Here is a 115,343-nt window from a genome sequence, read left to right as displayed (position 1 = left end):
CCTTGAGGCAACGTTTGTACAACTGGATGCGCTCAAGTTGTCTGAACTCAACCAGACATTCGACAATGTTCTCGACAGTGGTCTGTTCCATGTCTTTTCAGATGAAGACCGTCAAGAGTACGTCAATGAACTCTCCAGAGTCATGCATCCCGGAGCAAAATTGTATCTGCAATGTTTCAGCGACAATGAGCCAGCAGGACCAGGACCACGACGAATCAGCCCGGAAGATCTTCACAAGACTTTCGACAAAGGCTGGGAAATCGAATCAATCACTCCTTGCCACTATTTAGTTCGTGATGACAACAATCGTCAGTACACATCCGGTGGACCCCATGCCTACTTCTGCGAAATCCGTAAGCGTTCAACTTAAGCAGTGACATTACTTTGGCTTTAGTGTCCGTGAGTATATTTCTATTGCGTTTCGAACAATTTCTGATTCCCCCATTCATTCCCAGTTCGACTCTTCTGGATTGCTCATGTGGTTCTAGCTTCATGTGGGAGAGCCCGTTACTGGATTGCGGGTCGCTTCAATCTCAGAAAAATATTCTCTTGTCAAAGTAGTGAAATCTCACAGAATCGAGTATTGTCTTTCAATGCATTCTGGTTGAATAATAAATTCATCACATGGAACGCGTAGAAGGAATTTGAGTTGCAAACGCTGAGGCAGACCTACTCACTGAGTCGTTTTCTTCTCGGCAGTCTCTCTGGACTGTTCGTGGTCGCAGTCCTTGCCTCAACAAATTGCTTGTATGCCGAGACTCTTCCTGAGGCTGAGGAACTATTTCGCACTGGTCAGTATGCGGAGTGCGCAGAGATAGCTGACGCTGAAATTGAAAGTGGATTTCACTCTCAGGAATGGCCGCTTTTGAAGATCCGCTGCGAAATGATCCTGGGTCGCTACGTCGAGGCTGCAGAAACGGTTAAGAAAGCCAGGGTGTCGCATTCAAACAGCATACGATTGTTATGGCTAGAACGAGACGTCCGTCGATTTAACGGGGACTCGGACGGAGCAAAAGAAATCCTGGCGGAGATCTCAGCTAAGATCGAGCGATTGCGTTGGATGTATCGCGACCCGGATAGCGTACTCATCATTGGAAACTTCTTTCTGGAAATTGGCGTAGATGCCAAACAGGTTCGTCTGGAAGTCTTCAAGGTCATTCAGCAAGCCTCTCCGAAATTTGTAGAGTCTTATCTGGCAGGAGCCGAGTTAGCCCTGGCGAAAAATGACTACGCTCTGGCCGCAGAGGATTTTCAGAAGGCGCTGAAAATTGATAAAGATAATCCCCGCATTTTGTACGGCTTGGCTCGAACTTTTGAGTCAAGTGATTCAGAACAGGCTCAGCAGTATTTGAGTCGAGCGATGGAAATCAATCCGCAACATCTTCCCAGTCTGCTATTCGTCGCAGAGAGGCACATTCAAGCCGAACGGTATGAGGAAGCAGAGCAGGTCCTGGAGAGCATACTGGAAATTAACCCGTCTCATCCCACTGCCTGGGCGCTGCGTGCGGTTTTAGCGCATCTGGAAAGTGATGTCATTAAAGAGACATTCTATCGTGAACAGGCTCTTAAACACTGGAGAGATAATCCAGAAATCGATTCTCTTATTGGACAGCATCTTTCCCAGAAGTATCGCTTTGCAGAAGGAGCAGCTGCTCAACGGCGGGCACTGAAATTCGATGCGGAATACCTTCCGGCAAAAATACAGTTGTCAAATGACCTGCTCAGACTGGGGAATGAGGAAGCGGGCTGGAAACTCGCTCAAGAAGTCTTTGAGAAGGATAATTACAACGTCGTCGCCTACAACCTCTCCACGTTGCAGGACCACATGGAAAATTTCCGGACCCTGCAGAGTGATGGTTTCATCATCAGGATGGATGCTCAGGAAGCAGAGATTTATGGGCCACGCGTTTTGGAATTGTTACAGCAAGCCAAACAGCTTCTGTGCAGTAAGTACAATGTTGAGTTGAAAGAGACCATCGCAGTCGAAATCTTTCCGCGACAGCAGGACTTCGCGATCCGTACTTTTGGACTACCCGGCGGAGCAGGTTTTCTAGGAGTCTGCTTTGGCAATGTGATTACGATGAATTCGCCCGCATCCCAGGGAAACAGCCCTTCCAACTGGGAGGCGGTTTTGTGGCATGAATTCTGTCATGTGGTCACGTTGACGAAAACGAAAAACAGAATGCCTCGCTGGCTTAGCGAGGGGATTTCTGTCTATGAAGAGCGACAGAGAAATCCTGTCTGGGGGCAATCGATCACACCTGCTTATCGCGAAATGATTCTCGGAGAAGACCTCACTCCCGTGAGCGATCTCAGCGGTGCATTTCTTCGACCTCCCAGTGGTGAGCATCTGATGTTTGCCTATTACGAATCTTCGGTCGTGGTCGAGTATATTGTTGAAACGTTTGGAATGGATGTGCTGGTGGCGATCCTCGATGATCTGGCAAAAGGTCTTCCGATTAACTATGCGATCACTCGGCACATGGGACCAGTCGAACAGGTTGATGAACGGTTTGCAGAATATATTCGAAGTCGAGCCGAGGAATTTGGAGCGACTGCTGACTTCAGCCGCGACGAATTACCGAAGCGTGCCGACGCGTCAGCCTGGAAGATCTGGTTGGAGGAACATCCGGACAACTTTTGGGGACTGCAACAATTCACACTCGCTCTGATCCGTGAAAAAAAATGGAAAGAAGCAAGAACGCAAGTGAACAGACTACTCGAACTGGTTCCCGGTTACGCGGGAGAGGGAAGTCCACTGTTACTGGATGCCCGGGTATCCCGTGAACTTGGCGAAATCGATCGCGAAGTTGCGGTGTTAGTTCAGTTGGCGGAATCAAATTCGGATGCGGTCGATGTCTATCAACGTTTGTCAGAACATTACACAGAGCAGGCAGATTGGCCAGCAGTGATTGCAAACGTGAATCGAATTCTGTCCGTTAATCCGCTCCAGCCGGAACCTTATCGCATTCTTGCTGAGGCAGGTGAGCGTTCCGGCGATAATGCAGCCGCGATCCGCGGATTGAAAATTCTGACATTGATGGATCCCTTTGATCCCGCGGATGTGCATTTTCGAACTGCTCGTCTCTATGAAAAACAGGGCCAGCTCGAAGAGGCCCGCAAGCATGTCCTGTATGCACTGGAAGAAGCTCCCCGTTATCGGGAGGCTCACGAATTACTCCTCTCGGTCATCGAACAGCTCAGCCCGAAGACGTTGAAGACACCGGAGGCGACGGAATGAAAATCCTACAAAATCCTACACGCGGTTTGCTTTTCCTGTTCACCGTATTGTTTCTTGCCTCAGGTTTGTTTGCGCAACCCGACTTCTTTAATCAGAGGGGAGGATCTCGTAGTCCTTACGGAGGAAGAAGGAATTATTCACGTGGTCAGGTGACTGCAACTGGGGTCAATAACGATTGGGAAATCGATAAGCGATTCGAGCACGATGCCTTCCGTTTTGCACGGGTTCGATACACCTCCTGGGGCTATCGAGATAAATGGCTGACTGATTATCCCGAAAGCGATTTGAATTTCCCACATCGTCTACGAGAGTTGACCTCGATTGAAGTTCATCCTGAAACGGTCATCGTCGATTTGACAGATGAAAACCTGGGAGACTATCCCTTTTTGTATCTCGTCGAACCCGGGCAAATGACATTGTCTGATGAAGAAGTGACAGGTCTGCGTCGTTATCTGCTCAACGGTGGATTCCTGATGGTCGACGATTTCTGGGGCGAAGACGAGTGGTATGGCTTTTATGAAAATATCAAACGTGTCTTTCCGGATCGTGAACCCGAAGAATTGCCGCTTGAACACGACATTTTTCACCTCGTTTACGACCTGGCTGAGAAGCCACAAATCGTGAGTATCGGAGCTTGGCGGTCGGGGCGACTTACAGAACGTCCCGATGCCAGCGAACCGCATTATCGAGGACTCTTCGATGATCAGGGAAGAATGATGGCGATCATCTGTCACAATACAGACCTGGGCGATGGCTGGGAAGAAGAGGGAGTAGATCCCACCTACTTCAAAGATTACTCGGAACGTTTTGCCTATCCGCTGGGAATCAACATCGTCACTTATGCGCTTACACATTAATCCTAGAGCATAATCAAATGGTATTTGCAGTCGCATGGACCCAAATGTCCTCATTACCCTGTGTTTGCTCCTACTGAACGCTGCAGGTAACTTTTGAATCTGATATAGTAGTCTGTTCCAATTAAATATAAGGGTGGCACTGGCTTTCTCATCGTTTCAACCTGCATTATTTTCTATACTGGCCAATGGAAACTTATCACTGGTCATTCCAGTTCCGACCAGTCCACCAGTTGAATGTCAGGTCTGACAATTTCTTTGAAACCAGTTCGCTGACTCGTCTTTACTCCCTTACCGGCTCGTGAAGTCACGCCGTATTTGGCTTGACCAAAGGCGAGTTTATTGCCGTTGTCGTTAATCACGTGCAGCGTATCTCCCGGACGAGCCAGCAGGATCGCTCCGATCACTTCGTCGTCTTTTTCCAGCTTGATGCCCCGCACACCTCGGCCAGGTCCTGCCAACAATGGAACCTCCGTCAATTCAAAGTGAATGACACGAGCCCCAGAGGTCGCCAGGAACATCGTCTGCTGATCGGTAATCAAGTCGACGAAAATGACGCGATCCTCTTTCGCCAGTCGACAAAATTTTCGGCCAAGTTTCGTCGATGCCAATCGGAACGATGAAAATGATATCGACATCACCTGACCACGAGCAGTTGCGATCAACAGATACGGTTCCGGCGAATCTCCTTCGGGCGGATTGTCGGCTGGAGTGAAACGGGAATCGGTTGTCATGCCAGCGATGATCTTCGCACCATCACTCATTTTCACATACTTACCGAGCGGCTCGCCGTATCCGGTTGAAGCTGGGATTTGATCGACCGGAAGTGTATAAGCGGCTCCGTCATCCGAGAAGAAGACAATCGCATCGAGCGTACTGGCCGGCAGCACATTCAGGACTTCATCCCCCTCGCGAATTCGCATCTTCTCGATGCTTTGAATTCGTCCCACACGTTTGATCCAGCCATCTTTTGTGATGACGACATTCGTGTTCTCTTTGACAATGTATGCTTGAGGATCGAACTCAGAAATTTCTTCCGAGGAACCGATCGCAGTCCGACGTTTGTTGCCGTATTTATCGCCCAGTTCGCGAAGCTCATCGCTCACAATGCCCCACAGTTTTTTCTCTGAGGCGAGCAGAGCCTGAATTCGTTTTGCCTCTGCTCGTTTTTCTTTGAGTTCCTCCATGATCCGATCGATTTCCAGTTCGGAAATTCGATACAGAGCCATATCGAGAATGGCATCGACTTGAATTGCATCAATCGGAAAGACATCCATCAATCGCTTCGCCGCATCGGCTTTGCCCTGACTGCTGCGGATGATTTTCAAAGCTTTATCGAGCCCATTGAAAATGATCTCGAAGCCTTCAAGGATATGAATTCTCTTGAGCAGTTGAGCCAGTAAGTATTCGAGACGGCGGGTAATTGTCTTCAATCGGAACTTCAGAAAGTGGCTGAGTAATTCCTGCAGATTGACTTGAGCTGGCTTGAGGTTTTCGTGTTCATCGGGAACAAGGCAGGTCGCATTGAAGTTAAAGTTTTGCTCCAGCGAGGTGTGCTTATACAGATAAGCCATCACGGTTTCGGCATCATCGGCACTCTTGAGTTCGAGCACGATTCGCATGCCGAGTTCTTCGCTGCTCTCATCGATCGCAGAGAGCAATTGCGGCAACTTCTTCGTCTCGGCAACCGTCCCGAGGTCGACCATCAAGGGACCAGTTTCGACGCCGTAGGGAATTGAAGTGATGACAATATTGTTTTTGACTCGTCCCGTCTGCAGTTTGTCCGGCTCCCACTCGGCTCGAACTTTAATCGAGCCCCGTCCGGTTTCATAAACGGTACGCAGTTCCCGACGATCGGTCACAATGCGACCACCAAGCGGAAAGTCGGGCCCTTTGACGTACTTCATCAATTGAGCGACGGTCGCCTCGGGATTGTCGATCAAATGCAGACAGGCTTTGACGACCTCGCCCAGATTATGAGGCGGAATATTCGTCGCCATTCCGACCGCAATTCCCTGCGTTCCGTTCACCAGTAGATTCGGAAAGCGAGAAGGGAGCACGACGGGCTCTTTGCGAGTCCCTTCGTAGTTGTCTCGCATATCGACGGTGTCGAATTTCAGTTCCGACATCAACTCGGCTGCAATTGCGGTCAACCTCGCTTCGGTATATCTCGCTGAAGCTGCGGGTAAGCCGATAATAGAGCCAAAATTCCCTTGCCCATCGACCAGCGGCTCCCTCAAGGTGAAATCCTGAGCCAGCCGAACCAAGGCATCGTAAACCGCCATGTCGCCATGCGGGTGATAGTTACCGATGGTATCACCGGTGATCTTTGCACATTTACGGGCTTTTACGTTGCTGGTCAGCCCTAAGTCATTGTACATGACGTACATAATACGGCGCTGCACCGGCTTAAGACCATCGCGAACATCCGGCAAGGCGCGAGACTGGATGACCGAAAACGCATAATTCAAATAGCGTCTACGGGTTTCGTCCGTAAGCGAGACGTACTGGATGCGATCCGTCTCATCCGGAATGAGAGCCGCTTCTCCGTTCGATTTTTTCGATTTCTTACGAGCCAATGATTTCTACTCCGTGCTGTAATCAGCCGTTTCTGTGAATGCTATTCTGATTGGTTTCGATCGCGTAGGATAGGCAGGGATCAAAACTCCGTCAAATGGGGTGAAGTTGAGATCGGTTAATTGGCCATATCCACTCCAGTTTTAGTCATTAAGTGATGTTGAATGGGGATCACCATTATTTTCAATCACGCCTCGCATTCAAGGAAGTCGTTAAGTGGAGACGCCAGAATTCATCGTCCGCTGGACCGCTCGACTGGTCGTTTTTGCGTACGTTTTACGACTTCTGTACGATTTGCAAATCTGGCCCTGGCCAAAAATTCGCTCTGATCGAACGAACCGTATCATGCGAAATGTGTGGATCGCAGGAGCGGTCATTTATCTGATTCACATCGCAGCCGCGTTCCAGTTTATCCATCACTGGAGTCATGCAGCTGCCTATGAACACACCGCTCAACAAACCTCCCGCATCACCGGCTGGCATTGGGGCGGCGGGGTTTGGATCAATTATCTCATCGCGCTGTGGTGGCCGCTGGATTTGGTTTGGACCTGTCGCAAAGGCATCGACAAACTCCCCCGCTGGTATGTCTGGATGATGCATGCCAGTATGGGATTTATCATTTTTAACGCCACTGTTGTTTTCGGCCCGCCATGGTGGATTGCTTTTGGAATTTTACTGGCGATCTATATTCTGATCTTAAAGTTCAGGATTTTGTAGATTCCACTTTGCGGGCAAATGAATACAAGCACGAAGCGCAAGCGAGTGTGTCTTCTTTACATTAACTCACTCGCTTGCGCTTCGTGCTTGTATAACTACTGGAACACTATTTCTCTTTCACGACCCGATTCAAAACCGTTCCCTCATCATCAATCGATTCGATAATCAACTTCGGTGGACTTATCTTCGTTTCCGGTTCGATCTGCACAAACAGAAAACCGCCCGTTGGTTTTTTGTAGTGATATGGTTGTTTGATTAACCCGTCTGGATCAGTGCTGTTTTTCTGGCCGGGAAAACTTCCCATAATTGAATTTTCATCGTTGAGGGCTCCACAGGAAAACTCTTCAAGGCCCTGAGGATGAATGCTGTGATACTGCCAGTGGCGGTCACCGCAGAAGTTGATCAGATTGATTTGATGCTCATTGAGCCAGTTGAAAAACTCCTCTGCCTCGGCTCGGAAACCGCCTAAATTTGTGTGGTTATCAGTTTTGCGGGCACTGTCGGGGCCGACAATGGGAGTGGGGGAAATCAGGATTTTCCAGGTGGCATCGCTTTCGAGAAGCGTCTTCTGAAGCCATGCTTTCTGCTCGGCTCCCCAAATTGTTTTCTCCGGCCCATCCTCCGCTTTATTGGGAGAACGATAATCACGCCCCTCCACAAACCAGAGTTGCAAATGCTTATTGACGCGATGAGTACGATAGGTTGGTTTATCTTTTTCGCCAGCCGGATGGATCGGCATCTGTTCGCGAAACAGGTCGATCCCGACTTCTACAGAAGGCTCTCGATTCGACTTCAGGTCCGCATCGTTGTACCGAAAGTCATGATCGTCTTTCGACCAGTAAGCTGGAGTCTGGGAGAAGAATTTAATCAGCCGGGGAAACCGAAACTGCTCATGCCATTTCTGACGCAACTCCGGCAAAGTCTTCGCGGGATTGTTTCCGGGATGGTCGTAATAAACGATGTCGCCGGTGCCGATAAAAAACTCAGGTTCCAGTTTTAACATCGTCTCGAAAACGGGATAGCCAAGTTTCCGATCCTCTTCGGTCGCCGTGACTGGACCTCCGCCATTCGATTTCCCACTCATGAACGAGTGATAGTTCATGCAGCTTCCCATACAGAATTTCAGAGGTACAGCTGCCTCTGGTTCATTCAATGTACGAAAGCTGCATGTGGCACCTGTTTCAGGATGTGCCTGATCGGCTCCATACAGTAGTCGATAATAATATTGAGTTCCTGGTTTGAGAGCCGTCAATTCCGTGCGGACAATAAAATCGGATTCCGCTTCTGCTTTCAACCATTCGGTCTGCTGACTCTCCGTGAAGTCTTTGTCCATGCTCCACTCAAATTTTGCGAACCCAGCTTCTCCAGGAATATCTCCCTGCAGATCCAGATCAGGCCCCGGAAGTTCGGTCAATCGAGACTGGAGAAGGACGGAAGTTGCAGTGACTTCTCCTGCCATCTCTCCCTGAGCATGAAATATGTCTGCCGCATGGGAAACTTGCGAAAAACTGAAAGCGACAACCGCACAGCTTAAAACGATCCCGGGAAGGAATTGGAGGCGCATCTCAATTTCTCCTGATGAGAGATTATATCCCGTTAAACTGATTACAAAGTACCTGAGGGTGGCGGGGGCGCTCCGCTTGCGGAAGCCCCCGAACATTCAATCATCGGGGGCTTCTCTTCGAGAGCGCCCCCGCCACCCGGGTTGAATTAGAGAACTTAATAAACTCAATTGCAATTACTCTTCTTCTGAAACATCCTCTGCGACTTTGACCTTTGGTGCTGTTTTTTTTCCCGATTTCGGCTTGATGACCGAAATAATTTCCTGCAGAGGTGTCGTAATGCGGCGGCGGTCCTCGTAGACGATGACAACCTGCTTACTGAGAATTTCCTGACCGATCACTTTCCCCTGCCCTTCACGGGTGACGACTTCTGCTCCGATTTTTGGTAGTTCCCGTTGAAACTCTTCGTAGGTATCGTATTCGTAACGCAGGCAGCACTTCAGGCGGCCGCAACGACCGGAAATCTTGTTGGGATCGAGCGTCGCTTTCTGAACCTTAGCCATCTTCATGGAGACAGGTGGCATTTCGCTCAGATGTGTATTGCAGCAGACCGGCTTTCCGCAATCGCCGTAATCGGCCAACAGAGCCGCTTCATCGCGGACGCCTATCTGACGCATTTCGATGCGCAGAGAGTATTCCTTGGCAAGAGCTTTGACGAGTTCCCGGAAATCGATTCGCTTTTCTGCCAGAAAATAGAAGACCGCTCGTTCGCCGCCGAAGAGATGTTCGACATCGACCAGTTGCATTTGGAGTTTGCGTTCCAGAATCATTTTCGTACAGCCATCGAATTCGACCTGCTCGCGAATGCGACACCGATCAAGCGTGTCGTAATCGTCTGCATTTGGAAATCGCTGAATCTTGCCCTCGGGCTCCGGGCTCTGCAGAAAGCTTTTCGCACGCTCGGTCGCTGGTCCGAGAACTTCTCCCCATTCATTCCCCCGTTTGGTGCGAATGATGACATCGTTCCCCCGTTGTGGCTCTCCTTTGCCTTTCCAGGTGAAAACTCCGAGAAAACGTGTGGTGCCGTAGCGGACGATAAATTGATCGATCGGTTGATCGTCTGTCATTTTGAACTCAGTATTGAAATTTAAGCCCGGAAAGGGCATTGCAGCTGGATATTGCCTATTGGCTATTATGAAATGCTGAAGAGGGTTTATTATTATTTTGAATTAATTAATAAACGACTCCGGATCAGCATGTCTTTCGATTATGACTACTGTCCGGCAGAGTTCCAAGTCGGACGCAGCAGCATTTCCAGATCGTGGCAAAACTGATCCAGACAGGCAGGCACACTGATTTTGCGGTCAATTTGCCGGGAGGCTTCAAAACAGCGGTCCATCGCATCGAGATAACAGTCAGAATGAACCTGATCCAGCTGCGAAATCCCCGTTTCCATCGTCAACGACTGATGAAAATACTGCAGGCAGGTTTCAATAATCAGCAGAGCCGCTTCCCGTTGAGAGTTCGTATCGGATCCTGCCTGACTTGTAACTTCATCGAAGACCATCGCCAGGTCAGCCGACATAATCTTTCGTCTACCAAGCAGTTGCGTCACTTTATGCAGTTCGTGCGATTCCCCCGCCTGCAGGCGTTCCATTGCAATTCGTGCCTTCGAGACTGAACCATCAGCCCGGCGAATCGCTTCCTCAAGCAGTTTAGAATCCAATTCGCCTTCGTGTTCGACCATATTAATACGTGTCAGGATTTGATGGAGATCTTGATCAGAGAGTCGAGTGAAATTCACCTGCTGGCAGCGGGAGCGAATGGTGGTGATGACCTGATCGGAATCGATGGCAATCAGAATCAGAATGGCTCCCGGCCCCGGTTCTTCCAGAGTTTTCAGCAAAGCGTTCGCACTGGAGGCATTCATTTTGTCGGCATCATCAATGACTGCAATCCGATATCCCCCCTGCATCGGCGATAGGGATAAATCGTGACACAGCCCTTCACGTCCCCGTTTTTCTGGAGAACCAACGAATACCTCAATCGGTAATTCCGATTTTCCTTCCGGCAAGCCGACGCGAAATAAATCGGGATGAGAGTGGGAAATGACCTGACGACAACTCGGGCATTCGCCGCAAGCGGTCAATTCATCCCCCGGTCGATTCTGACAGAGAAGTGCCTGCGCCAGATGGACTGCAAAAGTTCGCTTGCCAATCCCGACGGCTCCCGTAAACAGATAGGCATGCCCCAGTCGCTGACGGCTCGTCGCGCGACGAAACATCTCAAACTGAAGCTCATGGCCAATCACGTTTTGCAGGTCGGTTGTCATACTGAATTAATACAATTGAGTTTGTGCCACGGCTCTGTGAGTCGTGGCACCATCAAGATGGAGCGAATTTTCTGAGATGACCACGCCCATCACTTCATTCTGGGCGTGCCACCTGTTACAAGCACGAAGCGCAAGCGAGTGAGTCAAATCGTATCTGAGTAACACACTCGCTTGCGCTTCGTGCTTGTATTTGAAGTCTAACTCATTTCATTCTCACTTGCGAACTTCGGCGATGGCGTTGGCGAGTCGTTCGATGCCTTCCTTGAGTTTCTGCTGGGTCTGAACGCCATAGCTGAGTCGCATGGTTAGATTGGCATCGGGATGACTTGGATCACTGTAAAACAATTCTCCAGGCACGAACATGACATGATGTTTCTCTGCAGCATCGCGGAACAGTCGCTGGGAAAATCGTGTGTCGCAGACTTTATCATCCAGTTTGAGCCAGACATACAATCCTCCACCCGGTTGCTCAGCGTGAGCGAGATCAGAAGTCAGGATCGAGTCTGACACTGCATTCCACATGACCTGCGATTTCTCCCGATACGATTCTCTCAACTTCTTCACATGCTGTTCGTATTGTCCGGAGGATAATAATTCAGAGACAACAAACTGTGAGAAATGAGGGGAGCCGAAGTCGTGGATTGATTTGAGATCGGTCACCGGTTTCACCAGAGCTTTGGGAAGCAGGCCGAAACCCGTTCTTAAACCGGGTGAAAGTGATTTCGAAAATGTTTGTGTATAGATCACACGTTCTTTGGATTGATCGAGACTGTAAATCGATTGAGGCGGCGGTTCTTCAAACCAGAGTTCGCGATAGGCGGCATCTTCCAACAGATACAAATACTGTTTGGCAGACCAGCGTTCGAGAATCTCCAGAACCTCCTGCCTACGATTCAATGGCATTGTGATGCCGCGGGGGTTGTCAAAATAGCTGACGAGATACAGCATCTTCACGAGAGGCAACTTTCCGGCTTGCTCCAATCGCTCCAAGGTTTCCTGCAGCGAAGCGGGGATGATGCCCTGATCATCACAATCGACGGAGACAAGTTCGACGCCGATCCCTTCGAGTGTACTCAAGTAAACGAAATAACTCGGAGCAGTCACGAGGCAGATGTCACCAGGGTTGAGAACCGCCTGGCTGACCAGATCCAGAAACTGCTGTGAACCAGTCGTGATCAGCAGCTGATCAATCGAACCGGCTTCACTTTCCTGTGACACACCATCCAGTTTGGCCAGATGCTTCAACAACTGCCGACGCAATTCGAGTGAGCCGGGTGTGGTGCCGTATTGCAGCGAGGCGCGAGCTTGAGCAGGATCGGTCAGAATTTTCTGAGTTGCCTGCAAAACCAGATCGGCTGGAAAGGTATCGTAATCGACCAGCCCGGCTGCCAGCGAAAGACAATTGGGATAATCGACCCCCTGCTGCATTAGATATCCAATTTGCTGCCGACCAGCCCACTGTCCACGATTGCTGCTGGGAAATGCCATGTGACTCACCTTGATAAATATTCGTTCGTTTCAATTGTATGTTACTCGGAAATGTTCTTAACCCGAAGCGTCAGCGAGGGGCACGTGTGAACTCTTGCTTCGGGTTAAGATTGAGCAGACAACAAGATCGAAATCAGGTTCACTTTCGAACATGACTCACTCGCTTGCGCTTCGTGCTTGCATAAATAAATAACGCGTCCTGCAGGAGCAAACTAAGGTAACTTACGTTCCCTGTGCGTCAAAGTGACTGCCCCCGGTCGAGCGGAACGCTCGCTAGTTGCGGCGGATGGCGTCCATGGGGCTCATGCGGGCGGCCCAGATGGCGGGGTAAAGGCCGCTGATGATGCCGAGGAGGCAGCTGAACAGGAGTGAGGAAATGAGGAGTTGGGGGCTGGCGTAGAGTTCGAATTTGGCGGGGAAGGAGGCATTGACGAGGAGCGTGAGTCCCCAGCCGATACCGCAACCGAGTAGACCGCCGGTGAGACCCAGCATGAAACTTTCCCAGGCAATCAGTTTGACGAGATCGAGTCTGCTCCAGCCATTGGCTCGCAGAATTCCAAATTCGCTCATCCGTTCGGAAACGGACATAAGCATCGTATTGACGACGCTGACGACGGCGATGATGATGCCCAGACTGGTGAGCAATCCGAGAGCGATATCGAGATCTTCAGCAAATTTTTCGAAGCGGCCGGCCCAATCCGTTGCCAGACGCACTTCCATCGGATCGTCAGCAACTTTGGTTTCAGAGTGCGAGCGATTTGAAGAATCAATTGGGGTTTTCTTTGGTTGAGTCGCAGGAGGAGAAGTCGGCTTTGATCCTTGTTTTAAGAATCGATCAATCGATTTGACCAGTTCGCTCAGAGGATTCTGGCCGGGACTGCTCATCAGCATCGAACCTTGCCAGGCAGAGGGACCACGTCCTCGGAAATGATCCTGAATGCGGTCGATTAACTCATCATCGGAAATGTCGTCTGTTTTTTCGATATAGAAACTGGAAACGGTTTCCTCGTTGAAGCGAGTCATTTTGCGGAAGGTGTTATCGTCGATAATGATAGCGACATCGAGCAGGATGGAGCCGGTATGGTAGATGCCGACGATTTTCAACTCGTTGCCGTTCACTTCGACAGGATCTCCCACCTTTTTGTTGTATTGCTCGGCTATCGGCAAACTCACAACGCAGTTGAATGAGTTAAGGTCATCCTGATTCAAATAGCGACCCTGTACAATATCGTCGCGATAAATGCCCGTTTCGATTTGATCGCGACGGACAATATCCGAACCGCACAACAGTCGCGGCGGCGAGACAACAACCTGACCATCAATCACATTCGCCCGAGCCCAGCATTCCGGGCTGACGGCTCGTACTCCAGGAATCGACTCGAGTTCTTCCACCCAGGATTTCGGCAAAGCAGAAAAGAGCGGGATCGGGGCGCCCCGTTGCATCGCCACAAAACCGGGAGCACGATCGAGCGTATTGCCGACGGCCTGATCAAGTCCTTCGGCGATCGAAAACAGGCCAACCATGCCCATAATGGCAACTGTCATGCCGATCACCGCTAAACTGGTGCGAACCGGTTTACTGAGAACATTCTGGAGGGCGAACTGAAACATAGGAGTAAGTTTTCTCACGGATCAACCGTGATTTGTTTTGAACCGCCAAGACGCCAAGGAGTTTGAATGATAACACATAGCAGGCGAGCCGAGTCAGTCATGACTCGGGTTTTGTCACGATTACTGTGCGCAAAATGCAAAAATGGTCGTTACCGAACCACACCCACCCGAGCCATAACTGGCTCGGGTCGCCCCATTGTTATGAATAGCACGATGAAAGTAGGCACCCATTTTTGTAGTAGAGAAGATTATAGCACTTACTTCTTAATTGCCCACAAGTGGCCGAAGGAGCGGAGGTACATGACGCCGTTGGAGACGACTGGTGAGGATGACATGTCTTCACCCAGATTGTTTTCGGCAACAATTTCAAACTCCCTGCCGGTTTTGAATACTGTGATGCGGCCATCTCGAGCGGTCAGGTAGATGTGTCCATCGACCAGAATTGGCGAAGCGCGGTGTCGCTGGCGATGCGTTTTCTGGAGAGGATAGACTTCTTCCCCCGAACGAGATTCCACACAGAAGACGTTTCCATCCTGACGGCAAATGTAAGTGAGACCGTCATGCACTAATGGAGATGGGACATCGGTCGTTTTGTCGGCTCTCCATAATTCGAACTTCTTGTTGTGGGTGACATTGCCCTTGGAGTTCGCATCGACACAGACGACGGGGCCGTTCTTGGCTGTCGGGCAAACAACCACGCCATCTCCATATGAAGGAGAAGCAACAAATCGCAGGTAGCGGTTGTAGTTCTCTTCGGGGTTCATATCCCCTACTCGCCAGATTTCCGACCCATCTTCAAGATGGTGAGCGGTTGTGTAATCGCCGCCATGGACGATCAGATATTTCTGATGATCATCCTGATACAAAATTGGTGAGGCGTAGGAATGCGTATTTTCGTAAGTTGCTTCGCTGGGACGGTCGACGGCATAATTAGCTTTGCCGGTTCGTTTATTGATCCGAATGATTTTCGCATATCCGGTTTCTCCAGAACTCATGGAGCCGTGGAGAATGGCCATGTAAAGATAGTCACCCTCGACAACGGGAGTGGAGGTCATGCCGAACTGGATATCGAACTTGCCGTAACGATCCTGAACATTGAAGCTCCAGATTTCGTTACCCTCAAAATCGAAGCAAGCCAGATCGCCAGTCCCCATGAAGGACCAGACATGTTCGCCATCGGTCACGGGAGAAGGAGACGCGGCGTTGCCTTCATCTCCACGAGCGGTTTGATCGCTTTCTGCAATCTGACGGCTCCAAAGTTCTTTGCCACTCGTATCAAAACACATCAGCATTAACGGCTGAGGTTGTTCCTTGGGAGCTTTAACTCCATCTTCATTCACAAAATATTCGACGACAGGTGAAGTGAGAAAAATGCGATCTCCCCAAACGACCGGTGTCGCACCGGCTGGTCCCGGCAGAGCAACTTTCCAGGCGACGTTTTTGTTTTCTTCCCCTGCGAATTCGGTCGGAATCCCTTTTTCCGTGGAGATTCCATTCTGAGTCGGACCTCTCCAACTTGGCCAGTTTTCGGCCTGAAGTGGGGAACTCAATGTCAGGACAACACAACAAGTGATTGTGCAGATTAAAGATGCATTTTTTCCGCAATGCATGCTGTCATACTCCTCGGCAGGGATTTCAGGCTGGGACGAATGGCGACTCACACGTTTCGTCATATCAAGAAATCACTATGACAGCTGGGCAAAAGATTATCAATTCCCGAGTGGAAATTCTGTGGAATTCAAAGCCTGAAGTGAAAGGTCTGACGGAGATAGCGCCAAATCCAGCCGCCAACGGAGCGTTTATCGACGATAAACATCGCTCGTCCGCTCAAGCCGGTTCGCATCAGGTCGGTTTGCTCGTTCAGTTTGACGGTTGCCTGATAGGCCAGTTCCGTCAATTGTTCCCGGCCTTCATTGTCGGTGACGGTTGCCAGGTCTCCGCCGCTTTTATTGGAGAGTTGGCGGGGAGCAAAATCGCTTTGGCGATCTGCGATACTTGTAATCGAGCCATCAAAAATCAGATCGGGCAGGTGATAGCAACGCAGTTTAACCGGGGTGCCCAAGTCGAGTTCGTTGCGGTCATCCTGAGAAACCAGCAGAACCGCCTGCATCTCTTGACTGGGAGCGATGCTCAGCACATGTGTGGCTGGTTCGAGATAGGCCTGAAGATTTCGCTCCTCGAAAATTGTACCATACCAGGTTCGAAGCTCAGGCTTCGCAGTTGGGCTCAACCTCGGTTCCGGTTTCGACTCGGCGGCTATGACTTTGCCGGAAATAGGAGCGCGGATTGTCAGGTGTTTAATCTGATCGTTGATTTGATTGAGTTGATCGGTCAAAGAGGAGATTCGTTCCTCCGACATGCGGAGTTCATCGGGATCGTTCAAAGCGACGGCTGTTTTTCGCATGGCTTGCGAAGTTTCGAGTTCCGTCTGAATTTTGCGTTGTTGATCGTCCAGTTCTTCATTCTTCAGCAAAACGAGAATATCTCCAGCTTCGACTTCTTCGCCAGGCTGGACTTTTACTTCCTGAAGTTCGCCGGGAGAAATCGAATAGACGTGCTGAACCTGATACGGCTCCAGCGTGAAGCTCGAATGGATCCACCAGGGGACCGGGATCATCATCAGGCAGGTGATCAGGCCTGCGAAGACCAATGTGGAAAACGCAATCTTGAGTTTGCTCATCGGTTCGTTCCTCTGCATCGACAGGATCTGGTAAAGCGATTTTCCCAAACCATAAATCATTGTTCCAAGTGACATCGCCGTCAGGCTTACTGCCAGATTCTGCAAACCGTATGGTTTCATCCATGTGTAAAGAAACAGGGCAATACTCAAGACGAGCACCCATTTGTAAATCCAGGAGGCGACTGCATACAGGATGAACCAGTGACGATTTCGATCGGGTGCAAATGGATCGTCCGGCATGTGAATGCCCAGGCAGTACCAGGCAAACGCCTTCATTAACGCTTTGTCGGCTTTCTGCTTGAGATTGGGAATCTCCAGATAATCGCTCAGCATGTAGTAACCGTCGAAACGGATGAGTGGGTTCAGGTTGAAGATAACCGTCGAAACTGTCGTCACAAAGAACAGGTTCAGGCAGAGATAATTGAACATCCCCGGCTGCGAGAACCACCAGCCGAAGACGGCCAGCGAGGAGAGAAAGACTTCAATATAAGCCCCGGCTCCACCAATCCAGATGCGATGCCATTTGTTTTTCATCATCCAACTGTCGGAGACATCGCAATATAAAGTCGGACTGAAGACGAGTAGCATCATGCCGATTTTATGACACTCACCACCAAAATGCTTACAGGTCAAGCCGTGGCCAAATTCGTGGATGACTTTGGCTCCAGCAATCACCAAATACATATAGAGCAAGTTCGGCCAGCCGAAGAACTGCTGGAACTCGGGAAGCTTACTCTGGAATTCTTCAAACTGAACGCCCACCAGCAGCAAAGCGGCTGAGGCCAGTGCGACGACCATGATGACCGCCCAGGTGGAGTACATCCACTTGAAGAAGGGGTAAATCAGATTGAGCGTTCGCTCGGGATCCCAGCCCGGCAGTTTCAGAAACAAGAAATTCTGCAGCGTTTGCAGAATTTCTTTGCGGGTGTTTTTCTTGTGAAGATCAAGTAGCGGTCGCCCCTGCCCAAGTCGAGTCGTATACAGCAGATTCTTCTCATGAAGATCGGCCAGCAGGTTTTGGACATCGGAGAGTTTGACGGGAATCGAAGGATTTTCCCGCTGCAGATCCTCATGAATCTGTTCGAGCGTATTCGACTCACGCATCGAATCGAGAACCTGATGCTGTTCGCGAGTCAGGCGGTAATAACGAAGTGCGACGGGGTCTTTTACTATCCAGTAGCCAGTCCCCTGATAGCCGATCCGCTCGATGCGAAGATCGGGCCGCGTTTTTAGCGGCAATTCCCTGTCACCAACGGCTCGGAAATCGGCTTGTGTGATTGACATGGGAAAGACTTCAGGGAGTTATGCGAAAGGTTGACGAAGCAGATCGACTTACATTACCCACTCTTATATATCAATTAAAGTCTGAACTAAGCGTGTTTATCTCGTCACACCTTGCTGAGGCAGTGAGCGTCGCGCAATATCTTTCCAGCGGCGAAGATCAATTTCGACCGGTCCCTGAGCCGTTTGCAGACCGCCGAAGTCCCGGAGGTACATTTCGAGCCGTTTCATTTTTGTTTCGGCATTCGGCTCAGTCGGGTCGGGAACTTCCGGAGCAACGCCCCAGATCACTTCACTCCCTTTTTTCGTGATCAGCCGATAGGCAACCTGATGCAATTCTTCGACGGTCTGTGCCTGAGCAGCAGCTCTTCCATCGACACGAATTTTTACAAACTGATAACGATCCCACAGTGAACCATTCTCACTTTCAGCCAGAAACATCTCGGCTAATCGCGTTGCTCCCCAGACCGATAAGTCTCCCCAGTGGTTTCCAGCAGTTCCGCGAGGAACAGATTCAATTCCTTCGATAACCGGATAGCCGTCTAGCTGCTTGACAGAAAAGTCCATCGACGGCAACAGAATGCCATCGCGATCGACGGGATAAAAACCTTGCTGTAACTGCACAAGAGCGACAGGCTGGCGATATTCCAGTTCGAGATCGATTCGGTTCGGGTATTGCAGCCGAACCTGAATCACCTTGCGAACCCAGGGAGATTCTTCAAATGCGTGGCCAATGCGTTCTGCCAAATCAGGTTCGAGTATGGAAAATGTTTGCCCCAGCCCTGCTCGCTGCCAGGTTCTTTCGAGCAGATCTACTGGCAGATATTCGGGAACTTCCTTCAGCTGAATTGTACGGCGGTCGACCTGATATTCGGGCAGAGTGGTGAAATCTGTCCCGGATTTGCTCAACAGATTTCCCAGAAACGGCGCAGCACACAAGATGATCAACCCGACAATCACGCGAGGATCGTACAACCAGCTTCTCCAGCGACGGAAGAACCCGCGCGGTGCGTCTGTGTCTGTTGTTTTTTTTGCTGACATGGAAATTGCTTAATTACTTGTTTAATTTGTTACAGAATTTTACAAGACACGAAGCGCAAGCGAGTGTGTCCGGAACCTAAACTCAACACACTCGCTTGCGCTTCGTGCTTGTATGACTCCTACTCTTTCATCGACTTGCTGATCGTTTCGCATGGAGTGGAAACTCTTATGCAATGACGACTGCACCCAAAAGCCGAGAGCGATAGCGGATATGACTGTTTTGCGACTGACGTTTTGGGAAATTTCGCTTCCATCGGTTGTGAGGCTGATAACGTATGTAGGAATATCACAAACCCACCAGTTGACAGGGGTTGGTTCGAACACTCTCTGTGCTGACGCACAATGATCGTGAATAAACTGTGCCATGACTGGCTCGATTTGTCTTCTTTGACCCATTTTCAGGAACGTTTCCCCTCTGGAATTGCGGGGATCGTTTACAAGCGATGATGGGATGCGTAAACTCAATAAACCTGCATATCTACATCAACTGATCTCGTATTGCCGATTAAAGTCGCTGGTAAGCAAGTCCAGTTGATGTCAGCCTCATGAATGACACCTCGATTCCAAACCATACGCAAAGGAATAGGTTATGAAGTTAACACACCTGACAGGACTTACCCTGTGTCTGGTGTTCGCGACAACGCTGAACGCTGGCGATTGGGCCCATTGGCGTGGCCCGGAAATGAACGGGATTTCCCGCGAAACCAATTTACCAAGCAGTTTCGATCTTGAAACGGGCGAAAATGTGCTCTGGGAATCGGAAATTGGGGGACGCTCGACACCGATCGTGATCAACGGTCGCGTCTATTTAAACTGCCGAACCAATGACGATGTGACCGACCCCGTTGAAAAAGTTCACGCTCGTGAACAGGTTGTCTGCTGGGATGCTGAGACGGGCGAAGTTCTCTGGAAAGATGTGTTCAACGTTTTCCAGACAGACATTCCTGCCCCTCGCGTCGGCTGGGCTTCAATGGTCGGCGATCCTGAAACCGGAAATGTTTATGTGCATTCGGTCAGCGGAATTTTCAAGTGCTACAATCCCGATGGAAAAGTCCTCTGGCAGTATTCACTGTTTGAAGAATTCGGAAAGATCTCCGGCTACGGCGGACGGACTCATACACCCATTATCGATGAAGATCGTGTCATCGTCAGTTTTCTTTGTCTGAACTGGGGAAAAACAGCTGCTCCCCCACCGAAACAAAGTTTTTATGCATTCGATAAAAAGACCGGTGCTCTGCAATGGGTTTCTGCTCCTGGTGGGGCTCCACTCGATACAAACTACTCCTGTCCAATTGTGACCGTAATTGATGGCCAGCGGATGCTGATCGCCGGAAACGCTGATGGCGGGATCTACGGAATCAATGCTCGAACTGGTGAACCGATCTGGGGAGCCAAACTCTCTAAGCGTGGTTTGAATTCTTCACCGGTTGCAGACGGCAATCTCGTCTATATCTCCAATGGGGAAGACAACATCGACACGATTGAATTTGGTCGTGTGCAATGTTTCGATGCTTCAAAGACTGGCGACATTACAGAGTCAGGTTCCGTCTGGCGTGTTAATGACATCAAAGCTGGATACGCCAGTCTGCTCGTGAAAGATGGCATTCTTTACGTCGTAACAGATACCGGAAAGCTGACTGCCTTCGATTCCAAGAACGGTAACATCCTCTGGGAATACTCAATTGGAACTGTTGGAAAAGGGTCTCCCGTCTGGGCGGATGGCAAGCTGTATGTCATGGAAGTGAATGGAAACATTCATATCCTCAAGCCGAGTCGCGAAAAGTGCGAGAAGCTATTTCATACACAGTTACTCGCCACCAAAGGCAATGGATACGACGAAATTTATGGATCACCGGCGATCGCCAATGGGAAAATTTATTTCTGCACTCGCGATCGATTGATCTGTGTGGGCAAGAAAGATCATGAAGTCACTTCCGATCCCGTTCCTGAGTTAGCCGCCGAAGATAGCGGCAGTGAAGAAGTCGCAACTCTGCGATTGATTCCTTACGAAGCACGCGTAACAGGCAGCGGTTCGATCGATTACGAACTGCGAGCCTATAACAAAAACGGTGTCTTCCTGAAGACGCTCGATTTTGAATTGACTCCAGACGAGAAACTGACCGCCGCCAAGGCTCAGGGAAGTAAATTGGTTCTGGAAGGAGCTGACAAGGAGCAGTCTGGACTTGTCACTGCTAAAGCCGGCGATTTAACCACGACCGCTCGCGTCCGCTATTTCCCCGAAGGCAACTGGAAATGGGATTTTGAAGGTTACAAAGAAAAACAAGTTCCCGCGACTTGGGTGAATTCTTTCCTCAAGTTGAAGCCGTTTGAAGTGGATGGTCAGACTGCGATGATCAATTCTACTGATAAAGGTCGTCCTTCTGTTTATATGTGGCTGGGTCCACCAGAAATGACCGGGTATACGATGCAGGCGGATGTCCTGATGAAGGAATCCCGTCGTCAGTTGCCAGGTATTGGGCTAACTGTCCAGCGTTACAACTTCATCCTTAAAGGGAATTATGGCAAAGTCGCCATACAAAGCTGGGCACCTCACCTGCGGATGGCCAAGGAAGAAAAATTCCGGTCCGATCCCGACGTCTGGTACACGATGAAATGCAAAGTCGAAATCAAAGACGGCGAGGCTCACGTGCTGGGTAAGGTCTGGGAACGCGATAAAGAGGAACCAACCGAGTGGACTATTGAAGCGATCGATCCTCATCCGAATGAAAATGGCAGCCCGGGGATTTACATCTATTCGATGGCCGATTCGATGATCGACAATGTTTCTGTGACTCAAGAATAATCACCCAAGAATACTCAACTCATAAAATATGACCGGCTCTCCCCTTTCATCAAATGCAAGGGGGCCGAATCTTACTCAAAAGGAAGATACTCATGATTCAATGGTCTTGGAAAACCATTTCCTACCGACTTGCACTGGGGCTTATGTTTGCCTCACTGACAGTCTGGAGCAGCGGCTGCCAGGAAAAGCCGAAACCTGTTGCGAGCGATCCCGATAAAGGCATGGAAGACCATGATCATGATCACGATCATGATCATGAAGAAGGAGACCATGACCATGATGGTGATCACGACCACGACCACGGCGACCACGAACACGAAGAGGAAATGAAGCCCGCAACAGCGTCTCCTGCTCCTGAAACAACAACAGAAACTCCAGCACCTCCTGAGAAAAGTACTGCCAAGCCGGAAATGAAAACTCCTCCGGTCGCTGCACCTGAAACTCCGGAAGCAAATGCCAAACCTGCAGGCACTACAACTGAAGCGACTCCGCCTAAGCCAGCGACTGATCCAAAAATGGAACTGGCCAAAGCTGACAGCAAACCTGCAGATGCAAAACCAGCTGCCGCAAAAGGAACTGTCGCTGGGGACTGGCCGATGTGGGGTGGTGATCCAAGCCGTAATATGGTGAATAAAACGACGGGTGTTTCACTCGACTTTGAGCCAGCTCTTGAAGCTGAAGAAGGTAAGAATCTGATCTTCACCGCTCGACTCGGTTCTCAGACTTACGGTAACCCCGTCGTTGCCAATGGCAAAGTTCTCGTGGGAACTAACAATGGTGGAGAATATCGTCCGCAGCATGAAGGCGATCGAGGAGTCGTCTTGTGCTTTGATGATCAAACGGGAGAATTTCTCTGGCAGCTGACTCGCGAAAAACTTCCTCAGGGACGCGTGAACGACTGGCCAGAGCAAGGCATCTGCTCGACTCCCCTCGTAGAAGATAACAAGGTCTATCTGGCAACGAACCGCTGTGAAGTGATGTGTCTCGATCTTGATGGTTTTCTCGATGACGAAAACGATGGTGTCTACACCGAAGAAGTCGATCATGAGAAACAGGATGCCGACATTATCTGGTCTCTCGACATGATTGAGGAACTCGGAGTCTTTCCTCACAACCTGGCAACCAGTTCTCCAGTGATTCATGGCGACTATCTGTTCCTCGTCACCTCCAATGGTGTCGATGAAGCTCATCTGGAAATTCCTTCTCCACGAGCTCCAAGCTTCCTGTGTATCAATAAGAACACTGGCGAAGTTGTCTGGGAATCGAATGAGCCGTTCGATCAGATTCTGCACGGTCAATGGTCTTCACCAGCGATTGGCGAAGTCAATGGCGTGACTCAGGTTTATATGCCGGGCGGAGATGGCTGGTTGTATGCCTTCGATATCACTTCAGGTGAAATCATCTGGAAGTTCGATTTGAATCCGAAAGATTCCAAATGGGAACTGGGCGGACGCGGAACCCGCAACGCTTTGATCTCAACTCCCGTTTTCCTTGATAACAGTGTTGTTCTCTCTGTCGGACAGGACCCGGAACACGGCGAAGGGGTCGGACACATTTACCGGATTGATGCGACGAAAAAAGGAGATGTCTCTCCGGTCACACCAGAAAATGCACCTAATCCCAATTCCGGACAAATCTGGCATTTTGGTGGTGTCGATGAAGATGGTTCGATCACAGGCCGAAAGGGAGATTTGATCTATCGCAGAACAATTTCAACGGTCGCCATTCACGATGGTCTCGTCTACGCACCAGACTTGAGTGGCTTCCTGCACTGCCTCGATTTCAAAACAGGCGAACAATACTGGGAATATGATGCCTTCGCAGCGATCTGGGGCTCACCCATGGTTGTCGATGGCAAGGTCTTTCTGGGCGATGAAGATGGCGATCTCGTCGTTCTCAAAGAAGGCAAGGAAGAAGAAGTTCTCGCTGAGATCCTTTTCGACTCTTCGATCTACAGTACCCCGACAATTGCGAACGGCAAAATTTATGTAGCCGATCGTTCTCGACTGTACTGTTTTAAAATTAACTAAAGATGACTGAATTTTAGACAGCTGCCCGGTTCTACCTGGCAGCTGTTTTTTTGCCCACACTAACAACAAGGAAACCAGATATGTCGATGCGAATTCGAGCCCTTTCCCTTTTGGCAATTTGCTTGAGCCTGGGAGTGATCACAGGAACCTCTCACGCAGAAGAGAAGAAGTTATCCGTCCTGCTGGTCGATGGCCAGAACAATCATAAATGGGAAGTGACTTCACCTATTCTGATTGACATTCTGGAGTCGACGAATCGGTTTACTGTCGATCGGGCCACATCTCCCGCTAAGGGTGAGGATCTATCGGGCTTCCGTCCGAACTTTTCTGAATACGATGTCGTCGTCTCCAACTACAATGGGGAATTGTGGCCGGAACAAACCCGCAAAGAGTTCGTCGAATACGTGATGAATGGCGGCGGTTTTGTTTCTGTTCACGCGGCTAACAACGCGTTTTCACAATGGCCGGAATACAATCTGTTGATTGGCGTCGGCGGCTGGGGGGGACGGAATGAGAAATCTGGACCTTACATTCGCTTTCGCGACGACAAAATGATTCTCGATAAGACGCCTGGCAACGGCGGCAGCCACGGATCCCGACACGAATTTGTCGTGACGACGTTCGATGAAGATCATCCGATCATGAAAGGACTGCCTTCTGCATGGATGCACAGTGAAGACGAACTTTATGATCGCCTCCGCGGGCCTGCTCGAAATTTGCACGTGCTGGCGACTGCCTATTCCGATCCCGAAACGCGTGGTTCCGGAGAAATCGAACCGATGCTAATGGTTCTCGAACATAAAAAAGGACGCGTCTTTCATACCGTCCTTGGACACGATCCTACAGCCATGAGCTGCGTTGGCTTCCAGACAACTCTGCAACGTGGCACCGAATGGGCGGCAACTGGCAAAGTCACTTTGACGGATGTTCCCAAAAACTTCCCAACTGCAACCGAATGTAAAACCCGTACCTTCGAATAATGGCGAATCAACAGGCAAACCAGGAACGATCGCAGCCTCCGTTTTCGCATGTGATGATCATGGCGATCCTCACGACGGTGAATCTGATGTTCGCGTTTCGTTTCTGGAGTCTGCTGCTGTTTCGAAGAGCCGATGCTGGCTGGCCCTTCATTCCCTTTCTCGGCCTGCTGATCGGGCTTTCAATTGTCCTGTATCTGCTCTTTCTGACACTGAAAAATCGCCCAGCTTCCCCAATAAGCGCTGTGATCATCCTGCTCTGCATGATGAACGCCTTTATGGCAATCATCTCATTCTGTGTTCTTATGACAGTCGGGATTAGCGGAGCAAATTTACCGGTCCCCGATTATTCTTTGCCCCAGGAACCTCGCTGAATCCTGGCATTGTGGCGTCTCAGCTTAATCATAAAACTCCCACCATTTTATGCCGCTGGGCAACTCTTTCAGGCCGCTGAATTCCAGGTGTAGAATCCGACGATGTTGGTCCGTCTCGGGATGTGAGCGACCGCTGGAATGAACGACCAGAGGCCGAATCGCAAGTACGTCGCCCGATTTGCAGGTCAATTGTTCTTCTCGGAAACCGGCCACGCGAAAATCTTTGCCTGTATGATGTGAGCCCGGCAAAACTTCCAGAGGACCGTTTTCGGCGGTCATGTCATCGAGGTGAATCCGCAGTGTCAACATTGACTGCAGCACCTCCAGCGGTGGTTCCGAATGGGGCACTCCAATTCGCAGTCGAGGTCTGGAATAGCGATCCGACTTTACACTTTCCTGCTGGACAGCAATGAGTAAATCTTTGTGCCACGGCAAGGCCCAGGTTTGCATGGGCGGTTTGTCGAAGAATAAACCACGGACGAGGCCGTATTCTTTTCCGAGTGTCCGTTCGAGCAAATTTAATAAGGGCTGTTTCTTCCAGAGACTTCTTGCAGCGGGATATATCGAAAGCACATTGCGAACCGCATACACGTCTCCATTTCGGTGCCGAACGGAATCGGATGTTGACGCGAATGCTGAAGCAATCTGCTTGCGAATCTGTGCGAGTTCTTCTTCACAGAAGACATTGCCGAGGATCGCATAGCCATCCCGTTCAATCTGTTGAACGTGCTCAATGATACTGGCAATTGGAGTCATCGTCTTACCGGCCTCGTTGATCCCACCAGCCGCCGTTCGGCTTGAAGTCCGGCTTGAGATAATTCGCATGCTCCTGCTCTCGTCGAGGCAGACCTTTTTCTTCGAGATTCTCTAAGGATCGTGCATGTGCCTGCTCATTGTATTTCTGATTTCGGCTGGGGAAGTCTGCCCCCACTTCCTTCTGCCAGTTGTTAAGAGAGGCTGAAAGTTCCTCGACACGATCAGGATATCGCTCGGAAATATCGGTCTGTTCTCCGATATCATCGGAAATATTGTAGAGTTCATTTCGGCCATCTTCGAAGTAATGAATCAGCTTCCAGTCACCATCGACAACCATCGCTGAGGGCTCGCCTCCCTGATTGCCGTAGTGCGGATAATGCCAGAACAGTTCGCGATCTTCGACAGACTTGCCCTTTAAAACTGGCACGAGACTGATACCATCCACATGCTGATCTGGCTTGAGTGGAATGCCTGCGATATCGAGAATGGTCGGATAAAAATCCATGCCGATTGCAGGGACTTCCGTTTTTTGACCAGTCGTGACGCCGGGCCAATAAATGTAAAACGGTTGTCGGGTTCCCCCTTCCCATTGTCGACCTTTACCGCCGCGATAGGGGAGACAACTGGTGGCATACCCATCTCCCGAAGAGACGCCTCCGTTATCGGAAGTAAAGATGACGACGGTCTCCTCTTCCAGTCCATTTTTCTTTAACGATTCCAGTACAAGCCCGACCGCATCATCGAGCGCAGCCATCATGCCGGCATAAACGGGATGATCCTGGACCTGTCGAACTTCCTGCGTTCGATCGAGAAGAAATCGAGGCTCGGTCCGATTCGTCAGTCCCATTTTCTCGGCTTTGGCCTGAAACTTTTCCCAACGATTCTGACTGCATTGAATCGGTCCATGCACGGAATAGAACGACAGCATGGCAAAGAAGGGCTCGTCGGATTTGGCGTTGTCCTCAATGAACTTCGCAGTTTCCTTTCCGAGACGAATCGGCAATTCTGATCCCGGTTCATCGTTGCTCAGCTTGGGATTATTATAGGGCGAATGATATCCCCCCGGCGGCGTGCCAAAGTGATATCCTCCTTTGTTGACATCATATCCCTGTTCAGAAGGGGTATGTCCATCACCACCGAGATGCCATTTGCCGGCAAAAAATGTGTGATACCCCTGCTCTTTTAGAGCCTCAGCGATTGTTGTTTCCGAGAGTGGCAATTCGGGTTTGTATTCAGCCGGCAATAACTTGGTATTCCGTCCCCATTTTTCCGGTTGATTGTTGCGTCTGACTGCAATGTAATCGGTGATGTGCAGACGGGCGGGCGTCTTTCCGGTTTGAATGGCGGCCCGGGAAGGACTGCAAACCTGACAGGCCGAGTAGCCTCGATCAAATCGCATACTTTTTTGAGCCAGCGAATCGATATTCGGTGTTTCGTAGAACTCCGAGCCTTCAATTCCCAGATCCTGCTTGCCCAGATCATCCACCAGAATGAAGACAAAATTCGGCGACTTGGCCTCGGCTAGTGAGGAAATACTTAAAAGGGCACTGAAGAGACTGCAAAGCAAAATGGATTTCATATTTCACGCTCGTATTGAGATCTTAGTTGATGCTAATAAATCAGCAGGTTCCGATCTAAACAACGTAACGAATCGGGAATCAATCGTCGAGTCGACAGGCGTTATCTTAAACTCTGCACGCAATGATAAAGCCGTAGTTCAGGCAGTGCCTGACCTACACCGTTTGCAATTACAAATTAACTGTCAGCATATAAAGCAGTAACAGTACACCGAGCAGGAAGACTGTAATCTGCACAAACAGGCGGACCGCTTTGCGGAGAATTGCGGACGTATCTTCGAAACGACTGGCACTGTAAACCAATGATATGACGGCTGTCATCGGGAAGATATAGAATAAAACGGGAATACTCATGCCGGTGTTGCTTTCGACGAATCGCGATTGTTTTGCATCATCTCAAAAGAGGTCCACTTAAGTTGAGGCTGGTTTCGGCTCATCTTCCTGAACTACGCGTGGGCGGAATCCGTAAGCGGGGCCTTCGAAGGCATCCCAGATGCACAGGATATTTAGTAAGCCTGCGATCCAGGTAAAGACCATCGCCAGCTCCCAGCGTTTGCCGAGACGGGCATTTAAATCGCGGAGTTCTTCATCCTGCAGGGGAACCTGATACCAGTCCAGGAACGGCCGCTCTGCATAACCGAGCAGACGGGACCCCGGTGCGATATTACCGGCAGTGACGTTCTCGACCCGCATAAAAACTTTTCGTTGCGGATTGGCTGAGATCTTAGGTCCCAGTGTGAGTCGATCCTGTCCCGGCTCAAATTCAGTGAGATCGACAGCGAAGACATCCCCGGTTGCCTCGTTTGTTCCTGACAAGGTTCCTCGAATTTCGGGGCCCAGCATGCCGGGCTCTTTTTGGAGTTGAATCGTGCCAGAGACGGTTGCACTCTGACCTGGTTCTCCGGTGATTGTTCCGACAAAAGCCGAATTCAATGGTCCTTCGAGGCTGGTATCACTCTGAGAAGCTTCGAACCGCTTGGATTGAATCAGAGCGGGCATTGTCGAAATCCCGAGCAGAACCTGGGAAAGATATCCGTAATTCCGTTTGCGGAAAATCTGATCTTCCCGCTGCTCGTAATACGCGGAATAGACGGGACGCCCTTCACCCAGAGCGACGCCATAAAAGAAGGAGCCGAGAATGCAAAAGCTGAAAATAAAGGCTTTCACATATCGCCGCTGATACAACTGACCAGCCCCGGGAATCAGCCACGAAAGTAACGCAGCCAGCCAGGGTGTCTTCAGATCAATGGTTTCAGGATTTGAGGCAGGTTTATGGGCAGACATACAGACTCAGTATCAGTCAAATAATTAGGGTATTTTCACTCTCGTTAACAACGAAATTGAAGTGAATTGTAGGAAGAATCTGGCAGGATTGATACAGTGAAACCCATACTAATGATTTCTGACCTCGCATGGGAACGCTCGATAATAGTCGTAATTTTGCTAATGAGAGTCGTTGTTGAGTATTGTAAATTTATTCATGGAAAATCATAAACCATTACGACAACGATTGAAAATCCGTTGGACTATTGAGTGATTTGTTTTAGAGCGGTAGAAATGATCCCCATACCAGACTCAAAACTGTGGATCGGAAATGCAAGTGATGCTCGAAATCTGCAGGAAATTCGGAAGCTGGATATTCGAGCAGTTTTTCTGTTGGCATACGAAGAACCGATCTTCAATTACCCTCGCGACTTGACTGTGATCCGTCTTCCGTTACTCGATGGCGGTGAAAATGATTTTTTCAATCTGGATATCGCCGTAAGATCTCTGATCAGCTTGATCCGAAATGATATCCAGACTCTGGTGACATGCAGCATGGGAATGAGTCGCTCACCAGTCATTATTTCTGCCGCGTTGGCGAAACATCATTCGCAGCCATTTGATGAAGTGTTGTCTTCTGTTTGCAGAAGCATGCCGAGTGATGTTTCACCAGGGTTTTATCAATATGTTCGATCAGTATTTGATCAGTTGATCTGAACGTCTGAAGTGAGACATTGTCTTTATATGAGATCGAATCCGTCCCCTCGCTGACGCTTCGGGTTAGGATTGTCGATGAAAATCTGTGCTCATCGGTGTCCATCCGTGGTTCATATAATCGTCACTTCAACGGATCACTTTGGGTTGCTCAGCGACATCAATATGCCGCAGGCCATACGCTTTTTTCAGCATTTTGACGGCTGCCGGAGCGGCGACGTTGGAGCCGTAGTGGCTGGTTCCCTGAGTTGGTTGATCGACTGCAACCAGGACAATCAATTCGGGATTTTGTGTCGGAATGCCGCAGACAAATGAGCAGACGGTTTTGGTTGGCGAGTACGTTCCGAGTTCGGGATCGTACACCTGAGAGGTTCCCGTTTTGCCGAAGATGTCGAGGCCATCAACATCGACACGCTGGCCGGTTCCTTCGGTTAGAACGCGGCGCATCGGATCGCGGATGACCCAGTCGGCGAGGACCGGATCGATCAAGGGCATCGAGAGTTGAGCCGATTTTTCGGTGGCAGTCGAATGGCCGGCTTTCATCACGAGTCGGGGTTGCTGGAATTCTCCCCGGTTCGCCAGAGCGGCGTGAGCCATCAGCATTTGCAGTGGAGTGACGGTGAGTTCCTGCCCCATCGGAATTGAGCCGGTTGAATAGTGATTCCACTGGTTTAACGGACGGACAAACCCGGTCAGTTCTCCCGGCAAGCCGAGGCCGGTGCGGTAACCGAAGCCGAATTGTTGTAATGCTTGATGTAATCCCGAATTTGTAAGACGTTCGCCAATTTGAGCCATGCCGATATTGCTCGATTTGATCAGCACTTCGGCTAGCGACATCTCGCCGTAAGCATGAGAATCGTGCAGAACTCGCGGCCCCATGCGATACTCGCCCCAATGCCCGTGAAAGCGGGAATTGACGGAAACGAGATCCTGCTGCAAAGCCCAGGCAACGATGAGTGGTTTCATTGTCGAGCCCGGCTCGTAACTCCAGTTGACTGCCCGATTGAGCCAGGCTTCATCGGAGAAGGTTGTGGGATCAGCCGGGTTGTAGGTTGGTCGCGACGCGATGGCCAGGATGTCTCCTGACTTCGGCTCGCAAATGACGGCTGTGCAGCCGATGGGCTGCCATTCGGTCATGATCTCGTCCAATTGTTTTTCGACGAGCCTTTGAATCTGGATATCGAGAGTGAGGTGTATCGTTTGTCCGTGCTCGACACGTTCGTTTTCATGTTCGTAGAGATGAATCGCCCGGTTCCGGGCATCGCGAACGAGAGTTCGTTTGCCATCTTTACCACGGAGCAGTTCATCATATTTCTGCTCCATCCCGCCGCGACCTTCGCCATCGATATCGCGCATGCCAAGAATGTGACTGGCTAGTGCCTGATTGGGATAATAGCGTCGAAATTCGCGGTCGAATCCGTACGTTTCTTTGGGAAGATCCAAGGCTCGAATATCATCGGCAACTTTGGGATCGATTCTCCGTTCCAGCCAGAAGAAGCCTTTTTCTTTCTGCGATTCAAGTTGCAGTCGGAGTTCATCAGCATCGCGATTGATGAGGGGAGCGATCGTCTCCGCAAACGTCTTGAAATTATCAATCCGGCGCGGGACAGCATACAGACTTTCGGTATCGATGCTGGTCGCCAATAGTTGGCCGTTACGATCAAGAATATCGCCGGGACGAGCTCGAATGGTTTCGACGAGAGTCTGCTGCTGATCGACTCGCGATTTCATACGCTGAGACTGGGTCCAGTGCAGGCCAATCAGATGAACGACAATCAGCCCCCAGAGAAGCACCACACCAGCCGAAAGGATTTTCAGACGGCTGGTTCGCAGCGAAATCGAAGGATCCGGTTCATCGGTCATTGGATTCTAAACTCTATTCCAAATGGAAACCGGATTATTTGCTTCATTGCTAATAATCTGGAACTCGGATCAACAGGGGTGGCTGGGGCGCTCCGCGTTGGCGGAAGTCCCCGGAAGTTCAACGATTCGGGGGCTTCTCTTTGAGAGCGCCCCCGCCACCCGCTGGTTCATCGGTCATTGTTCATCAGGCTGAGTGATTTGCTGGAGTTCGAGTCGAAGTTGAGATTGCTGTTCGAGCAGAATCTGTTTCTGAAACACCTGGCGCGTACGAATCGTCTGCAATTCCCGATATTCCCGCTCGAATTCCACCGCGCACAACATCACCGCAATGATGAGAGCTGTCAGGAATAGGAATCTGGAGATCATTTTGGGTCTAGGGCTATTGGTCTAGAGTCGAGGGACAAGGGTAGAAGAGTTAGGGAATGAATTATCTAGACCCTGGACTCACGACCCTGGACCTTTCCATTATCGTGAATATCCGGGCTGAGCGGAGACTGTAACCTGGCTGGCATCGCGTGGAAGACGGATAATCGAGCCGACTTTGAGGCGATCAGCGGCTTTAAGCTGTTCACGATTTAAATTATAGATTTCCACCCAACGTGTCGAACGCCCCAGATGCTTCTGGGCAATATCGCTGAGGGTATCGTCATCGCCAATCCGGTACATGGGAGCCCCCGCATTGGTGAAGAACAGTCCCGACTTGATTTCGCAGTAAGGATCATCCTTCTTTGTGGCTCCCGGAATCAGTTTTGCGTACATGCGTTCAAGGTCCTCAGCTTCGGGAACCAGAATGATCATGCCGGTTCGCAGATGCTTCGGGTTGGGAACGCGATGACGATTATATTCAGCCAGGGCATTGAAATATCGGATGGAACCGTACAGTTTTTCAGAGATCGACCAGTAGGTTTCGTCCATCTGCACCTTGTAAACTGGAGTCGGCTTATCGCTGGGTGGGTGATGGTGATGGTGGTTGTGATTGTCTGAGGGATCGTACTTCGGAGGAAACGGATTTTTCGGTTTTTCTGGAACTTGCGGTTGAGTCGGCCTGTCTGGTTTTGTGGGCAGCGGATTATCATCGAACGGATTGAAGCTGCCACCCGACTTAGGCTGCTCGGCTGGCCCGGGAGCGTGAAACTTGGGAGCAGGGACAACCGTAGAATTTCCATCCGGAATTTGCGCGACTTTATTTTCATCAAACGGATTGGAATTGTGTCCGGTTGGTTTGAAATGAGGATCGTGCTGAGCCTGTGGAAATCCGGTGTTGGCAGTTGGAAATCCCCCTTTGGGTTGCTGTGTGTTGACGTTATGAGCAGAAAACGGATCCTTGGGATTTGGATTTGCAGGAGGATGATTCACCTGATGAGTCGGCACAGCATTGCTCTCTTCAAACGGATTGAACTGAGCGGGTGGTTTGGGTTGATTGGGTGTCGACGCATTGGCTTCATCAAATGGACTTTTGGTATTTGGCTGTTGTACGACATGACTCGGAGGAGCCTTCGGCATCGGAAAACTGTTGTCGAACGGATTGTTTCCAGAAGGAGCAGTTGGTTTAGGCTCGGTTTGGCCAGTTGCTCCCGGAAACAAATTTTTAGGAGTATCGGCTTCATCAAATGGATTCTTCCCATTGGAACTCGGTTGCTCAACAATTTTTGTCTGAGAAGCAGGGAATGTCTGGACTGTGGTGCCGCCACCTTGTGGAAACGGATTTCGTCTAGGCGTCAAATCTTCCTCAGGGAACGGGTTCTTTTTAGGGGGCCCCTGTTTGGGAGATTCGAACAAATCGGACGGTGGCTTGCGTGCCACTACTTGAGTGGACTCATTCGGAAATGGATTTTCCCGTTGAGTTGGCTGGAACTGATGAGGATTCGGCTTGCTGGAATGATTGTGTTCATCAAAGGGACTGGGCTCGAACTGAGAGTTGCCCGGCAATTTTCGAGGCTCATTATGATTCTGGTGCGGCGGATTCTGAGCCGTTTGAATCGGCTTGGCATCGAAGGGATTTCCCCCTGAACCGGGTACAGGAGCATGCTCATGGTCGTGGCCATGATGATCATGTCCTTCGTGATTGCCGGAAAACTGGTCCTGAAATTGGCCAGCTTTCTTCTTCATGGCTGCAAGAATGTCTGTCTGATGAGAAACTTTCTGCCAGACAACAAAACCAAATGCCACTCCTAAAAACAGGAGTAGATACAAGGTGAATTTCGTTTCCTTGGGCATAGGAACACTCCACGCTGAGTCAGCGTTATACGATTAAGGATCGCTTTGAGAATTGAACTGTGATGAATCAGACAGGCAAAAACACTTGTCTGATTGTGAGAAAGGAATACTCAGGGGAAATCGACAGAGGAAAACTTGAGTCGAATTTCGAATTTTCGCGGAATATGACAGAAATTCTATTCGGCGCGAATACCGATTCTCAGTTTAGCCGAGCGGGCGCGAGGGTTCATCTTGCATTCGAGCGGACTGGCAGCGGTCGGTTTGCGTGAACTTTCCTGCCAGATCTCTCGATCGAGCAACGCATTTTTCACCATTCGGTCTTCGAGCGAATGAAAACTGATGACCGCCAGACGCCCGCCTGGTTTCAGGCATGCGGGGGCGACTGTTGTCAGAAAACGTTGCAAGTGTTCGAGTTCCGCATTGGCTTGAATGCGTAATGCCTGAAATGTGCGGGTGGCTGGATGCGAACTTCCGACCTTCCGTCCATTTTCTCGGTAAACCTCTTCAACAAGTTCTCCAAGTTGTGGAGCGGATTGTATGAGGGTCGATTTGCGGACAAAAGCGATTTTTTCTGCCAGTTTCTGAGCGAGTGGCTCTTCCCCGAATTCAGTCAACGTCATTGTAATTTCTGCAATTGTCGCTTGATGCAACCACTCGGAAATCGGTTTCCCCTGCGATTCATCGAACCGCATGTCCAGATCGCCTTTGGTTTTGAACCCGAATCCCCGCTCAGCCGATTCGAGTTGATCGGAAGAAAGACCCAGATCCACAAGAATCGCATCGACCTTTTCAATTCCCTCAGCTTTCAATGCGTCCTCTAACTCTGCGTAAGAGGAGTGAATGAGAATCGCATCACTGGCGACCTCAATTCGTTCGGCTGGTTCATGACTTTCCCCGGATAGTGTTTTGGCGGCTCGAACGAGCATCTGACGATCTCGATCCAGGCCGAGTAATTTTCCGCCGGGTTGGATTTTCTCCAGAATTTTCCGACTGTGTCCGGCTGCTCCGACCGTTCCATCGACAATGACCTGACCGGGTGCCAGTTGCATTTCCGAGATCGTCTCCCGTAAGAGAACTGGACGATGTCTTGTTCGGTCTTGCATAATCAATCGTTTCTCTGATTCCCAGGCTTCTGAGCTTACTATTTAATGTGGCACAATCGCTTTAACGTACCGAGCCATGATATCTAATTCTTATGTGTTGAAAACAAGACCACCTTTGAATTGTGAAAATCAAGTATCGGTTTCTGCTTCCGACTGGTAAGAATCTCGCCAATCACGCACAATTACATGCTGATGTGACTGGCGACTCCTTACTCTCTAGATTTCAGGATTCAGATTGATGCAGCAATTATTTATTCTTGCTTTGATGTCCCTTTTCATAAGCCCGGCTCTGGCTGGTGATTCCAATTCGCTTTCCGATCAGGAAGAGAAAAAGGGGTTTGTACTGCTCTTTAATGGAGAAGATTTGACAGGCTGGCATCATTCCGGGAACTGGAAAGTGGAGGAGGGAGCAATTGCCCGTGAAGGAAAAGGGGGGAGCCTGGTCTATGAAAAACAGCCGGTTCCGGATGACTTCGAGATAAAATTTGAGTGGAAGGTGGGCGTCGGAAGTAACTCGGGAGTTTATTATCGTCCGACACAGTATGAATATCAGATTCTCGATAACAGTGTTCATGCTGACGGAAAGAATCCTCGCACGAGTGCCGCGTCTGTCTACTTCTGCATGGCTCCCTCCAAAGACAATACGAAACCTGTTGGAGAATGGAACGAGGCTCGAATTGTCTGCAAAGGAACTGTCATTCAACATTGGTTGAATGGAGAAAAGGTGATCGACTTTGATTACACCGACCCCAAATGGAAGTTCAATGTCGATTTGCTCAAACGTCGCGGCGGCGACCTGACCGCTCGCGGAGCCAAACTCTCTTTGCAGGATCATGGCGATCCGGTCTGGTATCGAAATATCAAGCTTCGCGAAATCCCTGAAGAGGAAACCATCAAAGCTGGCGATTTTAAGCCTGCAGAAATTCCTGAAGATGTTCTGGAAAATGAACGTAAGAAAATTGAGGGAATCGAATCGAGACGTAAGAAGCCCTAAGATCTCGATTGGATTCAAATCTTTTATGCTTAAGAATGCAGATGACAAATAAATAAAGGGGCTGCAATGTTGATTGCAGCCCCTTTCCTGTTGATCGCTTTATTTCATTGCCATGATAGCAATGAAACTAAACTAGATCCGTTTTGGACCTTCTGCAACGGGAACGTCGCAAGAGATATCGCACTGATCATTGTCGCAATCATCAGTTTCGTCTTTCCAGGTTGAGCCACGAGTGTAGGCTTTGGCCTGACCTGGATTGTTCTGCTTCATGGCAGAAAACCCAGTGTAGAAGTAAGACTGATTGACAGCTCCGATTGCATCCGAAACGTCATTAAGCTCAGCAACAACAGCGTGCTGTATTGAACTCAAGCCGACGATCAGGCCGATTACGAGCAGGGTAGCAATCAGAACCAATTCGCTGGAAACAATGAAACCAGCTTCATCTTTCAGGAGTGACATCAACATTATTTGAACTTTCTAGAATTTTTTGAAATGAAGTCGTGTGAATAGGAATGAAACATTCCAGTCCAGAAATGGCTCGATGACCGACATGCCTGTGTACAGCAGGGCATACGCCAGATTACGAATTGAGAAACGCAAAGAACGGCTACGGAAATCGAAAATGGTGAGATGTCTGTTTGGCCCGCAGAAATCTCGGTTTCGCTGCAGCTACTCAAGAAATGTATCCAGAATCGGATATTGATCTCATTACTTGAGCACCCTCAGATTGCATACATGTCATACAACCCTCAGGATGGATATGAAACTAAACATGGGATTGACCAATCACAATAGCTAAAATCAATATTTTATTCATTTTCCCTATTGTTATTATTCTACCTACATTTTCGGTCTTTATTTCTGAGAAATTCATGCACTTAAAACCATCCGAGCAGTGATTCGTGAAGCCATTGAATTCACCTCCAATCTTTTGGAGATACAATTTGATAGATTCTCCACTTGTAACGAATTGAATTAGTTACCATATCCTGCACATGGTTTTCATTTTCCAGTATTATTAATTCACCGAATGCTCATTTCATGAATGATGTAAAAACCAATTCTTCAGCCGAACACCCCGTCCTTTTTTTTGATGGCGTCTGTGGCATGTGCAATGCGTTTGTCGATTTCATTATGAAGCGGGATCCGCATGGGCATTTTCGTTTTGCAGCATTGCAGGGAGAGACGGCTCGGCAATTAGTGACTGGAGATGATCGCGAGCAGCTCAAGAGTGTCGTACTCCTGCTTGATGGGCAACTGTTTCGAAAATCATCAGCTGTCGTGCGGGTTCTCTGGGAAATGGGATCCTTCTGGAGTCTGCTCGGATCACTTCTCTGGTTGATCCCCAGGCCACTTCGAGATTTCTGTTATCGATTTGTCGCGAAAATTCGTTATCGTATCTTTGGGAAGAAAGAGGCTTGTCGCTTGCCGACGCCAGAAGAACGCTCCCGTTTTCTTGATTGATAACCCATTACCAGTCGCTCGATAACGAAATAAGTTAGGATTTACCGATGCGGATTCCATTCCTTTTGCTTCTCACTCTGTTCTCCGGTGCCATTCATTTTGAAAATCCGTTACAGGCCTCTGAAGCCGGGCCTAACATCATTCTATTCATCGCCGATGATATGGCCTGGAATGATTGCGGAGCTTATGGGCATCCGCATATTCAGACGCCGAATCTGGATCAGCTGGCCAGTCAGGGGATGCGGTTTGACAATGCCTATCTGACATGCAGTTCGTGTAGTCCGAGTCGATCGAGCATCATTACGGGACGCTATCCGCATGCGACCAATGGGGCACATCAGTTACACAATGATTTGCCTGCCGATCAAATAACATTTGTAGAACTGTTGAGCCAAGCTGGATATCACACCGCACTGGCAGGCAAGCTGCACCCTCGAAAAACAACAGCAGATCGATTCCATAAAATTTATGGAACTGGTGCGAAAGAAACTGGTGGCTGCGGAGAATGGGTGACCGCACTTAAAGAGTGCCCGGCTGATCAACCGTTTTTTCTCTGGCTCGCTTCGACCGATCCTCATCGAGGTTATCAGCCTGACACGATCCCGGAACCACACACGAATTCCCATGTAATTGTTCCTCCCTATCTTCCGGATGTGCCGGAAGTTCGAGAGGATCTGGCTCTGTATTATGATGAAATCAGCAGATTGGATCGATATGTGGGCGAGGTGCTGAAGCAGCTTGAGACTTCACAACAAGCCGATAACACTCTAATTGTCTTCATCAGCGATAACGGGCGGCCTTTTCCGCGTTGTAAAACAACGATCTATAATAGTGGAGTGAAAACTCCATTTATAGTTCGCTGGCCGGGTATCGTGAAGCCGGGGTCAACCTGTAAGCAACTCGTGAGTACCGTGGATCTGGCACCTTCTTTTTGTGCAGCTGCGAAAGTCGCTCCCAGTGATAGGTTTCAGGGCGTTTCGATGCTTCCTCTGCTAACTGATCCCGAAAAGCCAGTGCGGGAATATATTTTCGCAGAGCACAACTGGCACGATTTCGATGACCATCAGCGTTCCTGCCATTCTCTGCATTTCAATTATATTCGCACAACTTACACCGACTTACCCGGCACCCCTCCAGCTGATGCGGTGAAAGGGGCCAGTTTTCAAGCCATGTTGAAGCTGAAAGAGCAGGGAAAATTGAATGAGAACCAATTGTATTCCTTCAATGTGCCCCGAGCGAAAGAAGAATTGTATGATGTTGTGAACGATCCCCATGAGATGCAAAATCTGGCCGATGATCCACTCTATTCCAGTCAGCTTGAGAATTTAAGAACTCGCCTGGATGTCTGGATTGAGGAAACAGGCGATTTCACGCCAGATTCACGGCGTCCCAACGAATTTGATCGAGTGACGGGAAATCGGTTACCTAAAGTCAAGGACTGATGCGAAGTTAGGCACTTGTTGGGTCATGATTTGCTATCCCAACCTGCCTTCTGAATTCCCATAATCACTTTCGAATGCGTCTTTTCTCAAGAATTGACGGGATTTGACATGTTTCCCGCAGAAAATCAGTCGCTGCTGCATTGATCATTACGCCTTCAGTCGCTATCTTGTCCCACTTCGACTTCGCAGTAGAATTCCCGATGCGGTAACGAACGAGGCATCGGGTTCCAAACATATTTCCAATAAGATAAGTGATCTGAGATGGCAGTAGACATTGCACAACGGACTTCCGTTGCTAAAAACGAGACTTTCGAGCCTCAATGGTATCATGTCGATGGAGAGGGCCAGATTGTTGGTCGGTTTGCCTCTGCTCTGGCGATGGTGCTGATGGGAAAACACAAAGCGTCTTACACCGCCCACGTGAACACCGGCGATTTCGTGGTTGTGACTAATGTCGAAAAAGTCCGTTTCTCAGGTGCCGAGATGGCCCACGATACTCATCCTAATTTTACAACCAAAATGGCTCGTAAGACTTACGAACATTACACGGGGTATCCCAGCGGCCGAAAGATTACCACTGGTGCCACAATGTTGGAAAAGCATCCTGAAAAAATTCTTCAGGAAGCTGTACGGCGCATGTTGCCAAAAAACAAACTGGCTAAGTCGATGTTGATGCGGTTGAAGTTGCATACCGGAAGCGAGCACCCGCATCAGTCTCAAAATCCTCAGCCATTGCCTGAGCACTTGCTGACTCGCTGTAAATAATTGTCTGGAGATGAAGATACGCATCTTCACCCGTAATCCATATTGAATATCAATTCTGACCCAACGCTTCGGAAAACCTGAATGAGTACTGATCAACCTCAAGAAGAGAATGAAAATACACCTGTTGAAGCAGGTGATCAAAGTGCGCCTGTCTCTTCAGAATCGACCGAACTTCATGATTCTGCAGAAGGCAATGTCGAAGGCGTTGTCGCTTCGACTGCTGACGAGTCTGCAGAAGCGACTGAAGCGGTAGAAACTACTGAAGACGTCCCGCAATTGACTCTCGGGGCTGAGTCTGAAGAAACTGCGGACGTTGTCGAAAAAGAATACGTTCAGCCGACGATTCGTGGTCGAATCGACAAATTCGGAACCGCAATCGGAACAGGACGACGAAAGACATCTGTCGCTCGCGTTCGAATTAAAGATGGTTCCGGCAAGTTCACTGTCAACGGCCGTGAAATGAAAACATTCTTCTGTATCGAACGCGATCAGAAAATGGTCATGGATCCAGTCGTTGCTGTTGGCGAACAAGGCAAGATTGACATCTGGGTTCGTGTCAATGGTGGCGGAATCACCGGTCAGACAGGAGCTGTTGTTCTTGGCATTGCTCGTGCTCTGCAGGCTAAGAATGAAAGTTTCCATCCAACTTTGGCTGAAGGTGGCTTCCTGACACGTGACGACCGCATGGTCGAACGTAAGAAGTACGGCTTGGCCAAAGCCCGCAAAAGCTTCCAGTTCTCGAAACGTTAAACAACCATTCCCGTCTACGGCGGGGTAAATTGGTCGTGAACACAAATCGCTCATAATCCCCGGCTTTTTAAGTCGGGGATTATTGCATCTGGTGAGAACTATTGTGATTCAGCACGTTTCCAGATTGTCTACGAACTTTGATAAATGATTAATGTCCGTGTGATACAAGCACGAAGCGCAAGCGAGTGTGTGGAAATGGAATTATATAGACTCGCTTGCGCTTCGTGCTTGTATGATCCGGTTACTGACTTTAAATACGATTCGTCTGGGATAGTATTCTCCCCATATTTGCCGAGCAGAAAGGGATATCAGCATGTATAACACGCTCCTTCTGCCCGACCTGCGGCTCATGATCATCGAGAACGATGAAAAGGCGATGCAGGAATTTTGTGAAGTTCTTTTTCCGGCTGTCACTGCAGAACTCCTGGCGGAACTTCCTCCGACAGATGCACTCACCGTGCTTTCCCAATGTCCTCTTGAGCGAAGAGCAGAAATCTTTGGTTATTTACCGCTAGGGTTTCAAATTACCCTCGTGGAAAATATGGATCGGAAACCGCTTTCCAGGCTGGTCCAGGAAATGGCGGCCGACGACCGAGTCGACCTGCTCGAAAAACTCGATCCCAATCAGGTCGAAACTCTGCTTCCATTGATCGCCCAGGCCGAACGAGCCGACATTCGCAGGCTGCTTTCCTATCCGGAAGGTTCAGCTGGCTCGATCATGACAACCGAGTACGCTTCCCTTCCCAAAAGCATCACCGTCGGAGAAGCATTTGATCGCTTGAGGCTGCAAGCTCCAGACCGTGAGACGATTTATTACATCTACATCATCGATGACAGACGACAACTGCTCGGCTTCATTTCGATGCGAAAACTGATTCTGGCCAAGCCACAACAGTTGCTTTCCGAAATCATGCGGAACGATGTCATCTACGTCAAAGTTGATGATGATGATGAATTTGTCGCCAATGAATTGAATCGTTATGGATTCATCGCGATACCCGTTGTCGATACAGAGAACCGTCTGGTTGGAATCGTCACTCATGATGATGCCGCCGATGTTCTGCGTGAAGAAGCCGAGGAAGATCAGCACCGCCTGGCTGCTGTGGAGCCATTAGATGATTCCTACTTTTCCACGTCCGTCTTTGTTCTGGCTCAAAAGCGGGGCTTCTGGTTATTGTTCCTCCTTGGGGCTTCGGTGTTCACAGCCTGGGTGCTGCAATTCTTTCAAGGTTCTGGCGAGCGGGGCTGGATTATCATGTTTCTCCCGCTCGTGATGGCTAGCGGCGGAAATGCAGGATCGCAGTCAGCTGCTCTGGTAATTTCTGCTTTGGCACGTGATCATGCGCGACTGAGGGTTATAGGAACCTTTCATATTCTCACCCGGGAATTATCGCTCAGTCTGATCCTGGGGGGAACCGTTGCATCGATTTCATTCTTTTGTGCCTGGCTGCTCACAGGTGCAATTGCTCCGGCTATTGTCGTCTCCACAACCGTTCTGCTGGTTGTTGTGATGGCGGCAGTGACTGGTGCAGCCATGCCGATTGTTATTCAGTCTTTTGATGCCGACCCTGCGTATATGTCGACACCACTTATTGCCGCGATTGTCGATGTCATTGGAGTGATCATCTATTTCAACGTCGCGTATCTGGTGTTTGGAAATTTACCGGCCTGAATAGGGCCTGACATGAATTCTTGATGAAGCTTTGTCATTCAATGAAAATGTGCACAAAGCCAGATGCGAACCTGACTGTTCAGGATTATGCTGTTGTAGAATTCAATTGATTCCATCTGGGTGATAATGACAGACTTATGAGTACTTCTCGTTTTTTCTGGCGAATCTTTCTGACACACGTCGCACTGATCGTGTTATGCACTGTGGGGCTGTCTTTGACGGTCGTACGTGGGTATCGCCAGATGATCGAAGAACGCTTTCAAAGTGAAGTCAAAACGATTGCCGATGTCCTGACAGACAATGCCCGAGCAGTCCTGCTTGACCAAACGGCCCCTCAACCGAGTGATGAATTTTTCCGCATCGCTGCGGCTCGCGATAATCAACATCACCTTTTTAATGCCGATCGAATTCTTATCGCGTCCTCTGTGAATGAATCAGAACGAGATCAAATATTAATCAGCAATGCATTTGATCAATTGAACGATCAGCGAGCATCGATCGAAATCACAATCAATAGTCGAACTCGTGGCCCCTATGAACTGTTGTTACGAGAACTTCGACACGATGGGAAAATACTCGGCTACTTACAAATCGAAGCCTCTCGTGAGAAAATTCAGGACCAGTTGCAAAATCTGTCAGGCATTACCTGGGCGATTGTGTTCGCGGTCTGTTGTGTCGGCGTGGCACTGTCAATGATTGTCGTATCTAGAATCACCCGACCTGTCGAAGAATTGACGAGAGCCTCTCAGGCGATTGCCTCCGGACAGTGGTCCCAAAAAGTTCCCGTCAATACAAAAGACGAACTTGGCTCGCTGGCAGAGGCCTTCAATGAGATGAGCCGGGAGATGGTCAGTTATATCAATGAACTGCAGAATCAGGGACAGCAGTTGCGTGCCAACAGCGAACGCCTGGCGACCGTTCTCGGAGGGATGGTCGAAGGGGTGATTGCCGTCGACTCTGCGGAGCGGATCCTGTTTGCTAACAAAGCGGCCTTCAAAATGATTGAATTTGAAGGTCAACGCGTCGTCGGGCGTCCCTACTGGGAAGTGCTGAGAAATACCGATGTGCAAAGTGTTGTCCGAGAAGTTCTCTCGGGGCAATTTCAACGGAAGCGCGAAATCGTCCTGCCGCGAAATCAAAGTCGTATTGCGTTTATTGCTTCTCGACTTCCCGGAGAACCTTGTCCCGGTGTCGTGCTGGTCCTGCATGATGTGACCGAGTTAAGACGTCTCGAACAAATTCGATCCGAATTTGTATCGAATGTCGGGCACGAGTTGAAAACTCCTCTTGCAGCGATTCAAGCCTGTACTGAAACCCTGCTCGATGGAGCGATTGAGGACCCCAAGCACGCCCATCATTTTCTGGCACAAATTACCGAACATGGTGATCGACTCCACAAACTGATTATCGACCTGATGGAACTGGCCAAGATTGAATCCGAAGAGGATGCCTTTCATCTGGAGAATATCGATATCGGCATCCCAATTCAGGAAGCAATTGATGAGCATTATCCTGTCGCTCACGGCAAGCAGATCTCTTTGATTACCAATCCCACGATTGATGAACTTCTCGTCAAAGCCGATCACGATGGCATCCGCACAATTATCAACAACCTGATCGACAATGCGTTGAACTACACACCGACCGGTGGTGAAATCAAAATTGGATGGAAAGCTTCTGAAGGGAATGTCGTGATCGAGATTTCCGATTCCGGCATCGGCATCGAACCTCGACATCTCGAACGCATTTTCGAGCGGTTTTATCGTGTCGACACCGCCCGCGCCCGGGCCGCCGGTGGAACCGGATTAGGGTTAGCGATTGTCAAACATCTCTGCAATTATTTCTCAGGATCGATCTCTGTCCGTAGTGAACTGAATCAGGGCTCAACATTTACCCTCCGCTTTCCACAAGTCGAAGAACCGAATCGGCTTTCTACTCACTGAGTCAGGTGATTTTGATACCTCTTTTTATCTTTGAATTTCGTGGAGCTTGCTTCTTTCGTCAAACTGGGGCTGAAACACGATAACGGAGTACGTTACAGTTACTTAAGGCTCAAATCTAAGCCCGGAAAGGACCTTGTGAATCGTATCAGTTATCAAGTTGATTTGATTGTGAGTCTCCTTTCGTTGTAGTTGTGGAATTTTACGGACATGATGGGAGAATCATCAAATATGGACTTTTTTAATTGTTGACTCATTTCATTGATACGTTTTAATCCCCATGTCATACTCCGAAACACAACGAGATCCTCTGGAGTTACTCTTCAGTGAATATATTGATCGCTGTCGTAATGGCGAGCAGATCGATGTGGCCGGCTTTGCCGCGGAAAATCCAGATCTTGCAGAAGAGATTCTGGAGTTGTTCCCCACTCTGGCCGCTCTGGAAGGTTTCAAGAAGCAGGGTCCCCCCATTTCTGACGTTGACCAGGAGCAGATTCAGAGTGGGCTGCAAATGGGGGAGTATCAGCTATTGCGGGAAATCGGCGTCGGAGGAATGGGTATCGTTTACGAAGCCTTTCAGCAGTCCATGCAGCGACGCGTCGCATTGAAAGTCCTGCCCCGAGAGTTTTCCAGACAGAAAGATCGTCGGGAACGTTTCATGCAGGAAGCCCGCACTGTCGCCCGGCTCTCCTTTCGCAATATTGTCCCGATCATCGATTTTGGTGAAGCCGACGAACGCTGCTTCTTTGCGATGCGGCTCATTGAAGGTGTCGGTCTCGACTGGGTTGTCCTGCGTCGCAACCAGAATTCAGAGCCGATCACTTCCCATGAAGTTCTCGAACATTTCCAGCAACAGGGCGTTCCTCTAACTGGAGATGACCAAGAGACTGACGTGGATGACGATGAAGACAGCCTTGCATTCGAGTTTGATTACGCAGCTCATTCGGCTTCACAACGAGCGAAACAACAACCCCGGTGGACTTTAAAGCCGGACTCCTGGAAGCAGATTGCCCGCATTGGAGTCCAGGCCGCTCGTGCACTCGAACATGCCCACAATGCCGGCATTCTGCATCGGGATATTAAACCGGGGAACATGCTGATCGATTATGAGGGGATTCTATGGATTACTGACTTTGGCCTGGCTAAGTCAGAAAAAGAGTTATCGCTCACGGGGACAAACGATGTTGTCGGTACGATGCGTTACATCTCTCCCGAGCGTTTTCATGGTCAGGTCGACGCCCGAAGTGATCTGTATGCACTCGGGTTGACCTTGATTGAACTATGCATCAATCGGCCGGTGTTCGATCAATCGAATCGTTCTGAATTAATCCGTAATATTATGGAAGGGATTATCCCTGCTCCTCGCAGCATCAACAGTAAAATACCGCGTGGACTCGAAGCAATTCTTATCAAAGCGACGGCGAAGCAGCCGACGCAGCGCTATCAATCAGCTGGGGAAATGATTCAAGACCTGCGGGCATTTAGCCGCGGTCTTGAAGTGAAACCGATTTCACAATTCAAAACCCGGAAAAAGAAAAAAAGAAACTGGCTCCCCGTATTTACGATGGCTCTGTTATTATGCTGTCTACTAGAAGCTTATTTGTTAGCAAATTATCGCGTCCTGTTTCCGGGCACTCCGCAAGTGACTACGTCTGTGCAAATGAAGGCAGGCGCTCTTGGTCAGCGCCTCGAAAATCTGGATCGGATGTATGCCCAAGTCACAGGGCGAAGCATAACAACCGATCTGGCTCGCACTTCCCCACTGTTACCGTTGCCCGAAAATCAACGCAACCTGATGCAAACCTTACTCAATCTCTACCGGCAACTCCGCAAAGATACCGAACAAACTGGCTCCGTATTTACCATTGAGGAAATAGACGAACGGATTCAGTTCATTAGAAATTTACTGAGTTAAAAGGCAATCACCTTTATTTAGTGTGACGTCGTTTCCAGTTTCGATTTTGCCAGTGCGAAGCGGCAGGCTCGCAAGTAGAGTGAAATTGCCAGAAATTTCTGGAGTGAATTGGGTTCTTTTTCAGAGACCATTGACTGCAAATTCAACAGCAGTGAAGCAGCAGTAGAGAACCCTGCTCTTTCGAGCCTGCGTGCTTCCGTTACGACCAGAGTTTTGTTAGTAGAATTTGTCACTGTGCCTGCGAGCAGCAAGGCTGTCCATCTTCGACGCAAGGCTGCGAGTTCGTCGTTCTCATGAACTTCCATATGTTTTGCAATCAAATAGGGACGTGCCTGAGACTTAAGCAGATGATTCGGCTGAAGTTCATCGAATCCCAGAAAGACTCGATGATCCCAGGAATCCGGCAGGTTCAGTTGAGGTTCCTCCCGTGACGGATAATCGTTGACATTCAAGGCGGAAATGGCCAGAGGACACATGATCGTTGGGTCCAGGAGATTGAATCGCGCAATCACTCGCAATATCAAGCCGGGAGCACAACTGAGCATTCGCAGATTTTCCCGAAATTGCAGGGCCTCGTTTTCATTCTGGATTGCCAGCCGAATTTCCTGATGGCGATCTTTTCCTTCGTAATCGGTCAACGCGAATAACAAATCAGGACCTGATGCTCCCAGAACAACGCCCGTCAGAAATACAAAATCCCAGCCGGCAGGTCGAGCATCGTCTGGCAACTCGGCAAGGGGATAAATTGCGTTCAACTGATCTGCAATTGATCGTTCAAATCGAGCTTTGATCATAGGTTCGTCCCATGACGAAGCCCCCTGTTGAGCCAGCTTGATCGATTTTCCCCGTCCGAGACGACCATTCTCCGATGCGGTCATCTCACTGCCAATGAAACGGTTTCGAGCCAGTTGACGGGCTGGTTGAATCAGTGGTCCGATTTCAATTCCTCCCGCATAAGCGGCTCGTGCAAATTGAGCATCGCCCGGACGGACATCGGCTGCCGAATAGATCCCATCATCTTCACCCAGAAAATAAGCAACCGCTCCCGCATAACCACTTGCGGTTATGATTGGCTCTGCCAAAAGTCCATGTAGTTTTCGCGGTCGGATTGGAAACTGAGTTCGTCGAGACGTCCCCACCCAGATGCTTGAGGGAGGATCATCGTGCAGCAGGTGATGAATCACCTCCAGAGCATGCGAGTAATCTTCCGCCATTTTCTCGGGATTCGATTCCACAGATCGGGATCGAAACTGATGAATTTCAGTCGCGATTTGCAGCCCGATGGCCGCCAGTCGATAAAGACGCTCTGCTCGGCATCGATGGATCGCCCGTAATAATCCCGACTGAATAACCACCCCCGTATTTGAAATACCCACCTGCATCAGTTGAGCGAGAGCCCGTTGAAACTCTTGGATTGCGACTTGCTGCTCAGCCGTGACGGTGATCGCATCGTCATTGCTCTCTTCCCCAACTGGAGCTTCAGTCGCCTCATTTTCTGAGGAGGTGTTCTCAATGCTGACTTCAAGTTGAGTCAGCATTGCAAGAATATGAAAACAATTCGGAGCCAGCAGGCACGTGCAGTGAATCTGGTCCAGCGATGTAATCACTTCATCATGAAGAGTGATCGTCTCCTCACTAACCGATACGATCCATCGATCTTCCAGTTGCTGCAACGACCAGTCTTTTGCGGCATCGGGTTCGCGATCCAGTCTCCGGCGAACGCGGTTGGGAGCCGATTCGATTAACTCAGAAAGGAGCCGGGAAGAGACTTTAAGTTTTATCGTCATGATGCAGAGCCTCGAATCTGATCTCCCACCCACTGGGCCAGACGTTCTGGACTGACAGCCGCGACCGGCATCCCTGCCTGCACCAGCATTTGAGCAATGCCCGTGTGATAGCGTGGCGTAGCAGCATCATCTAGAGCAGCCAGACCAAGCAGTTTCACGCCGGAGTCCGCCAGCATCTTCACCTCAGCCAGCATTTCAGGTACAGAGACTCCTTCCTCAAAATCACTCACGATGACAACAATTGTCCGTGCAGGAATTTTGACACTTTCCCGAGCGGCTCGCAGCCCCAAACCGATATGTGTTCCTCCTCCCACCTGAACTTCCATGAGCAGTGAGAGAGGATCATCGACAACATTAGAAAAGTCAATTACTTCGGTGCTAAAGGCAAAGAATTTAACATCGATCGCTGGCAGTGACGCAAATATCGCAGAGACGAGAGCACTGTAGATCACAGAAGCTTCCATGGACCCGGAAGTATCGACCACGAAAATGAGATGCCAGTCCATCTGCCGTTTGGCGGGAGATTTAAAAAAGAGATTCCGCGGAGCCAGTCGAATTTGTCCATCCGCCTGTCGATGAGCTGTTTCCAGATTCGAGGCAATCGTCCGTGCAAAATCAATTCGACGGCTTTTCCTTCGTGTGGGACGCGGCGTGTTCAAACCTGTCAAAGCGGGTCGTAATCGATTCTGTAATTGTTCCGCCAGCTTCTCCGTGATTTTGCGAGCCAGTTTTCTCAAAAGGCTCAAATCCCGTTCGGGCATCGCCCCGTGTAAGGAAAGGACCTGTTCAAGAAGTTCGACCGAAGGCCGAACAGTCTCGGGATTCAAGTATTCGAGAATCGCACTCCGGCCATTTTCAATCGAGTCGGCCATCACTTCTTCGCAAACATCCAGATCAAACAATCCACTCAAATCTTCCACCCATTCTCGGGCAGAAGGAGTGGCCTTTCCTGTGCCACCGCGATCCAAATCTGTTTTTTGGCCAAGTGTGCCACGGGCACTGGCTCCATAGCACTCATCAAGTGAACGACCTGCTCGGGATCCCTTATTCGATTGGCAACCTTGAACGCCCAGAATTAATCTCCAGCGATCCGACAGCGGAATTTCACCCAGATTATCAGCCAGTTTGATCGGCTGACTATCTACAGTTGAGACATTCGTTTCGCGAATCACAAAATCGGGAAGCAAACTCAGAATCGCATTTCGCCCTGCTCGATCCGCCTGCATAGCGACAGCTTTTCTTTCTGGATCATCCAGAAATGGCGTTGAATTTCCAGCCATCCCATTGGGTTCAATCAGCCGTAAACGATCATTCAAAAGACTGACACGATCCGCAGGCGGCAACGATTGAAAGCCTCCCCGCAAGGAGGGCAATCGGGATAAGAATTCATCGTCACCCGTCAGCTTTAAACGCGATTCCAATCCCTCCAGCCAGTCGGGATCGGAAAAGAGAATCGCCAGCAACGGAATCATTAAGCCATTCAGGCGAAGTCGCAAAAATTTCCGGCCCTCTGCAGACGATGCGGAATCATACCAGCCTTCGAGAACAGACGTCAGTTGAGTAATCTCAATCGTGCCAAGCATCGCCAGAGAGCCCCACGCTGCTCCCTGGATTTGGGGAGAACCATCGCGAGTCATCTGCAACAATCGAGTTTGTAAGGCCGGTATATAATGAACAAGTTCTTCATCTCCTCGCAGCATGGCTGCAAGATCCTTTATTGAAATAATATCCTGAGGCTCCGTCGAACCTCGCAGTCCTTCGAGTCGATTGATTGCTTTTTCAATGAATGAATCAGGTGAGAGCAATGCAGCTTCGCAATCAAAAACAGGAACATCAGGCTCGACAGCGTCTTCCGAATTCATTGGTAAGCCGAAGACAAGTCCTGCAGAGATCCGTTTCAGACCTTGAGCGGCTTCAATCAAATGGTTAGCCGAAGCGGCGTTCATGAACAGATGATCAAATTGCTTGAGAAGTTCTCTCACGGAATCCGCAAGCCCACACTCGGCTGCGGCTCGAAAGCAGGCGAGTGTTGTTTCCGGACGCAGATTTTCTGAATTGTCTTGTGCACTCACCGTCTCAGAATTTTCCATTCGGCGAACCATTGCTTCAGCTGCCTGCGTGAGGGTAATCCCATAGAGAGTACTCGCCTCAAGAGTAGCTGTTGTTGCATGATTCCATTTGACAGACCAGACTTCTGTCAGATTTTCACGATTCCCCGTCGCTTCCGTATCGATGCGTTCGCAATATTGCACACCAACCAGATTGAGTCGCCGAAACGTGACCGCTCGAGCCCGATCGAGCTTCGATCGTAGAGGATCCAGTCGCATCGTTCGCGGTTCTTCTCCAATCGATTTTGGTCCGGGTAGTTTGAGTCGATCACACAATTCTTCAACCTGCACAGAAATACCACTTCTCGGCGTGTGGGCAGGTAATCGACCTGTCTTATGACCTATAAAAACAGATTCTGCAGCGCGAGCAATCTCACGACCGCGACCGTACAAATCGCCTTGAACAAGTGTGGTTTCAACCGCTTCGAGCAACTCCGCCCTCCCTGGGGCGGAATGACCGCGCAGCCGACTTAAGTCAGTCGCGATCCGCACAATTTCTGTTGCATCCGGAGTGCCTGCGACATGGCCAGCCTCACGCAGATGGCGACATAATTGGGTTGCGAAATGACTGATCACGCCGTGCATCTGTTCGACGCTACTGGTTTCAGACATTGATCGCTGCCAAACCGGGTCAAGGATCCCGGCTGGGTAGCCACTTCGCTGATCGAGCTGAGCATATGAGTAAGGAATCAGTGATGTCGTCAAATTCTCGACGGACGATGGCTTATCCTTTTCATATTCAAATTCATCGGGACATGTCCACAGCAGTGGATCTTCCAGAAGTGCGGAGGCATGAAACGAACCGACGATGGCAACCGATCGCTTCGGAGCCAGGGCAATTGCCTCCCGCATCGCGAGTTCCCGATGTGCATCTGCAGGTGTTGCTCCCTGAGAAGATTGCCGCATCATCCAGCCAAACAGCAAACCGGCTCGTCGAATCGATTCTGGAGAGGCATTTACTCCCGGAGTTTCAACGAATGTTTCCCAAAGAGCAGCTGTGTCCTTGGACTGATAACGATTCAACAGTTGATTCACGATCGGCGTCTCATCCGAATCCGATGACGAAGACGTGTCTGCAAAGCGAGATTCAATCTGAGACATTTTCTCCAAGGAAAGGTCGCAGGGGATGACCGGAATCTGATGTTTTGCCGCCCACCGAATTGCGATTAGCTCAGGAGAGAAATCGGCCAAAGGATAAAAAGAGAGCAATCGATTTCGCCCGGCTGCCGCTAACGCCACCGGCGCTTCGAGTTCATCATCTCCCAGATATTCAATCCACTTCTGAAAATCTGGCGGGAGTTCGAGCAGAATCGCTTCCGGCTGAGTCTTGGCCAATAAGTCTGGCATTACTCTAGCCAAAGCAGCCGAATGATGTCGGACTCCGATTAAAAACGGTTCCCGACAATCCGCCAGCCGCTCCAAAACATCCTGGGGAATTTCTGACTCCATTTACTAATAACGCCTATAAATATTTAAGAATCTAATCTTTCAGATAGATTATTAAAACAACGGTGGCGGGGGCGATCTCGAAGAGAAGCCCCCGAATCATTCGACTTTCGGGGGCTTCCGTTAAAAATCCTGATCCACTTCCTCAAGATTTTCACGCAGCTGATACATTCGCTTCCAGAGTGCATTGGATTCACTGCGTCGACGCACCGGGCCATCCCAATAGGCGAGCAATCGATCGCGGTCTTCCTGATTATCCTTGAGCACAACTCCCAGCAGATACCCCGGCAGTAACGAGACAGGATCTTTACGCGAAGAAAAATAAACCCCTTGCCGAGTAATCGCCGCTGCAACAGTGACCGCTTCAGCGGTACTCATCACGGCTGCTGGTCGTTCGATACTCCAGCCTTCTTCGGTCCGCCCTTCGCGCAGGTCGCGAAAAGTTGTGACGAGAATATCGAGCAGTTTTGCATCGATTTCTTCATGAGTTCCCGACTCAGTCAGCATGGCCTTGGCTCGACTCCGAACAAGTTCCACTTCCTGAGCAGCCTCGGCTATCGGATGGACGGTCTCAAAGTTGAAGCGGCGTTTCAAAGCAGCCGACATTTCGGAAACACCCCGGTCCCGCAGATTAGCCGTCGCAATCAAATTAAATCCGGGAGCAGCAAACACGCTTCCCCCTTCGCCTTCAAGTTCGGGAATCATCAATCGACGTTCGCTCAAGATACTGATCAAAGCATCCTGAACTTCCGGCAGACAGCGTGTGATCTCTTCGATCCGAACCAGCTTCCCGGTTTTCATTCCTGTCATGATCGGCGATGCGACCAGAGCTTCGGGCCGTGGGCCTTTATCGAGCAGCATGGCGTAGTTCCAGCCATAGCGAAAATGATCTTCACTCGCCCCGGCTGTCCCTTGCACTGTTAACGCACTCGAACCGCTGATGGCCGTTGTGAGCAATTCGCCCAGCATACTTTTGGCCGTCCCTGGCTGGCCAACCAGTAACAATCCTCGTTCTCCGGCCAGAGTGACGATACACCGCTCAACCAGTGCCCTCGGTCCAACAAACTTGGCCTCGATCGCCATCGACTTTGGCAAACCATCTGGCAAAGATACAGAGGCAGGAGCGCGAAGTGATTCGCCGTGCGTCCCGCAAATGAAATCGACGACTCGTTCCGGAGAAAGCAACCAACCCGCAGGTTTTGGCGAACTGTCGATGGCACGCAGGAAAGTGATTTGATCAGCATAACGCTCTTCGGCAGGGGGCTGCTGTCGCGTAGCGATGATTGGATCCGGTTCCTTTCTCTGCGTAGCGGTCGAACGTTTCGTTGTCTTCTTCGGCATACGGAAATGCTTTCCTGCTTGGAGATTGTAATTAAAACTGGGTTGAGGATTCGCTAGAGACTGGCCTCTTCATACTCTGGTTTATCACCATCGAGAATACGTTGCCAGACAGCTGGGAACAAATCTTCGTAGGGCCGCAGAACCATCGGCCCCCCAATCGGGAAATCGAGGCCAATGTCCAAGGCAAGATCGACCAGATGATCTTTTTTCCAAGCTTCAATCGGCAACCAGGGAGCTTTCAAATCGAGCCATTCTCCTGGAAGAAAGATCGACCGACCTGCTCGGGAACGTTTCGCATCAAGAACAAGTTCTTTTTCAACGAGTTCACCCGCTGCTTTTTTATAGCGGGCAGCAGTCCAATCGTTCCATTGCCGGACATTTGCAGTTGTCGGATCGGGAAGTGCAAGCACCTGAGCATACAACACGGCTGCATCCTCAGAAAGTTTGAGTTTTTTCTGAATGCCTGCCACCGTTTTGGGAGCCGTCAGCAGAGGGTTTTGAGGCCATTGATCTTCGGATAGAGTTCCTCCGAGAATGGCATGCGAAATTTTCTCGTAGCCTGGGCTGTTAAGCACGTTGACGATGGAAACGGAATTCGGATCTCCAGTAACTCGTTCGGGCCCAACTTCCATTTCGAGAAGGCCCCGTAACCTGGCGAGTGAATTCGAGTCCTTGAGAGAGGCCGGGTGAAATGCAATGAAAACATGATGTTTCGCGTCAGCGGCGGCACTAATCAATTCGTCGCTGTAGCGGTTTAGACCAGACTTTCGATCCTGTTTTGTTTTACCAAGATGTTTATTGGTCCACTCTAATGGCGTCATCGCCTTTTTTGCATCATAAGAGTAAATGTGAAGTGGGCGAAGTAAGAGCAGGGTCTTGGGGCTATTGAACAATGTGTGCACCTGCTTTAATAAGGCAGGCATAAACTCTCTGGCACCATGACCAAGTGGTGTCTCGTTATGCACCAACGCAATCAGTCTGGCAATGGAAGAGTATAATTCGACTCCTGCTACTGATTCACTTTTGTTTTTTGCGAACAGTCCAAGATAGTAATAGGAAGATTTCTCATAATTCTTGGAGTCATCGATCACAATCTCGCAGGGCTTCAATAACGGATGTTTCGGATCAGCCGCGACATCAAGCGTCGACTCGAGATCGGGCTGCTGATAGCGATAGGCCTGGCTAATCGAGGAAAGTCGTTTTTGCAAGGTCGCATCCAACGGCAGCCGCTTTGGCATATCCAACTTCCAGGTTTGCTCGATCGCTTTCAGGCACGGTGTCCGGTCTTCCGCAAACGGAGCCGCCAATCCTGGACTGATGACAGCCACCAGAAGCTTCTGCAGAACTTCAGAATTAATATTCTTCAAAGCCTGCCGGGCTGCATTGGTATCGATCACTTTCCAGCCGAGCTTCTTTCTTAACTCTGAAGGCAAAAAGTTACTTTCGTGTTTATGGATATTCAGGGCACACATCCAGATCAACCCGATCTCAGCAGGTGTTGCTCCCACACTCTCGGCAACCTGCTCCAGTTCCTCTTTTGAGGGGAGTGGCAACTCCTGATTCGCTTTGACAACTTTGAGAAACTCTTTGCACTGCTGATAGGTATCACGCGTTGGAAGCGAGACACAATCGAAAACTTTGTAGCCCGGTGGATTTCCTGGTTTTTTCGCCGTTGAATATCTCAGGATATGATAGAGCTGCGTATTGTAATTGTAACCAGCAATGATAATGAATCGATCTTCACCATTCTGAATGGTCAGCGATTTTCCAGTGATGGCCTCATCATCCTCATTGACAGAACTCGATTTTGATTTTTGCTGAAGTTCTGCACCCATCATCGAAAATGTTCCCGGTAGCTGAAACAGCTTCAAATCATTCCAGAATTTCAGGAATTCCAGCCAGTGTGTTTCCGCAGATGATTTCTTTAAAATCGGTGAGGGTTGAATTTTCCAGAATATCGACCAGCAACGTAGAGGGAATGATTCGAGTAAATTAAACCAGAGATAATTTGTTGGCGTAATTTCCGCCGAGCCGCGATTACCCGCCAGAAATTCCGAAACATCCTTCAAGTGATGAAGAAGAGAAGCATTCTCATGCCAATTGTAATAATGAATACTGTCAAGATCCCAATGAGCAGCAGCCTGATCGACCTGATTGGTTTCAACGAGTGTCGTTTCTTTTACGTCCTTTTGAGATTCCTCCATCATCAAATCACGGTGTTCATCAAATAAATGAAACTGCTCCTCGGCTCCTTTGATGACCTGGAGCAGTCCATAAACGAGCCGCTCGGGTGCTTTCGGCAGAAATTTCGCGATTGCATTTCGCAAATGAGTCGACTTCTCCGCATCCTTCAGTGTTTTGGCAGACTTCGCATGCTCACGATCTTTCGTCGCGGACAGCAACAGCAAATCACTCTGTTTTCGCGTGATTTTGCGAAGTGATTTTGAGGAAGCTTCATCCCGCAACTTCAACAGATGCCAATAAAGAATTGGTAATACCGTCGGCTGGCCACTGGCAGAATCGGTTTTACAATCACTGATCTCAGTAATTACCGTTTTCCCTTCAGGGTCCCAGATCGAATAACTTCCCCCACGCACATTGAAGGTTGTTACTGGTAGATAGCGATTTGTACCCGGTTGATTCAGCAGAGCAACAGGCACAATTCTTTCAGCATACGACTCCATTCCTTTAGTGGTAAAGGTCCTGCCGTCTATACCTTCACCAATAATAACATTGTCGCTTAGCCTAATGGCTTTCCAACCGAGTAAACCATTCTTACTACCCAGAGGAGAATTCTCTGTTCCAACTGGTGCAGCCAGCAATTCCGAGGCTGGAAAATGGACAGTCCCTCGGTCCGTTTCTTCAAACCAGGCGGGAACACTTTCACGCAGTTCCTTTCCCGTTTCCGGGTCGATACTTATCACCTTCTCATGATGTTTACTTGTCCTGTAATCATAATGATTTTCCACACGCCAGAAGTTTTCCCCATCGTGCAGGTACTCTGAAAATTCCGGTATACTCTTCTGCCCCGCGCGGCATAAACTCTTGCCAAAGAAGTATCTTCCCTCTGACATAGAAGTGGCCACTCTATTTACAGAACGTCCCCAGGAATATTCAATCTGAAATTCCTGTCCTGGATCACTCATCCAGATCAATCGGCAATCTGAATGATTGATGCGAACTTCAACTCCCAAATCCTTCCCGACTGGAAACAGATCCCGAAGAGTCCCCCCCTTGGGCAATTTCAACTCGACTTTTTCAATAGTGCCTTCTGGATGAATTCGATAAGCGTAAGTCCCTTCCACAAGAATGATTTCCGGGAATGTGAGATAGAGATTTGTTTCTCCATAACGCTCGCGGCGTATTTTTAATTTGTGTTTATCAATCGCGGCATCGAAAGCGGGAATGCCATACTCGTCGAAAATTCCCGCTTGCAAAGTCAGATGCAGACTCGCAGAAGGATCAATCGCAAGCAGTCGTTTATTGAGATCGGGAAACAGTTTGAGTGTCTGGGGCCACAATACGCCTTTGAGCTGTTTCTTTGCCTGTTTAAAACTTTCCAGTCCGCTCCCTTCCAGAGAGGTAATTATCTGATCAGTAAAATCGTGCCACAATTTTTTAATCGCCGGGCGATCTCCGGCGGCCAGTGGAAACGAACGTCGTTTCCAATCCGCTTGACGATAGTATCCAGAACGACTCGAACCCCGACACTGCAATGCATCATGGAGTCCACCGAAAATCGCGGGGAGATATCTTTCATCCTGAATGGAGAGGACAGGATCCTGATTCCGGAACTTATGATCGGGTTCAGCGATTAACCAGCCATCGAATGTGATGGAAGCCTGATCATCGACTTCAACTTTAACGTCACTTTTCAGGCAGGCTTCCAGCAGGTCGAGATCAATTTCCCTAGAAAATGACAGGGGATTGTCTTCGAGTATCAATCGCGGAATCAAATTCTCGAACATTTCCAGGACGCGAAGCGGAACGGGAGTCTGTTCTTTAATGATGCGACTGAACCACTCGACAATCGGTTCACCCAGAGGAGGGGCACCTTTGTGTTCATCTTCCCAGAGAAATTCCAGAGTTCCCCATTCTTCCAGTAAATTGATCCACGGCCACAATTTGCTTTCGCCGTAATAGCGGGTTTCCGGTTTCGTGTGTCTGAGTAAGGCGACTGCAAATTCAGGAGAGCGTTTCACCAGATTCTTACACTGCTTACTGCACGATTTCCAAAACTGATGTGCCGTCCGTCCCATCGCAGGCGCATGAATCGCTTCCAGCAGCCAGCTTTCCATTTCCGACTTCTCATCCAGACCGGCATTCTTTGCCAGCTTGTTGAAGTCTTTGGGCATCGCCGCCCAGGGAGCCATTCCGCCGAGAGTCCGCCTCAAGCATAGATCCCGAAAAATGCGAAAGGCTTCCTCAGGAGGATACTGATCGATCAAATCGCCGGCATAATCGGACAACGCTTTTCCAGCCAGACATCCAGCTAGCACAAATTCGAGAACAACATCGCGTCGTCTTGCCCGATCCGATTCCAAAGCATGCACTCGCTCGGCTTCAAGTGACTTCGTGAGTGCTCGGCCCGCATAGGTTTGATTCCCCAGGTCTTTATAAGTTCGACCAACTTCTTCCCAATAGGGCGGCAGGAAGTGACGGACAGATCGCCCCAGCTCTTTCGCTAATTCCGTGTAGACATCCCAGGCGTGCCCCGGCTTAGACTTCGCTTTTCGAGCCGCTGCCTTCATCCGTTTCACAAGATTGAGTGCATAGCGAGCATTGTCTGGATCATTCACCAGAGCCCACGCGGCAAAGCCCAGACTGCGACGCTGTTGGATGGCAATCGGTTTGGAGATCTTCGGTGTCTCGAACCCGAGAAACTCCATCGCCAGATCTTCGGCTTCTCCCAATCGATCGGAAGTGAGTCGCACAACTGCTCGATCTCCCAGCGCCGGATGTCGATAATCGCGGGCGACGATTTCTTCGGTCGCTTCGGAATCGACTTTTGATTTGATCGGCAGCAATCCCCCAGCTTCCAATTGAATCGATGTGACACTCATCATTCAGCCTCCGATTCTTTTTCCACTGTTCGCTTGGCGTAAATTTGAGTCGCCATCAAAACTCCCTCACTGAATGTCACCGCACCGACACTCGAAATTTTCTGAGGCTTTTGCTCGGAATTCACAAAAATCAAATCGTCTGTGTAAGTCTCCCCTTCCGGGTAGTCGGCTCCGATCCAGTATCTCGCTTCGAGGGGCTTGCCGTTCTCCCAGAGTTTCGAGCAAGCATAGCCGCCGCGTACAGGAAAGCCGAGTCGTCTGCACAACGAAGTCGCAAAGTTCAATTGTTCAAATTTTCCGTTTCGGAAATCGGAGATGTAATCCTGTTTGAGTTGTTCCTCGCGTGGAGCAAAGATCGGACGAAAGATCTGCTCGACCGATTGCGAGAAATTCATGTCGGCTGCGATTTCCCGTAAATCTTCCAGACCATCGATCAGAATCGGATGCGGAAAAAGAATTTGAGCCGCCTTGATCCACTGCGTTTCGCCATCACGATCAACAACACCCACACCTTTTTTGGAATCGATCTCCCGCAGCAAACCTGTCTGTGTGGCATCACTCTTGCCGCGACCATCGAGCGGGCAGACGATCATATTTCGCAGCATTTCCGACCAGTCAGGATCAATCCAGACGGAACTCAAGACATGAATCGGAATAGGCAATGAGCGAAGCATCCAACGTTCGATAGCACGTTGACAGCTGATACGATGTTCGGCCAGCCATTCGCACATTGCCGAGAGTTGTTCAGCCAGTTCGCTTGTCTTCAGATTCTTCGGGACAGCGGAAAGTTTTTTTCCTTTGGCATTTCTGGCAACGAGCTTGCCATTCTTAACTCCAAGGGCGTAACCATCATCACCCTCTATCCAGATAATTTCTTCACTTGAAGAAACCGAACCCTGCGCAGATGTTTTCGCCATGCTGATCTTCTCTGGAAAATGAAAGACGGGAGATTGATCAAGTCAGGCTAACGGATTTTGCAGTAGTCGACAATTATTCAGCCTGCCAGTTCAAGAAAAAAATACCGACATTTCAATGTCGAGATTGGACTGAGGAAACAGGTTTCAACTTCAAAGCGATGCAGATGGATTTTGTATTTATTGAGATCGCTCTACAGAAAAAACATCTCCTGTGGGATGATCTGGCAGCGTTTCTTTCCAATCACGAATTTGTTCGAGTAGCTGATTGGTTACCAGTGGACTTGTTTCACTGAGATCGTTCTTTTCGTATGGATCATTAATGATGTCATACAATTCCAGATGACTGAAATCTTGATTGGCCATCATTTTCCAATTCTGATCCACAATCGCCCAGGTAACCCAATGATAAGGTTGATTGGCTCGTGGTGGCCACCTCGCCTGCATTTTCCAAAAGAGTGGTTTTTCCCGATATTCCGAACCATTTCCCAATAAAGCGGAAATTTGATTGACTCCATCAGGGTGATAATCTTCAGGCAAAGCGACGCCAGCAATGCTACAAAAGGTGGGGAGCAAATCGACTGCTGAAATGAGTGAAGTTTGATCAATTTTCCCTGCTGGAATTTTCCCCGGCCAACGGGCAATAAACGGAACATTGATACCTCCTTCAAATAAAGCTGCTTTATAACCTTTCCGTCCTGCGGTAATCCCTTTCGAGGCTGCAATTCCCCAGCCCGCGCCGGTTGCGGTATCGTATTGTAGTGTCAATTCCGTGGATTGAGACGCTCTGGCAGGACCGTTATCGGAACTGAAAATGACGAGGGTGTTTTCTGAGATACTGAGTCGATCAAGTGTCGACAATACTTCTCCAATTCGGTCATCTGCATGAGAGAGAACTGAAGCATAGATCCGATCGGCATCATCCTCCATGTCGCGAAATCGCCACTCATATTTGGGAACCGTGTGAAATGGTGTATGAGGCTCATGTAACCACAGATTGATAAAAAAGGGTTTGTCATCAGCGACCGATTTTTCGATAAAGGCATTGGCAGATCTGGCGTCTTCGTGGACGGGCATCTGCTCTCCTGCACAATTAAACGCCCCATATTCATCGTAGCCATATTCACTCGGCAACGGAGAATCGGGAATCATATTGTTGGAGAGATGCCATTTGCCGAAGTGAGCCGTTTGATAGCCTCCCTTTTGAAGTAATCGAGGCAGCGTTGTGACTTCGGGACTGAGCCAGTCGGGCATATTGCGTTTTGCATTACTGGGAACCCAGGCAAAGTGGCCATCAATGTTGTATCGAGCTGGGAAATGTCCCGTCATCACAGCCGTACGACTTGGAGAACAAACTCCACTGGCAACCGTGAAGCGATAAAAGTCTGTTCCTTCGCGAGCCAGTCGATCGATATTCGGCGTTTTAACATAGGGATGGCCATGGCAACCTAAATCCCCCCAGCCCCAGTCGTCTGCAAAAATAAAAATAATGTTCGGCTTATCAGAAGCCAGAGAAACATTCAGGAACAGTAAGACTAAAAGCGGCGCGATTTTGAAATGATTCATGAATGACCTGCTCATACCTGATGACAGTTACTCGGACTTTTTCCCTGCTTTGATTGCTTTAAGTTCCTGAAACTCGGGGCGTGATTTATAATAATCGTCTAGTGGATAACAACCTGAAATCAAACCATTGCGGGGACCGGTGGTACAGTCGCTGAAGGTGCGACAGATTTTTTTAGTGGCTCGATAATCTTCGCCATTCAGAATTTGAGCGGGCATCTGCCATTGACTTAATACGAGTCTGCCGATGCCGACAAAATCGACATCTCCTCGTCGCACGACTGCCTGGGCAATGTGAGGCAGATACTCCTGGAAATAGGAGTACGCAGAACCCACCATCGGCAAATTTGGGACCGCTTTTTTCAACCGAGCGACTGCCTCTATTTGGCGGACACAACCGACGAGCGGATCTTCCGGTGGTTGATAGCCATCCGATGGTGGGAAGTAAGCCGGTCGTTGGATATGAGGATTGTAGTAAGGGGACCCCGCAGTCAGATTGACCATGACGACGCCGAGTTCATCACGCATCATTTCGAGTAACTGAATCGGTTCGGTTAAATCCATTGTTAAAGGATCGGAGCGATCGCAACCGAAGCCGGGGTAACTTCCATTTTGATAGGGCGTCGGCTGACCGATTCCCGGTCGCCCGGTTTTCTCATCAAAAGATTCTGGCTGGAACGGTAAAAAATCGAAGAGAGAGAGCCGTACCCCGAGCATTAAATTCGGACAGGCAGCTTTCACAGCCTGACAAATCTCTTTGAGAAATCTCGCGCGATTTTCAAAACTGCCACCATATTTCCCTTCACGGGAAAATGCGGATAAGAATTCGTGGCCCAGATATCCATGACAATGCTTGATATCGACAAAGCGATATCCGATTTTCTCTGCAGCCTTTGCAGCATCGACATATTGCTGAATCAGCTTCTGGATATCTTCATCAGTGAGGTAAGTCATCCCCTGCTGATCCGATAATTTCACGCGTTCATCGAGCAGAGGATGATGATAGGCCACTCGGGATTCCAGACGAACTTTTTCATTCGGTCGACTGAAACGGCCAGAGTGTGTTAACTGCAAACCAACCAGAAAATCGTCCAGAGCATCGTTGCCAAAGGTGTCGGTATGAGCTTTGTTGAGTGTCTGTAGCAAGTCACTGAGAGATTGTTCGTTATCCGGATGATAGTAAAGTTGATTCGGATTCGCGCGACCTTCCGGACAGACCGCGACCGCTTCACCACCCCAGATCAATTTGCAGCCGGACTCGCCGAAGTGCTGCCAGCGTCGCAAAGTTTCTTCACTGGCTTTGCCATCGCGAGTTGCATCCCAGCCTTCCATTGGATGGACAGCCCAACGATTTCCGACTTGAAAGTCTCCTACCGTAATTGGCTGAGCCAGTGGAGAATCTTCTACGGCAGAGAGAGCTTCATCATCGATTTCGATCGAAAGATCAAGACTTTGCAAATACTCGCGAAACTGCTCGGTTGTTTTCAGAGATGCGATGCGTCGATAGGCCATACGATTGAGACTTCATAGAATAAAAACAAGGGGAAGTCCGGCTATCGTAGAGTGAATAATCGTTCTGTGCAAAGCAAAAGGCACTCTCCGCCTTGAGAGTGCCCGACATGCAATTCGTACTGGATCAATTCCGCTTACCACCGGTAGTAGAAACCCCGATAACCTGTGTAGTAACCCGGTGCCCGATAGTAGCCACCCCAGTAGTTTGGATATGTGTATCCATAATATCCAGCGGTGTAATAGCCAGGCGTGTAGATAGCTGCAGGTGCGTAATAGGCTGTTGGAGCATAATAAGCTGCTGGTGCAGCGTAAGCAGGTGCGTAATACGAACGGTAAGCCCCGTAATTGTAGCCGCCGTAGTAGTTACTGGTGTATCCGCCGTAATAGCCGTAGCGGCAATGACGCGCCTCTGCGGTTTCTGGATTTGGCAGGAGCGTGAATCCTGCGACAAGCATCGCCAAAACTAAAAGTCGTTTCATGTTTGGTTTCCTCCCGAAGGTGCTACTTTTGTCCCGGTACGCTCCCCCCAAGAAGCGCATCCTACTCAAAGTTAAGTCTACAAATTCTCAGGCATTTTGCATGCCTTCTGCAGAAAAATTAATTTTATCGTTAAAATTGGACATAAATTTTTGTTGACCAATTCAAAAAAGTTGATCCCGAATTTCCCTGTCGATCTGAGTAGGATTCAATAATTCATGTAGGAAACGCACATTTTTTGCTTACTGAGCAAGTTGTGAATAAAATGGTGTGAAAACTGCTTTGCATATATTGTCCGCAGTGATCTGTCATTTCGACAGGAATAACATTCCCCGAAATTTCATTCCTGCCCGCAAAAAAAGATTGATCAGCGAGCAGCCTTGCATCGTATTGAATGATGAGCGACCGCTCACAATAGAAATATATGGAGAAGAAAGAATGTACGGTTATTTTGGTTTAATGATTTTTACAGCCCCGGCCATCCTGCTGATGATGTGGGCTCAATATCGCGTGAAGTCATCTTTCGCAAATGGACTGCGTGTCCCGACTCGAATTTCGGGAGCCGCCGCAGCGCGACATATTCTGGATATCAATGGACTTCAATCTATTGATGTTGTGGAAACACCCGGGCAATTATCCGACCATTACGATCCGCGGGAAAAAGTCGTCCGCTTGAGTCACGATGTCTATCAAGGACACTCAGCATCTTCCGTTGGGATTGCAGCCCACGAAGTTGGACATGCGATTCAAGATGCAGAAAATTACGGGCCATTAGTCATCCGTAATGCAGCCGTCCCGGCGGCTCAATATGGAGGAACCGCTTTTTCGATTCTGTTGATTCTGGGAATTCTGCTGCACAGCATTCATTTAATTCTGCTGGGGATTGTGCTGTATGGGGGCTTGGTCTTCTTTCAGTTGATCAACCTGCCGGTTGAGTTTGATGCCAGTAATCGCGCGAAACAAATTCTGGCGGATACCGGCATGGTTGATACTGATGGGGCAGCCGCAGTGAACAGTGTTCTCAACTCAGCCGCATGGACGTACGTCGCAGCGACACTGCAATCGGTCCTGACTCTGGCTTACTACTTGATGATTTTTGCGGGTGGTCGCCGGGATTAATTGATGGTTATCAAATCCGTCTCTGGCAATGGATATGCTTCACGTGCCCCTGGAGAAGCACTAAAGTTCTTTCATGAACGAACCCATCATTTATCTTGACGCCAATGCGACGACACCGCCAGATCCAGCAGTCTGGGAAACCGTGCGGTCTGTCGCTTCGGATTGTTACGCCAATCCCGGGAGTACACATCAACTGGGACGGAAAGCTCGGAAGAGTCTGGAAGAATCTCGCGCGATCTCTGCTCGTGTACTCGGTGCACAACCGAAAGAAGTGATCTTTACGAGCGGTGGCACGGAATCGACGAATCTGGCATTGATGGGACTGGCGGCTACCGTTCCTCCGGAACGACGAACCATTGCGATCACTGGTGGAGAACATCCCGCGACAGCTGAGTGTGCAGATCGACTGGTGAAGCAAGGCTGGATGAAAATCCTGATCCCACTTGATGCTAATGGGCTGATTATTACCGAGCAACTTGATCAGTTGCCCTGGGAAGAAATCGGATTAGCAGCGGTCATCTATGCCAATAATGAAACCGGTGTAATACAAAATGTCTCGCAGGTTCGTCGTCTGTGTGAGCAGCATCAGACACCCTGGCATCTCGATGTCGTTCAAGCAGTGGGACGCATTCCCGTTTCGTTTCACGAACTCGGTGCCACTGCAGCCAGCTTTGGTGTGCATAAAGCTCATGGCCCACGGGGCATTGGTGGGTTGCTGCTGAAGGATGAAGTCCCTTTTGTTCCGACCGCAGTCGGAGGTTTCCAGGAAGCGAGCAGGCGTCCGGGAACCGAAGCTGTCGCTCTGGCTGCTGGCATGTCGACGATGTTGAGTGAATGGGAACAGCAAAGCGATTCCATCTACAAAAATCTGCAGGAATTGCGGGATCGTTTCGAAAGACAGCTCGAGCAGCAGATCAGTCCACTTATGATCAATGGTCGTAATGCATCGAGGCTTCCTAACACCTCTAACATGGCATTTCCTGAACTTGAAGCCGAGGCCATTTTGATCGGGCTTGATCTGGCGGGCATCTGTTGTTCGCTCGGCAGTGCGTGTGCCAGTGGATCAGCCGAACCTTCTCCCGTGTTGCTGGCGATGGGAGTCGAACCACAACTGGCTCGCTCGGCCTTGCGTTTCAGTCTGCATAAATATTTAAAAGAAGCAGAAATCGATGAAGCGGTTCGAAGAATTGTCGAAGTGGTTTCCCGGCTCAAAGATCTATAATTTGATCTATGGTCTTGGGACTAGAGTCAGGCAGTTTTTTGGGACAACCGACCCATACAGCCATATGCAAGTATTAATTTGAATCAGGACCTCTCGAAACTTACTGGCCACTGGACACTCAACACTGGCCAACTCAACCCTAACCTTCATCCCTCAACTAATGCGCATCTTCTACAGTGATCATCATGTACTGCCGCTCTCGTCGGGGCATCGGTTTCCGGCTGAGAAATATCGGTTGCTTCGAGAGAAGTTGATAACCGATGCGATCGTCGAAGGCCATCAGCTCTCTCCATCAACACCTGCAACTGATGAACAGCTTTTACGAGTTCATACTCCAGAATATATCGAATCGATTGTCAATGGCACGATTGAGCCGAAGGCGATGCGGCGAATTGGATTTCCGTGGTCGCCGGAATTAGTGATTCGTTCCCGCCATTCGACCGGAGCTTCGATCGCCGCTGCTCAAACGGCTTTAGTAGAGAGCCTGGGGATCAATCTGGCTGGGGGAACCCATCATTCGTTTGCAGATTGCGGGGAAGGTTATTGCGTCTTCAATGATGTCGCATGTGCAGCTCGTGAGTTACAGATCAATCATGGCGTCGGTCAGATTCTCGTGATTGATTGCGATGTGCATCAGGGAAACGGCACAGCTTCTATTTTTCAGCAGGATTCCTCCGTCTTCACGTTTTCCATTCACGGAGCTAAAAACTTTCCACTCCATAAGGAAAAAAGTGATCTCGACATAGCCCTTGATGATGGAGCAGAAGATGATCAGTATCTGGCAGAACTGGAACGCGGCTTAAAGGAATGCTTTGCCCGCTGCGAACCGGAATTCATTTTTTATCTGGCAGGTGCAGACCCCTTTTATCGGGATCGATTCGGCAAAATGAAATTGACCAAAGCCGGTTTGTTAAAACGAGACGAACTCGTATTGAGTCTCTGCAGTGAGAAGAATCTTCCCGTCGCCATTTCCATGGCAGGAGGATATGCCCCTGATTTAAATGACATCGCTGAAATTCAGGCCAATACAGTTCGCATTGCCTTGCAAAAAGTTGGGAACTGAATAATTAAAGCAATTTCCAATTTAAGTAGTCCATTCTGTCACAGACCTCATTCCAACAACTGTGCCTTCTTGACCAGTTGTAAAAATTCCTCTCGATATCCGTGAGGATCATCACCCAGGTTTTGCTCGGCGATCGAATTCACCCGTTCGAGAGTCATCGTACCACAGTGTTTCGATTCTCGCAGCAACATGCCGAAGGCTGCCACAGCTGAAGCGAAATGGAAATCTGTGGAGGCTTCCGTTAAGGACAAGTCCTGTTTCTTCACTGTCAGGCTGATCGGTTTACTATCGAGGCCTTCGGGATCTTTATAACGCAGTCTGACTGTCAGCAACTCGTCAGTATTTGCGGAAGCACTCAATTCCGACTCCTGTTGATACTTTGAAGGTTCAACTTCAGCGACCTCGGATTCAATTCCAACAGGCACCAGTTCATACAGCGCGGTCACAGTATGTCCCGCTCCTATTTCTCCTGCATCCTTCGTGTCGTCCAGAAAATCCTCATTTCTGAGCATTCGATTTTCATAGCCGATCAGCCGGTACGATTGCACTTGTGCGGGATTGAAATCGACCTGGATTTTCACATCTTTGGCAATCGTGATTAGCGTGCCAGACATTTGCTCGACAAGTACCTTCTCTGCTTCGTTCATCGAATCGATATAGGAATAGTTGCCGTTTCCTTTGTCAGCAAGCAATTCCATGGTGGAATCTTTCAGATTGCCCATTCCGAAACCGAGCACACTCAGAAACACTCCACTCTTTGCCTTATTCTCGATCAGATTAACCAGATCAGACTGATTCGTTCGCCCCACATTGAAATCGCCATCAGTACAGAGAATAACGCGATTGACTCCTCCTCTAATAAAGTTGTCACCCGCGATACGATAGGCCAGTTCGATACCCTCACCACCATTGGTCGAACCACCGGCTTCCAAATCATCCAGCTTCGAGAGTATCTCTGTTCTGTGGTCGGCACTTGTTGATGGCAGCACCAGACCAGACGCTCCTGCATAAACGACAATCGCAATCCGATCATTTTCTCCCAGTTGTTCCAGTAGCAGCTTCATAGACGATTTGACCAGCGGGAGTTTGTTGAAATCCTCCATTGAGCCCGAGACATCGAGCAAAAAGACGAGGTTGGAGAGTGGTCGATTCTCCAGTTCAATTTCCTTTCCCTTCAAGCCGATCTTCGCCAGCAGATGACTTTCTTCCCAGGGACATTCCGCGACTTCCACATGCACGGAAAATGGATCGTCGCCCGTTGGTGGTGAGTAGTGGTAGTCGAAGTAATTGACCAACTCTTCAATCCGCACCGCTCCCGCTGGCGGCAATTGATTCCTGTTCAGAAACCGTCGTAAATTCGCATAGGAAGCGGTATCGACATCGACGGAAAATGTCGAAAGAGGGTTTGACTTTGAGAGCAGAAACGGATTCTCAACGATGTGATCGTAAGCTTCGGTGTTGAATTCGGTTCGATTCTCTTCACTGACAGCTGTATGCGGGGAAGTGTAATAGAACTGCTCCGATGATACGGGAACAGCTCCACCGTGCCGTGCAGCTTCTCGCGCCTCACCGCAGCCAGAAACAACCAACGCCAGTGCACACAATAAATTGATGCCTGTGAAGCACGTAAACTTTGTAGCGAAAGTCATCATTGCCTCCGACACGTGTAGAAGAGAAAAGAGAAAGGGAGCCAGTCGTTAGAACATGACCAGTGAGACACATGCTTGCGAGTTGGACAAATGCGAATCTACCTTTATGTACGAGAGCAGGCGGAATAGTGCTGGACAAAAGCTAAGAAAATTCAGAAAAAGTCTTGTGCTAAGTCACGACTTTATTATTGAATTTCTTTTCATTCATCCGAATTCTGTTGTCGGGCTGAAATGAAATGCTTGCCATCAGTTTCGATTTGCAGGTTGGATTAGCAGAACGTGAATTCCATCCTGCGATTGCCAGCTTGCAAATAAGATTGAGATCTGCGAATAAGCATCACGCAGAAGCTTTGCCTTGAGGCAATGGAATGAGCTTAGGGATCGGCATGCGTCGACCGATGATTTTTCCGTGGTGTTGTCGCAGTTTTTGGAAGTCGACCTGTAGAAAATTCATGAGTTGTGACGGCGGAGCCATCTGCAGATACTCGTCCACATATCGATCCATCAGGCGATCGTATTCTTTCTGGCTCGATGAGTGAGCATGATATCGTCCGCCAAATCGACGGATGTCTCCATCGAACTTCGGGCTGATGTGATACAGTTCGTGCAGAACTGTAATCATCTTCTCGCGAAAGGTATTGTCCTGAAATCGCGGGAGATAGAACGTGAGCAGATACAGCATTTCATGCCGACCCAGATAAACCCGCTGGACCGACCAGGTTCTGCCCCGTTTTTTGGTCGTTAAAGAGCCGTTCTCAAAACGTAACGGCGTGAGCTTGGCTTGAACGCCATAGATGCCCGGCGTGCGGGCTTGAGCAAATGTGACCGCGACCTGTTCCATCGCAATATGTTGAAAGACTTCCAGACGATGGCAGACATCCTGGCACAGGCGTGTCATTGCATCGGTAAAGTCGAATCCCGATCGACTGGTCATGGCAATTACTCAAATGGCGAAACAGACTTGGCTGCCTGGGCAGCTTCAAAATTTTGAACGTGAAATCGATCTGGAATATTAGGAGATGAACCGGTTTCAATAAAGCCCTGAAGGCGATACTGTTTTCCATCCTGCAAGCCCTGCAACACATCGTTTGAACCAACTAGTGGTAATCGACCTGCATTTGAATTGGCCCCTGATCCAATCGGCTGAAATTCCAGGACCCAGCCATTCGACTGTGGATCGCGTCGAACAGTCCCTTCCAAACCACTCGAAGCTTCGGGAGTTTTCGCATCCTGCAACGGTGGAGCAGCAGCCACTTCAAACAGATTGGGAGTGTTCATCGGTTGTGCCTGAGTTTCCTCAGCCGCTGGAAACCCCTGAGGCTGAGGACGGCTCGTCACGATTGGAGCTTCAAATTGACTTTCTGAAGTCATTTCAACAGAGCCTGCATTGTCATTATCAGAACGAAAATCTGCCTGGGCGACCGATTGTTCTCCCTGAGGTGCAAATGTGTTTTGCGGATAATTGCTTTGTTCGAAGTACGGAGAGTTGCTACTGGTTGGATCGTTGTATCGGGGGACGGAATTGTCCTGACCGGAAGAACCTGGTGTCGTTGGAGAGGCACCAAATGGAGGCGCATTTCCTGTATTTGAAGGTGATGAAGGCTGGTAGTATGGATCGTTGGGCATCGAAGAAATCGATGGCGAAAGCTGACCGGTTGGCGTCCCGTAAGGAGCAGGCGAACCGTATGGTGCGGGAGCGCCATAGGGAGCAGGAGCCCCATAAGGTGAAGATTGATAAGGGCCATAAGGCGGTTGGTTATAGGCAGGCTGATAACAACCTGAGACCGCAACCATTAGTGGCACGATTAATAAAACAGTTCGTAAAGAAACGAACGGTGATTTCGTTTTCATAATTGGCATCCTTGCCCGCATTTCGCGAATTAGTCGATCAATTGAAGTAGCCCGGATCATCCTGGTACATTCCGTTGTGATCGTCGGCAATCCCCATTGCCGTATGACTCTTAATGTTCAGTCGGTACTTCCGACAACTTAAGAGTTTAGTGTTCCCCCCGAACGAAACGACCTATCTTAGACAGGCGAATTCGTGCAGGCAATTCATGAGAAATCGCCCCCTGCGATTCCATTAGCCGCAGATTGTGCAACATCTTTCAAAACGTGTCTACCCCATTATTTTGATTGATTTTTTCAGATCATTTTGAAGTCGCGAAAATCCATCAAAAGGCATCAATCAGGAAATTTCCCTGGTGATCGATCGCATCAGGATACAGTTTCTGAAGCTCGACTCTCAATTTTTCAGCGGCTTCAGAATCTCCAGCCTGTTCAAGATGAGCCGCCAGGAGCAGGCGGGCATATGCACCAACCTGAACGCCGTCGCCATAAAAGCAATCACTGAAATCATCAATCGCCTGTTGGAGATATTTTTTCTGTTCATCACCAGTTGTTATCTGACCGAGATATAAAATCGCACAACCGGTTCGATTGGCTTTTTGATACTTCTCAACCAGTGCTTCTAAACTTTGCTGAGCCTGTTCCGTTCTCCAGTTTCTGTTGGCCACCTGATATAACGATTCAATTTCTCGAAGTTGTTCGATCGTGTAAACTTCACGATCCTGTTGCATGCGATTGCGAGCCAGTTGTCGCTGTTCGGCAACAATATTTTCCAATTTGATTTTATTCAGAACGGGAGCAACCGCTTCCTCCAACGAGTTCAATCGCTGTTCCAGTTCGGCGATTCGGGCTTTTAATTGATCAATCGATTCTGGCTCATCGGACCAGACAGCAGCTGTGAATGTACACAGTAGGAGTACGGGAATGAGTTTTAACATCTTTCTGTTCCTCACTTTTGAATAGTTAAATCCTGCAACAAATAAAATCCGGGCTTCCAATAGTCTATTGAACAAGAATCTCTCGGGTGGCGGGGGCGCTCCGCTTTAGCGGAAGCCCCTGGAAGCTCAACGATTCGGGGGCTTCTCTTCGAGAGTGCCCCCGCCACCCGTGTTTAATTGCTTTTCGTAGTTAAGCTGGTGTGGACCGGTCTATTTGCGGTTTGAGAATTCTCCAGTTTTCAAGTTGAACTTGGTGTCGCATCAATGATTGACAAATGCCTGTTTGAGCAGTTGATTATCGAATGCTGTTGGTACTTCACCCTCTGACGCAAACAGATATAAGGCTGCGATAATAATACTGTTCAACGTAGCGGTGATCAGTGAGACCAGGATCAAACTGAAAATACCACAGGCGACCAGGGCTCCAGCCAGTACGAATTGCTCATTGAATGCCAGGAAAATTCCAAAACCAATCGGAACGAAGCAGGCGATGGTTGCCAGAAAGGAAATAAATCCAATTCCGAAATTTGCAGAGAGCGATTCTCCCCAGGTTTTTTTCAATACAGAAACCGAACGTTTGAAGGCATCAATCGGCCCCGCTTTTTCCACAACCAGAATAGGAACCACAAAGTATGTCGTGACAGACCAGGCCGCTCCAAGCAAGCCCGCAACAATTTGCCCGACTTTTTCTGAGCGTGATTCAATCACCTTGAGGATCACACCGACCGTTGCACTTAATAATGCCCAGCCTGCGATTTGTGGCAATCGATTCATCGAAGCGCGAAAGCCATCGGCGACAGTCGGGTCGCCTCCCTTGAAACGTATGATCGCACAAGCAACTAGAGCCGAATTGAAAAATACAATCACAAAGTAATTTACAAAGTAGAATGCGAACAGAATGATATAGGCAATCGGATTCTGAGATTCCTCTGGAGAGATCTGACCATCGTTCAACACGACATCGACATATCCCGTAGCAAACAGCGGTACGATAAAACTTGCGAGCACAAGCAGACAGCAAAACCCACTGACGATGGGGAAGACCAGCAGCTCTTTATCGAGCATCAACACCCGCCAGCTTTGCTTCGCCAGACTCCAGCCGTTCGAGATTCGTTGAAACATTGTTGCTCCTTTAAAATTCCATGATGCCAGTATTCAGTCGACTGTAATGTACACCATCTGCAAAGAGAGCAACGTATCAAATCCCCATGTCGTTCAAAAATTTATTCTTTTATTCTCTATTCCGATCGAATCTCCCTATGCTTATGAATAAACAGATCAATCTCATGTAACTGTTCAACAAACTCGGCAGCAGCCTCTGGGTCTCGATGTATTGATCGTTCGAGTTCCGCCCACTTATATAAAACCGCTTTCTTAAGAACCGCATCTTCAGTACGGCTGGCCTGACGATATTTCTCGCGGCGATCATTCAACTGCAGCAGTTTCAGGTTCTCCGGAATTTCGATCTCTGAGAGTTCGATTCTTTCAGAAAGATAAATCGTCAGCGTCGGAGCAAGATCCCAGGCGGGCTCGATATGTTGATGTTTAATCATTGCTTCCGCGATGCCACCTACGATATGCACATCCCAGTCGACGATTGCATTTGTCTTCAAAAATTCGACTTTACGAGCAGGACCGGGTAGCAGGATGACTTGAAGTTCAGGGACATCTGTTTGCGCAAATTTCTTGAGTATGCGATTTAAGTCCTGTGTTGTCCCGGAATATGATAAGGTTTGGACTTCCCCAAGAATAGTGGGCGCGGGGTAATGGTTAAGTCACTTGTACAAACTGCGCAGGGCTCAGATAGCCCAGTGCAGAATGTTTCCGTACTCGATTATAAAACACTTCGATGTATTCAAACAGGCTCGATCGAGCCTCTGAACGCTTCTTGTATCGCTCATGATGAACGAGCTCTTTCTTCAACGTCGCAAAAAATGACTCCATGGGAGCGTTGTCCCAACAGTTCCCTTTCCGGCTCATCGAACAGGTGATTCCCATCGAGGTCAACACCTGTTGATAATCCTCGCTAGCGTACTGACTCCCGCGGTCTGAGTGAAGCGTTAATTCTTTGAGGTCTGCATTCGACACGGCCTCCTGATCCACTGCCATCCTCAAGGCATTGACCACCAGGTCTGAGGTCATGCGTTCGGCCATCGACCAGCCTACAACTTTGCGCGTATACATATCCAGCACTGCTGCCAGGTACAACCAGCCCTCCTCAGTCCAGATGCAGGTGATGTCACTCAGCCAAACTTCATTGCTTTTTGTCACGGCATCAAACTGACGATCCAGATGGTTCTCAGCCACGGGCCGGGAATGATTCGAGTCCGTGGTGTTTTTGAACTTCTTCCTGGTTTTTGCCTGAATTCCAGCCTGATTCATCAATTTGGCCACCGTATTCTCTGAGACCTCATAGCCGCGTTCCAGCAATTCTCTATGCATCCGAGGAGAGCCATACACTTCTCGTGTCTCCTGATGAATCTCCTTCATGGCCTGTGTCAACTCCTGTTGATTCTCCTGGCGTATACTCATCGGACGATTCTTCCAGGTGTAATATCCACTCCGGGAAACCTCGAAGATTTCACACATCCGAGCTACTTCAAAGTCTTCTTCATGGTCATCAATAAAGGTAAATCTCACTGATTTTCCTTCGCGAAAAAGGCTGCTGCTTTTTTTAAAATCTCTCGATCCATTCTCAGCTTACGATTCTCCTCGCGCAGCTGTCGCAACTCTTCACGTTCGGATTCAAACAACTTCTCGTTGGACTTCGATTCTTTGCCGCTCATGAACTTCTCTTTCCAGTTGCGTAAAACACTGACATGAATATCCAGGCGTCGAGCCGCCTCGGCCAGCGGATAATGCTGCTCGGTCACCAGTCCCACGGCATCCCGCTTAAACTCTTCAGAATAACGCCGCCGCGTCCGTTTTCCAGCCTGTGATGATCCCGACATAGTCGACTCCTCTCGGAGAGCTTACACTCTCTTTTGGGCGCCCACTATTCTTGGGGAAGTCCAGTTTCATTGCCGTTCACCCACCAGTAATGTACTCGAGATTCATCGTTAATTGTTTCAATTAATCCTGGCCATGAGTCGTAGTTTGCTTCGGCAAGCGGCTCATTTCCTTCCCGGCCTTCACCGATAGCAAATGTGAATGAACAATAAAAAGCCGGTAGCAGGTATAGTACGACTGCAATTGCTCTAGGATAGCGGAACGGACTGATACAAAAACTTGACTGTAGTGACATTTTTATTCTCCTTAAGAGTCTCTGTGCAGAAATTTTCATTGTCTCGATGATATTTGTCAAACAACTCGTCGCACTAGAGATATTGACGCCCCCTACACTACGATAGTTCCTGAATGCAGATGCGATTCCCGATCAATTCTGCAAATTGAGTGAATTAAACACCTCCTCCCAAGATGATTTGTCTGGAATTGAAGATGGTTACAAAAATCGCTGGTTTGAAACTCTTTATCGGTCTCCTGTTGAGTTTATGTCTCCTGCCTCAAATCGCCCAGGCTGATGCCACTGAGGACTTTCATCTGTTGCTCGATGATCACTGGGAATGGAATCTGAAAACCAATCCGCTCGAAGCGACTTATCTGGGAGACAAGCGTTACAACGACCGCTGGCCCGATTTGAGTCTCGAAGCTCTCGAAAAAAACAACGAGCAGTTAAAAGCCTACCTGAAACAACTTAAAGCGATCGACCCTTCTCAACTCGAAGGGGAAGACGTCATCAGCTATAAGCTATTTGAACGTCAACTGAGCATGGAAATCGAAGGTTTCCCATTCGGCTGGCATTTTGTGCCGTTGAATCAGCGGGGTGGTTTGCAGACAGAAAACGAGCAGGTCGAGCAACTTCCGTTTGAAACCGTCAAGGATTATGAAAACTGGCTGGCCCGCATGGAGTCGTTTGATGTGTATGCCGACCAGACGACCGCGCTCATGCAGGCAGGTGTCGATCGAGGCATTGTGCATTCGAAAGTCATTATGAATCGGCTACCGGCTCAAATCCGTCGACAGATTGTCGATGAGCCTGAAAAAAGTCTCTTCTGGAAAGCGTTTCAGACATTTCCCAAAGACTTCACTCAGGAAGATCGCGAGCAACTTCAGGCACGCGCACGCAAGGCAATCCAAACGGTCATCGTTCCCACCTTCGAGGAATTTGAAAAGTTCTTTCTCGAAACTTATTACCCGGCCTGCTTCGATGAAGTCGGGTTCAAGCAAATCCCAAACGGGCAGGAATTTTACGCGTATCGAGCTCGTCTTTATACAACGACGGATTTGACACCTCAGGAAATCCACGACATTGGATTATCTGAAGTCCGTCGAATTCGACAGGAGATGGAAGCGATCATGAAAGAAGTTGAGTTTGAAGGTTCGTTCGGAGAGTTCCTGGAATACCTCCGGACCGATCCCAAATTTTACTATGAAGATCCCAACGAACTGTTTCAGGCTGTCGAAGCGGTTTGTAAACGGATTGATCCGCAATTGGTCAAGTTGTTTAAGACGCTTCCCCGCATGCCCTACGGCGTCCGTCCAATTCCAGAATCGATCGCTCCCGATACCACAGCCGCCTATTATATGGGGCCAGCTGCCGATGGCACGCGAGCCGGCAATTACTATTTCAATACGTATAAGCCCGATCAGAGGCCTATTTACACCATCGAAGCACTTTCACTCCATGAAGCGGTGCCGGGGCATCATCTACAAATCGCTCTGGCTATGGAACTGGATGACATTCCCGCGTTCCGTCGGCTCGGTGGTTATACCGCTTTCATCGAAGGTTGGGGACTTTACAGTGAAAGTCTGGGGAGTGATTTAGGGCTTTATCAGGATCCCTACTCTCGCTTTGGTCAGTTGACATACGAAATGTGGCGAGCCATTCGTCTTGTCGTCGATACCGGTATGCATTCTCTCGACTGGACCCGAGACGATGCGATTCAACTCTTCGTCGAGAACACCGCCAAATCCCGACTCGATATCGAAAACGAAGTCGACCGCTACATCGCCTGGCCCGGTCAGGCCCTCGCTTATAAAATCGGAGAACTGAAAATCCAGGAACTCCGCAAACGAGCAGAAACACAACTGGGAGACAATTTCGATATTCGCGATTTCCACGAAGCGGTTCTGAGCCATGGAGCCGTCACTCTGGATGTACTCGAAGGTCAGATTGAAAATTATATTGCGAGCAAAAATAAGTAGTTCGCTTGCAAGTCTTGGTGAAACACTCTGGTAGATAACATGGATCAAATACAGCAACTCATCGAGATATTGGGAAGGCAAGGTATTCATGACGAACGTGTCTTACTGGCGATACAGAATGTTCCTCGGGAATTGTTTCTGCCGGAGAATCTAAAATCTCATGCCTATGAAAATCGTGCTTTACCGATCGATTGCGATCAGACCATCAGCCAGCCTTATATCGTCGCATTGATGACACAAGCCCTGCAATTACAACCAACAGATCGTGTGCTTGAAATCGGGACCGGGAGTGGATATCAGACTGCGATTCTTTCCCAATTGTGTCGCACGGTTTATACCGTCGAACGCTGGGAGGAGCTTGGCCAGATCGCTCAGAAACGATTTCGTCAACTGCAGTTGAGTAATATTGAAACCGCATTTGGTGATGGCACCCTCGGCTGGCCTGAACATGCCCCCTATGATGCCATCATCGTGACCGCTGCAACACCTTCGATTCCTGCTGCATACTTCCAGCAGCTCTCTTCTGGAGGAAGACTCGTTATCCCTGTGGGTGGAAGTGATATTCAGGAACTGACTCTGGCAATTCGTGGTGAAGTGGATTGGACTTGCTCGACTCTCTGTGGATGTCGTTTCGTGAAATTGATAGGCGAACAAGGCTGGCAAGAAACTTGAAATCCTGCAATGCGGGGCAAATCATAATATGATATTGCGTTATTGATCTGCAGGGGTTTCCAGCAGATTTGTCATTTCAATGATGGTCTGCATCACCTGCTGAAGTTCTTCTTTTAATTCGTGGCTGCGTCCGGCGTAGTTCATGCGACGGGCGAGATATTCGAATTCTTCAGATTCCATATCAGGGATGGTCAGTTCACTTGCATTCCCCCGGACAATTCTCAGGGCATCGATCAAGCCACGGAGAAAGCGGTAACAATCTCGCAGAATGATTCTCTGCTCATGAGACATTAAACCGAGTGCTTCCAGTTTTCTTAACGCTTCGCGTGTGTTGGTTGTTCTGAGTTCAGGATGTTTTTTGCCGTAGGTAATCTGCAATCCCTGGACGAGATACTCACAATCGACCAGACAGCCTGGGCTCAGTTTGGCATTGATCGTTCCCGGATGCACCAGCTGGCGAACCTGTTTTTCCCGAATCCCCCGCATCGCACTGACATCGAATGGCTCGCCTGTATAAACGAGTTCATCGCGCAAATTCACAACGACCTTCGAAAATGCTGGATCTCCAGCAATAGGCCGCAACTTGACAAGAGCCTGACGTTCATAGGGCCAGGCTGCTCCTTCGCTTCCAAAATATTGAGTGAACGCTTCCAGCGAAACGGCCAGACTGCCTGCTTTTCCATATGGACGCAATCTCAAATCAATTTCAAAAATCCCATCGCTTTTGGCGCGAATGATTGAGCGGAATTCTTCAACGAGCTTCGTAAAGAATTCGGTATTCCGAATGGAATTCTTTCCAGTTGTGTTGCCTTTTTCTTCAAAGAGAAACATCAGTTCGATGTCGGATGCAAAACCAAGTTCCCGTCCGCCCCCTTTGCCCAATGCGGCGACGCAGAATCGACAAGTTGAACCATCACTCAAAGAGGGCTGTCCGTACTGCTTTTCAAGAGATTGATAAATCAGTTTGACCGCTTGACGCACAATGACCTCAGCAATATCGGTCAATTCTTCGGAAAATTTCCCGAACGTATTATTGTATTCGAGAATATGTCGCATATCGCTGCGAACAAGTTCACGATCTTTATACGAATTGAGAACTTCAACCTGTTCTGCTGAGGTTTTCTTTCCCACCAATGCTTGCTTCAATTCCCGTTCCAACTGCTTTTGGTCTTTGGTGATCTTTAAACTTTCAATATCGGTCACCACTGGAAACAGATTCGCATACTGCAGTCGTAAAAAGTCTTCCCAGAGAAAGTCGCTGATTCCCAGTACCTTGACCAGGGCGTCCAACACCGAAGGCTGTTCGAGCGACGAGAGTTGGTCCATCCAGTCGGGTTGGCTGAAAAGATGATCAAGCATTTCCTGAAAATGCAGGAGTGCCGACTCCGGATGCGGAGCTGAAGGGACCAGGTGAGCAAAGTGTTTGATCAACACAATTGTCGCACGCAACTGTTGCAGTTTCGCTTCGTCGGTGATTTTGTTTCCCTGCAGGTCACGGACATATAGTCGATCCTGTACGCGTTCTTCAGTCGAGTCGACAATCACTCGCGAAATCTGCACCCCGCACAACGCGACGCTGGTCATCAGTTCGTACAGAAAACCAGGGACATCGTCACCTGAGATATCAATCACCGTGCTGTGTGGGTCGACTTCGTTATCAATCTCCAGTTCCACGGGTAATATTAAATCGTCCTGTCGAGGTTGATTGGATAACGCCTGCCCGACACGTTTCGCCAATATCCCCTGAACGTCTCGGATTTTTCCACGATGCAGGAGATGGCTGATCTTACGACACTCCACCATGTACTTGAGCCAGATGTCATCGGGAGGATTTCCGACGGAGGTGCGGACGTCGAGTGCAGTAATAAAACGACTGCGACCTTTGCGTTTAGTGCGTGAATCAGATCCTGTCGAATATCGAGTTGGAAATAATCCTGTGAAGACATGCCCTCGTTGAATGTCAAACCCATGTGCGAAGAGCATTCCACAAGTGACCGAGAATTGGCCGACGAGATCGATCCCAGCCACAATCACATGCCACTCAAATTCCGATAAACGCGTGGCTGAAACCTGAATGTATTCGTTACGTGGGAGATCATCGAGGATTTTTGCATGTTGTTTGATTTCATCTTCCGTAAACGTCGAGACATAATCTGGCTGTGCTTCTGAAACCAGTTCGAGCAAAGGCCGAGCTTCCTGTTCGTCGATTTCGACTTCTGCATACGGACGTTTCAGATATTTATCGAAGATGCGACGAATGGCTGTCGCGTGTCGCTCGAAGTATGACACAAATGTTGCCGGATCGGGAAAATCGAGTTTCCGAGCCAGATAGGCCAGTTCACGATCCTGTTGCGGAATGTGATGAATCTGCTTGTAATGTGTTAACTGCAGAACATGCTCAATTGTGCGTAAGAAGAGATAGCCATCCGAAAGATGACGGAACTCGTCCACTTTGATCATCTGCTGCTCGACCAGTCGGACAAGACCATCGAGCGTATTGATGCTGCGGACCTGCGGATTTTCACGGCCTGCAATCAATTGCAGATACTGCACGGTGAATTCGATATCGCGGATCGACCCTTTCCCGCCTTTGACTTCACCCCAGTGGCGTCCCTGTTTGTTCAAATCCTTTTCGATTCCGGATTTCATACTCAGGACGTTATTGCGAATTTCTTCGGAATCATTATTGAAGAGGATCGGCTCGATGCGTTTCAGAATTTGCCGCCCGGCGTCGAGATTTCCCGCGATGGGACGTGCTTTTAATAACGCCTGTTTTTCCCATAACATCCCGTTTTTCTCAAGATAGCTCAGATAGGCATCTTCAGAACAAACCAGTGCTCCGGAGCGCCCCCAGGGGCGCAGTCGCATGTCGACGCGATAAAGAAATCCGTCAGCAGTAGCCTTGGAGATTGCTTCAATCAGTGACTGCCCCAGTGACCAGTAGTGACTGGCATCTTTGAGTGCGATGAAAATCAGATCGATATCCGAACTGTAATTCAGTTCTTCTCCCCCGAGTTTTCCAAAGGCCAGGACAACGAAGTCCTCAGACGGAATCTGATCTTTTTCGGATGCGACATCCAGACATAATTGAACCAGCGCATCAGCCAACAAGGAAAGTTGCAGCGTCACACTTTTGAAATCCATCAAACCAAACGAGTCGCACGCGCCAATTCGCAACAGTTCCCAATGCTGAAAATGACGAAGCTTCGATAGTTTTTGATCATAACTTTCTGCTGATTGAACGTAGTTGACCGCTTCCTGATAGAACTCGCTGCGACTTTTAAATTCGGCCAGTCGCTTATGGTTTGTCAAATCTTCCAGGTAGCCCGGGTTCCTCAGTAGAATTTCCGTTAAAAACTGACTGCCGACAAACAGTCGGACTAGAATTTCGACAGCACGGGGGTTGGCCGCCAGGAATCCAAACAATTCGGTGCGATCGCCGTATCGCTGCAAATAGCGTTCAAAATTCAACAGGGACTGATCGGAATTGGCAGACTCCGAAAGCGAATACAGAAAATTCCTGAAGCAGGGTTGAAAGATTTTGCGTTGCTCATCGTTTTCACAAATATGTGACAGACGCAGAATAGCAATTGGAATGTCATCAAAGCCGAGCGATTTCAAGACTTCTTCACGCTTCGACATCTCCTCTGTCACGGGTAACAGCAGCCGTTCCTGCCCGTTTTCCAATCCATCCATGACGCTACTAATCCTGATCTGTCTTTTTAATGTCTTCAACAATCCTGCGGATTGACATTATTACAGTCTGATGTAGGAATTGCACTTCAGCCGAACCCTCTGTGGCGATAGATCCAACTTGAATCAATCTTCCGGAGTTTTGCAAACCTTGGGAAATCTCTCTAAGTCATTGCTGAGTAATGACTTTCGCACTCGGCGGTAAACTCGACCTGAGTTTCCTGTATGACCAAACATCGCTAACTGAACCTTTTGACGTTCTAACTGACTGGAATTCGTCCAACCAGAGCCTGATTTCCCTCCGAATGGTCAACCAGATGCTAGGTTTGAGTACCGGAAACCTGATGAGCCTGGAAACAGTTCTGAAGAGATGAAACGGCTCAGGTGGGATTTTTTGGTAGGGATTGAAGCGATTGTAACACGAATGAGAGGTCACCCCCGAGAGTCGGGCAATGTCGAGACGCAACAGGAATCCAATTCGACACAACTCAGAATCATGTTCTAGGTTTTGTAGAGTGGAAACGACCAGGGAAGGGATCGCGGCAATTCGCCGCCTTTCGGGTGATTCTGTATTGCGTGCACAATCACTCGACCAAATTGCAGGAGAGCTTCACAAACGAACTCTCAGGAACAACAACCAACAGGATTGTTCCGGAAAAGTTGACAAGTCGTTGAAAGAACAGATTACTATGGGATTTCTCAAACGAATCATCAGGACAAATCATCGAGACGGAGGCATCGAAACGCAGCGCAGTAGTTTCGATCACCTGTCCGAAGAGCAATTGGAGCATCATCTGAGTATCTCCCGTTATGGGAGTTTCAAACTCACCGATGCAATCCGCCCTTCGTATAATCTCGATGTCGTTCCCAGTGCCGGTTATCGTCGTGATAGTTATCAGGACAAAGATACTGGTGTTGAGATTCCCGTAATTCTGGCGGCTCAATCGTCTGAACGACTCATCGATTTGTTTATTGACCTGCTCGATCCTCTGGGAGATGAAGTCGACCTGATTCTCGAAACCAGTCACGAGCAAGCCGCTGGTGTTCATCGCGATTTGTATCGTGAGTCGATTGACCTGCCGGTCCTCAAAAGCACCCTCTTCGATCACGAAGATATGCTGCTCAACGATGGCTGTACTGGAATTGCGGTTGTGAATCCAAAGATTCCTCTAGAGGTTCAATTCGACGAGCACAAACTGATTCTGCTTTACGGGCAGGATCTCTTCCCGTTTGAAGCCATTTTACGACGACACGGCCTCGACTGCCGTAAAGAACTCAAGTTCATTACCGAAGCCGAGCACGTCCATTCTTCAACTTCAGATTACACCGAAGAGTTCGAACAATTGTGTTATCGACTTGGCATCGAAAGCTAATGGATCGTTTCTATTGAAGCTTACGATGGTGTGCCACTGGCTTCGCCAGGGCAAGTCGAGACTAAACTGAAGTTGCATGGCACTGGCAGAACCAGTGCCACCCTAAATTTGAGTTTGTCAAAAGCACTAATGTAATTCGCACAGGCAGGAATGTCAGTGCTTTATTATCAACGCGTAGTAGGTTGGGTTAACGAAGCGTAACCCAACAAAAAGTATGACCTAAATGTCTGGCACTGTCTGACATTTATTTCCAGGCCTGTAACGACAACGCAACCTGCTCCGGAGGAACAGGGTCGGAACAAGTCTTATGTTTTCCACTCCCGATGCGCATAGAGGCATTGCATCATGTTCGCACGCTATAAACAAAGACGGCGTATGCTGGCCAGCAACGATTCCACAAATCCGGAATCTGTTGACGGTGAAAGCAACTCTACTGCTGTTGACGCTCCTGTTCCCGAGACGAAGCCCACCAATGCGCTGTCTCAAAAGGAGTGGAAAGTCAACACACCTGCTGTCATTAAGCCTGCTGCTGTGAGTGAGAAGAAACCGACTTCCCAACGTTCTCATTCAGGCAAAAAAGCCATGCTTTCAGTATTAAGACATTTTCTCGCCGTCCTGATTCTCTGTGGAATCGGATACGCTTATCAGAAACAGCAGATGACCTCTCTCGGTTCATCTTCACCAGTCAGTGAACCGTTTGATCCGTTCTCGGAATGGAGTAGTTTTGGCGAGGCCCCAGGTTTCAACACTTCAAATTCAGAGGCCCCTGGCTTTTCAGAAAATAAGTTGTCCGAGCCGATTCCAATTCCCAGTGATTTTAAAAATAAGCTCCCGACAGATCTTGTCAGCCTGGGTGAATCCATGACCGGTACTCCAAAAGCGACACCAAAGGAGACAGCACCCGTTCCAGCCACCCAGACAAATTCTCGATCGCGACGGACAAATACGTCCTTGTGGGATGACCCTTCCTCCAAAGTGACTGAGTCGACTGAAAAGCCTGCAAAGTTCGAGAACAGCGACAAATTCAGCAATTCCATTGAATCGACAACCACTGAAAAAGTAACCGAGCAAAAACGTTCTCCTTTCGGAGTGCCTGTGCCTTCCGATCTGGAAGAACTTGTCGAAACAACCAGTAAGAAATTTGATCAAGTAGAAAATCAAAAGGAATCTCTCACAAAACAAGTGCAGGAGTCACATCAAGCTAGTGTGAGTCCAGAAAGCTGGCGACAGTTCACAATCGGTAACGGCTCTCAGCGAACTGTCTGTGTACTGGATGATTCGATCAGCAATAATCCAGGCGTGTTGTCGGCTCTGTTTGCGAGCCTGCGAAGCGAATGGCTTGATGGGGCCAGTTCTCATCAAAGACTCGATGTCCTGATTGCCAATCCGAAATCACCACTTTCGGAAGCAGATCTGTCTCGACGAATCTCAGATTTGTCTCCATCGCGGCTCGTTCGCGTTTCTCGTGGAATGCTCGATCGTGGCAAGCTGACGTTCTCCTCCGATCAGGAATCGATCGATGCCTTAATGTCGGTTCCCGGTTCCTACCGTGTGACTTCGGAACTGGAGATCAGTGGAGTGGAGCCGGCTCATAACTATTCCAGTGTGGACGTCCAACTTCCCAATACCCTTGAAAACCAGGAAGCGGCCACCGCTCGCCTCATTTATATTGCATTGTTAGCGGGATGGAACAATGCGACTTACTCCCCCAAGTTGAGTTCTCTCGCACCAACTGCTGACGAATCATTCAATCCGTTTTCAGAGATCAAACAGGAGATCATCAAGAATCAAGAAATCGTGGAATCGATTCCTGCACCACCCACAGAGAAAATTGTGGAGAATCCATTTAACAGAAAAATGGATCACTCGGATTACAAAACGACCGATGATTTAATCGCGGGAATGTTTTCTGCGTCACAGAATGATCCCTTGTTGCCTGCCGAGGATCTGCAAGCCAACGCAGAACAGCAATTCACGGAGACAGCAGAAAAGTTTCGCGAGCGAATCAGCACTTCGCCAGTTGAAATATTACCCTCACCTCCGATTTACCAGACGAAAGTACAGAAGCGAATCGACTCGTCAACGAAATCATTCTTCCGCTTGCCTCCACCTCCACAAAATTGAAGACTCTTTGCCTGCATCGAATTAAAAAAGCGACTCCGAACGGAATTCCGTCTGGAGTCACTTTGATTCGTCAATTCGTGTTATGAAGAAGGACTTGCGAGTTCATTACCAACTCTGTTTAGGACCTTCTGCAGTCGGTGGATCACAACTGATATCACACTGATTGTTGTCACATTCATCAGTCGTATCCTGAAATACTGAACCACGGGCATATGACTTATACCCATATCCCTGGGATTTTTTAGCAGAAAATCCCGAGTAGTAGTAACTTTGATTCAGCGTGCCGATCGCATCGCCCACATCATTCAACTCGCTGACAATCGCGTGCTGAACTTCACTCAAACCGACAATCAATCCGATAACGAGGATTGTCGCGATCAACACCAGTTCAGCCGAGACGATGAAACCAGCTTCATCGTTCATCAATTCTGTAAACATGATTTGTCCCTTTCTGCGGGAGATTATTTTCTTAACTTTTTTTAATTTCTCTTTGATTGTTTTGCCGGGCAATTTCATCGCGATTGTCGCAATGACAACTTTCAACAGGCTTCCCTGACGACCGCATCTGCGATTCACTGTTGATCATGAATCTATTCCATGATGAGGGAGGACTGCTTTCAAGAGTGCAAACACAAAACCAGAAAATTGGCAAAGGAAGTGAGTCGTCAAGATGCTGTCTTAACGGCCACACAGACCATTCCGATCTGTTGCCAAAACGCAACGGTTTTGATGCAGCGAGGCAACATCAGCAGGTAATGAGCAGGAAAAATCAGCATACAAGCACGAAGCGCAAGCGAGTGCGTGAAGAATCGTTATCGTCTGTCTATCGCAAAATGTCGTCTGGCGTGTGCCACTGGTGGTTTGACCGGCAGTGTTTGATTCGACTATGGATCTTAGACCATTTTCAAATGGTTTCTGCAGTCGCTTGGACTCCAATGACCGCAAAACATTGAGTTTGCTCCTGCCAAACGCTGCAGGTGATTTTTGAATACGCTCTAGAATTAAGCAACATTTACGTTGGGCGAACTACGACTCTGCACACTATTTAAGGGCTTCGCTGCGCTGTGATCCCAGCCAGCCGAAATTACAATTCATCAAGTTGTCTTATTGCTGTTGCAGCAGGCGGGCGGCTTCGACTGCGAAGTAAGTCAGAATGCCGGAAGCCCCTGCGCGTTTGAATGCGATCAGGCTTTCGAGCATTGTTTTATCCCGATCCAGCCAGCCTCGTTCAATTGCTCCCATCATCATCGCATACTCTCCACTCACCTGATAAGCAAACGTGGGAACCTGGAACTGATCGTGAATGCGTCGGATGATATCCAGATAGGGCATCCCCGGCTTGACCATCACGAAGTCTGCTCCTTCCTCAAGATCAAAGGCGACTTCGCGCATCGCTTCATCGCTATTGGCCGGGTCCATCTGATAGGTCCGCTTATCTCCCGATCCCAAACTTCCAGCAGAGCCGACCGCATCGCGAAAGGGGCCGTAAAATGCGGAAGCATATTTCGCGGCATAGGACATGATCAACACATTCTCAAAGCCAGCTGCATCCAGTGCTTGTCGAATTGCACCGATGCGGCCATCCATCATGTCCGATGGAGCAATGAGATCACAACCGGCTTCGGCTTGAGTCACGGCTTGTCGGCATAATACGTTCACCGATTCATCGTTGACGACATATCCATCCCGAACCAGTCCATCCTGTCCATGCGTAGTGTAAGGATCGAGAGCGACATCGGCGATGATGCCGAGATTCAGATTGAGATTCTTGAGCACACGAATCGCGCTGCACATCAAGTTGTCGGGATTATAAGCTTCCTCACCATCGGATGACTTTTTATCGGGAGGCGTTGCGGGAAAAAGTGCGACCGCAGGGATTCCCAACTCGACCGCTTCTTTGACTGCAGGTGCGAGTTCATCGAGCGAGTAGCGAAACACGCCGGGCATCGAATCGATTGGTTCTCGTTTATTAGTTCCCGGGCAAACGAAAATCGGCCAGATCAAATCGTTCACGCTCAACTTCTGTTCACAGACCAATCGCCGTGACCAGTCCTGCTGACGCGGACGACGTAATCGAGTTTGTGGATAGCTGCTCATCAGTTTTACTCATTTCCAATCGATAATACATGAAACGGAGATCTGAATATTCACAACTGATCAGCATAATTGAAATCAGTATTGAGATATTGCGTATTTTCCGTTAGCATAGCCTATCGTCATTTGATGAAAAATGAAGAGTTAGCAGTGTAACATTGAAGAGGTTTATTATGTCGTCGTCTCGTGCAGAAGCCGTTGCAGAAGTTCTCTGGGAACTGAAACGTGCAGATAAATTAGGAACATTTACAGAGATCGCACAGCGGGCCGGCTTCAGTCCTGGAGCGAATGGTCGAACCATTCAAACCTGCCTGAAGCACGTGCGTCGCGATTGGCCACACTTACAGTGGTTCCGCGCCATTAACGATGAATTGCAAGTTGAAAAAGGAAGTGAACAACAGGAACTCCTTGCCGATTCCGGGTATGAACTCGAAGATACGGACAAGGACAAAGAAGTTGTCGTCTTGACCAACCCAGACGAAACCTTACTCAAATGGTCGATGGCCGAATCCAACTGATTCGCCTGCCATTAGCGGAGTCACAAAACGCCATGCCGGATTTCATTCGGTGTGGCGTTTTTATTGATCACTACTGCAGTTTGCAGATTACGATAGCGGCTTTTTGATGGTTTAGTAATTATTGAATTGGGTGGCACGTCCCAGAACGAAGTGATGGGCGTGGTGATCGCAGTGGACCACGCCTTTCGCGTTGCTCAGTGACATGCCACACATGACTCAATTTTGCCTATCGAGTTTCAACGGTATTTCGCAAATATTGAATCACTCCTGTTTTCAAATCAATGTGATACAGATTTCGATCCGGAAATAATTTCTCCAATTCCTCAACTGGGTACTTGTCGGGCATCCAGTGGGCACGGAGGACGGAATCGTCGAGTGTGGGTGAATTCAAAATAAAATCGATATGCAGATTTTCAGGATCGGTTTTCATGAAGACGACTGCCGGTTCTTTGATGTTCTGTTTCAGAATCTGATTCAATTCCTGATGTTGTCTGCGGGCGAACTTCACTTCGCTGAAGCCAGTTGCTGCGGTCGATTGCCAGAACGGCTCAATGGTGGTGCAGGCAATCATCAAACCGATTCCTGCTAATCCTGCCCACCAGATTCCCAGCCAGTGATGATTGAGAATTCTTCCGTTATAAGCCACCAACTGCAGAGTTCTGGCAAACATCAATGCGACTAAAGGAGCCGACTCGAACACGTAATGCCAGTGCATGATTCCATCGTACCAGTATGGAATATGCACAATGTGCAAGCTCAAAGCCGCTGCGCCAATCAGCCACCACAGGCTTTCGTCGCGATGGCCAATACTGCAAAAAAACAAAACGGCTGCCAGAGCGGGCAGAATGCCAATCGTCATCTGACCGGTCATGAGTAACCGCGATATCACATTGGTCCATGCCAGTGAGGGTGTTAAATTCTCCGCCCAATTGTCGTAGTGTTCGATGATCGGGAGTTCATTTCCCAAAGCCGCCTGCTCGGTAATCCAGCGATCTCCACGATCTCCATTGTAAAAACCGTAGACGTGCCTGGGTGTATGGAGTTGTGTGTATTCCTGATAAGGCGTCACGAATGTGCTTCCTGTTGTCGCCAGGTTGTAAGGGAGTAAGAGCACCAGAGCAATGAGTATCGGGCCGCCCATCGCAGCGACATGGCTCGACAGTTGCTTCAAAGATTTGAACTCTCTCCACTGCCGAACCAGGAAATGAATTGCGAAAGGCAGGGCAATCCCGAAAGCCGTCATTGGACGGCACCACATGGCAAATCCTAATCCGATGCCAGCCAGGATTGCATAGCGATGCTGATGACTCATCGCATAACGATGGTAGGACCAGATAAAGACTCCCAACCCCAACAGACAGGGATGATGCGATAACAACAGGTTGCTGAAAACGACAATTCCCGGAAAAACCGCACACAGCAATCCTGTTAACAGACCGACTCCATTTCCACCGAGATCGCGGGCAATGCCAAACATCAGCATACAAACGATCGCCTGAGCAATTGCGTATCCTGTATAGACAATACCCAAGGCGACAAATGGCGTCATCCAGAGGCCAGTACCGGGGAAATACCGGCTGACAAAATGTCCCGGGCTGTCGTTAAGAATGTGCATCTGGTCGAATAATTCTGGAGCCGGTTCGAATCGAGGATTTGATAAGCGTCCCTGCAGATAAGTTTCCGCTTGAAACAGATAGCTGTATTCGTCGTGAAATGCTGGCGGCAAATCTCCGAATTGCAACCCCATCCAAAGCGATACGAGAAGTCCGGCTAAGCCGACACAGGACATCATAATCCTGCCCGACCAGCGATCCCTCGGCTCGTTATCTCTTAAACGATATCGACCCCGCTGCAACCAGGATTCAACTTTGACTGTGACTGAGCCTTGGGGATCGATCAGATGCAGTTTGAATAACCAGAAGAATGGCAGGGCCAGCAGCCAGAAGAGATAGAGGGAGGTATCGGCATTGAAGTTGGCCATCCAGCTGACAAGAGGCCGTGCATCGTTAATGGCTAAGGTGTAGTGACCCCATTCAAGAGGCAACACAAAAATCAGAAGACCAGCGATGACAAACAGCAAAGCCCCATAAAACCGCCGAATCGATCGTCTACTACTGGTATGCTCACCATTTGAGTTCGTGGCCTCAGAGACAACATCCATTGGTTATTCACAGTATGTTTCGGGAGCGAATTGAGAATTCATTCTTTATAAAGAGATTGTGGAGTGGAAGAAAGGTTGCGGGGATTGAAATAGGAGGTCTCAGGTATTCATGTGGATTCGGTATCAATCATCACTTTGGGATTCAGGTTTCCAGACCCGTTTTCCGGAAACCGAATAGAGCAGCAGCGTAAAAAGAACTTCACTGAGGAAGGAAATCAGCCGGAGTAAGACTGCAGCGACCACAGCGAACGAGGCATCGATTTGTGGTGAGAGTTGCAAAACGCCGATCAGAATTGCCTCACGAACACCCAGACCACCGGGAGCAAACAGCACCAGAAATCCTAGCGAGGTGGCACCTGCGACTGCGCATGTCCACAATAGTGGACTGTTTGCCAGATCGGGCGAAATCCCCAGACTCATCAAGACAAGTCCCAGACTGCAACCGTTCAAAAACCACCCCCCGGCAAGGACAAGCATCCACTTACCGACGGTTCGATAGGGGAGATGCAATTCTGCGGTGGATGCGGAATCGATTTTCCGAGAGAGCTTTTTTGTGGCTAAGGCCAGCAGTCGTGTAAAGATGGGAATGGTGGCAATTGCAAATGCGAGGATCAAACCGGCAGCGGTCCAGCGTTGCCAGGATGGTGCATCCAGAACGGGCGCCAGGACGGGAAGGGCGGTTGCGATTCCCTGAGTGTCTGCCTGTCCGATTAATAAGGGAAGCAAGACGACGGTAACAATGACCCCCGTTGCCATAGTGATGAGAGTTTCCACAGTCGCCATTAAGCCTGCCATACTTAATGGCACTTCATGTTCGCGAACCAGAGCCGCCCGAATGACGAGCGAGAGAGCTTTACCGGGAATGTACTTACCGACGTGCCCGCAGAAATGGGCACGGACCAGGGGATAAAATCCTAATTTAGAACCCGCAGACCGAAGCAGTTCCCCCCAGACCCAGGCCGCTGGAATCCAGGAAAAGAAATAGACGATCATCGCTGCTGCAAGCCAGCCGGGGGACCATTGCACATTTCGCAGGTCGAGCGTTTTCCACTGATCGACTCCGTAGCGAATCACAAAATAGAGAACCGCAACGAACAGTCCCCATTTTGCAATGAATAAACCGAGGGACTTCAGACTGCGTTTAGCGGGAATCGGGATCGCATCAGAAGAAGTAATTGTCATCGTCCTTAAGGTCGTCTTCGGTAATGATTTCCAGCCCGCGATCCTTAAGGATTTTCGTGGCTTGATCAATATCATCAACGGAAATCGCAATCGCTCCACGACCACCCCGACGAAACAGTAAGGGATAGGTGTAGCGGATATTTAGTTCGGCTTGCATTAATGCCAGACAGACGCGGACAAGCGGTTGAGGATCGTCCGGCAGGCAGACGCCGACAACATCGTTTTCGAACCAGTTGAAATTCGAGAGTGAAAAAATCTCGCGAGCACGATCGGCATCATCGACCATTAAGCGGACGGTGGAGAAATCAGCCGAGTCGACAACACTCATCGCGATGACTCGCAGTTCGTTTCGCTCAATCAAACGAAATAATTCGTGCAGTCGCCCAACCTGATTTTCCATGAAGACACAAAACTGACGCAAACAAGGCCAGCCTTTACCGCGAGCCGTCATCGGCGCGACCGGAACATCTTCTCCATAATTCATGTTGGACTCGCTTTAATTGCAGAGGAAACGCAAAGCTGCTGGCCAGGCATTGCCTGACGGAATGAGACTCGAAGTTTGATCAAGCCAAAATGTAGGTTGGGTTAGCGAAGCGTAACCCAACGGGTGTTTCAAAATCACAGTTCTAATGCTCTGTTCTACTTTAATATCAGGGTGGCAATGGCTTTGCCAGTGCATTGTAACTTTATACTTTAATTCGACTTGCGCTGGCGGAGCCTGTGGCACACAACCCGAAGTATTAATCGGAACAAACCACTAGTATAAATCAAAATTGTTGGGTTACGCGTTCCGCTAACCCAACTTACGGTTGCAACATAAGTAAGTTCAGAGTGAAAAACTGCCGCAGTATCGAGAATGTAAGTTTTTGCTCACTTCTGGTCAACAAGGAGTTTTTCAACTGACTTCCAGCTCCTGCTCTTCGATATGTTCTGCACCATCCTGTAAGCGGGAGAGGGAGAATCCGGATTGCCCCAGGAACCAGAAACCGACTGCTGTCACGAGGACATACTGAATTAGATGATAGTAAATCGAAGCGGCAAAAGCCGTGGAGGCTGGCACACCAAAGATTTTTAAAGTTTCGACAAAAGCGACCTGAATCGCACCAAAAAAACCGGGGGAAGAAGGGATCGTCACCGCGAAAACGAGGACACCGAGCAGAATCAATGTTGCAGAGAACGGCACATGGATCCCAAAACTCCAGAGCGAAACGGCAATCATTGCACAGTTGAAACTCCACTGCAGAGCAGAGTTGGTCATTAACAGCACCAGAAGCTTTCCATCCCGTAACACACTGGCACCAGCAGCGGCTGCACGAATCAGCTCTTCAAGATGACCTTTCCAGGTGCTTTTTACGGGAAGTCGATGTATCAACCAGCAGGCCAGGGAAACAGCTGGCTGAATAAATATCACCGCTAAAGCCAAAACCACAACCATCGCCAGTGCGATCAGTCCGACATAGAAAAATCCTGTGGATATCGCAGTTGGTACATCCTTTACGGCCAGCATGCCAACACCAACCAGTAGTAAAACGGCAATAATATCCAGTACACGTTCTATGGCGACACTGGAGAGCACGGCTCCAGCAGCGATTTTTTCCTGTCGGGAGAGCAGGAAGACTCGAAAGAACTCACCGAGATGGGCAGGCAGGATATTATTCCCCATAAATCCGACCATTAGCGGCCCGAGGACTTTACCTGGTTTCAGGAACTTCACCGGCTTTAACAGCCAAGCCCAGCGGATCGTTTTGAATGCGAAAAACAGGCCTAGAAAAAAAACATACACTGGCACACTCTCGTATCTGGCTTTCGAGAACTGCTGGCCAACTTCTGACCAGTTAACGTCCCGCACAGCCCACCACAGGCAAAGAGCTGTGACGAAAATGCCAATTATCAGTTGAAACCATTTATTTTTATGAATGAGAAACTCCCCCTATAATTTTAATGATGAATATTCCTGGGAGTTTAGCATGGAAAGGCTCAATGAATCCAGATGATGTCCGAATCCCAGAGAAATCCCTAAGTCCTTAAATAAAAAGGTGTTATTAAACATTTCACCTGCCGGTTGGGTTCATTCCGCATCGTTTCGTCGTCAAATTCTGAGAATTCTTTTCTCACTTATTTCGAGCAGGTTTGACATAGAATGTTCAATAAGTATACTGAAAGCCCTGAGACTGAGTCTCAATGCCAATATTGCCACGTGCCACTCCTGAGGTTTCAATGAACAACTCACCTAATCGTAGCGTGTTTACCATTCGGAAAGCTTTTACTCTTATCGAATTGCTAGTAGTCATCGCGATCATCGCTATTCTGGTGGCATTATTACTTCCAGCTGTCCAGCAGGCGCGTGAGGCGGCTCGTCGAAGTTCGTGTAAAAATAATCTGAAGCAAATCGGCCTGGCACTCCATAATTATCTGGATACCTATACCGTTTTCCCGCCTGCAATCTGTATGGACCAGGCTGGAACTCCCGGCGGACAATGGTCGATTCATGCTCGCATCATGCCATTTGTGGAGCAAGCCTCACTTTACGACCTCGCAGACTTCGAGGATTCTTATGATGAGAGCGGAGCGCCTCCTGCAAATGTTCGCGTCGCAATCTATTTATGCCCTTCAGATATTGGCGATAAGCCAAGATCCAACACCCATTACCCCACATCCTATGGCTATAACGCTGGCCCTTGGTTTGTCTGGAACAACAGCAATTTCAGCAAAGGGAACGGAGCATTTGCACCAAACAGCAGCTGGGCTGATCGGGATTTTACAGATGGCTTGACCAATACGATTTCTTTTGCAGAAGTTAAAGCGTTCTCTCCTTACGTGAGATCATCTGCAAGCGGCAGTGCACCAATCACTTCGACGAGCGAACCGATGCCCTCTGTCCCGAATTTAACCACATGGGATGGAGAAGATCTGAAAACTGGTGGTGGATTTGGAGCAGACGGTAGCAGTGGGCACACGGAATGGGTTGATGGGCGAGTTCATCAGACTGGCTTCACTTCAACATTCACACCCAACACTACGGTGCAGGTTTCTGGTGGAGGAACGACTGCCCCTGATGGAGATTTCACAAACTGTCGTGAAGCCAAAGCCTGTACGGATCCGACGTATGCAGTTGTGACATCTCGTTCCTATCATAAGGGAACCGTCAACGCACAACTGATGGACGGGTCGGTCCGTAGCATCAGCGAAAACATCGACCTGGGCACATGGCATAATTTGAGCGTCCGGAACGACGGAAAAGTCATCGGCGAATTTTAATACCCGATCTACAGCAGATTCAAAAATGAACTGCAAAATCATTTAAAAATGGCTAAGTTGAAATCGCGAGATCTTACGACCTCTGCAACAGCTGGATGGTTCCGTTTTTCATTTGAAAAGTTGTCTCATGCAAAGCCGCATTCTTGATTGAGTTGCGGCTTTTTTCTTATGTTTTATGAGAGTCAATTTAACGAAGTAAATGAAATTGGCGCATAAAAAAACGACCGCGTGTCAGAGACACGGGCCGTTCGTGCGCACGTCCGGTAATTCCTGTACGACGCGGGTTGCAATGCCGCGCTTGGCGGGTCGCACGCGATTGAGGATTCGTTCGCAACACGAATGCACTCAATCCGACACCGACAAAACAAAGAGAGACCAGCCGCCCGGCAGCCAAGTGGCTTATCGGCAACATCGTTTGCGATGTGTTGCCGTTTGGCATCATTGCTGATAACGCAATTGAAGCTTGAAAACAGAATTTGAGCAACTCGCTTTCCCTCGAAAGAGAGAAGATCATACGTTTCGATTCGAAGTGGTCGCTATAACCGTCTCAATCGTTTGAGTCGATGTCGTTTTAGGTGTGTTATTGCCGGAGAACATCCAGTAAGCAACGCCAAATGTGATCGCAATCGTCAGTAGGACCAGAGCAATAATAATCAAAACCCAGGGAAGTTCATTTTTGACAGCCTTGGCTTCAGCCAGTTGACGCTTGGCCGTATGTGCGACATTGCGACCGGCAACCGAACCTTTTGCAGGCATGGGACGGCGGCGTTTGGGGCCTCCCTCTGAAGCTGGTCGACGTTGTGGTCGAGCAGAAGTATTTGCCTGACTGAGTGTGGAGTCCTCCAGCGAGCGTTCTTTTGGTCGAATATTGTTTCGCCGGCGAACTTCATCACTCACGCTTGGCTTTTTCTCTGCCGGTTGATCTGCGTTCATCATGCCCCGAGCATGTTCTGTCCCATACAACATGCTGATCAGATGGATATTTTTCTGTTTCCAGTCATCACTGCCGTTTTGACCGAGCCAGCGAGTGAGATCATCGGCCAATTCGCGAGCCGTTTGATAGCGATCTTCCCGTTTCTTGGCCATCATTTTTTCGACGATTGCCAGCAGGCTGTCTGGAATGTCCGGACGATCGACCTTAATCGAAGGGGGCTGACGTGTCTGATGAGCGAGCAAACGTTGTACAAGGGTTCCGTCAGTAAAAGGAGGATGACCGGTCAATGCAAAATAGAACGTGCATCCCAGGCTGTAAATGTCTCCCCGCTGGTCGACATTGTGGCTGTCGACGGCCTGCTCAGGAGCCAGATAATCAGCTGTTCCGAGGACTTTTTCATCATGCTTAATCGTTAGCGATTCTTCCCCGTCTTCTTTGAAAAATCGAGCCAGCCCGAGATCGAGTAACTTAACAGTTCCATTTTGACTGACCAGCAGGTTGCCGGGCTTGATGTCTCGATGCACAAGGCCAGCATTGTGAGCATGGAATAGCCCTTCGGCAGCTTGACGAATGATGTCAGCGATTTCGACGAATGGCATTGGTCCTTTGCTGTTGACCAGCTTTTCGATGCTCTGGCCTTCGACATATTCCATGACCAGGAAGTGAATTTCAGCTCCCCCTTCGTTTTGCTGATCCACATCGTAAGCACGGACAATGTTCGGATGATCCAGAGTGGCGACCGCTCGGGCTTCCCGCTGAAATCGCCCCAGATAGGAAGTATCTTTCACGCGGTTCGCAGGAAGCACTTTAATGGCGCACTTTCGCTGCATGGCGATATGTTCAGCCATGTAGACGGCACTCATTTCGCCGCGGCCAAGAAGATTCATCAGCTTATAACGTCCGAGGACGAAACCTTTGTGCCGTCCTTGCAACAGTTTCTCGGCCTGCCATTCGGTAATCAGTCCCCGTTTGAGGAACTCGCTGGAAATGTCATCCGCATCATCCAGTTTTCGGCCATGACGTTTCAGCTCAGCCAGTGTATTGTCCAACAGTTTCTGTTCGACTAATCCACTGGCGCGAACACCAGCCATGTATGAGTCAGCGGTCAACTTCAGCGCCATACTTTTTCCATCCCCGAGTACGAAACGACTCGCTGTGAATCCTTCCAGTTATTTGTATCCCGTATCACGAGGCTGGTCCCTGGCCTCATCGTCCCAAAAATAATGTCATTGGTGTAAACTGTGTTCAGTCGCTCTGGACTTCTCGTTCAATCAATATGTCACTTACTCTGTGGCACATATTGCGCCAAGTGATTGCAAATAATCTCGTGACCTGCACACAAGCAGTCATATGCCTGTATATCAGGAGTTTATTCAAATATCCTCCAAGCGAAGACGAAGAATGAGGTTCTGTTATTGCATCAAAAATCAAAATCGTGAGGCAGGAAAGCAACACATGTTTTCAGCGGCTAGCAATAAAACTTTCATTGTCAATCATGACTGAGTCGACAGCGGGATGCGATCTTTTTTTTCAAAAACTCTCCAATTTCAAACTTCTGACTAGAACCTAACCTACGCTAAGTTTGAGAATCGGCACAATTGATACAATCTGCATCCATTGATTATCGTAATTCTCAGGCACAGAAGCAACTCGGAGCAATACATTGACATTGCTGCCGCAATAGCTGCAAATACAAATTGAATCTCTCGTACAATACTTGCGACCGGTACGGTCCTATGAGGAACTCTGGAGTGAATTTTATGCAGAAGATCGCCATTGAAACAGATACCGTCACTATCCACTATCGAGCCAGCACGCGTGATGGGGGAGTCATTGAAGACACTTCGGGGCGAAAACCGCTGGTCATGAATCTGGCTGATGAACACTTTCTCCCCTTATTCCGCAAACAAATTATTGGAATGCAGCCGGGCGAGGAGAAAACCATCAAACTCGATCCTCAGGAAAGTTTTGGGTTGCGAGACCACTTACGCCAGATGACAGTTCCTCGAGGTTGCCTTCCGTCCGGCATTCAAAAAGGCGATCAATTATCGACAACGATTCAGGGGTACGCAGTGAATGCCTGGGTTGTTCAACTGGGTGAGGAAGAAGCAACTCTCGATACCAATCATCCCCTCGCCGGAGAACCACTTGAGTTGAGTGTGCAAATGATTTCAATTGAAGCCTGAAACGAGGAGTAAAAATTTCATTGAACCTGCCATTCAATTCCCAAAGTGGTTTGAACAAGGAGTTTGTTAATTTCTACAAGCTTTTAGAAGCTGGTCTGGACGAAATGGATTTCGTGTGTCAACTTAAATAAATTGTCGTTTTGTGAAACATGCAATCTTCTCTGTTTTACACAGTGGATTTCCCCACAAATTTGAATTTTATTGTCCTCAATTGCACTCGTGCAAAGGTGGAAATGATGGTCGATAAGATGGAGAGCGATTCGAATTCAAATCTGTTCTTCGAGGAATTCGAAACCGCTCAACCCCTGATCAATAATCATCAGCCAGGCCGACGTGACCTAATTTTGTTTGGCCTGCTGACTCTGGTTGGTGTTTCCGGTTATTTTCTGATCGCAAGTGATAAGAAAATACAATCAGATGGTGGTACTGTGGAGATGATTACTGAGCTGTGGACCGGAGTTGAAACTATTGATATCAAAAAGAAGTCGTTTACAGATCGAATCCCACAACGTCATCTTCATGGAAATCAACTGGCTGCTGAACGAGCGGGTATGACGCTAGAGGACTGGTTGAATTCGAGCCAGTCGGTCAAGAGGAAACTCTGAATCATTTTTTTCAAGCAGAACGCTTTACTGACTGGAGCCTCTCTATTTCAGGGTGCTACAATCCTGAAGTCGATTTTCTTTTCCTCATAACACTGGAAAGAAGCTCCATGCTCAATCTAAAACAGCATTTCCAATTTCTGTTCCTTGTCAGTTTCTTCGTTGGACTCTCACCGCTTTCGGGAACGATATTTGCCCAGCCTGCATCACCTAACATCGTTGTGATTTTAGCGGACGATATGGGATTTTCTGATCTTGGTTGCTACGGCAGCGAAATTGAGACCCCCAATATCGATGCACTGGCTGACAATGGTTTGAAGTTCACTCAGTTCTACAACACCGCTCGATGCTGGCCGACACGCGCTGCCTTAATGACTGGCCTTTATCCTCATCAGGTCAACATGGCAATGAACTTTGGGCCGAATGCTCCCGCTGGATACACGGGAGTGGTTCCACAATCCGCTCGGATGATTCCCGAACTCCTCAAGACAGTTGGATATCGCACCTACCATGTCGGCAAGTGGCACCTCAACAGCCGTGGACCGCTGCATAATGAAACCTGGCCACTCGCACGAGGGTACGATCATTCCTATTTGATGCTTCGGCAGGACAATTTTCACAATCCGAAATTATTGTTCGATGACAAACAACGCATTGAACGACCGGGTGATCAGGATCCCGATTATTACGTCACGACTGCATTTACCGACCAGGCCATTCGACGTCTCAAAGAACATCAGCAAAACGATTCTGAGAAACCTTTCTTTTTGTATCTGGCACATACTGCTCCTCACTTTCCCCTGCATGCCAAAGCGGAAGATGTTGCAAAATATCTTGGCAAATATCGGATGGGTTGGGATGAGCTTCGCATCAGGCGACACCAGAAGCAGCTCGACTCTGGATTGCTCAATTGCAAATTGTCCGATCGCGACCCTGCAGCGGTTGCCTGGGAGACTCTTTCGAAAGAAGAGCAAATCGAATGGGACTCCCGCATGGCGACTTATGCAGCCATGATCGATCGAATTGATGTTGGCGTTGGTCGAATTGTAAATCAGCTCAAAGAAATGAACGCTTTTCAAAATACCCTGATCTTCGTTCTGTCAGATAATGGTTCCAGCGCAGAATACATCGTTCGGGGTGATGGTCACCAACCTGGCGCTGCTCCCGGTTCGCGTGAATCGTATCGCTGCCTCGAAGTCGGCTGGTCGAATGCGGCCAATACTCCCTTCCGCGAACATAAAATGTGGACCTATGAAGGAGGCATTGCCACGCCGCTGATTGTCCATTGGCCTAATGGTGTCAAGTTCCCTGGCACTCAAAATGCAAGCATTGGTCATGTGATAGACCTGCTTCCCACAATTTGCGATGTTGCCGGGGCCGAGTACCCTCAAGAATATGCTGACCAATCAACTCAATCACTGCCCGGAGTCAGCCTGTCAGCCTCGTTCGAAAATCAGGAAATCCCGGATCGTGAATTTTTATTCTGGGAGCATCAAGGACACAAAGCGATCCGCAAAGGAGACTGGAAACTGGTCGCCAGACGACAAGAACCGTGGTCACTCTACAATCTCAAAGAAGACCGCAGTGAATTGCATGATGTCGCAGAAACGCATCGAAAAATTGTCTCTGAACTTGCAACCCAGTGGCAAAAAACGGCTCAGGAAACCAATGTCGTCGAATGGAATACGTTTCCGCAATCTCAGAACAGACACACGCCTGAGTATCGGGAAAAGTAAGAACACCTGATACTACTCAAAAACTTAACCCTTCACGAATTTGATAAAAACCAGGGTGGCGGGGGCGCTCTCGAAGAGAAGCCCCCGAATCGGAATTATCGGGGGCTTCCGCTGAAACGGAGCGCCCCCGCCACCCTGAATTATTTTTCACATGATCAAGTTTGCCAGGCGTTGTGATTTCTATTCGACACTGGCTTTGTGCTGTTTCAGCATCTCTTTCAGGCTCTCCCGCGTTTCCGCAAAATTCGGGTTGATACTGAAATCGTAATTTTCAGCAGGGTCATTTTTCAGATCGAAGAGTCCCTCTCCCAGATAGTCACCGGCTCCGTTTTTGGTGCGAATTTCCATATAACGAAAATCAGAAGTGCGGACGGCATCTCCACCGCCATGTCTTGTATAAACCGCTTCTTTGAATTCAGCATTCACATCATTAAGAAGCACCTGCATGCTTTTTCCCTGCAGGTGCTCAGGCTTGTCAATCTTTGCTAACTCGCACAAAGTTGGGTAGATGTCGACAAACTCGACGAGCTTTTCACACGCACGGCCACCTTCAATTCCCGGCCCGGCGATGTAGAGCGGGGTGCGTGTCGCCACTTCGAAATTTGTGTGTTTGCACCAGAAACCATGCTCGCCCAGTTGCCAGCCATGATCTCCCCACAGCACGACAATCGTGTTATCTGCAATTCCTAACTGATCGAGTTCATCGAGCAGACGCCCCAGTTGAGCATCGATAAAACTGACGCAGGCATGGTAGCCTCGAATCAAGTTTCGAGCCGTCACTTCAGTAACTGGCCCTTGGGGAGGGATACCACGATAGGACCGCATTTCTCCCCATCGATACTGAAATGCTTGTGATAAGTCGTGGGGAAAATACATGTTATCGGGAAGGATCACTTCATCTTCCGGATAAAGATCCCAGTACTTCTGAGGAGCGACAAATGGGAGATGGGGGCGATAAAATCCACACGCCAGAAAGAACGGCTCCTCTTTTTTTGCCAGTCGTTTTAAGTCTTGAATCGTTTTTTCACAGGTGATCGCATCGGGATAATTTTCATCCAGTTCGACAGCCGCTTCAAAAGCAGGGCCGCGTTTATTAGATCCCGGTTCGGGTTGGTTTTCTGCCATAACCCACCACAAGCTCGATTTCTTTCCTCGCCACGCCGGTTCACTCCAGGCCGTTGGATCGTCGTTTTTGTGATGGTAGATTTTACCGTTGCTGATCGTTGTATATCCCTGATCTTTAAACAGCTTGGGAAGTGAAGTCACCTCGGGGGCATCTTTGTCGATCCGTGTCAGATAAGAAGTAAATCGTTTGGGGGTTGGACGCAGTCCGGACATCAGACTGGCTCGCGAAGCTCCGCAGACCGCGATATTGCAATACGCACGATTAAACTGAACACCCTGTGCAGCCAGGCGATCGAAATTCGGCGTGACCATTTTATTGATGCCGTAGTTGTGAATCTCTGGACGCAGATCATCAACTGCAATGAATAAAACATTCGGACGTTCTTCGGCCTGCACTCGTTCTGACACGATGCTGCATGATATGAAACCTAAAAGCAACCAGCAAAACAGACTCAGAGATCGTGGCATGAGCGCACCTGTTAGAGCGGAAAGAAAACAAATTGATTCACGGTCATCGGTTCGAATCAAACAATGACTGATCGCCGAACCCCTGCGCATTGTACCAACATATTCCGGAAAGGAAGTCTGTCAATTTTGGCAATATCGATCCTGACAGGAATTCGGCTTATGCGGAATAACCTGCTGGTATCGGTACATTGATTATAACGGTTTATGCGCTATTTTCAGACTTATGGTTTGAATTCATTCTTTCACGTAAAACGAATGTAATTCCAAAGAGATTCATACTTGATTAACGGCTTATTTTCTGTCGAGTCAACTGATAAGGTTTTCAATCGATCTGAATTGTAAATCAATGTCATTCAATTAAGGGCAATATGCCAGAATGTTGATGGTCAGTTAACCTCGGGAATATCAAAATGAAAAAGATTCGTACTATTCAGAAGAAAATGACACGAGCCTTGAGATCGTTTTGGAGAGTTCTTATCGGAAGAAGTGAGTTCGACTTTTAACGGAATTGGGGTTAAGTCCTCATTCCACTCTGATCGAAATGATCACTCATGATGACGAAGCAATGTTGAGTAGATTTTTGCGATGAACTCAGCGTTAAGTGAATCTGGCAGGTAGATTTACCAGCAGATTCCAGAGTGATGGATTCGAGTCCTGGATCCACTGGGGATGAGAGATATAGCGAAAAGGCTTTTTGTGGACTTGCGTGATTTGATACCCCATCGCTTCCACTTTCTTAGAGATCCCAATTTCTGACGCGATCGCTTCGCCATAATTATTTCCAATGGGGAACCCATCGATCTCCTTCAGGATCTTGTGTTTTGCATACAAAACCAGACTCTGTAAATGGCCTGCATTATTGAGTGGGTCGATTTGCCAGCTTTTTAAATGATGCTGGTAGCAGGCCACACGATCTTTGATTGGTTTCCCTGCAATTTCGTGTTCATGCATTTCATAAAATCTGATCTCTTCAGCGATCGATTCCCAAGGCTGATCCCAATCCTGTGCAAGCGATTCTCCAATAAGACCGACAGCTGGTCGCTGTGAAACTTGATCAAATGCTTTCAACCATCCGGAACGTAGTATCCGGCACTCATGCTGCATAAAGAGATAAGCTTCATCCTTTTGATATCGCCATCCCTCTTCCCAGGCACCGATGTTATATCCTCTATTTTCACGTCGAATCACTTCGTAATTGAAAGATGTAGGAAGTGAATTCAGTGAAGGATGCACTACATCCGTAGAGTTGACCACGATAAGAAGCCGAAATGGTAAACCAGCAGGAAATCTTTCCATGTCCGCTAACAAACGATGCAGATGATTTATCTCATAACGATCGTAATAAGAGATAATGACACTGATCATAGTTGGCTAAATGCAAATACTCCAACCTGTTGAGAGGTCTGATTTACGAAACTATGAAGACCTCAGTCAGACTCTCTCGGGTGACGGCGACGCTCTCTAAGATAAGCCCACTGATCATCGCCTATTCGTCATGAAACTGAAATTCAGTGTTCAATGGGAACAGGGATTCTTCATAGATTAAGTTATCGAAATGCATAACTCAACCAACTGTTTTGATTAACAGAGACTGGCACACACGGACGTTTTTTCAGAAGCAAATATCGATTAACTCGCTGCACTAATAAACTGAGCACCTGCATAAACAGTGGCCGCACACTGAATCGCTTCAAGCATTTCCTCCGAAGAAAGTCCGAGATTCTCGGCTTTGGAGACATGCCCACTCACGCAAGGCTTGCAGGCATTCAAATCGCTGATCACGAGGTTGATCAGTTCGACCATCTTGTCGTCCAGACTGGTTCCGTGAAATGTATGTGCTCGCAGTCCGACCGGTAATCCTTCAAATTTATCGGTCCCGGAAAGTTCACGAAATTTGAAGAATGTATTGTACATGTAATTTGTGGTCGAGATCGCAGCCAACTCAGCCAACTGTGATTCCTCCCAGCCCAAATCGAGACACCGCTGTCGAAAATACTGAAACCAAACCTCGCTATGGGCATGAATTGCCGTCACCAGGGCAATGGCGGCTTTGGATTTCTCATCCAGTTTGCCAGCAGAGTAGACAAACTTTTTGAAATTCATGTAATAGTCTCGCAAAAACGCTTCGACATTTCCCATGATGAGAAAAGGTTCGGGAAGCGGATCCGGTCCGAGAAGGTCGTGCAGGCGTTCGTATGTTTGACCGACTTTTCCATCCGCTTTGTCTTCGGGAACAGGTTGCAATTTCAGCATGGTTATTCAATTTTTCATGTCATCAAGTTGTAGATAATTGTCAGGCAAAGTCTGACTGGCAGGTTCAATTAGTCAATGATAGTCAATTCAGAACTCAGATCAAAATTCACGCCTTACGTATCAGCCACAGCTTATTTGAACTTCTGGAGAAATTGATCGTGACCTGAATGCCCTATTTTGCATAGGATATCGGAAAATGGAGAGAATCTGTCGTTACCGCAAGATATTGAAACAGAATTGCTGGAAATTTCTGTAAGAGAAGGATCTTAGAATGCGTTCTTTGGTTAGCCGTAATATTTGCTCATTCATCAGTGGAATGGGATGCACTTTAGCATGCTCCACAATGGCATTCGCAGCTGATGCCCCAACGGCCGATTTGGCGTTATCGTTTCGACCAACTCAGCAGGATGTTCCCTATGAACTGGTTGAAAAAGCTGACTATGCCGCGTGCAAGGTTGAGGTCGAACGTCAGGGGAAAAATTCTGGCTGGGTCGTGTTTGGTCCAGAAGGGCAGGTCCTTAGACGATTCTGGGATACCAATGGCGACAATGTTGTCGACCAGTGGCGGTATTACGACCGGGGTTATGAGGTGTATCGAGATGTCGATTCCAATTTCAATAACAAGGTGGACCAATCTCGCTGGATGAATATTGCGGGCACACGTTGGGCGGTCGATACCGACGAAGATGGGAAAATGGATCATTGGAAAATGATTTCTGCCGAAGAAGCCTCCCGTGAAGCCATTCTGGCGATGGCCAAAAACGATCCCAACCGATTAACTCTCGTTCTGCTTTCTTCTGACGAAATGAAGAAACTCGGCATCGCAGATGACTTGTCTCAAAAAATCCAGACGGAAACAAAAAATACGGCAGAAACGATGCGTGCCCGTGTGAGCCAGTCAAAAATCATCAATAATACGACGGAATGGTTACGCTTCGACAGTTCCATGCTCATGCCCTACGTCATCCCGGCTGATGAAGGCAAAGCGAATCAGGACCTTGTTGTGTATGAAAATGTGATGGCAATTGTTGAGACTGCCGGTGAAACTGGTTTCGTCCAGATGGGCGAACTCGTCCAGGTAGGACAAGCCTGGAAGCTGACGCAAATTCCTGCTCCGATTGAAGGAGCCGAACTGCAGATGACCGAAGGGGGCATTTTAATGCAACCTTCCATGTCCGCTGCTGCCCCCGGGATGACCGCTCAGTCGGAAATTACTCCGGAAATGCGTCAGTTGCTAACCACACTGCAGGAACTCGATGGCAATGCTCCGACACCACAATCCTCTGCTGCTGAACTGGCTCGGTATAATAGTCAACGTGTCGATGTCCTGAGAAAATTGCTGGCGGCTTCGTCAACTGAAGAAGAGCGGAAGCAATGGCTCACGCAAATGATCGATGGTCTGGCAGCTGCTGTTCAAACTGGAAAATATGCAGAGGGAGTCCGACAACTCGCGACGATCGAAACAGACTTACGCAAACAGCGCCCGAATTCCGAATTGATCCCTTACACCGCATACCGTCGACTTCTGGCCGAGTACACCATCAAACTGCAATCTGCTCCTGCTGAGAATGAGGAACGGGAAGAAATGCAGAACTGGTGGCTGGCTCAGTTAAAAGGGTTTGTGACATCTTACCCGAAATCGGAGGATGCCGCAGATGCCTTACTGCAATTGGCAATCACCGAAGAATTCAGCGGGAAAACCGAAGAAGCACAGAAATGGTACACTTCTCTGGCGACTGATCACGCAGCAACCGATGCCGGTAAACGCGCCCAGGGGGCTTTGCGACGCTTGAGCTTGGAAGGAAAATCTCTGGCGTTAAAGGGAACCGGTCTGGATGGCAAACCGGTCGATCTGGGAGCCTATCGCGGCAAAGCGGTCCTCGTGATTTTCTGGGCGACCTGGTGTCAGCCCTGCACAGAAGATTTGCCACAGATCAAAGCCCTGTACGATAAGTATCGCGCCAAAGGATTTGAAATTGTCGGCGTGAATCTCGATACGCAAAAAGAAGCAATCGCTCCTTATATCAATCAGCATGGAAACCGCTGGGCACACATTGCTGAACCGGAAGGCCTCGAAGGTCAGCTCGCAGTCGACTACGGCATCATTTCAGTTCCAACCATGTTCCTTGTGAACCAGCAAGGACAGGTCGTCAGCAATGCCACTTCCGTCGATGACCTGAAGGAACAACTACCAGTCTTGTTACCGTAAGATTTCGCCAGACGCCATGCTCACAATTGTGTGAGCATGCAATGTGTGAAGGAATGCATCCTGAGAGTCATTATTCAGGATGAAAGTGCAACACCCAACCGAGAACCCTGCACGGGATTCATTTCTCTTTGAAATCATCAATGTCTAGAGCATTTCCTGGCTACCCAATGCTCAATAGTTAGTGGATTCTCTTAGAGACCTCTGACATCACGAAAAACATTTCCCGTGCAATTTGGAGAGAACGTTCATCATAGCGCTTTGACTCTTTCGGCGTATTGTCTGCGATCTTTGGGTCTTCATAGTGCAACGCAAAGCGACTGTCGGAGCCTTCGACGACTGGACACTTTTTGTCAGCGTCGGAGCAGCACAACATGACCGCAAAATCGGAACTCGGATTCCCTTCCTCAAAATAGACTTTTGAGTAAGCGCGAATCGAGGGCAGTTTCTCTGAATACTGGACCAGATAGACAGGGTTGTCACCTTCTGTCGATGCAACCACAGATAGCCCTGATCTTCTCAACGCACGGACTGTGCGAATATTACAGGCAGTCGCTTCCGTTCCCCCCGAATAGGTTTCAATATGCGGAACTTCGTAGTATGCCGCAGCTGTGGAGCACCAAACCTGCGACAAATGACTGCGACGTGAATTGTGCGTGCAAACGAAAACCAATTTTGCATTTTCGCCACGCTCGATCTGTTCAACAATGTAGTCCGTAATCGCCATGAGCATCTCCTTCCTCTCTGAAGGCAACGATTCCATCGAATGAACGACACGACTCACAAATGGTCTCACCGGCTCGATTAACTGCGTTTCATCAGCCTGTAACGAAACAAAAAAGAGCATGAGAATAATGAAAGCCGTTAAGGTCTTTGAAACCATGGATTTTGCCTGCGAGAGAGTAGAAATCATTTGACTGAAAGGTGTCACTCAATAGACGAATGTTGGAATATATTGTTGTCACGCAGAATATCAAAAACAGATTCTTTTTGATACGAGTTGGCTTGTTGGCAATGTGTGAAAGAATTCATCCTGAGAGTCATTATTCAGAATGCAAGTGCATTGTTAAACCGAGAGACCTGTATGGGATTCATTCCACTTTGAAATCATCAATATCTAAACCAGCATGTGCACGGCAAGCGTGGATATGACACCCGGCTCATGAATGTTTCTGCGATGGATTTTCTTAATTCATGACGTCAAATTATCTGGGGGCTTCGCTGCACTTCGACCCCAGCCACCCGCCCGTCCAATACCAGACGGACATCTTTGCCGTCATGCCAACCTTCGAACTCCTCGGCTGGAGCGCCGTCGACGGAGCCAAAACACTGCCCAGCGGCTTAGACGTCGACGTCGACTCCGAAACCGCAGCCGTCCTCTCAACAGGAATTCGCTTCGTCCTCGGCCCGCCGGAGACCTCGGCCTCTTAGAAGCAGGTTACAACACCGCCATGTCACTCAATGACCGAGACCTCTATCAAACACTCACAACGGTCGATTTCCGATTTGTGTATTGATCCGCTAATTCAAACCATAAACCACTATCGGTGCCATGCTTTCATCGCAAAGCAGGGCAAGCATGTATCGACGAGAACACAAAAGAAAACGTAGTCAGTTATTAACTATACAATGACATTACATAATTAATGAGTATTACAAACCATTTTACAAAAAATATAATGGCAGGAACGCACTGAAAGTATGCTTTCTTACGCGTTGACCACTCGCTAAACTCGTCAGATTCATCTTTCCAGATTAAGCAATACAAATTAACTGCAATAAATACTTCAGTAGCAATAAGAACGAAGCAAGTAGTTATGGCACTATAATTAACATGTGAATTTATCTCTGTGGCAGTGTGGTACATGGTGGATTCAATTTTGAAATGCACGGGTTGATGGAAAAAGAGTGACATTCGTGAGATGGTTTGTTTTGACCAAACGACCATCAATCCTACTAAGAAGAAATCACGAATGTCACACACGCATCTTACTGCTGAGGAACGTGATTCCATAGCGCACATGCACGCCCTGGGACACTCTCGAATAGAAATTGCGCGCGAGTTATCCCGAGACCCCAGCACGATCTCCCGAGAACTGCGGCGGAATTCGGATGCGACCGGGAAGTATTTCGCCGGGAAAGCCGACCGCAAAGCGCGACGGCGTCGACAACTCTGCAAACTCCCCTGGAAACTCAACCACGCTCCGCTCAAAGAATTCCTGCTCGATAAGTTGTCTCTCAAGTGGTCGCCGGAACAGATTGCAGGTCAACTCTTGCGACTGCATCCTCGGGAGGCCAGAATGCGAATATCCATTGAGACGATTTACGCCTGGATCAAAGCAAACAAAAAGCAGGGCGGCAACATCTACAGGCAGCTGCGTCAATCGAGAAAGAAACGCCGCAAACGCTACGGCACAGGGATCTCCAGACGATGCGACCCGACCAAAAAGCCAATGGATCAGCGACCGGTTTCTGCACGCAATCGTTCGCGGATCGGGCACTGGGAATCGGATACCATCGAGGGTCAAAAGGGGACCGGCTACATTGTCACGCATGTCGAACGCAAGACCGGCTATCTTGTGGCGAGCTATCTGCCGGACAAGAAAGCATCGACGTTGAACGCGGCTTCGGTGTTTGCGTTTGAGGGGTTGCCATCGTCATTGATTCGAACTTTGACGACGGACAACGGGAGTGAGTTTTCGGGTCATCGAGAGTTGGAGCAAGCCCTGCATTGTGCGATCTATTTTGCTCCGGCTCGCCAGCCGTGGCAACGCGGCCAGAATGAGAACACCAACGGGCTTCTGCGGCAATACTTCCTGAAGGGGAGCGATTTCCGTAAACTGAAAGCCGAGGATATTCAAGCGGCTGTGATGGAGTTGAACAACCGGCCTCGCAAAAAGTACCAATTCAAATCACCACACGAACTGTTCGAACCCAAAACCCGTGCATTTCAAAATTGAATCCACCACTCTCGAAAGATCGGTTTTGAAGGTGGACAAACACCTATCTTTATGCGAGTTGCAAAGCGTGGGTTTAGTAATGCTGCTTTCACGAAGGAAGTCTCTATACTTAATATTCGAGATTTAGAGGGAAATTTTAATAGTGGCGAAGAGGTTACTCCAGAATCTCTTGAGCATAAAAATTTGATAGGAAAGAAATTAAATAATGTCAAGATTCTCGGTGATGGTGAACTCACAAAATCCTTGCAAGTTAACGCTCACAAATTCTCTGCATCAGCTGTGCGAAAGATCGAAAATGCTGGCGGATCAATATTTATAATCAATGAATTCAAAAACGCAGAATTAGATAAGTCAAGTTCCAATAATTCACTCAGATTTCAACTCATGGAAGACGATCTGATGCATGAAAAGGTTCTGCTCAATGAAAGCGAAAGTCACACTTGGAAACTACCTAAGAATGGGGAAATTGTGCTTCAAGCATCTGTATGGAAACTTAAGCATCGCTTGTCATTATCATGGAAGTCTGACTCAACAAACTGTGAACAAAAGTTTGACAGCACAATACTCGAGTTTCTTCAGTCAGATAATTCCACCAAGAGAGAAATAACCGAAAAACAAACAAATACTCGTATTAGAATGTATGAATCAGAGATGGGGGACTTCTATTTAACAATACCTAACGGAAACAAAATATCTCATGCTTATGCGACTACAAACATCGACAACGATTTAGCAATGAAGGCGATAACATCCAGACTATTAAAGGAGCTTCCTCCGGTTAATATCACATTAGCTGTAAAGATTGAAATTCAACAATTCCTGAATAACGCTTAATTTTAAATTATGTTTATACAAGTAAGGTGAAATGGCTTACGACAATCGAGATAGGTGGATTCAATTTTGAAATGCACGGGTTGATGGAAAAAGAGTGACATTCGTGAGATGGTTTGTTTTGACCAAACGACCATCAATCCTACTAAGAAGAAATCACGAATGTCACACACGCATCTTACTGCTGAGGAACGTGATTCCATAGCGCACATGCACGCCCTGGGACACTCTCGAATAGAAATTGCGCGCGAGTTATCCCGAGACCCCAGCACGATCTCCCGAGAACTGCGGCGGAATTCGGATGCGACCGGGAAGTATTTCGCCGGGAAAGCCGACCGCAAAGCGCGACGGCGTCGACAACTCTGCAAACTCCCCTGGAAACTCAACCACGCTCCGCTCAAAGAATTCCTGCTCGATAAGTTGTCTCTCAAGTGGTCGCCGGAACAGATTGCAGGTCAACTCTTGCGACTGCATCCTCGGGAGGCCAGAATGCGAATATCCATTGAGACGATTTACGCCTGGATCAAAGCAAACAAAAAGCAGGGCGGCAACATCTACAGGCAGCTGCGTCAATCGAGAAAGAAACGCCGCAAACGCTACGGCACAGGGATCTCCAGACGATGCGACCCGACCAAAAAGCCAATGGATCAGCGACCGGTTTCTGCACGCAATCGTTCGCGGATCGGGCACTGGGAATCGGATACCATCGAGGGTCAAAAGGGGACCGGCTACATTGTCACGCATGTCGAACGCAAGACCGGCTATCTTGTGGCGAGCTATCTGCCGGACAAGAAAGCATCGACGTTGAACGCGGCTTCGGTGTTTGCGTTTGAGGGGTTGCCATCGTCATTGATTCGAACTTTGACGACGGACAACGGGAGTGAGTTTTCGGGTCATCGAGAGTTGGAGCAAGCCCTGCATTGTGCGATCTATTTTGCTCCGGCTCGCCAGCCGTGGCAACGCGGCCAGAATGAGAACACCAACGGGCTTCTGCGGCAATACTTCCTGAAGGGGAGCGATTTCCGTAAACTGAAAGCCGAGGATATTCAAGCGGCTGTGATGGAGTTGAACAACCGGCCTCGCAAAAAGTACCAATTCAAATCACCACACGAACTGTTCGAACCCAAAACCCGTGCATTTCAAAATTGAATCCACCAGTAACCAGAACGCGACTTTTGACCATTATGACCACGTCCAGCAGTTTTCCCCCTTCCGCTGCCAACGCCTCTTCCAACTCGCTTCTTCTTCTTGCGGCGTATAATTCCTCTATGTACGTCATCTATAATCATCACTTTTACCACAAATCAGTAATATTTTGGAATACAAGATTTGTACATTACAGCATGATGGACATTATTTCAACGAAACACAGGTGGCAAATTAGTCAATCGAGATTTCGCGGGTAGTCCGACTGAATTTTTCCGGTTGGGGGCTGAAAGCACAAGATGTCTCATCATACGCTCTGCATGCTTATTCAACTGGAAATTCATCTTCGGCGTTGGGATGGCTAGGGTCAATCGAATTAAGCGCACTGATATCATCTACATTCTGGGGGCTTCGCTGCGCTACAACCCCAGCCACCCGCTGTCTCGTTCTGAAATCCAACACCCTGTTTCAAACTGCTGAGCAAGTCAGCAGTGGCACATGTCAAACGACATTGGACGGAAGACAGAGTCCCCCTGTTTTTCAGTGATAATGCTGAAAACTAAATCGAATCGTGCAACTTCAAAATGGATGCTTCGGGTTAAAATTGTTTTGTAAACGTCTGTGTTGATCCATGCGCATCCGTGGTTCAAAATGTTATGCCTCAGTCGTTAAGTGGTTCATTGGCGAAGCAATCAGTCCGGCGGATTTGTGGACGGTTTCTGAAAATTCGATTTCTGGGACGGAGTCGGCGACGATGCCCCCGCCGACTGGGACCTGGACCTGGCCTGGTTTCCAGGTGAGAGTGCGAATGAGAAGGCTGGATTGCAGGGAGCCGCTCAGGTCGGCTGCAAAGAGGGAGCCGCAGTAGGCTCCGCGGGTCGATTGTTCGAGTTCGGAAATGATTTGCATCGCTCGGATTTTGGGAGCCCCGGTGATGGAACCGCCGGGGAAAGTGGCCGCGAACAGATCCCAGATGTCGGCATCGTCCTGCAGTTCCCCTGTCACTTCCGAAACGAGGTGATGCACTTTTGCAAACGTTTCCAGTTCACACCAGCGGGGCACTTTTACGCTGCCGGTTTTGCAGACGCGGGAAATATCGTTTCGAAGCAGGTCGACAATCATCGTATTCTCGGCTCGGTCTTTTTCAGAAGCCTGCAGGGCAAGTCCCTGATACAAATCGAGATCGCCAGCTGCCCAGCGAGGGCGGGTGCCTTTGATCGGTCGCGTACAAACCTGCCGATTATTCACCTGCAAAAACTGCTCGGGCGAGGCACTGACGACGGCAAAATCGTCAACGGGCTGAAAATACGCGGCGAAGGGAGCCGGGTTAAGGATACGGATTTGCCGATACAAATCGAGTGCAGAGCCATCGAATTCATACTCGATTTTTCGCGACAGATTTGCCTGATAGATATCCCCTGCGCGAATGTATTCCAGAACCCGTTGAGCAGAGTTCAGAAATCGTTCCCGCTCTGCTGATGTTGGTTCGATGGTGCGGGGGGATGGTGTCGGAAATTGTTCGATCGATGCGTTCCCATTTTTGAGTTTTTGCAGGAGACGCTGCCAGCGAGATTCCGTATCTGATTTTGAAGCGGATTGCAGAGAATGATCGCGAATTAGAAAGGTTTCATTCGTCAGATGATCCCAGCACAAAGACCAGTCATATAAACCAACTGCCATCGCGGGAGTAGTGAATTCATCCCTGGGGACCGTCGGAAGTTTCTCGAAGGCATGCCCCAACTCGTAGCTGAGGAGTCCCAGAAATCCGGAGCAGAAGGGCGGGAGGCCAGCTTCTGCAGGACGGGAATATTGAGCAGAGAGCAATCGAATTTCTGCAAAGGGATCGGATCCGAACTCGGCTTGATCGAGTTTCCAGGTTTTGACTGGGTCGGCTGTGAGATAGGAATAACGTCCACGAGTCTTTTCGAAACGCGCACTTTCGAGCAGTACGGGCCAAGGTTCATCACTCAATTGAGTAAGTGCCTCCACCGGGGAAAGTTTGAGTTTGAGTGGTACGCGTTCCAAAGACATTAGTATCCTGTCTGAGCTTTGTTCTGGTCGTTCAATAACGGTGACGCACCGTTGTCGTGCATTTATAACTTGCATACTAAAATGATAGTAGTAGATCGTTCCATCTCATCATCCGAGTTGAAAAATCTCAATCGTAGACGAAAGTGCCAGCTGTTTCGTCGAATTTGCAGATCACAAACCGGCATCGAAGTAGAATCCAATCGTCGTGGATAGTTCCCATTAAAACTTCGGGCTGTGTGCCACTGGCCCGCCAGTGTAAGTCGATACTGATAATTAAGTTAGGATGCATATCGCCAATAAAAGACCACCGGCGAGTTCTGGTGCCACAACAGACTGTTCTTCGGTCAGCTTGTCTGCCAGAGTCTTCACTTCTTGATTTGTCAATTGGCCTCCTCAGTATTGTGTCATATTCATAAAAAAGGCTGCCTCAAATTGAGACAGCCTTTTTGTTCTTTTACAGCAATGTCGATTACACGTTGTAATACAGGTCGAACTCATAAGGATGCGGGCGCAGTCGCAACGCGTCGATTTCTTCGGCTCGTTTGTATTCGATGAAGGAATCGAGCATATCCTGGGAGAAGACGTCGCCGGCGGTGAGGAAGTCGTGATCGGCTTCGAGGGCTTCTAACGCTTCGCCCAGTGAGGTGGGGGCGACGTTGGTTTCGGCCAGTTCTTCCGGGGTCATGTCGTAAATGTCGCGGTCGAGAGGTTCGCCCGGATCGATCTTGTTCTGAATCCCGTCGATCATCGCCATCATCAGCGCGGTGAAGCTGAGGTAGCCGCAGGCGGAGGGGTCTGGGGTGCGGAATTCGACCCGCTTCGCTTTCGGGCTGGTCGAGTACATCGGAATGCGGCAGGAAGCCGAGCGGTTTCGCTGACTCATCGCCAGAGTGACCGGAGCTTCGAATCCGGGAACAAGACGATGGAAACTGTTGGCGGTCGGGTTCGACAGAGCAACCAGTGCCCGACCATGCTTGATAATCCCCCCAATTCCATGGAGCGCCATTTCGCTCATGCCAGCATAGCCGTCGCCTGCCATGAGGGTGTCGCCATCTTTCCAGAAGGAAATGTGGGTGTGCATGCCGGAGCCATTGTCTTCGAAGACAGGCTTAGGCATGAAGGTAACGGTTTTGCCATGCTTCTTGGCGACGTTTTTTACGACGTACTTGTACCAGAGGAACTGGTCGGACATCGTTTCGAGATCGGTGAACTTCATGTCGATTTCACACTGGCCGGCGGTTCCGACTTCATGGTGATGAGCTTCGACAACGATGCCGAGTTCTCGCATGAGTTGAACCATTTCGCCACGGATGTCGACAAGCGAATCGTTCGGGGCGACGGGGAAATAGCCTGCTTTGTAGCCGACTTTGTGACCAAGGTTTCCGGCGAGTTCGGGTTTGCCGGTATTCCAGGCAGCCTCGGAAGAATCGATTTCATACATTGCACCACGCTGATTGGTTGCAAAGCGGATGTCATCGAAGATGAAGAATTCGGGTTCTGGTCCAATAAAGCAGGAATCGGCGATTCCGGTTTGCTTCAGGTATTCGATACCCCGTTTGGCGACGCCGCGAGGGTCTTTATTGTAGGGTTGCTTGGTGATCGGATCATAAATATCGGCAATAACGCTAACGGTCGGAATTGCGAAAAACGGATCCATACGAGCTGAGTTGGGATCGGGAATGGCGATCATGTCGGATTCGTTAATGGCCTGCCAGGCGCGGATGGAGGAGCCATCAAAACCGAAGCCGTCTTCGAATACTCCCTCATCGAGCGTATCAAGCGGATAGGTACAGTGTTGCCAGGTGCCGAACATATCGCAGAACTTCATATCGAGTTGTGCGGCGTTGTTCTCTTTGGCGAATTTGAAAAACTCTTTCGGGTCCATTAAACATTTCCTCCTCATCAAAAGTCATTGCAAACAGGTGTCTCTCCCTCCTGTCAAGGATGTGGAGAATGAACTACAGAACGGTACGCACGCTCTGTAAATTGTTTGTGGGATCAAAAATCATCCGGTCAACACTGACAACCTGAAGTTTTAGAAAACAGACGAAATGACGATGAGACGGAGTCCTTAACGTCGAGCGCTCGTTCCGTTTCCTGGATTCGATTCTCTCTGCAAAACAGTCTTGTGGAAAATACATCCTGCAAAACCAAAGACAGACAAATCTGATTTATTGTGGTGGTTGCAGAGAGTTCGCAACCAAATTAACTCTGCCGAGTGGCAAAAGCTTCCTCAGTAATAAACGATATGGAACGGAACCGCAATTCTCCTCCGTTGTTTATTGGAATTCACGCCTGGAATAGTTGAAGATTCGGATTGGGTAAACGAGGGGTTTCCAGTGCATAATTCATTGTTGCAGGAATGTTTAGAGGAGAGAAGTGACATGGATTTCAGGGGGCTTCGCTGTGATTCGGCCTCAGCCACCCTCCGTTTTTATCCCGACTTAACACACGGACTGTGAGGTTCTGGCCGTAGAAGTTATCCTTTTATGAAGAATTGAGATGGCAGAAGCGACCTGATTTGGAAAGAGAGTTCATGAAGATACTGGTGACCGGGGGAGCAGGGTTTATAGGGAGTCATATTGTTGACCAACTGCTGGCAGCAGGGCATGCGCCGGTTGTTGTCGATGACTTAAGTACGGGGAGTCGGGCGAATCTTCCTAAAGCGGTTCCGTTTTATAAGGCCGATGTGTGTGATCGGGAGGCGTTGGAGACGGTCTTCAAGAAAGAGCAGCCGGAGGTGGTATGTCATCAGGCGGCTCAAATGTCGGTGAGTCGGTCGGTGAATGAGCCAAGTTTCGACGCCCAGGTGAATATCATGGGATTACTCTCGACTTTGGAGCAGAGTCAACAGAGTGGAGTCAAGCGATTCGTGTTCGCCTCTTCCGGCGGAGTGCTCTACGGCGAAGCCACGGAGCCAGCGTCAGAATTACATCCGGCTAATCCGATCTCTCCCTACGGGATTTCGAAATGGACGGGAGAACAATATTTGCGATTCTTTACTCGTGAGCATGGATTAGAGACGGTCGCTTTGCGGTATGCGAATGTTTATGGGCCTCGACAGAATCCGCACGGAGAAGCCGGTGTGGTGGCGATTTTTTGTCAGAGGATGCTAAGAGGGGAAGGGACACGAATTAACGGGGATGGCAAATACATTCGCGATTACGTGTATGTCGAGGATGTCGCTCGAGCGAATGTGTTGGCATTAACCGAAACTTTGCCATCAACTCATGTGGCGTTCAATGTGGGAACGGGTGTGCCGGTTGATGTGAATGAACTGGCAGAGCGGCTACACGGGTTAACTTCACAGGCATTGCGGGATGCTGGTCGTTCCACTACCGTACCACAGCCAGAATATGGGCCGCCACGTGCGGGTGATTTACGATCCAATCTGGTGGATGCAACCCTGTTGAAACAGTCTTATGGCTGGTCGGATCGAACTCAAATTGATTCGGGTCTGAAGACTACGGTGAAGTGGTTTGCCGAACAAGCAGGAATTTGAGATGAAACCACAAGCTCGTCTATTTCGCCAGGCAATGCCTGACCTGATCCACTAACATTTGAAAACTGCACTTGAACGATGACACATCTGAATATTCTTGTGACTGGTGGGGCTGGTTTTCTGGGCAGTCATTTGTGCACACGTCTGATTGAGCAGGAGCATGAGGTTGTCTGTGTTGACAATTTCTTTTCCGGTTCCAAGCAGAACGTCGCTCATTTGATCGGACATCCCCGCTTTGAACTCATTCGGCACGATATCGTCCGCCCCTTGTTCATTGAAGCCGACCAGATTTATAATCTGGCCTGTCCAGCTTCGCCTAAGGCTTATCAGTTCAATCCGATTAAAACTATCAAGACCTCGACAGTCGGTATGGTGAATGTACTCGGTTTGGCGAAACGCTGCGGGGCACGCGTCCTGCACACATCCACTTCAGAAGTCTACGGGGATCCCGACATTCACCCGCAGACGGAAGACTATTGGGGAAACGTCAATCCGATTGGACCACGCAGTTGTTACGACGAGGGAAAACGAGTCGCAGAATCGTTGTGCATGAATTATCACCTGGCCCATAAACTGGAAGTTCGTATTGTGCGAATTTTCAATACTTACGGGCCACGAATGCATCCGGATGATGGTCGCGTGGTCTCCAATTTCATCATGCAGGCTTTGCGTGGGGAATCGCTCACATTGTACGGAGATGGCGAACAGACTCGTTCGTTCTGTTATGTCGATGATTTGATTGACGGCTTCCTGGCGATGATGAATCAGGATGAAGAAACAGGTCCTGTGAACCTGGGGAACCCGGTCGAAAACTCGATGAAAGAGTTAGCCGATGCCGTCCTGAAAATTACCGGCTCCAAGAGCGGGACAACGCACTTGCCGTTGCCTGAGGATGATCCAAAACAGCGTTGTCCCGATATCAGTAAAGCCAGGCGGATCCTGGGTTGGGAACCAAAGGTCGATTTGCAAGCCGGACTGACCGAGACCATCAAATATTATCAGGGACAGATTCAGAAGGGTGAGTTGTGAGTAAATATTTAGTGACCGGAGCTGCCGGATTTATTGGGGCACGGCTTTCTCACAAGCTGCT

85 protein-coding genes (2 of these 85 only partly in view) are annotated in these 115,343 nt (G+C 48.9%); 37 read left to right on the top strand and 48 right to left on the bottom strand.

Annotated elements, in window-relative coordinates; all coding sequences use genetic code 11:
* The 3 genes from Pan54_RS22275 to Pan54_RS22265 all read left to right on the top strand — a co-directional run.
* Window positions 1–370: the final stretch of a multidrug efflux RND transporter permease subunit gene (locus Pan54_RS22275; RefSeq protein WP_146505653.1), read on the top strand. Its footprint begins 3,497 nt before the window's first position; only the last 370 of its 3,867 coding nucleotides appear in the window; its start codon lies off the left edge, out of view; the stop codon is at window positions 368–370.
* A gap of 279 nt (window positions 371–649) precedes the next feature.
* Window positions 650–3,241: a tetratricopeptide repeat protein gene (locus tag Pan54_RS22270; RefSeq protein WP_207310201.1), complete on the top strand. Its 2,592-nt coding sequence runs from the start codon at window positions 650–652 to the stop codon at window positions 3,239–3,241.
* Window positions 3,238–4,098 carry a DUF4159 domain-containing protein gene (locus Pan54_RS22265; RefSeq protein WP_146505652.1) on the top strand — a complete coding sequence of 287 codons (861 nt, stop codon included), beginning with the start codon at window positions 3,238–3,240 and terminating at the stop codon, window positions 4,096–4,098. Before Pan54_RS22270 ends, Pan54_RS22265 begins: the two co-directional genes overlap by 4 nt.
* Window positions 4,099–4,301: 203 nt before the next feature.
* Here Pan54_RS22265 and Pan54_RS22260 read toward each other — a convergent pair whose 3' ends face one another.
* Complete coding sequence (locus Pan54_RS22260) at window positions 4,302–6,674, bottom strand: DNA gyrase/topoisomerase IV subunit A (RefSeq protein WP_146505651.1); 2,373 nt, start codon at window positions 6,672–6,674, stop codon at window positions 4,302–4,304.
* Between the two features lie 214 nt (window positions 6,675–6,888).
* Here Pan54_RS22260 and Pan54_RS22255 point away from each other — a divergent pair, with 214 nt between their 5' ends.
* Window positions 6,889–7,389, top strand: coding sequence for a hypothetical protein (locus Pan54_RS22255; protein WP_146505650.1), 501 nt, complete (start codon window positions 6,889–6,891; stop codon window positions 7,387–7,389).
* 106 nt (window positions 7,390–7,495) lie between these two features.
* Here Pan54_RS22255 and Pan54_RS22250 read toward each other — a convergent pair whose 3' ends face one another.
* From Pan54_RS22250 to Pan54_RS22215, 8 genes are all read right to left on the bottom strand, one after another.
* Window positions 7,496–8,953, bottom strand: coding sequence for an alkaline phosphatase D family protein (locus tag Pan54_RS22250; RefSeq protein WP_146505649.1), 1,458 nt, complete (start codon window positions 8,951–8,953; stop codon window positions 7,496–7,498).
* Window positions 8,954–9,127: 174 nt separating this feature from the next.
* Entirely contained in the window at window positions 9,128–10,018 is an 891-nt protein-coding gene (locus tag Pan54_RS22245; RefSeq protein WP_146505648.1) for a PSP1 domain-containing protein, read from the bottom strand.
* Between the two features lie 146 nt (window positions 10,019–10,164).
* Window positions 10,165–11,223: a DNA polymerase III subunit delta' gene (gene holB / locus Pan54_RS22240; protein ID WP_146505647.1), complete on the bottom strand. Its 1,059-nt coding sequence runs from the start codon at window positions 11,221–11,223 to the stop codon at window positions 10,165–10,167.
* A 213-nt stretch (window positions 11,224–11,436) separates the two neighbouring features.
* On the bottom strand, window positions 11,437–12,711 hold the full coding sequence (locus tag Pan54_RS22235; RefSeq protein ID WP_146505646.1) for an aminotransferase-like domain-containing protein: 1,275 nt from the start codon (window positions 12,709–12,711) through the stop codon (window positions 11,437–11,439).
* Between the two features lie 273 nt (window positions 12,712–12,984).
* Window positions 12,985–14,322: an ABC transporter permease gene (locus Pan54_RS22230; RefSeq protein WP_146505645.1), complete on the bottom strand. Its 1,338-nt coding sequence runs from the start codon at window positions 14,320–14,322 to the stop codon at window positions 12,985–12,987.
* A 257-nt stretch (window positions 14,323–14,579) separates the two neighbouring features.
* Window positions 14,580–15,932 (bottom strand): outer membrane protein assembly factor BamB family protein, encoded by a 1,353-nt coding sequence (locus tag Pan54_RS22225; protein ID WP_146505644.1) that lies wholly within the window; start codon window positions 15,930–15,932, stop codon window positions 14,580–14,582.
* Between the two features lie 128 nt (window positions 15,933–16,060).
* On the bottom strand, window positions 16,061–18,286 hold the full coding sequence (locus tag Pan54_RS22220; RefSeq protein ID WP_146505643.1) for a biotin/lipoyl-binding protein: 2,226 nt from the start codon (window positions 18,284–18,286) through the stop codon (window positions 16,061–16,063).
* A 96-nt stretch (window positions 18,287–18,382) separates the two neighbouring features.
* A complete protein-coding gene (locus Pan54_RS22215; protein WP_146505642.1) occupies window positions 18,383–19,324 on the bottom strand; it encodes a cell division protein FtsQ/DivIB in 942 nt (313 codons plus the stop codon).
* Window positions 19,325–19,913: 589 nt separating this feature from the next.
* Here Pan54_RS22215 and Pan54_RS22210 point away from each other — a divergent pair.
* From Pan54_RS22210 to Pan54_RS22195, 4 genes are all read left to right on the top strand, one after another.
* Window positions 19,914–22,127, top strand: a complete 2,214-nt coding sequence (locus Pan54_RS22210; protein WP_146505641.1) for a PQQ-binding-like beta-propeller repeat protein — start codon at window positions 19,914–19,916, stop codon at window positions 22,125–22,127.
* Window positions 22,128–22,219: 92 nt separating this feature from the next.
* The gene (locus Pan54_RS22205) at window positions 22,220–24,157 is read left to right on the top strand and encodes an outer membrane protein assembly factor BamB family protein (protein WP_242631399.1); all 1,938 of its coding nucleotides are present in this window, start codon (window positions 22,220–22,222) and stop codon (window positions 24,155–24,157) included.
* Window positions 24,158–24,237: 80 nt separating this feature from the next.
* Window positions 24,238–25,137 carry a ThuA domain-containing protein gene (locus Pan54_RS22200; protein ID WP_242631398.1) on the top strand — a complete coding sequence of 300 codons (900 nt, stop codon included), beginning with the start codon at window positions 24,238–24,240 and terminating at the stop codon, window positions 25,135–25,137.
* Window positions 25,137–25,508, top strand: coding sequence for a hypothetical protein (locus Pan54_RS22195; protein WP_146505640.1), 372 nt, complete (start codon window positions 25,137–25,139; stop codon window positions 25,506–25,508). The genes Pan54_RS22200 and Pan54_RS22195 overlap by 1 nt, the downstream gene beginning before the upstream one ends.
* Before the next feature lie 24 nt (window positions 25,509–25,532).
* On the opposite strand, the gene Pan54_RS22190 is transcribed toward Pan54_RS22195, so the two are convergent.
* The 4 genes from Pan54_RS22190 to Pan54_RS22175 form a co-directional block, all read right to left on the bottom strand.
* Window positions 25,533–26,333: a phytanoyl-CoA dioxygenase family protein gene (locus Pan54_RS22190; RefSeq protein WP_146505639.1), complete on the bottom strand. Its 801-nt coding sequence runs from the start codon at window positions 26,331–26,333 to the stop codon at window positions 25,533–25,535.
* The gene (locus Pan54_RS22185; RefSeq protein WP_146505638.1) at window positions 26,269–27,843 is read right to left on the bottom strand and encodes a sulfatase; all 1,575 of its coding nucleotides are present in this window, start codon (window positions 27,841–27,843) and stop codon (window positions 26,269–26,271) included. The genes Pan54_RS22190 and Pan54_RS22185 overlap by 65 nt, the downstream gene beginning before the upstream one ends.
* A 169-nt stretch (window positions 27,844–28,012) precedes the next feature.
* Window positions 28,013–28,195 (bottom strand): hypothetical protein, encoded by a 183-nt coding sequence (locus tag Pan54_RS22180; RefSeq protein WP_146505637.1) that lies wholly within the window; start codon window positions 28,193–28,195, stop codon window positions 28,013–28,015.
* A gap of 57 nt (window positions 28,196–28,252) precedes the next feature.
* Window positions 28,253–29,125, bottom strand: a complete 873-nt coding sequence (locus Pan54_RS22175) for a DUF6677 family protein (protein WP_146505636.1) — start codon at window positions 29,123–29,125, stop codon at window positions 28,253–28,255.
* Window positions 29,126–29,398: 273 nt separating this feature from the next.
* Between Pan54_RS22175 and Pan54_RS22170 the strand changes: the two genes are divergently transcribed.
* Complete coding sequence (locus Pan54_RS22170) at window positions 29,399–29,821, top strand: dual specificity protein phosphatase family protein (RefSeq protein WP_146505635.1); 423 nt, start codon at window positions 29,399–29,401, stop codon at window positions 29,819–29,821.
* Between the two features lie 126 nt (window positions 29,822–29,947).
* Here Pan54_RS22170 and Pan54_RS22165 read toward each other — a convergent pair whose 3' ends face one another.
* The 4 genes from Pan54_RS22165 to rsmH form a co-directional block, all read right to left on the bottom strand.
* A complete protein-coding gene (locus tag Pan54_RS22165; protein ID WP_146505634.1) occupies window positions 29,948–31,681 on the bottom strand; it encodes a peptidoglycan D,D-transpeptidase FtsI family protein in 1,734 nt (577 codons plus the stop codon).
* Between the two features lie 174 nt (window positions 31,682–31,855).
* Complete coding sequence (locus Pan54_RS22160) at window positions 31,856–32,047, bottom strand: hypothetical protein (protein WP_146505633.1); 192 nt, start codon at window positions 32,045–32,047, stop codon at window positions 31,856–31,858.
* A 99-nt stretch (window positions 32,048–32,146) separates the two neighbouring features.
* Window positions 32,147–33,898 carry a LysM peptidoglycan-binding domain-containing protein gene (locus tag Pan54_RS22155; protein WP_146505632.1) on the bottom strand — a complete coding sequence of 584 codons (1,752 nt, stop codon included), beginning with the start codon at window positions 33,896–33,898 and terminating at the stop codon, window positions 32,147–32,149.
* 176 nt (window positions 33,899–34,074) lie between these two features.
* Window positions 34,075–35,001, bottom strand: coding sequence for a 16S rRNA (cytosine(1402)-N(4))-methyltransferase RsmH (gene rsmH, locus Pan54_RS22150; RefSeq protein WP_146505631.1), 927 nt, complete (start codon window positions 34,999–35,001; stop codon window positions 34,075–34,077).
* A 238-nt stretch (window positions 35,002–35,239) separates the two neighbouring features.
* Here rsmH and Pan54_RS22145 point away from each other — a divergent pair, with 238 nt between their 5' ends.
* Window positions 35,240–35,995 carry a 3-keto-disaccharide hydrolase gene (locus Pan54_RS22145; protein WP_146505630.1) on the top strand — a complete coding sequence of 252 codons (756 nt, stop codon included), beginning with the start codon at window positions 35,240–35,242 and terminating at the stop codon, window positions 35,993–35,995.
* 132 nt (window positions 35,996–36,127) lie between these two features.
* Here Pan54_RS22145 and Pan54_RS22140 read toward each other — a convergent pair whose 3' ends face one another.
* Window positions 36,128–36,460, bottom strand: a complete 333-nt coding sequence (locus Pan54_RS22140) for a hypothetical protein (RefSeq protein ID WP_146505629.1) — start codon at window positions 36,458–36,460, stop codon at window positions 36,128–36,130.
* A gap of 576 nt (window positions 36,461–37,036) precedes the next feature.
* On the opposite strand from Pan54_RS22140, the gene Pan54_RS22135 reads away from it, so the two are divergent.
* The 7 genes from Pan54_RS22135 (at window position 37,037) to Pan54_RS22105 (ending at window position 45,943) form a co-directional block, all read left to right on the top strand.
* The gene (locus tag Pan54_RS22135; protein WP_146505628.1) at window positions 37,037–37,459 is read left to right on the top strand and encodes a thiol-disulfide oxidoreductase DCC family protein; all 423 of its coding nucleotides are present in this window, start codon (window positions 37,037–37,039) and stop codon (window positions 37,457–37,459) included.
* 47 nt (window positions 37,460–37,506) lie between these two features.
* Complete coding sequence (locus Pan54_RS22130; protein WP_146505627.1) at window positions 37,507–38,901, top strand: sulfatase family protein; 1,395 nt, start codon at window positions 37,507–37,509, stop codon at window positions 38,899–38,901.
* Between the two features lie 261 nt (window positions 38,902–39,162).
* On the top strand, window positions 39,163–39,666 hold the full coding sequence (gene rplM / locus Pan54_RS22125; protein ID WP_146505626.1) for a 50S ribosomal protein L13: 504 nt from the start codon (window positions 39,163–39,165) through the stop codon (window positions 39,664–39,666).
* An 81-nt stretch (window positions 39,667–39,747) separates the two neighbouring features.
* Window positions 39,748–40,416 carry a 30S ribosomal protein S9 gene (gene rpsI / locus Pan54_RS26870; protein WP_146505625.1) on the top strand — a complete coding sequence of 223 codons (669 nt, stop codon included), beginning with the start codon at window positions 39,748–39,750 and terminating at the stop codon, window positions 40,414–40,416.
* A 313-nt stretch (window positions 40,417–40,729) separates the two neighbouring features.
* A complete protein-coding gene (gene mgtE / locus Pan54_RS22115; RefSeq protein ID WP_146505624.1) occupies window positions 40,730–42,088 on the top strand; it encodes a magnesium transporter in 1,359 nt (452 codons plus the stop codon).
* Between the two features lie 137 nt (window positions 42,089–42,225).
* Entirely contained in the window at window positions 42,226–44,031 is a 1,806-nt protein-coding gene (locus Pan54_RS22110; protein WP_146505623.1) for a HAMP domain-containing sensor histidine kinase, read from the top strand.
* Window positions 44,032–44,308: 277 nt separating this feature from the next.
* Entirely contained in the window at window positions 44,309–45,943 is a 1,635-nt protein-coding gene (locus Pan54_RS22105) for a serine/threonine protein kinase (protein ID WP_146505622.1), read from the top strand.
* A 17-nt stretch (window positions 45,944–45,960) separates the two neighbouring features.
* Here Pan54_RS22105 and Pan54_RS22100 read toward each other — a convergent pair whose 3' ends face one another.
* The 8 genes from Pan54_RS22100 to Pan54_RS22065 all read right to left on the bottom strand — a co-directional run bounded on the left by Pan54_RS22100 (window position 45,961) and on the right by Pan54_RS22065 (window position 62,156).
* Window positions 45,961–47,730: a hypothetical protein gene (locus tag Pan54_RS22100; RefSeq protein ID WP_146505621.1), complete on the bottom strand. Its 1,770-nt coding sequence runs from the start codon at window positions 47,728–47,730 to the stop codon at window positions 45,961–45,963.
* Window positions 47,727–51,287, bottom strand: coding sequence for a DUF5682 family protein (locus Pan54_RS22095; RefSeq protein WP_146505620.1), 3,561 nt, complete (start codon window positions 51,285–51,287; stop codon window positions 47,727–47,729). Before Pan54_RS22095 ends, Pan54_RS22100 begins: the two co-directional genes overlap by 4 nt.
* 120 nt (window positions 51,288–51,407) lie before the next feature.
* Window positions 51,408–52,625 carry an ATP-binding protein gene (locus Pan54_RS22090; protein WP_146505619.1) on the bottom strand — a complete coding sequence of 406 codons (1,218 nt, stop codon included), beginning with the start codon at window positions 52,623–52,625 and terminating at the stop codon, window positions 51,408–51,410.
* Window positions 52,626–52,678: 53 nt separating this feature from the next.
* Window positions 52,679–57,691 (bottom strand): hypothetical protein, encoded by a 5,013-nt coding sequence (locus Pan54_RS22085; protein WP_146505618.1) that lies wholly within the window; start codon window positions 57,689–57,691, stop codon window positions 52,679–52,681.
* Complete coding sequence (locus tag Pan54_RS22080; RefSeq protein WP_146505617.1) at window positions 57,688–58,605, bottom strand: DUF4132 domain-containing protein; 918 nt, start codon at window positions 58,603–58,605, stop codon at window positions 57,688–57,690. The genes Pan54_RS22085 and Pan54_RS22080 overlap by 4 nt, the downstream gene beginning before the upstream one ends.
* A 177-nt stretch (window positions 58,606–58,782) precedes the next feature.
* Window positions 58,783–60,168, bottom strand: a complete 1,386-nt coding sequence (locus tag Pan54_RS22075) for a sulfatase family protein (protein ID WP_146505616.1) — start codon at window positions 60,166–60,168, stop codon at window positions 58,783–58,785.
* Between the two features lie 27 nt (window positions 60,169–60,195).
* Window positions 60,196–61,677 carry an oxidoreductase gene (locus Pan54_RS22070; protein WP_146505615.1) on the bottom strand — a complete coding sequence of 494 codons (1,482 nt, stop codon included), beginning with the start codon at window positions 61,675–61,677 and terminating at the stop codon, window positions 60,196–60,198.
* A gap of 134 nt (window positions 61,678–61,811) precedes the next feature.
* The gene (locus Pan54_RS22065; protein WP_146505614.1) at window positions 61,812–62,156 is read right to left on the bottom strand and encodes a hypothetical protein; all 345 of its coding nucleotides are present in this window, start codon (window positions 62,154–62,156) and stop codon (window positions 61,812–61,814) included.
* A 436-nt stretch (window positions 62,157–62,592) separates the two neighbouring features.
* Between Pan54_RS22065 and Pan54_RS22060 the strand changes: the two genes are divergently transcribed.
* The 3 genes from Pan54_RS22060 to Pan54_RS22050 all read left to right on the top strand — a co-directional run bounded on the left by Pan54_RS22060 (window position 62,593) and on the right by Pan54_RS22050 (window position 65,558).
* Complete coding sequence (locus Pan54_RS22060) at window positions 62,593–63,273, top strand: zinc metallopeptidase (RefSeq protein ID WP_146505613.1); 681 nt, start codon at window positions 62,593–62,595, stop codon at window positions 63,271–63,273.
* A gap of 73 nt (window positions 63,274–63,346) precedes the next feature.
* Window positions 63,347–64,495, top strand: coding sequence for a cysteine desulfurase family protein (locus Pan54_RS22055; protein WP_146505612.1), 1,149 nt, complete (start codon window positions 63,347–63,349; stop codon window positions 64,493–64,495).
* 160 nt (window positions 64,496–64,655) lie between these two features.
* On the top strand, window positions 64,656–65,558 hold the full coding sequence (locus tag Pan54_RS22050) for a histone deacetylase family protein (protein WP_146505611.1): 903 nt from the start codon (window positions 64,656–64,658) through the stop codon (window positions 65,556–65,558).
* A 47-nt stretch (window positions 65,559–65,605) separates the two neighbouring features.
* Here the strand turns inward: Pan54_RS22050 and Pan54_RS22045 are convergent, their stop codons facing one another.
* The 8 genes from Pan54_RS22045 to Pan54_RS22010 form a co-directional block, all read right to left on the bottom strand.
* Window positions 65,606–67,210 carry a vWA domain-containing protein gene (locus Pan54_RS22045; protein WP_146505610.1) on the bottom strand — a complete coding sequence of 535 codons (1,605 nt, stop codon included), beginning with the start codon at window positions 67,208–67,210 and terminating at the stop codon, window positions 65,606–65,608.
* A gap of 334 nt (window positions 67,211–67,544) precedes the next feature.
* Window positions 67,545–68,141 (bottom strand): putative metallopeptidase, encoded by a 597-nt coding sequence (locus Pan54_RS22040; RefSeq protein ID WP_146505609.1) that lies wholly within the window; start codon window positions 68,139–68,141, stop codon window positions 67,545–67,547.
* Between the two features lie 5 nt (window positions 68,142–68,146).
* Window positions 68,147–69,058, bottom strand: a complete 912-nt coding sequence (locus Pan54_RS22035) for a hypothetical protein (RefSeq protein WP_146505608.1) — start codon at window positions 69,056–69,058, stop codon at window positions 68,147–68,149.
* 323 nt (window positions 69,059–69,381) lie between these two features.
* Window positions 69,382–69,993, bottom strand: a complete 612-nt coding sequence (locus Pan54_RS22030; RefSeq protein WP_146505607.1) for a hypothetical protein — start codon at window positions 69,991–69,993, stop codon at window positions 69,382–69,384.
* 261 nt (window positions 69,994–70,254) lie between these two features.
* Window positions 70,255–71,115, bottom strand: a complete 861-nt coding sequence (locus tag Pan54_RS22025) for a DUF6159 family protein (RefSeq protein ID WP_146505606.1) — start codon at window positions 71,113–71,115, stop codon at window positions 70,255–70,257.
* Window positions 71,116–71,231: 116 nt separating this feature from the next.
* Entirely contained in the window at window positions 71,232–71,606 is a 375-nt protein-coding gene (locus Pan54_RS22020) for a hypothetical protein (protein WP_146505605.1), read from the bottom strand.
* Between the two features lie 157 nt (window positions 71,607–71,763).
* A protein-coding gene (locus Pan54_RS22015; protein ID WP_146501926.1) for an IS3 family transposase occupies window positions 71,764–72,944 on the bottom strand; the annotation gives its coding sequence in 2 pieces (ribosomal slippage) (window positions 71,764–72,659 and window positions 72,659–72,944; 1,182 coding nt in all).
* Window positions 72,945–72,988: 44 nt separating this feature from the next.
* A complete protein-coding gene (locus Pan54_RS22010; RefSeq protein WP_146505604.1) occupies window positions 72,989–73,237 on the bottom strand; it encodes a hypothetical protein in 249 nt (82 codons plus the stop codon).
* Window positions 73,238–73,431: 194 nt separating this feature from the next.
* Between Pan54_RS22010 and Pan54_RS22005 the strand changes: the two genes are divergently transcribed.
* Together Pan54_RS22005 and Pan54_RS22000 are read left to right on the top strand one after the other, a co-directional pair.
* On the top strand, window positions 73,432–75,198 hold the full coding sequence (locus tag Pan54_RS22005) for a DUF885 domain-containing protein (RefSeq protein WP_146505603.1): 1,767 nt from the start codon (window positions 73,432–73,434) through the stop codon (window positions 75,196–75,198).
* A 39-nt stretch (window positions 75,199–75,237) separates the two neighbouring features.
* Window positions 75,238–75,870 carry a protein-L-isoaspartate(D-aspartate) O-methyltransferase gene (locus Pan54_RS22000; RefSeq protein WP_146505602.1) on the top strand — a complete coding sequence of 211 codons (633 nt, stop codon included), beginning with the start codon at window positions 75,238–75,240 and terminating at the stop codon, window positions 75,868–75,870.
* Between the two features lie 39 nt (window positions 75,871–75,909).
* Here the strand turns inward: Pan54_RS22000 and Pan54_RS21995 are convergent, their stop codons facing one another.
* Window positions 75,910–79,566 carry a [protein-PII] uridylyltransferase family protein gene (locus tag Pan54_RS21995; RefSeq protein ID WP_146505601.1) on the bottom strand — a complete coding sequence of 1,219 codons (3,657 nt, stop codon included), beginning with the start codon at window positions 79,564–79,566 and terminating at the stop codon, window positions 75,910–75,912.
* 512 nt (window positions 79,567–80,078) lie between these two features.
* Here Pan54_RS21995 and Pan54_RS21990 point away from each other — a divergent pair.
* Together Pan54_RS21990 and Pan54_RS21985 are read left to right on the top strand one after the other, a co-directional pair.
* On the top strand, window positions 80,079–80,936 hold the full coding sequence (locus tag Pan54_RS21990) for a hypothetical protein (protein WP_242631397.1): 858 nt from the start codon (window positions 80,079–80,081) through the stop codon (window positions 80,934–80,936).
* A 345-nt stretch (window positions 80,937–81,281) separates the two neighbouring features.
* Window positions 81,282–83,060: a hypothetical protein gene (locus Pan54_RS21985; RefSeq protein ID WP_146505600.1), complete on the top strand. Its 1,779-nt coding sequence runs from the start codon at window positions 81,282–81,284 to the stop codon at window positions 83,058–83,060.
* A gap of 105 nt (window positions 83,061–83,165) precedes the next feature.
* Here the strand turns inward: Pan54_RS21985 and Pan54_RS21980 are convergent, their stop codons facing one another.
* Window positions 83,166–83,498: a hypothetical protein gene (locus Pan54_RS21980; RefSeq protein ID WP_146506526.1), complete on the bottom strand. Its 333-nt coding sequence runs from the start codon at window positions 83,496–83,498 to the stop codon at window positions 83,166–83,168.
* A 666-nt stretch (window positions 83,499–84,164) separates the two neighbouring features.
* A complete protein-coding gene (hemB, locus tag Pan54_RS21975) occupies window positions 84,165–85,157 on the bottom strand; it encodes a porphobilinogen synthase (protein ID WP_146505599.1) in 993 nt (330 codons plus the stop codon).
* Between the two features lie 170 nt (window positions 85,158–85,327).
* Between hemB and Pan54_RS21970 the strand changes: the two genes are divergently transcribed.
* A complete protein-coding gene (locus tag Pan54_RS21970; protein ID WP_146505598.1) occupies window positions 85,328–85,672 on the top strand; it encodes a hypothetical protein in 345 nt (114 codons plus the stop codon).
* 226 nt (window positions 85,673–85,898) lie between these two features.
* Here the strand turns inward: Pan54_RS21970 and Pan54_RS21965 are convergent, their stop codons facing one another.
* From Pan54_RS21965 to Pan54_RS21950, 4 genes are all read right to left on the bottom strand, one after another.
* Window positions 85,899–87,833, bottom strand: a complete 1,935-nt coding sequence (locus tag Pan54_RS21965; RefSeq protein ID WP_146505597.1) for an ArnT family glycosyltransferase — start codon at window positions 87,831–87,833, stop codon at window positions 85,899–85,901.
* A gap of 123 nt (window positions 87,834–87,956) precedes the next feature.
* Window positions 87,957–89,015 (bottom strand): lysylphosphatidylglycerol synthase transmembrane domain-containing protein, encoded by a 1,059-nt coding sequence (locus Pan54_RS21960; RefSeq protein ID WP_165441923.1) that lies wholly within the window; start codon window positions 89,013–89,015, stop codon window positions 87,957–87,959.
* On the bottom strand, window positions 88,996–89,499 hold the full coding sequence (locus Pan54_RS21955; RefSeq protein ID WP_146505595.1) for an acetolactate synthase: 504 nt from the start codon (window positions 89,497–89,499) through the stop codon (window positions 88,996–88,998). Before Pan54_RS21955 ends, Pan54_RS21960 begins: the two co-directional genes overlap by 20 nt.
* Window positions 89,500–89,910: 411 nt before the next feature.
* Window positions 89,911–90,897, bottom strand: coding sequence for a lysylphosphatidylglycerol synthase transmembrane domain-containing protein (locus tag Pan54_RS21950; protein ID WP_261343208.1), 987 nt, complete (start codon window positions 90,895–90,897; stop codon window positions 89,911–89,913).
* A gap of 335 nt (window positions 90,898–91,232) precedes the next feature.
* On the opposite strand from Pan54_RS21950, the gene Pan54_RS21945 reads away from it, so the two are divergent.
* Entirely contained in the window at window positions 91,233–92,273 is a 1,041-nt protein-coding gene (locus tag Pan54_RS21945) for a DUF1559 domain-containing protein (RefSeq protein ID WP_146505593.1), read from the top strand.
* 510 nt (window positions 92,274–92,783) lie between these two features.
* Here Pan54_RS21945 and Pan54_RS21940 read toward each other — a convergent pair.
* On the bottom strand, window positions 92,784–94,328 hold the full coding sequence (locus tag Pan54_RS21940) for a serine/threonine protein kinase (protein ID WP_146505592.1): 1,545 nt from the start codon (window positions 94,326–94,328) through the stop codon (window positions 92,784–92,786).
* Window positions 94,329–94,967: 639 nt separating this feature from the next.
* Between Pan54_RS21940 and Pan54_RS21935 the strand changes: the two genes are divergently transcribed.
* The 3 genes from Pan54_RS21935 to Pan54_RS21925 all read left to right on the top strand — a co-directional run bounded on the left by Pan54_RS21935 (window position 94,968) and on the right by Pan54_RS21925 (window position 97,731).
* The gene (locus Pan54_RS21935) at window positions 94,968–95,393 is read left to right on the top strand and encodes an FKBP-type peptidyl-prolyl cis-trans isomerase (protein WP_165441922.1); all 426 of its coding nucleotides are present in this window, start codon (window positions 94,968–94,970) and stop codon (window positions 95,391–95,393) included.
* Window positions 95,394–95,641: 248 nt separating this feature from the next.
* The gene (locus tag Pan54_RS21930) at window positions 95,642–95,998 is read left to right on the top strand and encodes a hypothetical protein (RefSeq protein WP_146505590.1); all 357 of its coding nucleotides are present in this window, start codon (window positions 95,642–95,644) and stop codon (window positions 95,996–95,998) included.
* Window positions 95,999–96,105: 107 nt separating this feature from the next.
* Window positions 96,106–97,731 carry an arylsulfatase gene (locus Pan54_RS21925; protein WP_146505589.1) on the top strand — a complete coding sequence of 542 codons (1,626 nt, stop codon included), beginning with the start codon at window positions 96,106–96,108 and terminating at the stop codon, window positions 97,729–97,731.
* 180 nt (window positions 97,732–97,911) lie between these two features.
* On the opposite strand, the gene Pan54_RS21920 is transcribed toward Pan54_RS21925, so the two are convergent.
* From Pan54_RS21920 to Pan54_RS21910, 3 genes are all read right to left on the bottom strand, one after another.
* On the bottom strand, window positions 97,912–99,324 hold the full coding sequence (locus tag Pan54_RS21920) for a sulfatase-like hydrolase/transferase (protein WP_165441921.1): 1,413 nt from the start codon (window positions 99,322–99,324) through the stop codon (window positions 97,912–97,914).
* A gap of 597 nt (window positions 99,325–99,921) precedes the next feature.
* Window positions 99,922–100,689 (bottom strand): hypothetical protein, encoded by a 768-nt coding sequence (locus Pan54_RS21915; RefSeq protein ID WP_146505587.1) that lies wholly within the window; start codon window positions 100,687–100,689, stop codon window positions 99,922–99,924.
* Between the two features lie 264 nt (window positions 100,690–100,953).
* Window positions 100,954–101,577: a carboxymuconolactone decarboxylase family protein gene (locus Pan54_RS21910; RefSeq protein WP_146505586.1), complete on the bottom strand. Its 624-nt coding sequence runs from the start codon at window positions 101,575–101,577 to the stop codon at window positions 100,954–100,956.
* 271 nt (window positions 101,578–101,848) lie between these two features.
* On the opposite strand from Pan54_RS21910, the gene Pan54_RS21905 reads away from it, so the two are divergent.
* On the top strand, window positions 101,849–103,786 hold the full coding sequence (locus Pan54_RS21905) for a thioredoxin-like domain-containing protein (RefSeq protein ID WP_146505585.1): 1,938 nt from the start codon (window positions 101,849–101,851) through the stop codon (window positions 103,784–103,786).
* A 178-nt stretch (window positions 103,787–103,964) separates the two neighbouring features.
* On the opposite strand, the gene Pan54_RS21900 is transcribed toward Pan54_RS21905, so the two are convergent.
* Window positions 103,965–104,666: a protein-tyrosine-phosphatase gene (locus Pan54_RS21900; RefSeq protein WP_146505584.1), complete on the bottom strand. Its 702-nt coding sequence runs from the start codon at window positions 104,664–104,666 to the stop codon at window positions 103,965–103,967.
* 311 nt (window positions 104,667–104,977) lie between these two features.
* Here Pan54_RS21900 and Pan54_RS21895 point away from each other — a divergent pair, with 311 nt between their 5' ends.
* From Pan54_RS21895 to Pan54_RS21880, 4 genes are all read left to right on the top strand, one after another.
* On the top strand, window positions 104,978–105,214 hold the full coding sequence (locus Pan54_RS21895) for a hypothetical protein (RefSeq protein ID WP_146505583.1): 237 nt from the start codon (window positions 104,978–104,980) through the stop codon (window positions 105,212–105,214).
* Window positions 105,215–105,756: 542 nt separating this feature from the next.
* On the top strand, window positions 105,757–106,743 hold the full coding sequence (locus Pan54_RS21890; RefSeq protein ID WP_165441826.1) for an IS30 family transposase: 987 nt from the start codon (window positions 105,757–105,759) through the stop codon (window positions 106,741–106,743).
* On the top strand, window positions 106,744–107,577 hold the full coding sequence (gene rplO / locus Pan54_RS21885) for a 50S ribosomal protein L15 (protein ID WP_315852396.1): 834 nt from the start codon (window positions 106,744–106,746) through the stop codon (window positions 107,575–107,577).
* 159 nt (window positions 107,578–107,736) lie between these two features.
* Window positions 107,737–108,723 (top strand): IS30 family transposase, encoded by a 987-nt coding sequence (locus Pan54_RS21880; protein ID WP_165441826.1) that lies wholly within the window; start codon window positions 107,737–107,739, stop codon window positions 108,721–108,723.
* Window positions 108,724–109,374: 651 nt separating this feature from the next.
* On the opposite strand, the gene pabB is transcribed toward Pan54_RS21880, so the two are convergent.
* The gene (gene pabB / locus Pan54_RS21870; RefSeq protein WP_165441920.1) at window positions 109,375–110,751 is read right to left on the bottom strand and encodes an aminodeoxychorismate synthase component I; all 1,377 of its coding nucleotides are present in this window, start codon (window positions 110,749–110,751) and stop codon (window positions 109,375–109,377) included.
* A gap of 469 nt (window positions 110,752–111,220) precedes the next feature.
* Complete coding sequence (gene glnA / locus Pan54_RS21865) at window positions 111,221–112,636, bottom strand: type I glutamate--ammonia ligase (protein ID WP_146505580.1); 1,416 nt, start codon at window positions 112,634–112,636, stop codon at window positions 111,221–111,223.
* Window positions 112,637–113,287: 651 nt separating this feature from the next.
* Between glnA and Pan54_RS21860 the strand changes: the two genes are divergently transcribed.
* From Pan54_RS21860 to Pan54_RS21850, 3 genes are all read left to right on the top strand, one after another.
* Window positions 113,288–114,253 (top strand): NAD-dependent epimerase/dehydratase family protein, encoded by a 966-nt coding sequence (locus Pan54_RS21860; RefSeq protein ID WP_146505579.1) that lies wholly within the window; start codon window positions 113,288–113,290, stop codon window positions 114,251–114,253.
* Window positions 114,254–114,331: 78 nt separating this feature from the next.
* On the top strand, window positions 114,332–115,282 hold the full coding sequence (locus Pan54_RS21855; RefSeq protein ID WP_146505578.1) for a UDP-glucuronic acid decarboxylase family protein: 951 nt from the start codon (window positions 114,332–114,334) through the stop codon (window positions 115,280–115,282).
* Window positions 115,279–115,343, top strand: partial view of an NAD-dependent epimerase gene (locus tag Pan54_RS21850; RefSeq protein WP_146505577.1) — the 5' portion only. The gene runs 946 nt beyond the window's last position; only the first 65 of its 1,011 coding nucleotides appear in the window; the start codon lies at window positions 115,279–115,281; the stop codon falls past the right edge of the window. The genes Pan54_RS21855 and Pan54_RS21850 overlap by 4 nt, the downstream gene beginning before the upstream one ends.

Source organism: Rubinisphaera italica, from assembly GCF_007859715.1.
GTDB classification, from domain to species: domain Bacteria; phylum Planctomycetota; class Planctomycetia; order Planctomycetales; family Planctomycetaceae; genus Rubinisphaera; species Rubinisphaera italica.
Note: the sequence above shows the minus strand (reverse complement) of the source record. Positions and strands in the feature narration are given on the sequence as shown.

What these genes read in the sequence shown, in the direction of transcription:
- Pan54_RS22265 (WP_146505652.1), top strand. Translation starts at nt 3,238, where the DNA reads ATGAAAATCCTACAAAATCCTACACGCGGTTTGCTTTTCCTGTTCACC.
- Pan54_RS22250 (WP_146505649.1), bottom strand. Translation starts at nt 8,953, where the DNA reads ATGCGCCTCCAATTCCTTCCCGGGATCGTTTTAAGCTGTGCGGTTGTC.
- Pan54_RS22245 (WP_146505648.1), bottom strand. Translation starts at nt 10,018, where the DNA reads ATGACAGACGATCAACCGATCGATCAATTTATCGTCCGCTACGGCACC.
- holB (WP_146505647.1), bottom strand. Translation starts at nt 11,223, where the DNA reads ATGACAACCGACCTGCAAAACGTGATTGGCCATGAGCTTCAGTTTGAG.
- Pan54_RS22235 (WP_146505646.1), bottom strand. Translation starts at nt 12,711, where the DNA reads ATGGCATTTCCCAGCAGCAATCGTGGACAGTGGGCTGGTCGGCAGCAA.
- Pan54_RS22230 (WP_146505645.1), bottom strand. Translation starts at nt 14,322, where the DNA reads ATGTTTCAGTTCGCCCTCCAGAATGTTCTCAGTAAACCGGTTCGCACC.
- Pan54_RS22225 (WP_146505644.1), bottom strand. Translation starts at nt 15,932, where the DNA reads ATGCATTGCGGAAAAAATGCATCTTTAATCTGCACAATCACTTGTTGT.
- Pan54_RS22220 (WP_146505643.1), bottom strand. Translation starts at nt 18,286, where the DNA reads ATGTCAATCACACAAGCCGATTTCCGAGCCGTTGGTGACAGGGAATTG.
- Pan54_RS22215 (WP_146505642.1), bottom strand. Translation starts at nt 19,324, where the DNA reads ATGTCAGCAAAAAAAACAACAGACACAGACGCACCGCGCGGGTTCTTC.
- Pan54_RS22210 (WP_146505641.1), top strand. Translation starts at nt 19,914, where the DNA reads ATGAAGTTAACACACCTGACAGGACTTACCCTGTGTCTGGTGTTCGCG.
- Pan54_RS22205 (WP_242631399.1), top strand. Translation starts at nt 22,220, where the DNA reads ATGATTCAATGGTCTTGGAAAACCATTTCCTACCGACTTGCACTGGGG.
- Pan54_RS22200 (WP_242631398.1), top strand. Translation starts at nt 24,238, where the DNA reads ATGTCGATGCGAATTCGAGCCCTTTCCCTTTTGGCAATTTGCTTGAGC.
- Pan54_RS22195 (WP_146505640.1), top strand. Translation starts at nt 25,137, where the DNA reads ATGGCGAATCAACAGGCAAACCAGGAACGATCGCAGCCTCCGTTTTCG.
- Pan54_RS22190 (WP_146505639.1), bottom strand. Translation starts at nt 26,333, where the DNA reads ATGCGAATTATCTCAAGCCGGACTTCAAGCCGAACGGCGGCTGGTGGG.
- Pan54_RS22185 (WP_146505638.1), bottom strand. Translation starts at nt 27,843, where the DNA reads ATGAAATCCATTTTGCTTTGCAGTCTCTTCAGTGCCCTTTTAAGTATT.
- Pan54_RS22180 (WP_146505637.1), bottom strand. Translation starts at nt 28,195, where the DNA reads ATGAGTATTCCCGTTTTATTCTATATCTTCCCGATGACAGCCGTCATA.
- Pan54_RS22175 (WP_146505636.1), bottom strand. Translation starts at nt 29,125, where the DNA reads ATGTCTGCCCATAAACCTGCCTCAAATCCTGAAACCATTGATCTGAAG.
- Pan54_RS22170 (WP_146505635.1), top strand. Translation starts at nt 29,399, where the DNA reads ATGATCCCCATACCAGACTCAAAACTGTGGATCGGAAATGCAAGTGAT.
- Pan54_RS22165 (WP_146505634.1), bottom strand. Translation starts at nt 31,681, where the DNA reads ATGACCGATGAACCGGATCCTTCGATTTCGCTGCGAACCAGCCGTCTG.
- Pan54_RS22160 (WP_146505633.1), bottom strand. Translation starts at nt 32,047, where the DNA reads ATGATCTCCAGATTCCTATTCCTGACAGCTCTCATCATTGCGGTGATG.
- Pan54_RS22155 (WP_146505632.1), bottom strand. Translation starts at nt 33,898, where the DNA reads ATGCCCAAGGAAACGAAATTCACCTTGTATCTACTCCTGTTTTTAGGA.
- rsmH (WP_146505631.1), bottom strand. Translation starts at nt 35,001, where the DNA reads ATGCAAGACCGAACAAGACATCGTCCAGTTCTCTTACGGGAGACGATC.
- Pan54_RS22145 (WP_146505630.1), top strand. Translation starts at nt 35,240, where the DNA reads ATGCAGCAATTATTTATTCTTGCTTTGATGTCCCTTTTCATAAGCCCG.
- Pan54_RS22140 (WP_146505629.1), bottom strand. Translation starts at nt 36,460, where the DNA reads ATGTTGATGTCACTCCTGAAAGATGAAGCTGGTTTCATTGTTTCCAGC.
- Pan54_RS22135 (WP_146505628.1), top strand. Translation starts at nt 37,037, where the DNA reads ATGAATGATGTAAAAACCAATTCTTCAGCCGAACACCCCGTCCTTTTT.
- Pan54_RS22130 (WP_146505627.1), top strand. Translation starts at nt 37,507, where the DNA reads ATGCGGATTCCATTCCTTTTGCTTCTCACTCTGTTCTCCGGTGCCATT.
- rplM (WP_146505626.1), top strand. Translation starts at nt 39,163, where the DNA reads ATGGCAGTAGACATTGCACAACGGACTTCCGTTGCTAAAAACGAGACT.
- rpsI (WP_146505625.1), top strand. Translation starts at nt 39,748, where the DNA reads ATGAGTACTGATCAACCTCAAGAAGAGAATGAAAATACACCTGTTGAA.
- mgtE (WP_146505624.1), top strand. Translation starts at nt 40,730, where the DNA reads ATGTATAACACGCTCCTTCTGCCCGACCTGCGGCTCATGATCATCGAG.
- Pan54_RS22110 (WP_146505623.1), top strand. Translation starts at nt 42,226, where the DNA reads ATGAGTACTTCTCGTTTTTTCTGGCGAATCTTTCTGACACACGTCGCA.
- Pan54_RS22105 (WP_146505622.1), top strand. Translation starts at nt 44,309, where the DNA reads ATGTCATACTCCGAAACACAACGAGATCCTCTGGAGTTACTCTTCAGT.
- Pan54_RS22100 (WP_146505621.1), bottom strand. Translation starts at nt 47,730, where the DNA reads ATGACGATAAAACTTAAAGTCTCTTCCCGGCTCCTTTCTGAGTTAATC.
- Pan54_RS22095 (WP_146505620.1), bottom strand. Translation starts at nt 51,287, where the DNA reads ATGGAGTCAGAAATTCCCCAGGATGTTTTGGAGCGGCTGGCGGATTGT.
- Pan54_RS22090 (WP_146505619.1), bottom strand. Translation starts at nt 52,625, where the DNA reads ATGCCGAAGAAGACAACGAAACGTTCGACCGCTACGCAGAGAAAGGAA.
- Pan54_RS22085 (WP_146505618.1), bottom strand. Translation starts at nt 57,691, where the DNA reads ATGATGAGTGTCACATCGATTCAATTGGAAGCTGGGGGATTGCTGCCG.
- Pan54_RS22080 (WP_146505617.1), bottom strand. Translation starts at nt 58,605, where the DNA reads ATGGCGAAAACATCTGCGCAGGGTTCGGTTTCTTCAAGTGAAGAAATT.
- Pan54_RS22075 (WP_146505616.1), bottom strand. Translation starts at nt 60,168, where the DNA reads ATGAATCATTTCAAAATCGCGCCGCTTTTAGTCTTACTGTTCCTGAAT.
- Pan54_RS22070 (WP_146505615.1), bottom strand. Translation starts at nt 61,677, where the DNA reads ATGGCCTATCGACGCATCGCATCTCTGAAAACAACCGAGCAGTTTCGC.
- Pan54_RS22065 (WP_146505614.1), bottom strand. Translation starts at nt 62,156, where the DNA reads ATGAAACGACTTTTAGTTTTGGCGATGCTTGTCGCAGGATTCACGCTC.
- Pan54_RS22060 (WP_146505613.1), top strand. Translation starts at nt 62,593, where the DNA reads ATGTACGGTTATTTTGGTTTAATGATTTTTACAGCCCCGGCCATCCTG.
- Pan54_RS22055 (WP_146505612.1), top strand. Translation starts at nt 63,347, where the DNA reads ATGAACGAACCCATCATTTATCTTGACGCCAATGCGACGACACCGCCA.
- Pan54_RS22050 (WP_146505611.1), top strand. Translation starts at nt 64,656, where the DNA reads ATGCGCATCTTCTACAGTGATCATCATGTACTGCCGCTCTCGTCGGGG.
- Pan54_RS22045 (WP_146505610.1), bottom strand. Translation starts at nt 67,210, where the DNA reads ATGATGACTTTCGCTACAAAGTTTACGTGCTTCACAGGCATCAATTTA.
- Pan54_RS22040 (WP_146505609.1), bottom strand. Translation starts at nt 68,141, where the DNA reads ATGACCAGTCGATCGGGATTCGACTTTACCGATGCAATGACACGCCTG.
- Pan54_RS22035 (WP_146505608.1), bottom strand. Translation starts at nt 69,058, where the DNA reads ATGAAAACGAAATCACCGTTCGTTTCTTTACGAACTGTTTTATTAATC.
- Pan54_RS22030 (WP_146505607.1), bottom strand. Translation starts at nt 69,993, where the DNA reads ATGTTAAAACTCATTCCCGTACTCCTACTGTGTACATTCACAGCTGCT.
- Pan54_RS22025 (WP_146505606.1), bottom strand. Translation starts at nt 71,115, where the DNA reads ATGTTTCAACGAATCTCGAACGGCTGGAGTCTGGCGAAGCAAAGCTGG.
- Pan54_RS22010 (WP_146505604.1), bottom strand. Translation starts at nt 73,237, where the DNA reads ATGTCACTACAGTCAAGTTTTTGTATCAGTCCGTTCCGCTATCCTAGA.
- Pan54_RS22005 (WP_146505603.1), top strand. Translation starts at nt 73,432, where the DNA reads ATGGTTACAAAAATCGCTGGTTTGAAACTCTTTATCGGTCTCCTGTTG.
- Pan54_RS22000 (WP_146505602.1), top strand. Translation starts at nt 75,238, where the DNA reads ATGGATCAAATACAGCAACTCATCGAGATATTGGGAAGGCAAGGTATT.
- Pan54_RS21995 (WP_146505601.1), bottom strand. Translation starts at nt 79,566, where the DNA reads ATGGATGGATTGGAAAACGGGCAGGAACGGCTGCTGTTACCCGTGACA.
- Pan54_RS21985 (WP_146505600.1), top strand. Translation starts at nt 81,282, where the DNA reads ATGTTCGCACGCTATAAACAAAGACGGCGTATGCTGGCCAGCAACGAT.
- Pan54_RS21980 (WP_146506526.1), bottom strand. Translation starts at nt 83,498, where the DNA reads ATGTTTACAGAATTGATGAACGATGAAGCTGGTTTCATCGTCTCGGCT.
- hemB (WP_146505599.1), bottom strand. Translation starts at nt 85,157, where the DNA reads ATGAGCAGCTATCCACAAACTCGATTACGTCGTCCGCGTCAGCAGGAC.
- Pan54_RS21970 (WP_146505598.1), top strand. Translation starts at nt 85,328, where the DNA reads ATGTCGTCGTCTCGTGCAGAAGCCGTTGCAGAAGTTCTCTGGGAACTG.
- Pan54_RS21965 (WP_146505597.1), bottom strand. Translation starts at nt 87,833, where the DNA reads ATGGATGTTGTCTCTGAGGCCACGAACTCAAATGGTGAGCATACCAGT.
- Pan54_RS21960 (WP_165441923.1), bottom strand. Translation starts at nt 89,015, where the DNA reads ATGACAATTACTTCTTCTGATGCGATCCCGATTCCCGCTAAACGCAGT.
- Pan54_RS21955 (WP_146505595.1), bottom strand. Translation starts at nt 89,499, where the DNA reads ATGAATTATGGAGAAGATGTTCCGGTCGCGCCGATGACGGCTCGCGGT.
- Pan54_RS21945 (WP_146505593.1), top strand. Translation starts at nt 91,233, where the DNA reads ATGAACAACTCACCTAATCGTAGCGTGTTTACCATTCGGAAAGCTTTT.
- Pan54_RS21940 (WP_146505592.1), bottom strand. Translation starts at nt 94,328, where the DNA reads ATGGCGCTGAAGTTGACCGCTGACTCATACATGGCTGGTGTTCGCGCC.
- Pan54_RS21935 (WP_165441922.1), top strand. Translation starts at nt 94,968, where the DNA reads ATGCAGAAGATCGCCATTGAAACAGATACCGTCACTATCCACTATCGA.
- Pan54_RS21930 (WP_146505590.1), top strand. Translation starts at nt 95,642, where the DNA reads ATGGAGAGCGATTCGAATTCAAATCTGTTCTTCGAGGAATTCGAAACC.
- Pan54_RS21925 (WP_146505589.1), top strand. Translation starts at nt 96,106, where the DNA reads ATGCTCAATCTAAAACAGCATTTCCAATTTCTGTTCCTTGTCAGTTTC.
- Pan54_RS21920 (WP_165441921.1), bottom strand. Translation starts at nt 99,324, where the DNA reads ATGCCACGATCTCTGAGTCTGTTTTGCTGGTTGCTTTTAGGTTTCATA.
- Pan54_RS21915 (WP_146505587.1), bottom strand. Translation starts at nt 100,689, where the DNA reads ATGATCAGTGTCATTATCTCTTATTACGATCGTTATGAGATAAATCAT.
- Pan54_RS21910 (WP_146505586.1), bottom strand. Translation starts at nt 101,577, where the DNA reads ATGCTGAAATTGCAACCTGTTCCCGAAGACAAAGCGGATGGAAAAGTC.
- Pan54_RS21905 (WP_146505585.1), top strand. Translation starts at nt 101,849, where the DNA reads ATGCGTTCTTTGGTTAGCCGTAATATTTGCTCATTCATCAGTGGAATG.
- Pan54_RS21900 (WP_146505584.1), bottom strand. Translation starts at nt 104,666, where the DNA reads ATGGTTTCAAAGACCTTAACGGCTTTCATTATTCTCATGCTCTTTTTT.
- Pan54_RS21895 (WP_146505583.1), top strand. Translation starts at nt 104,978, where the DNA reads ATGACGTCAAATTATCTGGGGGCTTCGCTGCACTTCGACCCCAGCCAC.
- Pan54_RS21890 (WP_165441826.1), top strand. Translation starts at nt 105,757, where the DNA reads ATGTCACACACGCATCTTACTGCTGAGGAACGTGATTCCATAGCGCAC.
- Pan54_RS21880 (WP_165441826.1), top strand. Translation starts at nt 107,737, where the DNA reads ATGTCACACACGCATCTTACTGCTGAGGAACGTGATTCCATAGCGCAC.
- pabB (WP_165441920.1), bottom strand. Translation starts at nt 110,751, where the DNA reads ATGTCTTTGGAACGCGTACCACTCAAACTCAAACTTTCCCCGGTGGAG.
- glnA (WP_146505580.1), bottom strand. Translation starts at nt 112,636, where the DNA reads ATGGACCCGAAAGAGTTTTTCAAATTCGCCAAAGAGAACAACGCCGCA.
- Pan54_RS21860 (WP_146505579.1), top strand. Translation starts at nt 113,288, where the DNA reads ATGAAGATACTGGTGACCGGGGGAGCAGGGTTTATAGGGAGTCATATT.
- Pan54_RS21855 (WP_146505578.1), top strand. Translation starts at nt 114,332, where the DNA reads ATGACACATCTGAATATTCTTGTGACTGGTGGGGCTGGTTTTCTGGGC.